The 86253-nt window shown below is 62.8% G+C and carries 88 protein-coding genes, 5 tRNA genes and 1 riboswitch; of the genes, 28 read left to right on the top strand and 65 right to left on the bottom strand.

Features of this window, described 5'->3' with window-relative positions; genetic code table 11:
* Positions 1 to 619: 619 nt before the first annotated feature.
* From antA to AC3WG5_RS08270, 4 genes are all read left to right on the top strand, one after another.
* Complete coding sequence (gene antA, locus AC3WG5_RS08285; RefSeq protein ID WP_492568370.1) at positions 620 to 2008, top strand: anthranilate 1,2-dioxygenase large subunit; 1389 nt, start codon at positions 620 to 622, stop codon at positions 2006 to 2008.
* 3 nt (positions 2009 to 2011) lie between these two features.
* Positions 2012 to 2500 (top strand): anthranilate 1,2-dioxygenase small subunit, encoded by a 489-nt coding sequence (gene antB, locus AC3WG5_RS08280; protein ID WP_492568369.1) that lies wholly within the window; start codon positions 2012 to 2014, stop codon positions 2498 to 2500.
* Between the two features lie 16 nt (positions 2501 to 2516).
* On the top strand, positions 2517 to 3548 hold the full coding sequence (gene antC / locus AC3WG5_RS08275; RefSeq protein ID WP_492568368.1) for an anthranilate 1,2-dioxygenase electron transfer component AntC: 1032 nt from the start codon (positions 2517 to 2519) through the stop codon (positions 3546 to 3548).
* A gap of 90 nt (positions 3549 to 3638) precedes the next feature.
* Positions 3639 to 4649: an AraC family transcriptional regulator gene (locus AC3WG5_RS08270; RefSeq protein WP_492568367.1), complete on the top strand. Its 1011-nt coding sequence runs from the start codon at positions 3639 to 3641 to the stop codon at positions 4647 to 4649.
* 26 nt (positions 4650 to 4675) lie between these two features.
* Here the strand turns inward: AC3WG5_RS08270 and AC3WG5_RS08265 are convergent, their stop codons facing one another.
* The gene (locus AC3WG5_RS08265; protein ID WP_492568366.1) at positions 4676 to 7339 is read right to left on the bottom strand and encodes a sensor domain-containing protein; all 2664 of its coding nucleotides are present in this window, start codon (positions 7337 to 7339) and stop codon (positions 4676 to 4678) included.
* Between the two features lie 221 nt (positions 7340 to 7560).
* On the opposite strand from AC3WG5_RS08265, the gene AC3WG5_RS08260 reads away from it, so the two are divergent.
* The 7 genes from AC3WG5_RS08260 (at position 7561) to lnt (ending at position 13481) form a co-directional block, all read left to right on the top strand.
* Complete coding sequence (locus tag AC3WG5_RS08260) at positions 7561 to 7923, top strand: hypothetical protein (RefSeq protein WP_492568365.1); 363 nt, start codon at positions 7561 to 7563, stop codon at positions 7921 to 7923.
* Between the two features lie 23 nt (positions 7924 to 7946).
* Positions 7947 to 9281: a tRNA (N6-isopentenyl adenosine(37)-C2)-methylthiotransferase MiaB gene (gene miaB, locus AC3WG5_RS08255; protein WP_492568364.1), complete on the top strand. Its 1335-nt coding sequence runs from the start codon at positions 7947 to 7949 to the stop codon at positions 9279 to 9281.
* Positions 9282 to 9345: 64 nt separating this feature from the next.
* Positions 9346 to 9642 (top strand): YciI family protein, encoded by a 297-nt coding sequence (locus tag AC3WG5_RS08250; protein WP_492568363.1) that lies wholly within the window; start codon positions 9346 to 9348, stop codon positions 9640 to 9642.
* A gap of 21 nt (positions 9643 to 9663) precedes the next feature.
* Positions 9664 to 10635 (top strand): PhoH family protein, encoded by a 972-nt coding sequence (locus AC3WG5_RS08245; protein ID WP_492568362.1) that lies wholly within the window; start codon positions 9664 to 9666, stop codon positions 10633 to 10635.
* The gene (ybeY, locus tag AC3WG5_RS08240) at positions 10622 to 11128 is read left to right on the top strand and encodes an rRNA maturation RNase YbeY (RefSeq protein WP_008955668.1); all 507 of its coding nucleotides are present in this window, start codon (positions 10622 to 10624) and stop codon (positions 11126 to 11128) included. Before AC3WG5_RS08245 ends, ybeY begins: the two co-directional genes overlap by 14 nt.
* A 4-nt stretch (positions 11129 to 11132) precedes the next feature.
* Positions 11133 to 11984, top strand: a complete 852-nt coding sequence (locus tag AC3WG5_RS08235) for a CorC family transporter (RefSeq protein ID WP_492568361.1) — start codon at positions 11133 to 11135, stop codon at positions 11982 to 11984.
* Between the two features lie 3 nt (positions 11985 to 11987).
* Positions 11988 to 13481 carry an apolipoprotein N-acyltransferase gene (lnt, locus tag AC3WG5_RS08230; RefSeq protein WP_492568360.1) on the top strand — a complete coding sequence of 498 codons (1494 nt, stop codon included), beginning with the start codon at positions 11988 to 11990 and terminating at the stop codon, positions 13479 to 13481.
* 45 nt (positions 13482 to 13526) lie between these two features.
* Here lnt and AC3WG5_RS08225 read toward each other — a convergent pair whose 3' ends face one another.
* Positions 13527 to 15170 (bottom strand): methyl-accepting chemotaxis protein, encoded by a 1644-nt coding sequence (locus tag AC3WG5_RS08225; RefSeq protein WP_492568359.1) that lies wholly within the window; start codon positions 15168 to 15170, stop codon positions 13527 to 13529.
* Positions 15171 to 15701: 531 nt separating this feature from the next.
* Here AC3WG5_RS08225 and AC3WG5_RS08220 point away from each other — a divergent pair.
* Positions 15702 to 16499 carry an MOSC domain-containing protein gene (locus AC3WG5_RS08220; RefSeq protein WP_492568358.1) on the top strand — a complete coding sequence of 266 codons (798 nt, stop codon included), beginning with the start codon at positions 15702 to 15704 and terminating at the stop codon, positions 16497 to 16499.
* A gap of 78 nt (positions 16500 to 16577) precedes the next feature.
* A complete protein-coding gene (locus AC3WG5_RS08215) occupies positions 16578 to 17492 on the top strand; it encodes a glutaminase (RefSeq protein WP_008955663.1) in 915 nt (304 codons plus the stop codon).
* A gap of 65 nt (positions 17493 to 17557) precedes the next feature.
* On the opposite strand, the gene rplQ is transcribed toward AC3WG5_RS08215, so the two are convergent.
* The 51 genes from rplQ to AC3WG5_RS07960 all read right to left on the bottom strand — a co-directional run bounded on the left by rplQ (position 17558) and on the right by AC3WG5_RS07960 (position 53565).
* Positions 17558 to 17950, bottom strand: coding sequence for a 50S ribosomal protein L17 (gene rplQ, locus AC3WG5_RS08210; protein ID WP_008955662.1), 393 nt, complete (start codon positions 17948 to 17950; stop codon positions 17558 to 17560).
* Positions 17951 to 17975: 25 nt separating this feature from the next.
* Positions 17976 to 18959: a DNA-directed RNA polymerase subunit alpha gene (locus AC3WG5_RS08205; protein ID WP_008955661.1), complete on the bottom strand. Its 984-nt coding sequence runs from the start codon at positions 18957 to 18959 to the stop codon at positions 17976 to 17978.
* Between the two features lie 22 nt (positions 18960 to 18981).
* Positions 18982 to 19602 carry a 30S ribosomal protein S4 gene (gene rpsD / locus AC3WG5_RS08200; protein WP_008955660.1) on the bottom strand — a complete coding sequence of 207 codons (621 nt, stop codon included), beginning with the start codon at positions 19600 to 19602 and terminating at the stop codon, positions 18982 to 18984.
* 18 nt (positions 19603 to 19620) lie between these two features.
* The gene (gene rpsK, locus AC3WG5_RS08195) at positions 19621 to 20016 is read right to left on the bottom strand and encodes a 30S ribosomal protein S11 (protein WP_008955659.1); all 396 of its coding nucleotides are present in this window, start codon (positions 20014 to 20016) and stop codon (positions 19621 to 19623) included.
* Between the two features lie 18 nt (positions 20017 to 20034).
* Entirely contained in the window at positions 20035 to 20397 is a 363-nt protein-coding gene (rpsM, locus tag AC3WG5_RS08190) for a 30S ribosomal protein S13 (protein ID WP_008955658.1), read from the bottom strand.
* A 70-nt stretch (positions 20398 to 20467) separates the two neighbouring features.
* On the bottom strand, positions 20468 to 20581 hold the full coding sequence (gene rpmJ, locus AC3WG5_RS08185; RefSeq protein WP_011137711.1) for a 50S ribosomal protein L36: 114 nt from the start codon (positions 20579 to 20581) through the stop codon (positions 20468 to 20470).
* Between the two features lie 36 nt (positions 20582 to 20617).
* A complete protein-coding gene (gene infA, locus AC3WG5_RS08180) occupies positions 20618 to 20836 on the bottom strand; it encodes a translation initiation factor IF-1 (protein WP_008955657.1) in 219 nt (72 codons plus the stop codon).
* A 23-nt stretch (positions 20837 to 20859) separates the two neighbouring features.
* Positions 20860 to 22179 (bottom strand): preprotein translocase subunit SecY, encoded by a 1320-nt coding sequence (secY, locus tag AC3WG5_RS08175; RefSeq protein ID WP_008955656.1) that lies wholly within the window; start codon positions 22177 to 22179, stop codon positions 20860 to 20862.
* Positions 22180 to 22190: 11 nt separating this feature from the next.
* Positions 22191 to 22625 (bottom strand): 50S ribosomal protein L15, encoded by a 435-nt coding sequence (gene rplO / locus AC3WG5_RS08170; protein WP_008955655.1) that lies wholly within the window; start codon positions 22623 to 22625, stop codon positions 22191 to 22193.
* Between the two features lie 3 nt (positions 22626 to 22628).
* Positions 22629 to 22814: a 50S ribosomal protein L30 gene (rpmD, locus tag AC3WG5_RS08165; RefSeq protein ID WP_008955654.1), complete on the bottom strand. Its 186-nt coding sequence runs from the start codon at positions 22812 to 22814 to the stop codon at positions 22629 to 22631.
* On the bottom strand, positions 22807 to 23325 hold the full coding sequence (rpsE, locus tag AC3WG5_RS08160) for a 30S ribosomal protein S5 (RefSeq protein WP_008955653.1): 519 nt from the start codon (positions 23323 to 23325) through the stop codon (positions 22807 to 22809). The genes rpmD and rpsE overlap by 8 nt, the downstream gene beginning before the upstream one ends.
* A 13-nt stretch (positions 23326 to 23338) precedes the next feature.
* A complete protein-coding gene (gene rplR / locus AC3WG5_RS08155) occupies positions 23339 to 23692 on the bottom strand; it encodes a 50S ribosomal protein L18 (RefSeq protein WP_008955652.1) in 354 nt (117 codons plus the stop codon).
* Between the two features lie 13 nt (positions 23693 to 23705).
* Complete coding sequence (gene rplF, locus AC3WG5_RS08150) at positions 23706 to 24239, bottom strand: 50S ribosomal protein L6 (protein WP_008955651.1); 534 nt, start codon at positions 24237 to 24239, stop codon at positions 23706 to 23708.
* A gap of 12 nt (positions 24240 to 24251) precedes the next feature.
* Positions 24252 to 24647: a 30S ribosomal protein S8 gene (gene rpsH / locus AC3WG5_RS08145; protein ID WP_008955650.1), complete on the bottom strand. Its 396-nt coding sequence runs from the start codon at positions 24645 to 24647 to the stop codon at positions 24252 to 24254.
* A gap of 13 nt (positions 24648 to 24660) precedes the next feature.
* A complete protein-coding gene (rpsN, locus tag AC3WG5_RS08140) occupies positions 24661 to 24966 on the bottom strand; it encodes a 30S ribosomal protein S14 (RefSeq protein WP_008955649.1) in 306 nt (101 codons plus the stop codon).
* A gap of 4 nt (positions 24967 to 24970) precedes the next feature.
* Positions 24971 to 25510, bottom strand: coding sequence for a 50S ribosomal protein L5 (gene rplE, locus AC3WG5_RS08135; RefSeq protein ID WP_008955648.1), 540 nt, complete (start codon positions 25508 to 25510; stop codon positions 24971 to 24973).
* A gap of 9 nt (positions 25511 to 25519) precedes the next feature.
* The gene (gene rplX / locus AC3WG5_RS08130; protein WP_008955647.1) at positions 25520 to 25834 is read right to left on the bottom strand and encodes a 50S ribosomal protein L24; all 315 of its coding nucleotides are present in this window, start codon (positions 25832 to 25834) and stop codon (positions 25520 to 25522) included.
* Positions 25835 to 25843: 9 nt separating this feature from the next.
* Entirely contained in the window at positions 25844 to 26212 is a 369-nt protein-coding gene (gene rplN, locus AC3WG5_RS08125) for a 50S ribosomal protein L14 (protein ID WP_008955646.1), read from the bottom strand.
* 197 nt (positions 26213 to 26409) lie between these two features.
* Positions 26410 to 26673: a 30S ribosomal protein S17 gene (gene rpsQ, locus AC3WG5_RS08120; protein ID WP_008955645.1), complete on the bottom strand. Its 264-nt coding sequence runs from the start codon at positions 26671 to 26673 to the stop codon at positions 26410 to 26412.
* 1 nt (position 26674) lies between these two features.
* Complete coding sequence (gene rpmC, locus AC3WG5_RS08115; protein ID WP_008955644.1) at positions 26675 to 26863, bottom strand: 50S ribosomal protein L29; 189 nt, start codon at positions 26861 to 26863, stop codon at positions 26675 to 26677.
* Positions 26863 to 27279: a 50S ribosomal protein L16 gene (gene rplP, locus AC3WG5_RS08110; protein ID WP_008955643.1), complete on the bottom strand. Its 417-nt coding sequence runs from the start codon at positions 27277 to 27279 to the stop codon at positions 26863 to 26865. Before rplP ends, rpmC begins: the two co-directional genes overlap by 1 nt.
* Positions 27263 to 27964 (bottom strand): 30S ribosomal protein S3, encoded by a 702-nt coding sequence (gene rpsC / locus AC3WG5_RS08105; protein ID WP_008955642.1) that lies wholly within the window; start codon positions 27962 to 27964, stop codon positions 27263 to 27265. The genes rplP and rpsC overlap by 17 nt, the downstream gene beginning before the upstream one ends.
* A 10-nt stretch (positions 27965 to 27974) precedes the next feature.
* Positions 27975 to 28304, bottom strand: coding sequence for a 50S ribosomal protein L22 (rplV, locus tag AC3WG5_RS08100; RefSeq protein WP_008955641.1), 330 nt, complete (start codon positions 28302 to 28304; stop codon positions 27975 to 27977).
* Between the two features lie 9 nt (positions 28305 to 28313).
* Complete coding sequence (gene rpsS, locus AC3WG5_RS08095; protein ID WP_008955640.1) at positions 28314 to 28592, bottom strand: 30S ribosomal protein S19; 279 nt, start codon at positions 28590 to 28592, stop codon at positions 28314 to 28316.
* 7 nt (positions 28593 to 28599) lie between these two features.
* On the bottom strand, positions 28600 to 29433 hold the full coding sequence (gene rplB, locus AC3WG5_RS08090; RefSeq protein ID WP_014085761.1) for a 50S ribosomal protein L2: 834 nt from the start codon (positions 29431 to 29433) through the stop codon (positions 28600 to 28602).
* Positions 29434 to 29444: 11 nt separating this feature from the next.
* A complete protein-coding gene (rplW, locus tag AC3WG5_RS08085) occupies positions 29445 to 29747 on the bottom strand; it encodes a 50S ribosomal protein L23 (protein WP_008955638.1) in 303 nt (100 codons plus the stop codon).
* The gene (gene rplD / locus AC3WG5_RS08080) at positions 29744 to 30364 is read right to left on the bottom strand and encodes a 50S ribosomal protein L4 (protein ID WP_008955637.1); all 621 of its coding nucleotides are present in this window, start codon (positions 30362 to 30364) and stop codon (positions 29744 to 29746) included. Before rplD ends, rplW begins: the two co-directional genes overlap by 4 nt.
* Positions 30364 to 31008: a 50S ribosomal protein L3 gene (gene rplC / locus AC3WG5_RS08075; RefSeq protein ID WP_014085760.1), complete on the bottom strand. Its 645-nt coding sequence runs from the start codon at positions 31006 to 31008 to the stop codon at positions 30364 to 30366. Before rplC ends, rplD begins: the two co-directional genes overlap by 1 nt.
* 144 nt (positions 31009 to 31152) lie before the next feature.
* Entirely contained in the window at positions 31153 to 31464 is a 312-nt protein-coding gene (gene rpsJ / locus AC3WG5_RS08070) for a 30S ribosomal protein S10 (RefSeq protein ID WP_008955635.1), read from the bottom strand.
* Between the two features lie 14 nt (positions 31465 to 31478).
* Positions 31479 to 32669 carry an elongation factor Tu gene (gene tuf, locus AC3WG5_RS08065; RefSeq protein ID WP_008955879.1) on the bottom strand — a complete coding sequence of 397 codons (1191 nt, stop codon included), beginning with the start codon at positions 32667 to 32669 and terminating at the stop codon, positions 31479 to 31481.
* Positions 32670 to 32742: 73 nt separating this feature from the next.
* Positions 32743 to 34842, bottom strand: a complete 2100-nt coding sequence (gene fusA / locus AC3WG5_RS08060) for an elongation factor G (RefSeq protein ID WP_492568357.1) — start codon at positions 34840 to 34842, stop codon at positions 32743 to 32745.
* 27 nt (positions 34843 to 34869) lie between these two features.
* Positions 34870 to 35340: a 30S ribosomal protein S7 gene (rpsG, locus tag AC3WG5_RS08055; protein WP_008955889.1), complete on the bottom strand. Its 471-nt coding sequence runs from the start codon at positions 35338 to 35340 to the stop codon at positions 34870 to 34872.
* A gap of 107 nt (positions 35341 to 35447) precedes the next feature.
* Positions 35448 to 35819 carry a 30S ribosomal protein S12 gene (rpsL, locus tag AC3WG5_RS08050; RefSeq protein ID WP_008955888.1) on the bottom strand — a complete coding sequence of 124 codons (372 nt, stop codon included), beginning with the start codon at positions 35817 to 35819 and terminating at the stop codon, positions 35448 to 35450.
* Positions 35820 to 35980: 161 nt separating this feature from the next.
* Entirely contained in the window at positions 35981 to 40174 is a 4194-nt protein-coding gene (rpoC, locus tag AC3WG5_RS08045; RefSeq protein ID WP_482583364.1) for a DNA-directed RNA polymerase subunit beta', read from the bottom strand.
* A gap of 60 nt (positions 40175 to 40234) precedes the next feature.
* Positions 40235 to 44410, bottom strand: coding sequence for a DNA-directed RNA polymerase subunit beta (rpoB, locus tag AC3WG5_RS08040; RefSeq protein WP_492568356.1), 4176 nt, complete (start codon positions 44408 to 44410; stop codon positions 40235 to 40237).
* A gap of 157 nt (positions 44411 to 44567) precedes the next feature.
* Positions 44568 to 44939, bottom strand: coding sequence for a 50S ribosomal protein L7/L12 (rplL, locus tag AC3WG5_RS08035; protein ID WP_008955885.1), 372 nt, complete (start codon positions 44937 to 44939; stop codon positions 44568 to 44570).
* Positions 44940 to 44975: 36 nt separating this feature from the next.
* Positions 44976 to 45473: a 50S ribosomal protein L10 gene (gene rplJ / locus AC3WG5_RS08030; protein ID WP_008955884.1), complete on the bottom strand. Its 498-nt coding sequence runs from the start codon at positions 45471 to 45473 to the stop codon at positions 44976 to 44978.
* An 86-nt stretch (positions 45474 to 45559) separates the two neighbouring features.
* Positions 45560 to 45634: transfer RNA gene (locus tag AC3WG5_RS08025), tRNA-Thr, on the bottom strand.
* 161 nt (positions 45635 to 45795) lie between these two features.
* Positions 45796 to 46491, bottom strand: a complete 696-nt coding sequence (rplA, locus tag AC3WG5_RS08020) for a 50S ribosomal protein L1 (protein ID WP_008955883.1) — start codon at positions 46489 to 46491, stop codon at positions 45796 to 45798.
* Positions 46491 to 46922, bottom strand: a complete 432-nt coding sequence (gene rplK, locus AC3WG5_RS08015; RefSeq protein ID WP_008955882.1) for a 50S ribosomal protein L11 — start codon at positions 46920 to 46922, stop codon at positions 46491 to 46493. The genes rplA and rplK overlap by 1 nt, the downstream gene beginning before the upstream one ends.
* A 99-nt stretch (positions 46923 to 47021) precedes the next feature.
* Positions 47022 to 47555, bottom strand: coding sequence for a transcription termination/antitermination protein NusG (gene nusG, locus AC3WG5_RS08010; protein ID WP_008955881.1), 534 nt, complete (start codon positions 47553 to 47555; stop codon positions 47022 to 47024).
* A gap of 2 nt (positions 47556 to 47557) precedes the next feature.
* Positions 47558 to 47911 (bottom strand): preprotein translocase subunit SecE, encoded by a 354-nt coding sequence (secE, locus tag AC3WG5_RS08005; protein WP_008955880.1) that lies wholly within the window; start codon positions 47909 to 47911, stop codon positions 47558 to 47560.
* A 68-nt stretch (positions 47912 to 47979) separates the two neighbouring features.
* Positions 47980 to 48055, bottom strand: a tRNA-Trp gene (locus tag AC3WG5_RS08000).
* 14 nt (positions 48056 to 48069) lie between these two features.
* Entirely contained in the window at positions 48070 to 49260 is a 1191-nt protein-coding gene (gene tuf, locus AC3WG5_RS07995) for an elongation factor Tu (protein WP_008955879.1), read from the bottom strand.
* A gap of 36 nt (positions 49261 to 49296) precedes the next feature.
* Positions 49297 to 49371: transfer RNA gene (locus tag AC3WG5_RS07990), tRNA-Thr, on the bottom strand.
* Positions 49372 to 49393: 22 nt separating this feature from the next.
* Positions 49394 to 49467: transfer RNA gene (locus tag AC3WG5_RS07985), tRNA-Gly, on the bottom strand.
* A 55-nt stretch (positions 49468 to 49522) separates the two neighbouring features.
* A tRNA-Tyr gene (locus tag AC3WG5_RS07980) sits at positions 49523 to 49607 on the bottom strand.
* 152 nt (positions 49608 to 49759) lie between these two features.
* Complete coding sequence (locus AC3WG5_RS07975) at positions 49760 to 50011, bottom strand: YfhL family 4Fe-4S dicluster ferredoxin (RefSeq protein ID WP_008955878.1); 252 nt, start codon at positions 50009 to 50011, stop codon at positions 49760 to 49762.
* Positions 50012 to 50112: 101 nt separating this feature from the next.
* Positions 50113 to 50673, bottom strand: a complete 561-nt coding sequence (gene rsmD / locus AC3WG5_RS07970) for a 16S rRNA (guanine(966)-N(2))-methyltransferase RsmD (RefSeq protein ID WP_492568354.1) — start codon at positions 50671 to 50673, stop codon at positions 50113 to 50115.
* Between the two features lie 212 nt (positions 50674 to 50885).
* Complete coding sequence (locus AC3WG5_RS07965; protein ID WP_492568353.1) at positions 50886 to 52205, bottom strand: M16 family metallopeptidase; 1320 nt, start codon at positions 52203 to 52205, stop codon at positions 50886 to 50888.
* Positions 52195 to 53565: a M16 family metallopeptidase gene (locus AC3WG5_RS07960; protein WP_492568352.1), complete on the bottom strand. Its 1371-nt coding sequence runs from the start codon at positions 53563 to 53565 to the stop codon at positions 52195 to 52197. The genes AC3WG5_RS07965 and AC3WG5_RS07960 overlap by 11 nt, the downstream gene beginning before the upstream one ends.
* A 72-nt stretch (positions 53566 to 53637) precedes the next feature.
* Between AC3WG5_RS07960 and ftsY the strand changes: the two genes are divergently transcribed.
* The 4 genes from ftsY to rpoH all read left to right on the top strand — a co-directional run bounded on the left by ftsY (position 53638) and on the right by rpoH (position 57494).
* Complete coding sequence (gene ftsY, locus AC3WG5_RS07955; protein WP_492568351.1) at positions 53638 to 54714, top strand: signal recognition particle-docking protein FtsY; 1077 nt, start codon at positions 53638 to 53640, stop codon at positions 54712 to 54714.
* 225 nt (positions 54715 to 54939) lie between these two features.
* Positions 54940 to 55593: a cell division ATP-binding protein FtsE gene (gene ftsE, locus AC3WG5_RS07950; protein WP_492568350.1), complete on the top strand. Its 654-nt coding sequence runs from the start codon at positions 54940 to 54942 to the stop codon at positions 55591 to 55593.
* Positions 55590 to 56498 (top strand): permease-like cell division protein FtsX, encoded by a 909-nt coding sequence (ftsX, locus tag AC3WG5_RS07945; RefSeq protein ID WP_482583370.1) that lies wholly within the window; start codon positions 55590 to 55592, stop codon positions 56496 to 56498. The genes ftsE and ftsX overlap by 4 nt, the downstream gene beginning before the upstream one ends.
* Before the next feature lie 132 nt (positions 56499 to 56630).
* Positions 56631 to 57494, top strand: coding sequence for an RNA polymerase sigma factor RpoH (rpoH, locus tag AC3WG5_RS07940; RefSeq protein ID WP_482583371.1), 864 nt, complete (start codon positions 56631 to 56633; stop codon positions 57492 to 57494).
* A 190-nt stretch (positions 57495 to 57684) separates the two neighbouring features.
* Here rpoH and AC3WG5_RS07935 read toward each other — a convergent pair whose 3' ends face one another.
* The 3 genes from AC3WG5_RS07935 to AC3WG5_RS07925 form a co-directional block, all read right to left on the bottom strand.
* Positions 57685 to 59466, bottom strand: a complete 1782-nt coding sequence (locus AC3WG5_RS07935) for a PglL family O-oligosaccharyltransferase (RefSeq protein WP_492568349.1) — start codon at positions 59464 to 59466, stop codon at positions 57685 to 57687.
* 101 nt (positions 59467 to 59567) lie between these two features.
* Positions 59568 to 61289 carry a PglL family O-oligosaccharyltransferase gene (locus tag AC3WG5_RS07930; RefSeq protein WP_482583374.1) on the bottom strand — a complete coding sequence of 574 codons (1722 nt, stop codon included), beginning with the start codon at positions 61287 to 61289 and terminating at the stop codon, positions 59568 to 59570.
* A 163-nt stretch (positions 61290 to 61452) separates the two neighbouring features.
* Positions 61453 to 61893: a pilin gene (locus tag AC3WG5_RS07925; RefSeq protein WP_482583375.1), complete on the bottom strand. Its 441-nt coding sequence runs from the start codon at positions 61891 to 61893 to the stop codon at positions 61453 to 61455.
* Between the two features lie 290 nt (positions 61894 to 62183).
* Here AC3WG5_RS07925 and AC3WG5_RS07920 point away from each other — a divergent pair, with 290 nt between their 5' ends.
* From AC3WG5_RS07920 to proB, 3 genes are all read left to right on the top strand, one after another.
* Positions 62184 to 63533 (top strand): adenosylmethionine--8-amino-7-oxononanoate transaminase, encoded by a 1350-nt coding sequence (locus AC3WG5_RS07920; RefSeq protein WP_492568348.1) that lies wholly within the window; start codon positions 62184 to 62186, stop codon positions 63531 to 63533.
* Between the two features lie 69 nt (positions 63534 to 63602).
* The gene (locus AC3WG5_RS07915) at positions 63603 to 65129 is read left to right on the top strand and encodes a cyclic-di-GMP receptor FimW-related protein (RefSeq protein ID WP_492568347.1); all 1527 of its coding nucleotides are present in this window, start codon (positions 63603 to 63605) and stop codon (positions 65127 to 65129) included.
* 87 nt (positions 65130 to 65216) lie between these two features.
* Positions 65217 to 66335: a glutamate 5-kinase gene (proB, locus tag AC3WG5_RS07910; RefSeq protein WP_492568346.1), complete on the top strand. Its 1119-nt coding sequence runs from the start codon at positions 65217 to 65219 to the stop codon at positions 66333 to 66335.
* Positions 66336 to 66414: 79 nt separating this feature from the next.
* Here proB and AC3WG5_RS07905 read toward each other — a convergent pair whose 3' ends face one another.
* The 3 genes from AC3WG5_RS07905 to ruvB form a co-directional block, all read right to left on the bottom strand.
* Complete coding sequence (locus AC3WG5_RS07905) at positions 66415 to 66807, bottom strand: hypothetical protein (protein WP_008955864.1); 393 nt, start codon at positions 66805 to 66807, stop codon at positions 66415 to 66417.
* 131 nt (positions 66808 to 66938) lie between these two features.
* Positions 66939 to 67655 (bottom strand): glutamine amidotransferase, encoded by a 717-nt coding sequence (locus tag AC3WG5_RS07900; RefSeq protein ID WP_492568345.1) that lies wholly within the window; start codon positions 67653 to 67655, stop codon positions 66939 to 66941.
* A 21-nt stretch (positions 67656 to 67676) separates the two neighbouring features.
* Positions 67677 to 68711 (bottom strand): Holliday junction branch migration DNA helicase RuvB, encoded by a 1035-nt coding sequence (gene ruvB, locus AC3WG5_RS07895; protein ID WP_008955862.1) that lies wholly within the window; start codon positions 68709 to 68711, stop codon positions 67677 to 67679.
* A gap of 78 nt (positions 68712 to 68789) precedes the next feature.
* A riboswitch (FMN riboswitch) is annotated at positions 68790 to 68938 on the top strand.
* Between the two features lie 101 nt (positions 68939 to 69039).
* Between ruvB and ribB the strand changes: the two genes are divergently transcribed.
* A complete protein-coding gene (gene ribB, locus AC3WG5_RS07890) occupies positions 69040 to 69672 on the top strand; it encodes a 3,4-dihydroxy-2-butanone-4-phosphate synthase (RefSeq protein ID WP_492568344.1) in 633 nt (210 codons plus the stop codon).
* Positions 69673 to 69753: 81 nt separating this feature from the next.
* Here ribB and AC3WG5_RS07885 read toward each other — a convergent pair whose 3' ends face one another.
* The 6 genes from AC3WG5_RS07885 to amgK all read right to left on the bottom strand — a co-directional run bounded on the left by AC3WG5_RS07885 (position 69754) and on the right by amgK (position 74627).
* Positions 69754 to 70533, bottom strand: coding sequence for an NYN domain-containing protein (locus AC3WG5_RS07885; RefSeq protein WP_482583381.1), 780 nt, complete (start codon positions 70531 to 70533; stop codon positions 69754 to 69756).
* Positions 70534 to 70710: 177 nt separating this feature from the next.
* Entirely contained in the window at positions 70711 to 71457 is a 747-nt protein-coding gene (locus AC3WG5_RS07880) for an SDR family oxidoreductase (RefSeq protein ID WP_492568343.1), read from the bottom strand.
* 3 nt (positions 71458 to 71460) lie between these two features.
* On the bottom strand, positions 71461 to 72054 hold the full coding sequence (ruvA, locus tag AC3WG5_RS07875; RefSeq protein ID WP_492568342.1) for a Holliday junction branch migration protein RuvA: 594 nt from the start codon (positions 72052 to 72054) through the stop codon (positions 71461 to 71463).
* A gap of 307 nt (positions 72055 to 72361) precedes the next feature.
* Positions 72362 to 72892, bottom strand: coding sequence for a crossover junction endodeoxyribonuclease RuvC (gene ruvC / locus AC3WG5_RS07870; RefSeq protein WP_008955857.1), 531 nt, complete (start codon positions 72890 to 72892; stop codon positions 72362 to 72364).
* Positions 72889 to 73590, bottom strand: coding sequence for an N-acetylmuramate alpha-1-phosphate uridylyltransferase MurU (murU, locus tag AC3WG5_RS07865; RefSeq protein ID WP_492568341.1), 702 nt, complete (start codon positions 73588 to 73590; stop codon positions 72889 to 72891). Before murU ends, ruvC begins: the two co-directional genes overlap by 4 nt.
* A complete protein-coding gene (amgK, locus tag AC3WG5_RS07860; RefSeq protein WP_492568340.1) occupies positions 73587 to 74627 on the bottom strand; it encodes an N-acetylmuramate/N-acetylglucosamine kinase AmgK in 1041 nt (346 codons plus the stop codon). Before amgK ends, murU begins: the two co-directional genes overlap by 4 nt.
* A gap of 73 nt (positions 74628 to 74700) precedes the next feature.
* Here amgK and AC3WG5_RS07855 point away from each other — a divergent pair, with 73 nt between their 5' ends.
* The 7 genes from AC3WG5_RS07855 to AC3WG5_RS07825 all read left to right on the top strand — a co-directional run bounded on the left by AC3WG5_RS07855 (position 74701) and on the right by AC3WG5_RS07825 (position 86233).
* Complete coding sequence (locus AC3WG5_RS07855) at positions 74701 to 76914, top strand: LPS-assembly protein LptD (protein ID WP_492568339.1); 2214 nt, start codon at positions 74701 to 74703, stop codon at positions 76912 to 76914.
* Positions 76911 to 78197 (top strand): peptidylprolyl isomerase, encoded by a 1287-nt coding sequence (locus tag AC3WG5_RS07850; protein ID WP_014085736.1) that lies wholly within the window; start codon positions 76911 to 76913, stop codon positions 78195 to 78197. The genes AC3WG5_RS07855 and AC3WG5_RS07850 overlap by 4 nt, the downstream gene beginning before the upstream one ends.
* Positions 78194 to 79192 (top strand): 4-hydroxythreonine-4-phosphate dehydrogenase PdxA, encoded by a 999-nt coding sequence (pdxA, locus tag AC3WG5_RS07845; protein ID WP_492568338.1) that lies wholly within the window; start codon positions 78194 to 78196, stop codon positions 79190 to 79192. Before AC3WG5_RS07850 ends, pdxA begins: the two co-directional genes overlap by 4 nt.
* Positions 79193 to 79597: 405 nt before the next feature.
* Positions 79598 to 83449: a DUF3683 domain-containing protein gene (locus AC3WG5_RS07840; protein ID WP_492568337.1), complete on the top strand. Its 3852-nt coding sequence runs from the start codon at positions 79598 to 79600 to the stop codon at positions 83447 to 83449.
* A gap of 128 nt (positions 83450 to 83577) precedes the next feature.
* A complete protein-coding gene (locus tag AC3WG5_RS07835; protein ID WP_492568336.1) occupies positions 83578 to 83940 on the top strand; it encodes a 5-carboxymethyl-2-hydroxymuconate Delta-isomerase in 363 nt (120 codons plus the stop codon).
* Between the two features lie 150 nt (positions 83941 to 84090).
* The gene (locus AC3WG5_RS07830) at positions 84091 to 85704 is read left to right on the top strand and encodes a methyl-accepting chemotaxis protein (protein ID WP_482583389.1); all 1614 of its coding nucleotides are present in this window, start codon (positions 84091 to 84093) and stop codon (positions 85702 to 85704) included.
* A gap of 124 nt (positions 85705 to 85828) precedes the next feature.
* Positions 85829 to 86233 carry an HIT family protein gene (locus AC3WG5_RS07825; protein WP_008955848.1) on the top strand — a complete coding sequence of 135 codons (405 nt, stop codon included), beginning with the start codon at positions 85829 to 85831 and terminating at the stop codon, positions 86231 to 86233.
* The last annotated feature ends 20 nt before the right edge of the window (positions 86234 to 86253 follow it).

Genomic DNA, 86253 nt, shown 5'->3' with positions numbered 1-86253 from the left:
ACGCGCACCAGCACCAGGGTCTGGGTGTTCATGGTGGCCACCGACAACTTGTGCGGGCGGATGGTGGGCACATCGACCAGGATGGTCTCGATGGATCTGATCATGTCTTTAAAGTATCAATCGCTAAAATTACCAACTGAAACAGCAGCTTATTAGGTTATTTTTTCACCATCCAATACTGTTTTAGCATCAGACCGATACCCGTAAGGTATCCATTTGGCGATCAACCCGTCTGCCCTGCGCTCCCGCCCGCTCCCCCGTAGCAAAGCCCGGCGCGGGCCGTTGCGACGTGCGCTCTGGCTGGAGACGATTGAATACCCGTTGGCGCCGGGGAGCTATCCGGCTACTGGTCAATGGCTATCCGCTTTTTTTGCGGGCGACGGCGAAGAGGAGAAGGACAAACGACGCGCCCGTGCGGCGCGGACAGCGACGGGGCTACCATCCCGGATGGCATGAACACGCACCGGAAGCGCTCAAGGAGGGGAGGACGACAGGACGGCCCAAAAAAACGGATAGCGAACGCCAAGTAGCCGGATAGCCCCGACCCCCGATCAGGTATTCAATCGCCGTGGTCTTAGCGTGATTAAAAGACCATCACAAGGCAGGAGGAGAATTGATCATGAGCACGGCAAAAACCCCATCGCAATGGCAAGAATTCATCGGCGGCTGTCTGGACTTCCGACCCGCGGAAGGCGTGTACCGGATGGCGCGCGAGATGTTTACCGAGCCGGAACTGTTCGAGCTGGAGATGGAATTCATCTTCGAGAAGAACTGGATCTACGCTTGCCACGAAAGCGAAATCCCCAACCCGCACGACTTCATCACCCTGCGCGCCGGCCGCATGCCGATGATCGTGACACGCGACGGCAACGGCGGACTGAACGCCATGATCAACGCCTGTCAGCACCGCGGCGCCACGCTGACGCGCCTGAGCAAGGGCAATCAATCGACCTTCACCTGCCCGTTCCACGCCTGGTGCTACAAAAACGACGGCCGCCTGCTGAAGGTGAAGGCGCCGGGCGAATATTGCGAGGACTTCGACAAATCCACGCGCGGCCTGAAGAAGGCGCGCATCGAGAGCTATAAGGGCTTCGTTTTCATCAGCCTGGACGCCAACGGCCGCGACACGCTGGAAGACTACCTGGGCGATGCGCGCGTCTTCTTCGACATGATGGTGGCGCAGTCCCCCACCGGCGAACTGGAAGTGCTGCCGGGCAAATCCACCTACACCTTCGACGGCAACTGGAAGCTGCAGAACGAGAACGGCCTGGACGGCTACCACGTCAGCACCGTGCACTACAACTACGTGGCCACGGTGCAGCACCGCCAGGACGCCAACGCGCAAAAAGGCGAGGCCGGCAGCGGCACGCTCGACTACAGCAAGCTCGGCGCCGGCGACGCCGAAACCGACGACGGCTGGTTCTCGTTCCGGAACGGCCACAGCGTGCTGTTCAGCGACATGCCCAACCCGGCGGTGCGCCCCGGCTACGCCAGCGTGATGCCGCGCCTGGTGGAGGAACACGGCCAAGCCAAGGCGGAGTGGATGATGCACCGCCTGCGCAACCTCAACATCTACCCCAGCCTGTTCTTCATGGACCAGATCAGCTCGCAGCTGCGCATCGTGCGCCCGGTGGCCTGGAACAAGACCGAGATCGTCAGTCAGTGCATCGGCGTGAAGGGCGAATCGGACCAGGACCGCGAAAACCGCATCCGCCAGTTCGAGGATTTCTTCAACGTCTCCGGCATGGGCACGCCGGACGACCTGGTGGAATTCCGCGAACAGCAGCGCGGCTTCCAGGCGCGCCTGGAACGCTGGAACGACATCTCGCGCGGCCACCACAAGTGGCTGGAAGGCGCCACGCCGAACAGCGAGCTATTGGGCATCCAGCCGGTGCTGACCGGCACCGAACTGACCCACGAAGGCCTCTACGTCAACCAGCACGGCGCCTGGCGCGAGTTCCTGCTCAAGGGCCTGCAGCAGAAGTGCAACGACAGCAAGGAGATTTGAGCCATGAGCCAACGACAGCACTCCATCGAACAGTTCCTCTACCGCAAGGCCGAGTTGTGCGACGCGCAGGACTGGGACGCCTACCTCGATCTATTCGACGAGGACAGTGAATTCCACGTGCCGCAGTGGGATTCCGAACACGAGTACACCACCGACCCCAAGTGCGGCATGTCGCTGATCTATTACCGCAACCGCTCGGGACTGGAAGACCGCGTGTTCCGCCTGCGTACCGGCAAGTCGGCCGCCTCCACGCCGCTGCCGCGCACCCTGCACCAGATCAGCAACGTGCGTATCGACGAGCGCCCGGACGGGCAGCTCGAGGTCAAGGCCAACTGGACTACCTTCTATAGCCGCCACGGCGTCGCCGAGCACTTCTTCGGCCGCGTCACCTACCGGCTGCGCCCCGCGGGTGAGAGCTGGAAGATCGTGCGGAAACACGTGCTGCTGCTCAACGACACCATCAACGCGGTGCTGGATTTCTACCATCTGTAAGCGGGAGGACCGTGCCATGAGCCACAAAGTCGCCTTCAGTTTTGCCGACGGCAAGACGCTGTTCTTCGACGTCCGCCCCAACGAGGTCCTGCTCGACGCCGCGCTGCGCAACGGGGTGAACATCCCGCTCGACTGCCGCGAAGGCGTGTGCGGCACCTGCCAGGGCCGCTGCGAAGCGGGCCGCTACAGCCAGGACTATGTTGATGAGGAGACCCTGTCGGCGGCGGATCTCGCCGCCCGCAAGGTGCTGACCTGCCAGACGCGGGTGCAGTCGGACGCCTCGTTCTACTTCGATTTCAACTCCAGCCTGTGCCACGCCGGCGGCACCCGCCTGCTTTCGGCCAACGTGAGCGGGGTACGGCAGGTGTCCGAGACCACCGCGATCCTGCACCTGGACGCCAGCGCCTACCCGCAGCAATTGGACTTCCTGCCCGGCCAGTACGCGCGCCTGCAGGTGCCGGGCAGCGGCGCTTGGCGCTCGTACTCGTTCGCCAACCGCCCCAACCCGCGCAACCAACTGCAGTTCCTGATCCGCCTCTTGCCCAACGGCGCGATGAGCGACTACCTGCGCGAGCGCTGCCAGCCGGGCCAGGCCATCGCGTTCGAAGCCCCGCTGGGCGCCTTCTACCTGCGCCAAGTGGAGCGGCCGCTGGTGATGGTGGCCGGCGGCACCGGGCTGTCGGCCTTCCTCGGCATGCTGGACGAGTTGGCCGAACAGGGCGGCTGTGGCCAGCCGGTGCGGCTCTACTACGGCGTGAGCAACGCGCGCGACCTGTGCGAGCGGGAACGGCTGGCGGGCTACGCCGAGCGCATCGCCGATTTCTCGTACCAGATCGTGGTGATGAACCCGTCGCCGGAGTGGCCGGGCAAGACCGGGCTGATCCCCGAGCATCTCGACCGCCGCTGGCTGGCCGCCCGCCCCTTCGACATGTACCTGTGCGGCCCGCCGCCGATGGTCGAGGCGATCAAGCAGTGGCTGGACGCGCAGGGCCTGGCAGACGCCCGCCTCTACTACGAGAAGTTCAGCGACAGCAACACCAGCCGCTGACACCCTGGCCGTGCCCGCCCTGGCGGGTACGGCCCAAGTCTATGAAATTGCGTCCAAATTCCCTATGCTAGGCGTAGGCGGAGGGTGGCCATGAGCGAACAGAAGCAAACGCAAGCCGAGTGCGATTGTCTTGGCATACACGCGCTGCGTAACGACCTGGACGGCGCGCGCGACTGGATGGCCGGCATCTGCGGACCGCACGGGCTGGAAGTGAGCTGCCCGCAACGGCTGCAGTTTCACCACGCCGGCAACGTGCTGCGCTCGATGGCCACCTCGCTCGGTTATGTCGAGTACGGCACCGACGTCACCGTGGTCGTGCGCGAGGACACCCCGCTCAACTGCTACAGCATCAGCCTGCCGCTGGTGGGCGAGCAGGAACTGGCGGCGGAAGGGCGCCTGTTGCTGTCCGACAGCAACAACGGCCTGATCTTGCAGCCGCATGAAAACCAGGCTCTCACCATCGCCGGCAACTGCCGCAAGATCCTGGTGGCCATCCCGCGCCCGGCCCTGCGCAAGGTGCTGGAAAACCTGCTGCAACGCCCGCTCGATGCCCCGCTGACCTTCCAGGCAGGCATGGATGCCCATAGCGGCGATCAGGCCGCCTGGTGGCGCATGGTCAAGTACCTGCTGAGCGAGATGGAGCGCACCGGCAAGCTGTTCAGCCACCTCTACATGGCGAACGACCTGGAGCACGCCCTGATCAAGGGGCTGCTGCTGTCGCAGCCGCACAACTACTCGGACGAACTGGCCAGCATGCTGGCGCCGTCCTGTCCGCACTATCTGACGCGCGCCCGGCACTACATCCACGAAAACGCGCACGAGGACTTGAACCTGGAGGACATCGAGCGCGTGGCGGGCGTGTCGCGCTTCAAGCTGTTCGAGGGCTTCAAGCGCCATTTCGGCCTGGCGCCGATCGCCTATCTCAAGCAATTCCGGCTCGAGGCGGTGCGGCGCGACATCCTGGCGGACCGCTCCGGCCGCAATATCTCCAGCATCGCCATGAGCTGGGGCTTCACCCACCTGGGACGCTTCTCCAGCGACTACCGGAAACTGTTCGACGAAACGCCGTCGCAGACCTTGAGCCGCATCGGGCGGCGCTAGCGCCACCCGGCCGCCCCCTCCCCGCCTCAGGACGGCGGCGCGATCACGCCGCGGCCATCGCGCAGCCAGCGTTCGAACGCCTCCGCCGGCAGCGGCGGGCTGAACAGGTAGCCCTGGCCGCTGTCGCACCCCAACTGGCGCAGGAACGCCAGCTGCTGTGGCGTTTCCACCCCTTCGGCCAACGCCTCGAGCTTGAGGTTGCGCACCATGGCGATGATGGTGGTGACGATCTCGGCATCGCTGCTGTCGCGCGGCAGGTCGCGCACGAAGCTGCGATCGATCTTCAGCTTGTCGAGCGGAAAACGCTTGAGGTAGGCCAGCGAGGAGTAGCCGGTGCCGAAGTCATCGATGGCCAGGCTCACCCCGAGGCGCTTGAGCGCATGCAGCGTCTTCACCGCCTGCTCGGCCTGTTCCATCAGCGCCCCCTCGGTCAGCTCCAGTTCCAGTTGCGCCGGCGGCAGCCCGCTGCCCTGCAGCGCCTTGCGCACCTGGCCGACCAGATCGTGACGCAGGAACTGCCGCGGCGAGAGGTTGACCGCCAGCAGCAGCGGCAGCCCGGCGTCGAGCCAGGCCTTGCCCTGGCGGCACGCCTCGTGCAACACCCAGTCGCCGAGCGGGACGATCAACCCGGTCTCCTCGGCCAGCGGAATGAAGCGCGACGGCGGCACCAGCGCCTCCCCCGGCGGCTGCCAGCGCACCAGCACTTCGGCCCCCAGCACCCTGCCGCTCGCCAGCTCGACCAGGGGCTGGTAGTGCAGCACGAACTCCTCGCACCGCAGCGCCCGGCGCAGGCTGGTTTCCATGCTCAGTCGCTCGTTGGCGGCGCGCGTCAGCGACTCGGTGTAGAAGCGGTACGCGTTGCTGCCCTGGGCCTTGGCCAGGTACATCGCGGCATCGGCGTTGCGGATCAGCTCGCTGGCACTGCGCCCGTCGCCGGGGTAGAGGCTGATGCCGATGCTGGCGCCGACGTAGGCCTCGCCCCCGCCGGAGAAGCCGAAAGGCTGATCGACCACCTTGAGCAAGGCGTGCGCAATGCTGGCGACCTGCTGCACCGGGGCCTCCTCGATCACCACCAGGAACTCGTCGCCCCCCAGGCGCGCCAGCGTATCCTCCTGGCGCAGCCGCTGATGCAGGCGCTGCGCGATGGCCACCAGCAGTTCATCGCCCGCCTGATGCCCGAGGCTGTCGTTGATGGTCTTGAAGCGGTCGAGATCGATGAACATCACCGCGAGCGGGAAGGCATGACGCCGGGCCCGCTCCAGGGCGTGCTCCAGCCGGGCCAGCGCCAGGTGACGATTGGGCAGCCCGGTGAGGGGATCGTAATGCGCCAGGCGCTCCAGCTGCTCCTGGCTGTCCTTGAGCTGGCTGATGTCGTTGAACACGAAGACGTACTGACGCGGCCGGCCCTGCTCGTCGCGCACGCAGCTGATCGACAGCCACAGCGGAAACGGCGTGCCGTCCCGCTTGCGATGCCAGAGCTCCCCCTCCCAGCGCCCGCTCGCGAGCAGCTGCCGCCAGATGCGGCGGTAGAACGCGGCATCCTGGTGCGCCGTGCGCCACAAGGGCGGCGTCCGTCCCAGCAGGGCCTCCACCGGGTAGCGGGTGATCTCGCCAAAGGCGGCGTTCACCGCCAGGATGCGGCGATGGTGGTCGGTAATGATCACGCCCTCGAGCATGCTGTCGAACACCGTCAGTGCAAGCTGCTGGGCTTCTTCCGATTGCTTGCGCGCCGAGATGTCCTCCACCACCAAGATGAAATATTCCGGCCGCCCGCCTTCATCGCGCATCAGCGCCGCGGTGAGATTGGCCCAGACCAGCTGGCCGCCCCGCTGCCGATAGCGTTTCTCGATGGAAAAACTGGGAATCTCGCCACCGAGCAGGCGTCGCGTCATCGCCAGATCGCTGTCCAGATCGGCGGGATGGGTGATGTCCTGAAGGGTCAGCCGCAGCAGCTCTTCGCGCGAGTAGCCGAGGATGTCGCACAAGCGCTGGTTGACGCGGATCCAGTGGCCGTCGAGCCCGAGGTGGGCGATCCCCACCGCCGCCTGCTCGAAGGTGCCGCGAAACAGCTGCTCGCGCTCGCGCAAGGCGTCGTCCTGCGCCTTCTGGACGCTGATGTCCTGCAGCACCCCCAGCACCAGGCCGGGCGCCTCCTCGTCGAGGTGCACCTGATAGTGCAGCCGCAGCCACACCGGCGCCGCGCCGGTGCCGGCACGGCAGAACTCGACGCTGCCGCTGCCTTCGGCCAACATCGCATCGAGCACCGTCGCGACCCGCGCGCGATCGCCCGCCGCCACCCGCTGCAGCAGGGTGCCGCGCTCCGTGCGCGTCTCGCTGGCGGGCAGCCCCAGCAGCTGCCGGGCGGCGCCGCTCCAGAGGAACTCGCGGCGCGCGCTGTCGTATTCCCAGCTGCCCAGCTGCGCGCTCAGCTGCGCCTCTTGGAACAGCGCCTGGTTGCGCCGCAGCTGGACCAACAGCTGTGCCTGCGACTTCAAGGCACGCCGCACCAGGTAGTAGAGCAGCAGCGAGATACCCGCGACGAAGCCCATCCCCTTGTAGGTCTGCAGCATCATCAGGGTCTGCGTGCTGACCGGCAGCGAGGCCAGGAAACGGTCGCTGAGCACGATCCACAGCACGCCCGCCAAGGCGAACGTACCGGACAGGCGCAGCGCTTGGCGCTGGTGAGTCATGGGGCTCCAGGTCGGGGAAGGATGGGGTGGAACGCGCCGGCAGGGTCCCGGCGCGTCATGTACTTGGCATTATAATGGGCCAAGCCCGCCGGCGCGCTGCTCTTGCCGTTGCGGCGCGAGCGGCAACCATCCTGACCGACAGGAAAAACCCCGCTTTGCCACGGGCCGGCGCCTCCCCCCGGGGAGTCTATGGTAGACTCGCGCAACATGTTCATTTGCCTATGAAAACACGACTCCTCGCCCTCCTCGTCACCCTGCTGTGCGCCCAGAGCGCCCTGGCCGGCCGCGTGCTGCCCGCCACCCTGCAGATCGGAGAAATCAACGCCGCCGACAGCACACAGATCAGCTTCGCGGCCGAGCGCTCCTGGCTGCAGGCACTCACCGGACTCTTCATCCCGGCCGGCACCGCCTATCCGCTGGCGCCCGGCGTGCGCATCCTCGACGAGAACAACCGCTTCCTGCTGACCGGCCAGCTGCCGGGACTGGTGGGCCGGCGCGTGGGGGTGACGGTCGATATGTCAGGCGCCATCAACCGGATCTGGGTACTGACGGACGACGATCTGCGCACCCTGGCCCGGCCATAACCCTAGCTGGAATCGCTGTTGCCATGAAGAAGGTATATATCAAGACCTTCGGCTGCCAGATGAACGAGTACGACTCCGACAAGATGGTCGACGTGCTCGGTGACGCCGAAGGCATGGTCAAGACGGACAACCCCGAAGAGGCCGACGTCATTCTGTTCAACACCTGTAGCGTGCGCGAAAAGGCGCAGGAAAAGGTGTTCTCCGATCTCGGCCGCATCCGTCCGCTGAAGGACGCCAGGCCGGATCTGATCATCGGCGTCGGCGGCTGCGTGGCGTCGCAGGAAGGCGACACCATCGTCAAGCGCGCGCCCTACGTGGACGTGGTGTTCGGGCCGCAGACCCTGCACCGCCTGCCCGAGCTGATCCGCGCCAAGCAGGACAGCGGCGCGGCCCAGGTCGACATCTCCTTCCCCGAGATCGAGAAGTTCGACCACATCCCGCCCGCCAAGGTCGACGGCGGCGCCGCCTTCGTCTCGATCATGGAAGGCTGCTCCAAGTACTGCTCGTTCTGCGTGGTGCCCTACACCCGCGGCGAGGAAGTGTCGCGCCCGTTCGACGACGTGCTGACCGAAATCGCCGGCCTCGCCGCCCAGGGCGTCAAGGAAATCACCCTGCTGGGACAGAACGTCAACGCCTACCGCGGCCTGATGGCCGACGGCGAGATCGCCGACTTCGCGCTGCTGCTGGAATACGTGCACGAAGTGCCGGGCGTGGAGCGCATCCGCTTCACCACCAGCCACCCGCGCGAATTCAGCCAGCGCATCATCGACTGCTACGCCAAGCTGCCCAAGCTCGTGTCGCACCTGCACCTGCCGGTGCAAAGCGGCTGCGACCGCGTGCTGATGGCGATGAAGCGCGGCTACACCGCGCTGGAATACAAGTCGATCATCCGCAAGCTGCGCGCCATCCGCCCCGAGCTGTGCCTGTCGTCTGACTTCATCGTCGGCTTCCCCGGCGAGACCGAGGAAGACTTCAACGCCACGCTCAAGCTGGTCAAGGACCTCGAGTTCGACTTCAGCTTCGTGTTCATCTACAGCCCGCGCCCCGGCACCCCGGCCGCCAACCTGCCGGACGACACGCCGCACGAAGAGAAGGTACGCCGCCTCGAAGCCTTGAACGAGGTGATCGAGGCCAAGGGCTTCGCCATCAACCAGAGCATGGTCGGCACGGTGCAACGCGTGCTGGTCGAAGCGGTGTCGAAGAAGGACCCGAACATGCTGGCGGCACGCACCATGAACAACCGCGTCGTCAACTTCATCGGCAACCCGCGCCTGTTGAACCAGATGATCGAGGTGCGCATCACCGAGGCGCGCCCGCACTCGCTGGCGGGCGAAATCGTGACCACCGAAACCGTCTGAAGGAGTTCCGCCCGGCCCATGCCGGGCGTATCCTTAAACCATACCATTCACGCTTCGGCCAACCATGTTCATCGTCTCCCTCAGCTACACCGCCCCGCTCGCCGCCGTCGACGCCCTGCTCGACGCCCACGTCGCCTGGCTGCAACGCGGCTACGCCGACGGCGCCTTCCTGGCCTCGGGGCGCAAGGTGCCGCGCAACGGCGGCGTGATCCTGGCGCGCGGTGAACGGGCCGCGCTGGAACAAAGGTTGGCCGAAGACCCGTTCGCGCGGGCCGGCCTGGCCCAGTACGACATCACCGAATTCATTCCGACCCTGACCGCGGCAGACCTCGACGCCTTGCGCGAGCCCCTGCCCGGCTGAACGCCGCGGAGCCGATCCCCCTTGCAAACCGAACAGCTAAGCTTCAACCCCATCGACAACGAACGCCTGGCGCGCCTGTGCGGCCCGCTCGACGAAAACCTCAAGCAGATCGAAACCGGGCTCGACGTGGTGATCCAGCGCCGCGGCGAGGGCTTCCGCATCCGCGGCTCGCGCGCCGCGGATGCCGCCACCGCACTGACCCGTTTCTACCTGCAGGCCGAAAAACAGGAGCTGTCGATCGACGACATCCAGCTTGGCCTGGTCGAGGTTCGCCAGCATGCCGCCACGCCGGAAGAAGAAGCGCCGGTGCTGGCGACGCGCCGTGGCGACCTGCGCGGCCGCACGCCGCGCCAGAACAGCTACATCAAGGCCATCCAGCAGCACGACATCACCTTCGGCATCGGCCCGGCCGGCACCGGCAAGACCTACCTCGCCGTCGCCTGCGCGGTGGACGCCATGGAGCGTGACGCCATCAAGCGCATCGTGCTGGTGCGCCCGGCGGTCGAGGCCGGCGAGAAGCTGGGCTTTTTGCCCGGCGACCTGGCGCAGAAGGTCGACCCCTACCTGCGCCCGCTTTACGACGCGCTCTACGACCTGATGGGCTTCGACAAGGTGACCCGGCTGTTCGAGAAGAACCTGATCGAGATCGCCCCGCTCGCCTACATGCGCGGCCGCACCCTGAACAGCGCCTTCATCATCCTCGACGAGGCGCAGAACACCACGCCGGAACAGATGAAGATGTTCCTGACGCGCATCGGCTTCGGCTCCAAGGCGGTGATCACCGGCGACATCACCCAGATCGACCTGGCGCGCCACCAGAAAAGCGGCCTGGTCGAGGTCGAGCGCATCCTGACCCACGTGCGCGGCATCCACTTCCATCACTTCCAGAGCGACGACGTGGTGCGCCACCCGCTGGTGCAGAAAATCGTCGACGCCTACGACGCCCATCAACTGAAAGAACTCACGCAAAGCAAGTCCGATGAAAAGAGCTAAGCGCACCCCGCTGCGACAAAGGTTGGCCGAACGCCTGGAATTGACGCTGGATATCCGCAGCGACGCCGCCGACCTGCCCCGCGCCGCCGACCTGCAACGCTGGGCCCGCGCCGCCTTGCAGGCCGACGTGCAGAAAGCGCAGATCAGCCTGCTGCTGGTCGAAGGCGAGGAAGGCCGCGCCCTCAACCGCGACTACCGCGGCAAGGACTACGCCACCAACGTGCTGAGCTTCGCCCTCAACGAAGGCGAAACCCTCCCCGGCATGCCCTTGTTCGGCGACCTGGTGCTGTGCGTGCCGGTGGTGGCACGCGAAGCCGCCGAACAGGACACCCCGCTCGCGGCCCACTACGCCCACCTCACGGTGCACGGCATGCTGCACCTGCAGGGCTACGACCACGAAGACGACGACGAGGCCGAGGTCATGGAGGCGCTTGAAACCGCCATTCTCGCCAAGCTAGGATATCCGGACCCCTACGCGGCGGAGAAAACCTGACACCATGGACGATTCCAGCAAGAGCAGACCCGGTTGGCTGGAGCGCCTGTCGACGCTGCTGCTGCGTGAGCCGGAAGACCGCAAGGAACTGGTCGAATTGCTGCACTCGGCCTTCGAGCGCGACCTGCTCGACGCCGAAGCACTCGGCATGATCGAGGGCGTGCTGTCGGTCAGCGAACTGACCGTGCGCGACGTCATGGTGTCGCGCAGCCTGATGGACGTGGTCCGGTACGATGAAACCGTGGAGAAGCTGCTGCCCTTCGTCATCGAGACCGGGCACTCGCGCTTCCCGGTGATCGGCGACGACAAGGACGACGTGCAGGGCATCCTGCTCGCCAAGGACCTGCTGCGCTACTTCCACCAGCCCGCCACCTTCAAGCTGGTCGACATCCTGCGCCAGGCGGTGTTCGTCCCGGAATCCAAGCCGCTCAACCTGCTGCTGCGCGACTTCCGCACCACGCGCAACCACATGGCCATCGTGGTCGACGAATACGGCGGCGTCGCCGGCCTCGTCACCATCGAGGACGTCATCGAGCAGATCGTCGGCGACATCGAGGACGAATACGACAACGACGACAGCGCCGACAACATCATCCCGGTGCGCGGCCAGCGCTACCGCGTCAAGGCGCTGACCGAGATCGCCGACTTCAACCACTACTTCGATACCGGCTTTGCCGACAACGACGTCGATACCATCGGCGGCCTGGTGATCTCGCTGTTCGGCCATCTGCCCAAGCGTGGCGAAACGGTGCAAAGCGACGACCTGCGCTTCACCGTGATCCGCACCGACGGCCGTCGTCTACACACCCTGCTGGTCGAACGCCTGCAAACCCAGGACCAGCCGCTCACACCCTGACCCATGCGCACCTTACTGCTCCTGCTCGTGGCCGCGCTCGCCGGCGCCGCCACGCTGTTCGCCTTCGCCCCCTACCGCCTGTTCTGGCTGATGCCGCTCGCCCTAGCGGCGCTCGCCGAACTGGCCCAACGCCGTCCCCAGCGCGCCTTCTGGCTCGGCTACAGCTGGGGCGTCGCCGCCTACACCGCCAACTTCCACTGGATCTACTACAGCCTGCACGACATCGCCGGCATGCCGTTCTGGCTCGCCGCGCCGATGACGGCGCTGCTGCCGGCCTACCTCGCGCTCTACCCCGGCCTCGCGCTGTGGCTCGCCTGCCGCATCGACCGCCGCCCCGCCATGCGCTGGCTGGTGCTGTTCCCGGCTCTTTGGACCCTGGCCGAATGGCTGCGCGGCTGGATGCTCACCGGCTTCCCCTGGGGCACCGCCGGCTACTCCCAGATTACCGAGAGCCCGCTGGCGGGCTACGCCGCCGTGTCCGGCGTCTACGGCGTCACCCTGCTGGTGGCGTTCAGCGCCGGCGCCCTGATCGTGCTGCCCCGCCTCGCCAACCGCTGGCGCCTGGCGCTGCTGCTGACGATCGCCGCGAGCTGGGCCGGCGGCCAGCAACTCAAGGCGATCGAGTGGACCCGGCCCGTGGGCAAACCGCTGCGCGTGGCGCTGGCCCAGGGCAACATCCCGCAGAGCCTGAAGTGGGATCCGGCGATCTACGAATACACCCTCACCAGTTACTATCGCCAGGTTGCCAACAGCCGCGCCGACCTGATGATCCTGCCGGAAACCGCCCTGCCCGTGTTCCTCGACGAACTGCCCCCCGGCTTCCTCGGCCTGCTCGCGGCCACCGCCGAGCGCAACCAGATGGCCCTGGCCTTCGGCGTGCCGCGCCGCACCGACGACGGCCGCGGCTACCTCAACGCCGTCATCGCCCCGACCACGCCGGGGCTGCCGTACTACGCCAAGAACCATCTGGTGCCGTTCGGCGAGTTCATCCCGCTGCCAGGCATCACCAGCTGGATTTACCGCTTCATGAACATGCCACTCTCCGGCTTCAGCCGCGGCGGCGCCGACCAGCCGCCGATCGCCATGGCCGGCCAGCAGGTGGCGTTCAACGTCTGCTACGAAGACAGCTTCGGCGAGGAGCTGATCGGCCCGGCCGCCAAGGCCACCCTGCTCGCCAACGTCAGCAACCTGGCCTGGTTCGGCCAGAGCGACGCCGCCAGCCAGCATCTTCAGCTATCGCAGACGCGGGCGCTGGAAACCGGGCGGCCGATGCTGCGCGCCACCAACACCGGCATGACCGCGATCATCCACGCCGATGGCGAAATCGGCTCGATTGCCGCCCCGTTCACGCGCCAGGTGCTGTCCGGCATGGTACAGGGACGCAGTGGACTGACCCCCTACATGCAGTACGGCAACCGCCCGGTCCTGCTGCTGGCCGCCCTGCTGCTGACGCTGGCCATCCTGATCGGGCGTCGCCAGCGCGGGCCACAGGCATGAAAAAGGCCCGGCAGTGGCCGGGCCTACTTGCAGCGACTAGCGCGCTTACCAGCGGAACCGCGCCACCTGGTCGCGCAGGGTATCGGCCAGCGCATGCAAGTCCTCGATCGCATGCGACGCCGCCAGCGAGGCGTCGGCATTGACCGCCGCGCTCTGCGCGATATCGTCGACGTGGCGGGCAATCCCCTGACTCGCCTCGCTCTGCTCCTTCAGCGAGTGCGAGATATCGTTCACCACCAGCACCACCTGCTGGGCGCTGTCGCGGATGCGCGCAATCGCCTCACCGCCCTGCTCCGCCAGCTGCAACCCGCTCTTCACGCGCTGTACCGCCTCGGCCATGGTGCTGTGCGAAGCATCCGAAGTCAGACGAATTTCATCGATCATGCCGGCAATTTCCTGGGTAGCCTGGGCGGTACGCTCCGACAGCTTGCGCACCTCGTCGGCCACGACGGCAAAACCGCGTCCGCTCTCCCCGGCACGCGCGGCCTCGATCGCCGCGTTGAGCGCCAGCAGATTGGTCTGATCGGCAATATCCTTGATCACCTGCATGATGCTGGAGATGGTCTGGGTCTTCTGGGCCAGCTCGCCGATGCTCGACGCAGCCTGATCCACCGACTCGTTGATGCGCTGCATCTCGCCCACCGCGCTGGCGATCACCTCCCCGCCCTCGCGCGACAGCGTGCCGGAAGCCTGCGATAGCTGGCGCGCGTCCTGGGCATGCTCGGCAATCTGGTTGATGCTCACCGTCATCTGCTGCACCGAAGCCGCCATCGACGTCGCGGCACCGCTCTGCTGCCCCGAAGACTGCGCCACCGACTCGGCGTTACCGGCGATCCGGGAGCTCATGCCGGACATGGTATTGGCCCCTTCCGCAATCCGCTGCACCAGCTGGCGCAACTGCGACTGCATGTCGGCCACCGCCGCCAGCAGGCTGTCGCGGTCGCCCGGAACGAGCGCAATCGAGGCATCCAGCTGGCCGTCGGCAATACGGCGCACGATGGCGGCGGTCGCCGCCGGCTCGCCGCCGAGCTGACGCAGCACGCTGCGCACCAGCAGCAACCCGCCCCCGAGCAGCAACGCCAGCACCACGCCGACCCGCAACACCAGGCCCAGCAGCGCCCGCTGGAAGGCCGCGTCGAGATCGTCCAGGTACAGCCCGGTGCCGATCATCCAGTGCCAGCCCGGCGTGACCGTCAGGTACGATATCTTCGGCTGCGGCGTCGTGGAGCCCGGCTTGTCCCAGACGTAAGGCGCAAAACCCTTGCCCTGCCCCTCCTGCACGGTTTTCAGAAACAGCGCTGCCAGGTCGACGCCTTCCGGCGTTTTCATGCCGTGGGCGCTCTGGCCGATCTTGTCGGGGCGCGCGCCATGCGCCACGTACACCATATTCTGGTCGTAAGCGAAGAAGTACTCCTTGCCATCGTAGCGAATGGCATTGAGCGCCGCCGCCGCCAACGCCTTGGCCTGCGCTTCGCTCAGCGCCCCGCTGGCAGCCTTCTGCTCGTAGTTGGCCACCACCGCCACCGTCGCCTCGACCAGATTGCGCACCTTGTCCTTGCGATCCTGCAGCAGGCTGTCACGCTCACTGAGCAGGCTCCAGCCACCCTGCACACAGACCAGCACGGCCACCAGGCCCAGCAGCCCCAGCAACCTTGCCCGCAGACTCCAGCCATGATTTGCTTGTTTCATTGTTCTCCCCTGGTTATGCCGGCACACGGCTTCGGCCAACCCTGGCCGCCGGGTACATCGGAGGCTGCCTGGCAGCAGTCAGCCCCCCTCAGGATACTACTAAGCCTTCAGCATAGGCTCTCAGGAAAAACCCTAGTACCCTACTCGTCAGCCACCTGGAGCCGGATCAGGGACAGCCGGCCACGAGGCGCCAGAGCGTCACCTCCCCTTCTTGATCGGCCTGGCAGGAGGATTCTTGAGCCGCCTGGTACCTGCCGGTACCGCCTGGATGCCGCTCACGCTACCCGAGCGCGCTCCGGCCTGCTAACCTCGCAGGCAGCACCCGCCCGGTCGGGCCAAGCGCCATGAAGCCAACGCCATGACGTCATCCGGCGAGACGCGACAACCCTATCGCAAGAAAGCGGCCAAACCGGACCGATGCCCACACAGCAGCCAGGCCATGGCCAACCCACGCCCGGCATCACCGCAGCCGAGCACGCCAGGCAGGCCCCATTCACCCCGCAGCAACGCACATTCCTAAGGAGCAGATCCGTGCAACTGGCCAGCATGTACGTCCACCCCCTCAAATCCGCCCGCGGCATTCCGTACACCCGGGCGTTTGCCTCGTGGCAGGGCTTGCTGCACGACCGTGAGTGGCTGCTGACCGATGAGGCCGGGCGCTTCATTACCGCACGCGACTATCCCCAACTGCTCACGATCCGCTGCACGCCGATTCCCGGCGCCATCCTGTTCCAGGCCCCGGACATGGCCCCCGTCGCCGCGCTCGCCACCGAATTCGACACCCCCAGCGCTACCAGCGTCTGGAAAGACCATTTCACCGCCTATCATGGCTCGCCGCGGACCGACGCCTGGTTCAGCCGCTACCTCGGTATTCCCTGCCGCCTGTTGTGGCTGGGGCGCCACTCCCATCGCAAGCAGAAGACCAGCGAACACGGCCTGTCCTTTGCCGATGGTTACCCCTACCTGCTGGTCAACCAGAGCTCGCTCGACGAACTCAACACCCAGTTGCCCCAGCCGGTCACCCAGCGCCACTTCCGCCCCAACCTGGTTGTCAGCGGTGCCACGCCCTACGAAGAAGACGACTGGAAGGTGGTACGCATCGGCGCGGTGATCTTCGACGTCGCCAAACCCTGCACCCGCTGCACCCTGACCACGGTCAATCCTGACAACGGCATGCCGTCGCCAGACGGCGAGCCCCTTGCCACCCTGATCAAGACTCGCCAGCTGCCCGAGGGCATCTGCTTCGGCGTCAACCTGGTACCCCGCAACGAAGGGATCCTGCAGCTGGGCGACCCCTTCGAGGTGCTTGAGCTACGCTATACTTTCTGACGGCAACTCCAGAGAGGGGGCCGACAAGAGCCCGCCACAGGGCCGCCAACGACAACACACCCTGACAACACAAGACACATGGATTATCAGACCCTCCTCGATGAAATAGCGCAGGACATCGTCCCCTATTTCGGACTGGGCAAGGTGGCGAACTACATCCCCGCCCTGGCCAAGATCAACCCACAGCAGTTCGCCATCAGCATCGCCACGCTCGACGGCCAGCAATACTCCACCGGCCAGGCCGACACCCGGTTCTCGATTCAGAGCCTGTCCAAGGTATTCATGCTGTCGCTGGTGCTGGGACGTCTTGGCGACAACTTGTGGACCCGCGTTGGCAAGGAACCGTCAGGCAACCCCTTCAACTCGCTGATCCAGCTGGAAAACGAGAACGGCATTCCCCGCAATCCTTTCATCAACGCCGGTGCGCTGGTGGTGACTGATCTCGCCAACTCGCTGTACGGCGAAGCCAAGGCGGTGCTGCTGGATTTCTTGCGCCAGGAAAGCGGCGCCGACGACCTCGCCTTCGATCTCGAGGTGGCGCAATCCGAGCAACAGCACGGCGACCGTAATGCCGCACTGGCGCACTTCATGAAAAGCTACGGCAACATGGTCAATCCGGTAGAGCGCACCCTAGACAGCTACTTCCACAGCTGCAGCATCACCATGAGCTGCGCCGAACTCGCCCGCGCCGGCCTCTACCTCGCCAACCACGGTCTCTCCCCGGTCAGCGGCCAGCAGCGCCTGAGCCGCAGCCAGGCCAAGCAGGTCAACGCCATCATGCTCACCTGCGGCACCTACGACGCCGCCGGTGAATTCGCCTACCGGGTCGGACTACCATGCAAAAGCGGCGTGGGGGGAGGCATCCTGGCGGTCATCCCCGGCAAGCTGAGCATGGCGGTGTGGAGCCCGGCGCTGGACAGCCAAGGCAATTCGCTGATCGGACTGGAAGCGCTCGACCGTTTCACCACCCGCACCGGGCTATCCATTTTCTAGCCTTCGCGAAGAGGAAAATAAAAAAGCCAGCTTACGCTGGCTTTTTTATTCAGAGCACCCGAAGGTTACTCGGCTTCTTCTTCCACTGCTACCGCATCTTCCGGACGGTCCAGCAGCTCAACCAGAGCCATCGGAGCGTTGTCGCCGTTGCGGAAGCCGTACTTCAGGATGCGAACATAACCGCCATTGCGGGCGGTGTAGCGCGGACCCAGTACGTCGAAGAGTTTTACCACGATGTCGCGGTCACGCGTGCGGTCGAAAGCCAAGCGGCGGTTTGCCAGCGACGGCTTCTTGCCCAGCGTGATCAGCGGCTCAGCCACACGACGCAATTCCTTGGCCTTCGGCAGCGTGGTCACGATGACTTCGTGACGCAGCAGCGAGTTAGCCATGTTGCGCAGCATAGCCAGACGGTGGCTAGTCGTGCGGTTCAGTTTACGATTGCTATAACGATGACGCATTGTTAATGTCCTTTAATCTCAAACCTTACGGTTTTTCCAGCCCTGCCGGCGGCCAGTTTTCCAGCTTCATGCCGAGAGTCAGGCCTTTGGACGCGAGAACTTCCTTGATCTCATTCAGGGACTTGCGGCCGAGGTTCGGGGTCTTCAGAAGCTCGGTCTCGGTACGCTGAATCAGGTCACCGATGTAGTAAATGTTCTCGGCCTTCAGGCAGTTAGCCGAACGAACCGTCAGTTCAAGATCGTCGACCGGACGCAGCAGGATCGGATCGATCGGCGGCGCCTTTTCAACGACTTCTTCAACCGCAGTACCTTGCAGATCAGCAAAAATCGACAGCTGATCCATCAGGATGCGCGCGGCGTTACGCACGGCTTGCTCAGGTTCGATCACACCGTTGGTCTCGATATCGAGCACCAGGCGATCCAGGTCAGTACGCTGCTCAACGCGGGCGCTTTCCACACCAAAGCTCACCCGGCGAACCGGAGAGAAGGAAGCATCCAGTTGAATGGTACCGATGGCGCGGTTATCGTCCTGGTTAACGCGAACGCTAACCGGCTGGTAACCACGACCCTTCTCGACCTTCACTTCCAGATCGATCTTGCCGCCAGCTGCCAGATGGCAGATGACATGATCCGGATTGATCACCTCAACATCGTGCGGCAACTCGATATCGCCAGCCAGAACAGCGCCCTCACCCTCTTTCTTGAGGGTAAGAACGACGCTGTCACGACCATGCAGCTTAAGCACCACGCCCTTGAGGTTCAAGAGGATGTCAACGACATCCTCGCGAACGCCATCAAGAGCGGAATACTCATGCAAAACGCCAGCGATAGTGACTTCGGTCGGTGCAAAACCCGGCATCGAAGAGAGCAGAATGCGACGCAGGGCATTACCCAGAGTATGGGCATAACCGCGTTCAAACGGCTCCATCGATACACGCGCGTGAGTAGCCGAAACCGGCTGCACATCGATGAGTCGCGGTTTAAGAAATTCCGAAGCGCTGTTTTGCATAGTCATTCCCTAGAGCTAGCGATTACTTGGAGTAGAATTCCACAACGAGCTGTTCGTTGATATCGCCAGCCAGTTCGGAACGCTCCGGAGCCGACTTGAAAACACCTTCCATCTTCTTGGGGTCAACAGAAACCCAAGACGGGAAACCACCCTGCTCGGCCAGAGCCAGGCCTTCAACGATACGGGCCTGTTTCTTGGCTTTTTCGCGGATGGCAACAACATCACCAGCCTTCACCTGGAAGGACGGGATGTTCACAACTTGACCGTTCACCACGATGGCCTTGTGGCTCACCAGCTGACGCGCTTCGGCGCGGGTGGAGCCAAAGCCCATGCGGTATACGACGTTGTCGAGGCGGGATTCCAGCAGTTTCAGCAGGTTTTCGCCGGTCGAGCCCTTCAGGCGCGAAGCTTCGGCGAAATAGTTGCGGAACTGGCGCTCGAGCACGCCGTAAATGCGGCGGATCTTCTGCTTTTCACGCAGTTGGACGCCATAATCAGACAGACGGCTCTTGCGAGCGCCATGCTGACCAGGAATGCTGTCCAGTTTGCACTTGGAATCCAGTGCACGACGCGCGCTCTTCAGGAACAGGTCGGTACCTTCGCGACGCGCGAGTTTACATTTCGGGCCAATATAACGTGCCATGTTCTCACACTCTCCGAATTAAATACGACGTTTCTTGGGCGGACGGCAGCCGTTGTGCGGCACCGGCGTCACGTCGGAGATGCTGGTGATCTTGAAACCCAGCGCGTTGAGCGCGCGAACGGCAGATTCACGACCCGGGCCCGGGCCTTTGATACGAACTTCGAGGTTCTTCACACCGTATTCTTGGGCAACTTTACCAGCGTGCTCCGCTGCTACCTGAGCAGCAAAGGGTGTACTCTTGCGCGAGCCCTTAAAACCAGCGCCGCCAGAGGTAGCCCAAGACAAAGCATTGCCTTGACGGTCGGTGATAGTGATGATCGTGTTGTTGAACGAAGCGTGCACGTGCACGATACCTTCGCTAACAGACTTGCGCACTTTTTTGCGTACACGGACAGCTGTGTTTGCTTTAGCCATTATCTGTGTTCCTTAAGATTACTTCTTGCCGGCGATCGCCTTGCGCGGACCTTTGCGGGTACGAGCATTGGTGCGAGTACGCTGGCCGCGGCACGGCAGGCCACGACGATGGCGCATGCCACGGTAAGAGCCCATGTCCATCAGACGCTTGATGCTCATGGTGATTTCGCGGCGCAGATCACCTTCAACGGTGAACTTGGCTACTTCTTCACGCAGTTTGTCCATTTCGGCGTCGGTCAGATCCTTCACTTTCGTGGAGGTAACAACACCTGCTGCAGCGCAAATTTGCTGAGCACGAGTTTGACCGATGCCGTAAATAGCCTGCAGGCCGATAACGGCATGCGCATGGTTGGGGATGTTTACCCCTGCAATACGGGCCATACTCTTTCCTTAAGCCTTAAGACCTTGAAAAGCTTGCGATTGTATCACGCAAAACGCAGGCTAACAAATATTAGCCTTGTTTTTGCTTGTGACGGGGATCCGTGCAGATCACGCGAACAACACGGTTGCGACGGATAATTTTACAGTTACGGCAAATTTTCTTTACCGAAGGCTGAACTCGCATGTCAGTTCCTTTCAATCTCTAAAAAGAGCGAGTGCATTATTTTGCACGGAACACAATTCGGGCACGGGACAGATCATAGGGAGTCAACTCCACCGTGACCTTATCGCCAGGAAGGATGCGGATGTAGTGCATCCGCATCTTCCCGGAAATATGCCCGAGCACTACGTGTCCATTCTCAAGCTGGACCCTGAAGGTTGCGTTCGGCAACGTCTCCAGGACCTCGCCCTGCATCTGAATGGTATCTTCCTTAGCCATATAACCCAGTGTGAACTCGTATATCAGCGGGTAAGAGCATTGCCTTTGAAATTAGCTTTCTTCAGCAAACTCTCATACTGGTGCGACAAAATGTAGGATTGAACCTGAGCCATGAAGTCCATCGTCACAACGACGATGATCAACAGCGAGGTCCCACCAAAGTAGAACGGAACATTCCACTTCAGGATCAGGAACTCAGGCAACAGGCAAACCAACGTGATATAGATCGCACCGATCAACGTCAGCCGCAGAATGATCTTCTCGATGTAACGCGAAGTCTGCTCACCTGGACGAATCCCCGGGATGAAGGCACCACTTTTCTTCAAGTTGTCTGCCGTCTCCTTGGGGTTGAACACCAAGGCCGTGTAGAAATAACAGAAGAAAATGATCGCCGTTGCATACAGCAGAACATAGATCGGCTGGCCCGGATGCAGTTTGTCTGCAACGGACTTCAGCCAGCCCATGCCTTCCGTGTTGCCGAACCAGCCGATGACGGTAGCCGGGAACAGGATAATGCTGGAAGCAAAGATCGGCGGAATCACCCCTGCCATGTTGAGCTTGAGCGGCATATGCGTGCTCTGGCCCTGCATGACGCGATTGCCAACCTGTCGTTTGGCATAGTTCACCAGCACCTTACGTTGACCGCGTTCGGCGAACACGACCAGGTAAGTCACCAGAATCACCGATGCAAACAACACAATGGCAAACAGGATAGGCAACGAACCCTGACTGGTCAGGGTCAGTGTTTTACCGATGGCGGCAGGTACACCGGCGGCAATACCGGCACAGATGATCAGCGAAATACCGTTGCCGATACCGCGCTCAGTCATCTGCTCACCAAGCCACATCAGGAACATGGTGCCGGTTACCAGCGTAACCACAGTCGTCAGGTAAAACTCCCACTGAGGAGTCACCACCAGGTTAGGCTGCTTATAAAGCATCACTGCAATGCCGAAACTTTGGAAAGTCGCCAGCAAAACAGTCGCGTAACGTGTGTACTGGGTTATCTTACGACGTCCAGCGTCGCCCTCTTTCTTAAGCTCCTTGAGCATCGGAACGATTTCCGATCCCAACTGCAGAATAATAGAGGCCGAGATGTACGGCATAATGCCAATGGCAAATACCGTAAATCTGGAAAGGGCCCCGCCCGAGAACATGTTGAACATGTCGAGGAGGCCCGTTTGCGACGTGTGGAACAACTTCGCTAGTTCGGCAGGGTTGATACCGGGTACAGGTATATGCGCACCAATGCGGTAAACGATCAGTGCACCGATCAGGAACAGCACGCGCCGCTTCAGATCGGCAAACTTGTTGCCATTAGAGACTAGAGAAGTATTCGCCACGTACGTGCGCCTTATTCAATGATACTGCCGCCAGCGGCTTCGATAGCAGCGCGAGCGCCGGCCGTCACGGCCACGCCACGCAACTTCAGAGCACGCTCAACCTTGCCAGACAGCACCACCTTGGCCACCAGGGCCTGGGTGGCAACGATGCCGGCTTGCTTGAGGGCGAGCAAATCAATTTCATCAACCGGCAACTGATTCAGTTCGGACAGACGAACCTCGGCAGTCTTGCCGGCGGACAGGGACTTGAAGCCACGCTTCGGCAGGCGGCGCTGCAGCGGCATCTGACCGCCTTCGAAACCGACCTTGTGGAAGCCACCTGCGCGGCTCTTCTGGCCCTTGTGACCACGACCAGCAGTCTTGCCCAGACCGCTACCGATGCCACGACCAACGCGACGCTTGGCGTGTTTCGCGCCCGCGCCCGGCTTAATGGTATTCAGCAACATCGCTTAGCCCTCGCTTTTCAACAAGTAGCTGATCTTGTTGATCATGCCACGGTTTTCAGGCGTATCGAGCACTTCGACAGTCTGGTTGATCTTCTTCAGACCCAGACCACGAGCGCAGGCCTTGTGGGATTCCAGGCGACCGATCAGGCTCTTCACCAGAGTCACCTTGACAGTCTTGGCGTTACTCATGCTCCACCCCCAGGATTTCCTCGACAGTCAGGCCACGCTTGGCGGCGATCTGCGAAGGAACGAAGATCTTGTTCAGACCGTCCAGGGTTGCGCGTACGACGTTGTACGGGTTGGTCGAACCGTGCACCTTGGCGGACACGTTACGAACCCCCATCGCGTCGAAGATCGCGCGCATCGGGCCACCGGCCTTTACACCGGTACCTTCTTTGGCAGGCTGCATGAACACGGTGGTAGCACCGTGCTTACCAATTACGGTGTGATGCAGGGTACCGTTCTTCAGGGGAATCTTCACCATGTTGCGGCGAGCCGATTCCATTGCCTTTTGCACTGCAACCGGCACTTCCTTGGAACGGCCCTTACCCATGCCGATACCGCCATCGCCATCACCAACTACGGTGAGAGCGGAGAAAGCCATGATACGGCCGCCCTTCACCACTTTGGTGACGCGGTTGACGCCGATCATTTTCTCGATCAGACCGTCGCCACGATCTTCCATTTCGTGCTTAGCCATTCTTCACTCCGAATTAGAATACGAGGCCGCTTTCGCGAGCTGCATCGGCCAGCGCTTTGATACGGCCGTGGTATTGGAAACCAGAGCGGTCAAAAGCGACTTTTTCGATGCCAGCTGCCTTAGCTTTCTCGGCAATCCGCTTGCCGACTACGGCTGCAGCGGCCTGGTTGCCACCATTGGAAAGATCAGAGCGCACTTCGGCTTCCAGAGTGGAAGCGCTGGCCAGCACACGACTACCAGTCTCATCAATGATCTGAGCGTAAATGTGGCAGTTGGTGCGGTATACAGAAAGGCGCACCATCTTGAGCTCCGCAATCCGGGCACGGGTTTTGCGTGCACGGCGGAGTCGAGCTTGTTTCTTGTCCATGTCAGGGCCTCAATTACTTCTTCTTGGTCTCTTTCAGAACCACGACCTCGTCGGCATAGCGTACGCCCTTGCCCTTGTACGGCTCCGGGGAGCGGTAGGCACGGATTTCGGCAGCGACTTGACCAACGAGCTGCTTGTCAGCGCCCTTGATCAGGATCTCGGTCTGAGTCGGGGTTTCCACTTTCACACCGGCCGGCATCTTGTGGGAAACCGGGTGCGAGAAACCAAGAGACAGGTTGACGGCATCACCCTGAGCCTGGGCACGATAGCCCACGCCGACCAGGGTCAGCTTCTTCTCGAAGCCTTTGCTGACACCATTCACCATGTTGTTGAGCAGGGCGCGCAACGTGCCAGACATGGCACGAGCGAACTTGCTGTCGTTCTTGGCCGCGAAGGTCAGCTGGTTGTTATCCAGTTTCACTTCAACCTCACCGCACAAAGCGGTGCTGAGGGTACCAAGAGCGCCCTTGACGCTCACCTCGGTGGCGTTGAACTTGACTTCAACACCGGCCGGGATCGCTACGGGATTCTTTGCTACGCGAGACATTCAACCCTCTCCTTACGCCACGATGCAGAGAAGCTCGCCGCCGATACCGGCTGCGCGGGCCTTGCGATCAGTCATCAGACCTTTGGAGGTGGATACAATTGCAACACCCAGACCGTTCATGACTTTCGGAATCTCGGTGGAGCCTTTGTAAACACGCAGGCCAGGACGGGATACGCGCTCAATGCGATCAATAACCGGACGACCGGCATAATACTTGAGCTGGATATCCAGGACGGGCTTTTTCTCTTCGCCGGCTACGGCGAAGTCTTCGATATAACCTTCATCCTTCAGCACCTGGGCCAGTGCAACCTTCAGCTTGGAGCAAGGCATGGATACGGCAGCCTTGGAAGCACGCTGAGCGTTGCGGATGCGGGTCAACATATCGGAAATAGGATCATGCATGCTCATTCTGTATCTCCTATTACCAGCTGGCCTTCACAACGCCCGGGATCTCGCCTTTCATGGCGATTTCACGAAGTTTGTTGCGACCCAGACCGAATTTACGGAAGACGCCACGCGGACGACCGGTAACAGCACAGCGACGACGCTGGCGAACCGGGCTGGCGTTGCGCGGCAGTTGCTGAAGTTTCAGGCGTGCAGCGAAACGCTCTTCTTCCGAGAGGCTCTGGTTGTTGATGATTTCGAGGAGCTGTTCACGCTTGCTGGCGAACTTGGCGACCAGCTTGGCGCGCTTCTCTTCACGGTTAATCAGTGCAAGTGTTGCCATGTGCTTAACCCTTGAACGGGAACTTGAACGCAGCCAGCAGTGCGCGGGCTTCTTCGTCAGTCTTCGCCGTGGTGGTAATGGTGATGTTCATCCCACGCAGCGCATCGATCTTGTCGTACTCGATTTCCGGGAAGATGATCTGTTCGCGAACGCCCATGTTGTAGTTGCCTCGGCCGTCGAAAGACTTGCCGGACACGCCACGGAAGTCACGCACACGCGGCAGCGCGATGGTCACCAGGCGATCAAGGAATTCGTACATGCGCTCACGGCGCAGCGTTACCTTGCAGCCAATCGGATAAGCGTCGCGGATCTTGAAGCCGGCGATCGATTTACGCGCCGTGGTCACAACAGCCTTCTGACCTGCGATTTTCTCGAGGTCGCCTACGGCGTGCTCCATCACCTTCTTGTCGGCCACCGCTTCGCCTACACCCATGTTCAGGGTGACTTTCTCGATGCGGGGAACCTCCATGATCGACTTGTAGCCGAACTGTTTTACCAGCTCAGGCACTACGCTTTCTTTGTAAAAATCGTAGAAACGTGCCATGTTGACTCCTTAGGCCCCGATAACTTCGCCATTGGACTTGAATACGCGCACCTTGCGGCCGTCTTCAAGAGTCTTGAAGCCTACGCGATCAGCCTTCTGGCTAGCCGGGTTAAAGATGGCCACATTGGACACATCAACCGGCATGGTCTTTTCAACGATGCCACCAGCCACACCACGAACCGGATTCGGTTTCTGATGCTTCTTAGCAACATTCACGCCTTCGACAACGACCTTCTCGTCCAGAACACGAAGAACGGTGCCGCGCTTACCCTTGTCCTTGCCGGTGATTACTACGACTTCATCACCCTTACGAATTTTGCGCATGCGTCCTCCTTACAGCACTTCTGGAGCGAGCGAAACGATCTTCATGAAGCGCTCGGTACGCAGTTCACGCGTTACCGGCCCGAAGATACGAGTGCCGATCGGCTCAAGTTTGTTGTTCAGCAGTACGGCGGCGTTGCCATCGAACTTGATCAGCGAGCCGTCCGGACGACGTACACCCTTGGCCGTGCGAACCACGACAGCGCTGTACACATCGCCTTTCTTGACGCGACCACGGGGAGCAGCATCCTTGATGCTCACCTTGATGATATCGCCAACACTTGCATAGCGACGCTTGGAACCGCCCAGCACCTTGATGCACATAACAGAGCGCGCACCGGTGTTGTCAGCGACCTCAAGCATGGTCTGCATTTGGATCATTTGATTACCTTTCTATCCAACTTAACCCGTCACTTTCGTCAACCTTCAGCCGGCTTTTCGGCATTCAGTTAGACGAAACGCCACAGAAAAATCTGCGGCGTATCAAACGGCCAGTTTTGGACCCCGTAAAGGGCGACCCCTGCCCGAATGGACAGGGAAGTGGCCATTATACAGAGGGGCGAGCCCCTCTGCAAGCGTTACACCTGGCGAGCTTTCTCGACCAGGGCAGTCACAACCCACGACTTGCTCTTCGAGAGCGGACGGGACTCGCTGATGACAACGGTATCACCGGCACGGAACTCGTTGTTCTCGTCGTGTGCGTGGAACTTCTTGGAACGGCGGATAATTTTACCGTAGATCGGGTGCTTAACCTTGCGCTCGACCAGTACGGTTACAGTCTTATCCATCTTGTCGCTAACCACTTTACCGGTCAGCGTACGTACGACTTTGGTTTCGCTCATATCAAGCCGCCTTTTCTTTCAGAACGGTGCGAACACGCGCGATGTCGCGACGCACTTTCTTCAGCTCACTGCTCTTGGCAAGCTGTTGGGTGGCGTGCTGCATGCGCAGCGCGAACTGTGCCTTCAGCAGGCTCAGCAGTTCCACCTTCAGCTCGGCATCAGTCTTTGCTCTCAGTTCGGACGCTTTCATTACTGACCTACCTGTCTAGTCACAAACACAGTCGGGATCGGCAACTTGGCTGCGGCCAAACGGAAGGCTTCGCGAGCGAGCTCTTCTGCAACGCCATCCATTTCATACAGCATCTTGCCAGGCTGAATTTCAGCCACGTAGTATTCCGTACTACCCTTACCGTTACCCATACGGACTTCGGCGGGCTTGGAGCTGATCGGCTTGTCCGGGAAAATACGAATCCAGATACGGCCGCCACGCTTGATGTGACGGGTCATCGCACGGCGAGCCGCCTCGATCTGACGAGCAGTCAGACGGCCACGACCGATAGCCTTCAGGCCAAAGTCACCGAAGCTGACTTTGTTACCACGAGTAGCGATGCCGGTGTTACGGCCTTTCTGCTGTTTGCGGTACTTGAGTCTAGTTGGCTGCAGCATTGCGCGGACCCTTTCTCGTTTTCTTCTCGGTGGCAACCGGAGCGGCCTGAACCTGACCCGGCTTCAGCTCACCTTTGTAAACCCATACCTTGATACCGATGATGCCGTACGTGGTGTTGGCTTCCGAAGTAGCGTAGTCAACGTCGGCACGCAGGGTATGCAGCGGCACGCGGCCTTCGCGGTACCATTCGGTACGTGCGATTTCGATGCCGTTAAGACGGCCCGAGCTCATGATCTTGATGCCCTGAGCGCCCATACGCATGGCGTTCTGCATGGCACGCTTCATGGCACGACGGAACATCACGCGCTTTTCCAGCTGCGAAGCGATACCGTCGGCGATGATTTGAGCGTCGATTTCCGGCTTGCGGACTTCTTCGATGTTCACGTGCACCGGCACGCCCAGGCGCTTCTGCAGTTCTTTCTTCAGAACCTCGATGTCCTCGCCTTTCTTGCCGATCACAACACCCGGACGGGCACTATGAATGGTGATGCGGGCGGACTTGGCCGGGCGCTCGATGGTGACACGACCCACGGATGCGTTAGCAAGACGCTTCTTCAGGAAGGCGCGAACGTCGATATCCTGCTTGAGCATATCGGCGAAATCATGCGAGTTCGCGAACCACTTGGAAGACCAGTTCTTGTTAACGGCAAGACGGAAACCCGTCGGATGAATCTTCTGACCCATTGCTTACCCCTTAGTTGCCCACGGTCAACGTGATATGGCAAGTCTGCTTTTCGATACGGTTGCCACGGCCTTTTGCACGGGCAGCGAAACGCTTCAGACTCGGACCTTTGTCAACGAAGATGGCAGCCACCTTCAGGGTGTCGATATCGGCACCCTCGTTGTGCTCGGCGTTGGCGATAGCCGACTCCAGCACTTTCTTGACAATCACGGCGCCTTTTTTCGGGCTGAACGCCAGGATGTTCAGGGCCTGATCAACGGACTTGCCGCGGATCAAATCGGCCACCAGACGGCACTTCTGTGCCGACAGGCGGACGGTGTTCAAATGTGCAGATACTCTCATCGCTTCACCTTACCTCTTCTTCGCCTTCTTGTCGGCGGCATGGCCCTTGAAGGTACGAGTCAGGGAGAATTCGCCCAGTTTATGACCGACCATGTTTTCGGAAACATAAACCGGCACATGGGTGCGACCGTTGTGTACAGCGATAGTCAGGCCAATGAAATCCGGCAGGACGGTCGAACGACGCGACCAAGTCTTGATCGGACGTTTATCACTGGTCGCACGCGCCGCGTCCACCTTCTTCAGAAGGTGCAGATCAACAAACGGGCCTTTTTTCTGCGAACGTGCCATATGTCAATTACCCTTTAGTGGAATAGCGACGGCGTACGATCATATTGTCGGTACGCTTGTTGCGACGGGTGCGGAAGCCCTTAGTCGGCGTGCCCCACGGGCTAACCGGCACACGGCCTTCACCCGTACGACCTTCACCACCACCATGCGGGTGATCGATCGGGTTCATGGCAGTACCACGAACGGTCGGACGGATGCCACGCCAACGGGTTGCACCGGCCTTGCCAAGCTTGCGCAGGCTGTGCTCTTCGTTACCCACTTCACCTACGGTGGCACGGCAATCGACATGCACCTTGCGGATTTCGCCGGAGCGCAGACGCAGCTGGGCGTAAACACCTTCGCGCGCCAGCAGCATGGCGGAAGCACCTGCGGAGCGCACCATCTGGGCACCCTTGCCCGGCTGCAGTTCTACGCAGTGGATGGTGGTACCGACCGGAATATTGCGGATCGGCAGGCAGTTGCCGGCCTTGATCGGAGCTTCAGCACCGGACAGGAGCACGGCACCAACCTTCACGCCGCGCGGCGCGATGATGTAGCGACGCTCGCCATCGGCGTAGCACAGCAGGGCGATATGCGCGGTACGGTTCGGATCGTATTCGATACGCTCAACCTTGGCCGGAATACCATCCTTGTTGCGACGGAAGTCGACGATGCGATAGTGCTGCTTGTGACCACCACCGCGATGACGTACGGTGATGTGGCCGTTATTGTTACGGCCGGCGGTCGAATTCTTCTTTTCGACCAGGGCGGCGAGCGGAGCACCCTTGTGCAGGTCAGGGTGAACCACCTTGACTACGGCACGGCGACCCGCGGAAGTCGGTTTTACTTTAACGATAGGCATGCTCTATCTCCTCACTCAGCTGCAGTCGCAGTCAGGTCGATTTCCTGACCGGCTACCAGGCTGACGTAAGCCTTTTTCCAGTCCTTGCGACGGCCGAAAGTACGACCAAAGCGCTTGACCTTGCCCTTGACGTTCACGGTGGAAACGCCATCAACTTTTACATTGAACAGCATCTCGACAGCCGCTTTGATTTCCGGCTTGGTAGCATCGCTAGCGACGCGGAACACGACTTGCTGGTTTTTCTCGGAGACGAGAGTGCTCTTCTCGGAAACAACCGGAGCAAGGATTACTTGCAACAAACGTTCCTGATTCATGCCCACTGCTCCTCGAGTTGCTTCACGGCGTCGCGAGTGATCACGATTTTCTTGAAACGCAGCAGGCTGTACGGATCAACTTGCTGAGTCTCGATCACCAGCACATTCGGCAGGTTGCGCGACGACAGATACAGGTTTTCATCCATTTCGTTGGTGATGAACAGACCCTGTTCGATCCCCATGGACTTGACCAGGCCGACGAACTCTTTGGTTTTCGGCGTTTCAACCGCGAAGTTGTCGACAACGATCAGACGCTCGTCACGGACCAGCTGCGACAGAATCGCGGCCATACCGGCACGGAACATCTTGCGGTTTACCTTGTGCGAGAAGTTCTCATCCGGGCTGTTCGGGAAGGTGCGACCACCACCACGCCAGATCGGCGAGGAAGTCATACCCGAGCGGGCACGACCAGTGCCCTTTTGACGCCACGGCTTCTTGGTGGAGTGCTTCACTTCAGCACGGGTCTTCTGGGCACGGTTGGCGCTACGGGCATTAGCCAGGAACGCAGTAACCACCTGATGGACCAGAGCTTCATTGTATTCGCGACCGAACAAACCTTCGGAAGCTTGCAGGCCTTCTACAGCCTGACCTTGTACATTGATAACCTTCAATTCCATCACGCACCCGCCTTCACACTAGGACGAACGACGACATCACCGTTCGTGGCACCCGGAACTGCACCCTTGACCAGAATCAGTTGACGTTCGGTATCGATGCGGACGATTTCCAGGCGCTGCACGGTGCTCTGCACGTTACCGTACTGACCAGCCATGCGCTTACCCGGCAGTACGCGACCCGGATCCTGCGCTTGACCAATGGAACCCGGAGTGTTGTGCGAACGCGAGTTACCGTGGGAAGCACGGTTGGAGGAGAAGTTGTGACGCTTGATCACACCGGAGAAACCTTTACCCTTGGAGGTACCGGTAACGTCAACGAGTTGACCCACCTGGAAGATTTCGACGGTGATGGCATCGCCCGGCTTGAACTGCGACAGCTGTTCAGCGCTCAGGACGAACTCACCCAGACCACGGCCGGCTTCAACGCCTGCCTTGGCAAAGTGACCAGCTTCAGCCTTGTTGACGCGGTTGGCTTTGCAGGAACCGTAGGTAACCTGAACAGCCTCGTAGCCATCAACTTCGGCGGTTTTGATTTGCGTGACGCGATTGGCAGCCATGTCCAGCACAGTTACCGGGATGGAAGCACCATCTTCGGCAAAAATGCGGGTCATGCCGACTTTGCGACCGACAAGACCTAAACTCATGTTTATTTCCTTTTGCAGGGCCGATTACGATTGACCGGCTCATAAAAACAAAAGCGGACTCGCCAAAATGGCGAGCCCGCTAATGTATCACAGAAAATTCAACTATCGCAAGCACTTAGGCCTGCAACGGGCGAACCCTCGTGCTTACTGCAGCTTGATTTCCACATCGACGCCGGCCGGCAGATCGAGCTTCATCAGCGCGTCCACGGTTTTGTCGGTCGGGTCAACGATGTCCATCAGACGCAGGTGAGTGCGGATTTCCAGCTGGTCGCGGGAAGTCTTGTTCACGTGCGGCGAACGCAGGATGTTGAAACGCTCGATCTTGGTCGGCAGCGGAACCGGGCCTTTGACCACGGCGCCGGTGCGCTTGGCGGTTTCAACGATTTCCTGGGCGGAGCGGTCGATCAGGTTGTAATCGAAAGCTTTCAGGCGAATGCGGATTTTTTGGCTTTGCATCTTAGGCTTTCCGATTAGGCGATGATCTTGGCAACGACGCCGGCGCCGACGGTACGGCCACCTTCGCGGATGGCGAAGCGCAGACCTTCTTCCATGGCGATCGGAGCGATCAGTTCCACGGTGATTTCCACGTTGTCACCCGGCATTACCATTTCCACGCCTTCGGCCAGGCTAACAGCGCCGGTCACGTCGGTGGTGCGGAAGTAGAACTGCGGACGGTAGTTGGCGAAGAACGGGGTGTGACGGCCACCTTCTTCTTTGCTCAGTACGTAGACCGAAGCAGAGAACTTGGTGTGCGGGGTGATCGAGCCCGGCTTGGCCAGAACCTGACCACGCTCGACGTCTTCACGCTTGGTGCCGCGCAGCAGCACGCCGACGTTGTCACCAGCCTGACCCTGGTCCAGCAGCTTGCGGAACATTTCCACGCCGGTGCAGGTGGTCTTCGCGGTGGCCTTCAGGCCCACGATTTCCAGTTCTTCACCGACCTTGACGATGCCGCGCTCAACACGACCGGTCACCACGGTGCCACGGCCGGAGATCGAGAACACGTCTTCGATCGGCAGCAGGAACGGCTTGTCAACAGCACGTTCCGGGGTCGGGATGTAGCTGTCCAGCGCGTCGGCCAGACGGAAGATCGACGGTTCGCCGTATTCCGACTGGTCGCCTTCCAGCGCCAGACGAGCGGAGCCGATGATGATCGGGGTGTCGTCGCCCGGGAAGTCGTAGGACGACAGCAGGTCGCGCACTTCCATTTCCACCAGTTCCAGCAGCTCGGCGTCGTCCACCAGGTCAGCCTTGTTCAGGTAGACGATGATGTACGGTACACCTACCTGACGGGACAGCAGGATGTGTTCGCGGGTTTGCGGCATCGGACCGTCAGCGGCCGAGCACACCAGGATCGCGCCATCCATCTGGGCAGCGCCGGTGATCATGTTCTTCACATAGTCGGCGTGGCCCGGGCAGTCTACGTGGGCGTAGTGGCGGTTTTCGGTTTCGTATTCTACGTGCGCGGTATTGATGGTAATACCACGAGCCTTTTCTTCCGGCGCGCTATCGATCTGGGAGTAGTCTTTGGCTTCGCCACCGAACTTCTTCGACAGAATGGTGGTGATAGCGGCGGTCAGCGTAGTTTTACCATGGTCAACGTGACCGATGGTGCCGACGTTTACGTGCGGTTTAGTCCGCGCAAACTTTTCTTTTGCCATTTTGCAAAATTCCTTAATTAAAGAACAACAGATCAGGTTGGCCGAAGAGGGCTTCAGCCAACCTCAGCGCGCATTACTTCTTGGCGTTCATGACGGTATCAGCGACGTGCTTCGGCGCCTCGGAGTAGTGCTTGAACTCCATGGAGTACGTAGCACGACCCTGGGTTGCCGAACGCAGGTCGGTCGAGTAACCGAACATCTCGGCCAGCGGTACCTCAGCCTTGATCTTCTTGCCACCCAGGCCGTCGTCATCCATACCCTGAACGATGCCGCGACGACGGTTCAGGTCGCCCATCACGTCGCCCATGTACTCTTCCGGCGTTTCCACTTCCACGGCCATCATCGGCTCAAGGATGCACGGACCGGCACGGCGCATGGCTTCCTTGAATGCAATAGAACCAGCCAGTTCGAAGGCGATCTGCGAAGAGTCGACATCGTGGTAGGAACCGAAAGTCAGACGTACAGTCACGTCAACCACCGGGAACCCAGCCAAAATACCGTTGTTCAGCGAGTTACGGATACCCTTGTCAACGGAAGGAATGAATTCGCGAGGAATCACACCACCCTTGATCTCGTCGATGAACTTGTAGCCCTGACCTTCGCCGGACGGTTCCAGAGTGATCGTACAATCACCGTACTGACCCTTACCACCAGACTGCTTGGCATGCTTACCCTGCACGTCAGTAACAGTCTTGGTGATGGTTTCACGGTAGGCCACCTGCGGGGCACCGACGTTGGCTTCCACGCCAAATTCGCGCTTCATGCGGTCAACCAGAATTTCCAGGTGCAGCTCACCCATACCGGAAATAATGGTCTGGCCGGATTCTTCGTCGGTACGCACGCGGAACGACGGGTCTTCCTTGGCCAGGCGGTTCAGGGCAACACCCATCTTTTCCTGGTCGGCCTTGGTCTTCGGCTCAACGGCAACGTGAATCACCGGGTCCGGGAATTCCATGCGTTCCAGAATCAGCGGAGCATCAAGCGAGCACAGGGTTTCGCCGGTGGTGACTTCTTTCAGACCGATGGCAGCGGCGATGTCGCCGGCGCGAACTTCTTCGATCTCTTTACGGTCGTTGGCGTGCATCTGCACGATACGACCGATACGCTCTTTCTTGCCCTTGACCGTGTTCAGCACGGTGTCGCCGGACTTCACCACGCCCGAGTAGACGCGGAAGAAAGTCAGCTGACCGACGTACGGGTCGTTCATCAGCTTGAATGCCAGTGCCGAGAAGTGCTCGTCGTCGGAGGCCTTGCGGGTGGTCGGGGTGCCGTCGTCCAGCTCACCCGGCACCGGCGGAACGTCCAGCGGGCTCGGCAGCAGATCGATCACGGCGTCCAGCATGCGCTGTACACCCTTGTTCTTGAACGCGGAACCGCACAGCATCGGCTGGATTTCGCAGCGCAGGGTACGCTGACGCAGGCCGTTGACGATCTCTTCCTCGGTCAGCGTTTCGCCGCCCAAGTACTTGTCCATCATCTCGTCGCTGACTTCAGCAGCGGCTTCAACCATCTTCTCGCGCCATTCTTCGGCTACGGAAACCAGGTCGGCCGGGATCTCACCGTATTCGAACTTCATGCCCTGGGACGCTTCGTCCCAGATGATGGCCTTCATCTTCAAGAGGTCAACCACACCCTCGAAGCCATCTTCGGCACCGATCGGCACCACGATAGGCACCGGGTTGCCGCGCAGACGGGTTTTCACCTGTTCTACGGCACGGAAGAAGTTGGCACCCTGACGGTCCATCTTGTTCACGAAGGCGATACGCGGAACCTGGTACTTGTTGGCCTGACGCCATACGGTTTCCGACTGCGGCTGCACACCGCCCACCGCGCAGTAAACCATCACGGCACCGTCCAGCACACGCATGGAACGCTCTACCTCGATGGTAAAGTCCACGTGTCCCGGGGTGTCGATGATGTTGAAGCGGTGCTCCGGATACTGCAGGCCCATACCCTTCCAGAACGTGGTGGTAGCGGCGGAGGTAATGGTGATACCACGCTCCTGCTCTTGCTCCATCCAGTCCATGGTGGCGGCGCCGTCGTGAACTTCACCAATCTTGTGGTTCACACCAGTGTAAAACAGAATGCGCTCGGTAGTAGTGGTCTTACCGGCGTCAATGTGAGCGCTGATACCAATGTTACGGTAGCGCTCGATAGGAGTTTTCCTAGCCACGGCCAAAACCTTCTCGGTGGGTTTAACTTAGAAACGGAAGTGCGAGAACGCCTTGTTGGCTTCGGCCATGCGGTGAACTTCTTCACGCTTCTTCATGGCGCCGCCACGGCCTTCGGCCGCGTCGATCAGTTCACCGGCCAGACGCAGGTCCATGGATTTTTCACCGCGCTTGCGGGCTGCATCGCGCAACCAGCGCATAGCGAGCGCCATACGGCGTGCCGGACGCACCTCAACTGGAACCTGATAGTTTGCACCACCTACGCGGCGGCTCTTCACTTCGACAACCGGCTTGGCATTGGACAGTGCGGTATTGAACACTTCAATGGCATTCTTGCCGGTTTTCTTTTCAATCTGGTCCAGCGCGCCGTAGATAATGCGCTCTGCAACGGATTTCTTGCCGTCGATCATCACGACGTTCATGAATTTGGAGAGATCCTGGCTACCGAACTTCGGATCCGGCAGGATTTCGCGCTTGGGGACTTCTCTGCGTCTTGGCATGGTAATTCCTTAAATCAATTCAGTTGAGCTTGATGCTCATGGCGCCCAGTGGAGCAACCACTTACTCGACGGTATGTCACCGCCGTTCACGTTCCGAGGCTAGCGACTTACTTAGGACGCTTGGCACCGTACTTGGAACGGGACTGCTTACGGTCTTTCACGCCAGCGGTATCCAGCGAACCGCGAACGGTGTGATAACGCACACCTGGCAAGTCTTTTACACGACCGCCACGGATCAGCACCACGGAGTGTTCCTGCAGGTTGTGGCCTTCACCACCGATGTAGGAAATCACTTCGAAACCGTTGGTCAGACGAACCTTGCACACTTTACGCAGTGCGGAGTTCGGCTTTTTCGGGGTCGTGGTGTAAACACGGGTGCACACACCGCGCTTCTGCGGGCAGGCCTCCAGCGCCGGCACCTTGCTCTTCGCTTGTTCAGCGAGGCGGCCTTTGCGCACGAGTTGGTTGATGGTTGGCATTACTATCAGTTCCTTGTTGAGTCATGGACGGCAACATGCCGCCCAGAAGGACGGAGGATTATATTTTAAGCAGTCTTGCAGCGTCAATGAAAAGACGCTGCCTTCCAACGTTAACCGTTGAAAGGACAGCGTTTTTTCAACACTTCAGCAACAGCAGGCGATTACTCGTTGCCTTCGAGCGTCTCCATTTGCGGTTCCAGCAGCTGCTGGTCGGCCCCGCCCTCGCCGCCCGGCGCATGACGGCGACGGTTGCGGTGGTAGGCCAGACCGGTACCGGCCGGAATCAGACGACCGACGATCACGTTTTCCTTCAGGCCACGCAGGTCGTCCTTCTTGCCCATGATCGCCGCTTCGGTCAGCACGCGCGTGGTTTCCTGGAACGACGCTGCCGAGATGAAGGAGTCGGTCGACAGCGAGGCCTTGGTGATACCCAACAGCACGTTGTCGTAATGCGCCGGTTCCTTGCCTTCGGCCAACATCTCGTCGTTCTTCGCCAGTACTTCAGCACGCTCGACCTGCTCGCCCTGGATGAAGTCGGTATCGCCCGAATCGGTGATGACGACGCGACGCAGCATCTGGCGAATGATCACCTCGATGTGCTTGTCGTTAATCTTCACACCCTGCAGACGATACACTTCCTGCACTTCCTGGACGATGTAGCGCGCCAGGGCCTCGATACCCTGCAGGCGCAGGATGTCGTGCGGATCGACGGCACCGTCGACGATCAGTTCGCCGCGGTTCACCACCTGACCATCGTGCACCAGGACGTGCTTGTCTTTCGGGATCAGGCTCTCGAAGCCGTTGCCGTCCAGATCCGTAATGATCAGGCGCTGCTTGCCCTTGGTGTCCTTACCGAACGACACGGTACCGGTGACTTCGGCCAGCATGCCGGCGTCCTTCGGCGAACGCGCTTCGAACAGCTCGGCCACACGCGGCAGACCACCGGTAATGTCGCGAGTCTTGGTCGATTCCTGCGGGATACGCGCCAGTACCTCGCCCTTGCCCACTTCCTGACCGTCGCGCACGGTAATGATGGCACCCACCTGGAAGGTGATCGAGACCGACGAATCGGAACCGGCGAGCTTCACTTCGTTGCCGAACTCGTCGAGCAGCTTCACCAGCGGACGCAGCATCTTGGACTGCGAACCAGCGCGGCGCTTCGGATCGATCACCACCAGCGTCGACAGGCCAGTTACTTCATCGGTCTGCTTGGCGACGGTGTTGCCCTCTTCCACGTTCTCGAACTTCACGCGGCCGGCATACTCGGTGATGATCGGACGGGTGTGCGGGTCCCACGTGGCCAGTACGGCGCCGGCCTTGATCACCATGCCGTCGTTGACCAGCAGCGTGGCACCGTACGGCACCTTGTGACGCTCGCGCTCGCGGCCGATATCGTCGTGGATCACCACTTCGCCGGAGCGGGTGATGACGATCAGCTCGCCCTTATTGTTGGCCACGTAGCGCATCTGGCTGGAGAAGCGCACGGTACCGTTGGACTTACCTTCCACCTGGCTGGCCGCGGCCGAACGCGATGCCGCACCACCGATGTGGAAGGTACGCATGGTCAGCTGGGTACCCGGTTCACCGATCGACTGGGCGGCGATCACACCGACTGCCTCGCCGGCGTTGACGCGCTTGCCGCGCGCCAGATCGCGACCGTAGCACTTGGCGCACAGACCGTAGCGGGTGTCGCAGGTGATGGCGGTACGCACCTTGACTTCGTCGATGCCCAGGCTATCGATCATTTCGACCAGATACTCGTCGAGCAGCGTGCCGGCTTCGATCACGGTCTCGCTGGTGGACGGATCGACTACGTCGCTGGCGGTAACGCGGCCGAGAATACGGTCGCGCAGCGCTTCGATCACGTCACCGCCCTGCAATACCGCCTTCATCACAAAGCCGTTGGTGGTGCCGCAATCGTCCTCAATCACCACCAGATCCTGCGTCACGTCGACCAGACGACGAGTCAGGTAACCGGAGTTGGCGGTCTTCAACGCGGTATCCGCCAGACCCTTACGGGCACCGTGGGTCGAGATGAAGTACTGCAGTACCGTCAGACCTTCGCGGAAGTTGGCAGTAATCGGCGTTTCGATAATCGAACCGTCCGGTTTCGCCATCAGGCCCCGCATACCGGCCAGCTGCTTGATCTGTGCCGCGGAACCCCGGGCACCGGAGTCGGCCATCATGTAAATAGAGTTGAAGGACTCCTGGTCGACTTCCTTGCCTTCCTTGTCCAGCACTTTCTGGGTGGAGAGGTCGTCCATCATCGCCTTGGCGATCTTGTCGCCGGTACGACCCCAGATGTCCACGACCTTGTTGTAGCGTTCGCCGTTGGTCACCAGACCTTGACGATACTGCTCTTCAATTTCTTTCACTTCCTTCTGGGCTTCGCCCAGCAGCTCGACCTTCTTGGCCGGGATCTGCATGTCGTCGACGCAGATCGAGATGCCGCCGCGGGTGGAGAAAGCGAAACCGGTGTACATCAGCTGGTCGGCGAAGATTACCGTGTCGCGGATGCCGCAACGACGGAACGAAGCGTTGATCAGCTTCGAGATTTCTTTCTTCTTCAGCGCCTTGTTGATGTGTTCGAACGGCAGGCCCTTTGGCAGGATGTCCGACAGCAGCGCGCGGCCGACGGTGGTGTCGTAGCGCTTGATCACCGGCTGGAACTCGCCCTGCTCGTCCTTTTCCCACTCGCGCAGACGCACGGTGATGCGGGTAGCCAGCTCAACCTGGCGGGTTTCGTAGGCGCGGTGCACTTCCTTGGTGTCGGCAAACACCATGCCTTCGCCCTTGCCGTTCACCTTGTCGCGGGTCATGTAGTACAGACCCAGCACGATATCCTGCGACGGCACGATGATCGGCTCGCCGTTGGCCGGCGACAGCACGTTGTTGGTGGCCAGCATCAGGGTGCGGGCTTCCATCTGTGCTTCCAGCGACAGCGGCACGTGAACGGCCATCTGGTCACCGTCGAAGTCGGCGTTGAACGCCGCGCAGACCAGCGGGTGCAGCTGGATCGCCTTGCCTTCGATCAGCACCGGCTCGAACGCCTGGATACCCAGACGGTGCAGCGTCGGCGCACGGTTCAGCAATACCGGATGTTCGCGGATGACGTCTTCGAGGATGTCCCAGACTTCCGGCACTTCCTGCTCAACCAGCTTCTTGGCGGCCTTGATGGTGGAGGCCAAGCCCAGTACTTCCAGCTTGTGGAAGATGAACGGCTTGAACAGTTCCAGTGCCATCTTCTTCGGCAGACCGCACTGGTGGAGACGCAGGGTCGGACCCACGGTAATCACGGAACGACCGGAATAGTCGACGCGCTTACCCAGCAGGTTCTGACGGAAGCGACCGCCCTTACCCTTGATCATGTCGGCCAGCGACTTCAGCGGACGCTTGTTAGCACCGGTCATGGCCTTGCCGCGACGACCGTTGTCGAGCAGCGAGTCAACCGATTCCTGCAGCATGCGCTTCTCGTTACGCACGATGATGTCCGGCGCGCGCAGTTCCAGCAGACGCTTCAGACGGTTGTTACGGTTGATGACACGGCGATACAGATCGTTCAGGTCGGAAGTGGCGAAACGGCCACCGTCCAGCGGTACCAGCGGACGCAGTTCCGGCGGCAGCACCGGCAGCACTTCCAGAATCATCCATTCCGGCTTCATGCCGGAACGCAAGAAGGCCTCCAGCACTTTCAGGCGCTTGGCGATCTTCTTGATCTTGGTGTCGGAACTGGTGGCCTCGAGCTCGCGGCGCAGGGTCTCGATCTCGTTGTTCAGGTCCAGGCTGCGCAGCAGTTCGCGCACGGCCTCGGCGCCCATCATGGCCTTGAAGTCGTCGCCGTACTGGTCTTCCTTGTCGAGGAAGTCTTCCTCCGTCAGCAACTGGCCGCGCTGCATCGGGGTCATGCCCGGGTCGGTGACCACGAAGCCTTCGAAGTACAGAACGCGTTCGATGTCGCGCAGGGTCATGTCGAGCACCATGCCCAGGCGGGACGGCAGGCTCTTCAGGAACCAGATGTGTGCGGTCGGGCTGGCCAGTTCGATGTGGCCCATGCGCTCGCGGCGCACCTTGGACAGGGTGACTTCAACGCCGCACTTCTCGCAGATCACGCCGCGATGCTTGAGACGCTTGTACTTGCCGCACAGGCATTCGTAGTCCTTCACCGGCCCGAAGATGCGGGCGCAGAACAGCCCGTCGCGTTCCGGCTTGAAGGTACGATAGTTGATGGTTTCAGGCTTCTTGACCTCACCGTAGGACCAGGAACGGATCTTGTCCGGTGAAGCGATGCCGATCTTAATCGCATCAAACTCTTCTTCTTGCGTAACTTGCTTAAAGAGGTCGAGCAGAGCTTTCATTGCGTCTCCAGTCAGGAGACCGCGCTTCGGCCAAGGTTGGCCGAAGCGCGGCAATCCTAATTAATAACGTTCCAGGTCGATGTCGAGGCCGAGGGAGCGGATTTCCTTCACCAGCACGTTGAAGGACTCCGGCATGCCGGCGTCGATCTTGTGCTCGCCCTTGACGATGTTCTCGTACACCTTGGTACGACCGGTCACGTCGTCGGACTTCACGGTCAGCATTTCCTGCAGGGTGTAGGCGGCGCCGTAGGCTTCCAGCGCCCACACTTCCATCTCACCGAAGCGCTGGCCACCGAACTGCGCCTTACCACCCAGCGGCTGCTGGGTCACCAGCGAGTACGGACCGGTGGAACGGGCATGCATCTTGTCGTCGACCAGGTGATGCAGCTTCAGGTAGTGCATCACGCCGACCGTGACCTTGCGGTCGAAGGCTTCGCCGGAGCGGCCGTCGAACAGCGTCATCTGCGTCTTCGATTCGTTGAAGTCCAGCAGATCGGTCTGCGGGTCCTCGTCCGGATAGGCCAGATCCAGCATCATCTTGATCTCGGCTTCCTTGGCACCGTCGAACACCGGCGTGGCGAACGGCATGCCCTTGGCCAGGTTGCTCGCCAAGTCGAGGATTTCCTCGTCGCTCATGGCGGCGATCTCTTCCGGCTTGCCGGTCTGGTTATAGACGCGCTCCAGGTAACCACGAATGTCGGCCACGGCACGCTGCGACTGCAGCATGCGGTTGACCTGCTCGCCGATACCCTTGCCGGCCCAGCCCAGGTGCACTTCCAGGATCTGACCGATGTTCATACGCGACGGTACGCCCAGCGGGTTCAGCACGATGTCGACCGGACGGCCATCGCCCATGTACGGCATGTCTTCCACCGGCAGGATGCGCGATACCACACCCTTGTTACCGTGACGACCGGCCATCTTGTCACCGGCCTGCAGGCGGCGCTTCACGGCCAGGTAAACCTTGACCATCTTCTGCACGCCCGGCGGCAGCTCGTCACCCTGGGTCAGCTTGCGCTTCTTGTCTTCGAACTTGAGGTCGAATTCTTCACGCTTCTGCGCCAGGCTTTCCTTGATCAGCTCGAGCTGCTTGGCGATGTCTTCGTCGGCCATGCGGATGTCGAACCAGTCGTGCTTGGACGGCAGGCCGTCCAGATATTCGCGATCGATCGCGGTGCCCTTGGCCAGACGCTTCGGACCACCGTTGGCGACCTTGCCCATGATCAGGCGTTCGATACGGCTGAAGGCGTCGTTGTCGAAAATACGCAGCTGGTCGTTCAGGTCGAGGCGGTAGCGCTTCAGTTCGGCGTCGATGATCGACTGCGCACGCTTGTCGCGCTCAATACCTTCGCGGGTGAATACCTGTACGTCGATCACGGTGCCGGTCATGCCGGTCGGCACGCGCAGCGAGGTATCCTTCACGTCGGACGCCTTCTCGCCGAAAATCGCGCGCAGCAGCTTCTCTTCCGGCGTCAGCTGGGTTTCGCCCTTCGGCGTTACCTTGCCCACCAGCACGTCGCCGGCTTCCACTTCGGCGCCGATGTAGACGATGCCGGAATCATCCAGACGGCCGGCCATGCGCTCGGACAGGTTCGGGATGTCGCGGGTGATTTCTTCCGGCCCCAGCTTGGTGTCTCGCGCGACGACCGACAGCTCTTCGATGTGGATCGAGGTGTAGCGGTCTTCGGCCACCACCTTCTCCGAGATCAGGATCGAATCCTCGAAGTTGTAGCCGTTCCACGGCATGAAGGCGATGGTCATGTTCTGACCCAACGCCAGTTCGCCGAGGTCGGTCGAAGCACCATCGGCCACCACATCGCCGCGAGCGATCTTGTCGCCCATCTTCACCACCGGGCGCTGGTTGATGTTGGTGTTCTGGTTGGAGCGCGTGAACTTGGTGAGGTTGTAGATATCCACACCGACTTCACCGGCCAGGGCCTCTTCGTCGTTGACGCGGACCACGATACGGTTGGCATCGACGTAGTCGACCACGCCACCACGGCGCGCCACCACGGTGGTGCCCGAGTCGACCGCCACCGAGCGCTCGATGCCGGTGCCGACGAACGGCTTCTCCGGGCGCAGGCACGGCACGGCCTGACGCTGCATGTTGGCGCCCATCAGGGCACGGTTGGCGTCATCGTGTTCGAGGAACGGAATCAGCGAGGCCGCGACCGACACCACCTGACCGGTGGCCACGTCCATGTACTGCACGCGGTCCGGCGTCGCCAGAATGGTTTCCCCCTTCTCGCGGCAAGTCACCAGTTCGTCGATCAGCGTACCGTCGCTGTCCAGCTCGGCGTTGGCCTGGGCGATGACGTAACGGCCTTCCTCGATCGCCGACAGGTAATCGATTTCCATCGTCACCTTGCCGTCGATCACCTTGCGGTACGGGGTTTCCAGGAAGCCGAACTCGTTGGTACGGGCATAGACCGACAGCGAGTTGATCAGACCGATGTTCGGACCTTCCGGCGTTTCGATCGGGCACACACGGCCGTAGTGGGTCGGGTGTACGTCGCGCACTTCGAAGCCAGCGCGTTCGCGGGTCAGACCGCCCGGGCCCAGGGCCGAAACGCGGCGCTTGTGGGTGATTTCCGACAGCGGGTTGGTCTGGTCCATGAACTGCGACAGCTGCGACGAGCCGAAGAACTCCTTGATCGCGGCCGACACCGGCTTGGCGTTGATCAGGTCGTGCGGCATCAGGTTGTCGGACTCGGCCTGGTTCAGGCGCTCCTTGACCGCACGCTCGACACGCACCAGACCGGCGCGGAACTGGTTCTCGGCCAGTTCACCCACCGAACGCACGCGACGGTTACCCAGGTGATCGATATCGTCCACCTCGCCACGGCCGTTCTTCAGTTCGCACAGGATGGCGATCACCGACACGATGTCTTCGGTGGTCAGCGTGGCGTCGGCCACGTCGCGACGCTCGGCGAACTTCTCACCGATCAACGTCTTGAACCACTCCGGGGTCTTGTCGTCGAACTTGTACTGATAAGTGCGGGTGTTGAACTTCATCCGGCCCACGCGCGACAGATCGTAGGTGTCCGGGCTAAAGAACAGGCGCTGGAACAGCTGCTCGACAGCGTCTTCGGTCGGCGGTTCGCCCGGGCGCATCATGCGGTAGATCGCTACGCGCGCCTGCAGCCGATCCTGGATGTCGTCCACGCGCAACGTCTGCGCAATGTAGGAGCCCTGGTCCAGGTCGTTGGTGAACAGAACGTCAACCTGCGGAATCTCGGCGAGTGCCAGCTTGGCCAGTATCTCTTCGCTGATTTCCTCGTTGGCACGGGCAATCACTTCGCCACTGTCGGTATTCACCACGGCGCGTGCCAGCATCTTGCCCAACAGCGCATCGGACGGTACTTCGATACGGTCGAGGTTGGCCGCGACGATGTCGCGGATATGCTTGGCGGTGATGCGCTTGTCCTTGGCGACGATCAGCTTGCCGTCCGGCGCCACGATATCGAATTTGGCTACTTCACCCTTGAGGCGGTCCGCCACCACTTTCATGTGGACGCCGTCGTTGCCGAGATAGAAGGTATCGGTATTGTAGAACTCGGAGAGAATCTGCTCTTCGTTGTAGCCCAGCGCCTTCAGCAGGATGGTCACCGGCATCTTGCGGCGACGGTCGATACGGAAGTACAGGTGATCCTTCGGATCGAATTCGAAATCGAGCCAGGAGCCACGGTAAGGAATCACGCGTGCCGAGAACAGCAGCTTACCCGAGGAATGCGTCTTGCCGCGGTCGTGCTCGAAGAACACGCCCGGGGAACGGTGCAGCTGGGAGACGATAACCCGCTCGGTACCGTTGATGATGAAGGACCCGTTAGTGGTCATGAGCGGAATTTCGCCCATGTAAACTTCATTCTCGCGCACCTCCTTCACCACCGGTTTGGAGGACTCCTTGTCCAGGATAGTCAGGCGAATACGCGCGCGCAACGGCGACGCGTAGGTGATGCCGCGCAGCTGGCACTCCTGAACATCGAACGGGGGCTCACCAAGAATATAGTGTGCGAAATCCAGACGGGCATAGCCGTTGTGGCTCACGATCGGGAAAATCGAATTGAATGCCGCCTGCAGCCCAGCCTCCTTGCGCTGGTCGATAGGCACGCCCAGCTGGAGGAATTCGGTGTACGAATCGATCTGGGTCGCCAACAGGAATGGGACATCGAGAACACTGTCGCGTTTCGCAAAGCTCTTACGAATACGCTTCTTCTCAGTAAACGAATAACTCATAGAGTCTCCATCGAGATGGGGTGGCGCAAGAAATCAAAAGTCAGCAGCCACGCACGCATTGATTGCTGGCTTTTACTTTCTTCGTGTCGGCCAATCACAAGCGCAATAAGGCTGGCGGATTTCTCCGCCAGCCTCACTCATCTTCCGGTCAGGAAGATTACTTCACTTCAGCCTTAGCACCGGCTTCGGTCAGCTGCTTCAGCACTTCTTCGGCTTCAGCCTTGGATACGCCTTCCTTCACAGCCTTCGGAGCGCCGTCTACCAGATCCTTGGCTTCTTTCAGGCCCAGACCGGTGATAGCACGTACAACCTTGATCACGTTGACCTTGTTGTCGCCAGCAGCGGACAGGATCACGTCGAATTCGGTCTTCTCTTCAGCAGCGGCAGCGCCGCCAGCAGCCGGGCCGGCAACGGCAACGGCAGCAGCGGAAACGCCGAACTTCTCTTCGAACGCCTTAACCAGGTCGTTCAGTTCCATAACGGTCAGGGCGCCAACGGCCTCGAGGATGTCTTCTTTGGTAATTGCCATGTGAAATTCTCCTGAATTCGGAATAAGTCAGATTGATTAAGCCGCCTCGGCTTGCTTCTTCTCGGCAAGGGCTGCCAGGCCGCGGGCGAAGCCGGCCATCGGAGCTTGCAGAACGTAGAGAAGCTTGCTGAGCAGTTCTTCGCGACTCGGGATCGAGGCCAGCTCAGCTACCTGAGCGGCGTCCAGCACCTTGCCATCGTAAGAACCTGCCTTGATGACGATTTTGTCATCTTGCTTGGCGAACTGTTGCAGCACCTTGGCAGCAGCAACCGGGTCAGCCGAAATACCGTACACGAGCGGACCGACCATCTGGTCAGCCAGGCCCGCGAAGGCGGTGTCGGCCACGGCGCGACGCACCAGCGTGTTCTTCAGAACGCGCAGATACACACCGTTCTCACGTGCTTTCGCACGGAGTTGGGTCATGCTACCAACCTCGATGCCACGATATTCGGCGATAACGAGGGTCTGGGCATCTACCAGTTGGGCAGACACTTCGGCCACTACCGCCTTTTTATCTTCAAGATTGAGACTCAAGGTCTAGCTCCTAGTCTGAAATGAAGCGGCGAACCGCTCCGCTTTGCAGCGGCGACCTGTTCAGGAGACACAGCAGAACTATCTGATGGTGCCCATGGGCGGAATTGAACCGCCGACCTCTCCCTTACCAAGGGAGTGCTCTACCCCTGAGCTACATGGGCCCGTAAGACGTTTTGACAGCCTTCTACTCGGGCACACCGTCTGCGCAGGATGTCTTGCGACGATTAAGCCTTGCGGCTCCTACGGTCTTTGACAATCCGGCGGGCGAAACGCCCGCCGGCCCAAAGTCATGGCAAACCCAGAGGTTTGCCGCACCATCGCATTAAGCGTTGACGGTGCTGGTATCTACGCGCACACCAACACCCATGGTGCTGGATACGGCGATTTTCCGCAGGTACAGGCCCTTGGAAGCAGCCGGCTTGGCTTTCACCAGGGCGTCGACCAGAGCGGACAGGTTTTCACGCAGGGCTTCGGCTTCGAAGGAAGCACGGCCGATGGTAGCGTGAATGATACCTGCCTTGTCGGTACGGTACTGAACCTGACCGGCCTTGGCGTTCTTCACGGCTTCGGCAACGTTCGGGGTCACGGTACCCACCTTCGGGTTCGGCATCAGGCCGCGCGGACCGAGGATCTGACCCAGTTGACCGACCACGCGCATCGCATCCGGAGAAGCGATAACAACGTCGAAGTCCAGCTGACCAGCCTTGATTTGCTCGGCCAGATCGTCGAAACCGACGATTTCAGCACCGGCAGCCTTGGCGGCTTCGGCGTTGGCGCCTTGAGCAAACACGGCAACACGCACCGACTTACCGGTACCGCGCGGCAGCACCACGGAGCCGCGCACGACCTGGTCGGATTTACGCGGATCCACACCCAGGTTCACGGCGATGTCGATCGACTCGTCGAACTTGGCGGTAGCCGCTTCTTTTACCAGCGACAGAGCTTCGTCAACAGCGTACAGCTTGTTGGCGTCGATCTTGGCATTCAGAGCCTTCAGGCGCTTGGAAACCTTAGCCATTACACACCCTCCACTTTCAGACCCATGGAACGAGCGGAACCGGCGATGGTGCGCACGGCAGCATCCAGATCGGCAGCGGTCAGGTCCGGGGACTTGGTCTTGGCGATCTCTTCCAGCTGGGCGCGAGTAACGGTACCCACCTTGTCGGTATGCGGCTTCGGGCTACCCTTCTGGATACCAGCGGCCTTCTTCAGCAGGATGGTTGCCGGCGGAGTCTTCATCACGAAGGTGAAGGACTTATCCGCGTAGGCAGTGATCACAACCGGAATCGGCAGACCCGGCTCGACGCCTTGAGTCTGGGCGTTGAACGCCTTGCAGAATTCCATGATGTTCAGACCACGCTGACCCAGCGCCGGACCGATCGGCGGCGACGGGTTGGCTTTACCAGCGGGCACTTGCAGCTTGATATAGCCGACAATCTTCTTTGCCACGATTTAGCTCCTAATACGGGTAGTAACGCAGGCGAGGCGCCCGCTTCCCAGACGAAAGGGCATGATTATACATGCCCTCCAACAAACTGCCAAGCAGAATTACAGCTTTTCTACCTGGTTGAAATCCAGCTCAACCGGTGTTTCACGCCCGAAGATCTGCACCGAAACGCGAATCTTGTTGCGCTCGTAGTTCACCTCATCGACCGAACCATTGAAGTCGTTGAACGGCCCATCGATGACTCGCACCCTCTCGCCGACCTCGAACAACACCTTCGGCTTCGGCTTTTCCACGCCCTCCTGCATTTGCTGCATGATCGACTCGACTTCCTTCTTGGAAATCGGAGCCGGGCGGTTGGCGGTACCACCAACGAAGCCGGTGACTTTCGGCGTGCTCTTCACCAGATGCCAGGTTTCATCGGTCATTTCCATTTCGACCAGCACGTAGCCAGGGAAGAATTTGCGCTCCGAGATGGACTTGCGGCCATTCTTGACGTCAACCACTTCCTCTACCGGCACCAGCACCTGACCGAACAGGTCAGCTACCTCGGAGCGCTCGATACGCTCTCGCAGCGCCTTCTGCACGCTCTTTTCAAAACCCGAATAGGCATGCACCACATACCAACGCTTAGCCATTATTAACCTCGACCGAGAAGCACGTCATAGAACAGCCAGGACAACCCCGAGTCGACCAGCCACATGAATAACGCCAGGATCAATACGAACACGAACACCAGGCCCGTCATCTGCAGGGCCTCCTTGCGTGTCGGCCATACCACCTTGCGACCTTCCGCCACCGACTCCTGGGCGTAGCCGACGAAGGCCTTGCCGGTCGCCGAAGTCCACACCACGGCAGCCGCCGCAGCCAGACTGACCACAAAGGCCAGCACCCGCAGCACACCCTGGGTTTCCGGAATCATGTAAAAGCCAACAATACCGACAGCGACGATCAGCCCTGCCAGTGCCAGCTTGATTTTGTCTTGCATTTCCATGTGCGGGATTTTCTCTGCGTGAATGCGACAAAAGACCAACCGGCGCGCAAGCGCCGGCTGGTCTTAATTGGCAGGCCAGGAGGGTCTCGAACCCCCAACCCTCGGTTTTGGAGACCGATACTCTACCAATTGAGCTACTGGCCTAAAACCTTTTCAGATCAAGCGATGATCTTGGCAACGACGCCGGCGCCGACGGTACGGCCACCTTCGCGGATGGCGAAGCGCAGACCTTCTTCCATGGCGATCGGAGCGATCAGTTCCACGGTGATTTCCACGTTGTCACCCGGCATTACCATTTCCACGCCTTCGGCCAGGCTAACAGCGCCGGTCACGTCGGTGGTGCGGAAGTAGAACTGCGGACGGTAGTTGGCGAAGAACGGGGTGTGACGGCCACCTTCTTCTTTGCTCAGTACGTAGACCGAAGCAGAGAACTTGGTGTGCGGGGTGATCGAGCCCGGCTTGGCCAGAACCTGACCACGCTCGACGTCTTCACGCTTGGTGCCGCGCAGCAGCACGCCGACGTTGTCACCAGCCTGACCCTGGTCCAGCAGCTTGCGGAACATTTCCACGCCGGTGCAGGTGGTCTTCGCGGTGGCCTTCAGGCCCACGATTTCCAGTTCTTCACCGACCTTGACGATGCCGCGCTCAACACGACCGGTCACCACGGTGCCACGGCCGGAGATCGAGAACACGTCTTCGATCGGCAGCAGGAACGGCTTGTCAACAGCACGTTCCGGGGTCGGGATGTAGCTGTCCAGCGCGTCGGCCAGACGGAAGATCGACGGTTCGCCGTATTCCGACTGGTCGCCTTCCAGCGCCAGACGAGCGGAGCCGATGATGATCGGGGTGTCGTCGCCCGGGAAGTCGTAGGACGACAGCAGGTCGCGCACTTCCATTTCCACCAGTTCCAGCAGCTCGGCGTCGTCCACCAGGTCAGCCTTGTTCAGGTAGACGATGATGTACGGTACACCTACCTGACGGGACAGCAGGATGTGTTCGCGGGTTTGCGGCATCGGACCGTCAGCGGCCGAGCACACCAGGATCGCGCCATCCATCTGGGCAGCGCCGGTGATCATGTTCTTCACATAGTCGGCGTGGCCCGGGCAGTCTACGTGGGCGTAGTGGCGGTTTTCGGTTTCGTATTCTACGTGCGCGGTATTGATGGTAATACCACGAGCCTTTTCTTCCGGCGCGCTATCGATCTGGGAGTAGTCTTTGGCTTCGCCACCGAACTTCTTCGACAGAATGGTGGTGATAGCGGCGGTCAGCGTAGTTTTACCATGGTCAACGTGACCGATGGTGCCGACGTTTACGTGCGGTTTAGTCCGCGCAAACTTTTCCTTAGCCATGGCAAAATTTCCTGAATCCGAAACAAATTAAGCGGGTGGTGCCCATGGGCAGAATTGAACTGCCGACCTCTCCCTTACCAAGGGAGTGCTCTACCCCTGAGCTACATGGGCCCTAAAACTGACATATAACGTCTGGAGCGGGTGAAGGGAATCGAACCCTCGTCGTAAGCTTGGAAGGCTTCTGCTCTACCATTGAGCTACACCCGCCCATCACGATCACGGACGACTTTACTACACGCCGCCAAGACGTTTAAAAGTATTCTGGTGGAGGGAGAAGGATTCGAACCTTCGAAGGCAGAGCCGTCAGATTTACAGTCTGATCCCTTTGACCGCTCGGGAATCCCTCCTGAAAGAGACCCGAATATTATAGACAGCCCCGAAGGCCGTCAACACCTTTTTTGAAAAAACTGCATTTTCTTGCGAATAAAAAACCGAAGGGTCCGGCAGCATGATTTGCCACCGAACCCTTCTCTTTTCGCATCAGGCACTTAGCGTCGCATCAGGCCTTGCCGCTGATACGTAGATACTTCTGATACAGTTCGTCCTGCGTTTCCTGGCGGTTCGGATCCAGCGGAATGCAGTCGACCGGACAGACCTGCTGGCACTGCGGTTCGTCGTAATGGCCAACGCACTGGGTACACAGGTTGGGGTCGATCTCGTAGATTTCCTCGCCCTGCGAGATGGCGTTGTTCGGGCACTCCGGCTCACAGACGTCGCAGTTGATGCACTCGTCAGTAATCATCAAAGACATAGTATTTTCCTCAAGTATTTCATGTTTGAATTCTGTCACCCGGCTTGCCGGCCCGCAAGTCCTCACTGTTATATGGATATAGCGAGCTCCGGCGCGGCGGGCTACAGGCTTGCTTCTGGCCGGTCCCGCCCGAGCAGCCCGTAATGGACCAGGCCGGCGCGGCCTTCTTTTATCCGTTGCCAGCCGTCGAGTCCGGGCCAACTGGCCGCCTCGACGTAGACTCGCGCATCGTCAGCGAGCACGGCGGGCAGCAGCGGCAGGATTTGCTCGAGCAGCTCGGAACGGTAGGGTGGATCGAGAAACACCAGGTCGAAGCGCTCGCGACAGCTTTTGAGGTAATGCAGCGCATCCATCACCACGACCTCGACCGACTGCGCCGTGAGCAGCTGGCGATTGGCCTTGAGGCTGTCGGCGACCTTGCGCGATTTTTCCACCATGACCACGCGCCGCGCCCGGCGCGAGGCGGCTTCGAAACCCAACGCGCCGCTGCCGGCGAACAGATCGAGGCAGTTGAGCCCGTCCAGTTCCTGTCCAAGCCAGTTGAACAGGGTTTCGCGCACGCGGTCGGGGGTTGGCCGAAGGCCTTCGGCGTCGGGGAACGACAATTGCCGGCGACGGTAGTCGCCACCGATGATCCGAACTTGGTTTCTGGCTTGACTCATGGTAAAGCGGTAAAAAAATCAAGGCGCAGAGTTTACCGTGATCCGGTGCTCGGCGCCTTAATTTTAATCAGTTAACCGCTGCGTGGACGATCAAGGGACGACATCGCCAACCGGCAAGGACTGGGTCCCGGTCTCGATCGACACAGCCGGCGGCACCCACAGCGCCCCTGCCCCGGCCGTGCGCAGGCGGGAGCAGCCACGTTGGGCAACGGTCAGGAATTCGGCCCGACGATGACCGTCGTCATTTGCTCGGGGTGGATGCGGCGTCGCCAGGCATCGCGTACTTGTTCTGGCGTGACCGCCGCGACGTGCTTCACGTAATCGTCGAGGAAAGTCAGCGGCAACTGGTACAAACCGATCACGCCGAGATAGCCCAGCAGCTTGCCGTTGCTATCGAAGCGCAAGGGGAAGCCTCCGATGATGTTGGCCTTGGCCTGCTCCAGCTCGGCCGCGCTCGGCCCCTCCTCGATGAACTGTTGCAGCGTGTCACGCGTGACCTTGAGGGCAGTCGCGGCCTGGTCGTTGCGGGTGGAGAGCCCGATAGCGAATTCGCCGGCGCACTGATACGGGCTGAAGTTGCTGCTGACGCCATAGGTGAGGCCGCGCTTGTCGCGCACTTCCTTCATCAGCCGGGCGTCGAAACCGCCGCCGCCCAGCACGTAATTGCCGACCAGCAGGGGGAAGTAATCCGGATCGTCACGGGTGATCACCGGCATGCCCAGCGCCATGTGGGTCTGCGTTCCGGGATGAGTCAGCTTGACCGTCTTGCCGGCGGGCGGTAATGCCACCTGCGGCATGGTGGGCAGGCTGCCCGGGCGGTTGGCGAGCCCGGCAAGCAGTTCTTCGGCCAACCTTTCCGCTTCCGCCCGGCTCAGGTCGCCGACGATCGACACCACGGCGTAGCGCGGCTGGTAGTGGCTGCGCCAGAACGCCATCAGGTCGGCGCGAGTGATCGATTTGAGCGATGCGGCGGACACCCGGGCGTTGATGCCGTAGGGATGCTGCGGGTACATCAGCCGGGTCAGCTCGCGCTGCGCCAGGAAACCGGCGTCGTTTTCTTCCTGCCGCAGGTTTTCGATGGTGCGCGCCTTTTCCCGCTCGAGGATGGCCGCGGGGAAAACGGGCCGGGCCAGTACGTCCGCCGCCAGCGCCACCGCTTGTTCGCGCACCGCCGGACGCGCCAGGGTGCGCAGCGTGATGCCGGCCCCCTCGAGTTCGGCGAATGCCGACAGCGACGAGGCGGTATCGGCCAGTGCTTCGCGCAACTGTTCTTCGCTGCGCTTGGCGGTGCCGGCGTCGAGCAGGCTGGCGGTCATATCGCTGACGCCGGGCTTGGCCGGGTCTTCGCGTCGGTTGCCGGCGTCGAACTCGACGCGCAGGTCGACGATGGGGTTGGCATGGGCCTCGACGAAGTAGACGCGGGCACCTCGGGCGCTGTTCCAGTGCTGGATGGTCACCGCCTGCGCCATGCCACTAAGCAGCATGGAGGCGGCCAGCCAGCCGATCACGCTTTTGCGCAGTTTAACGGACATGAGTCTGATCCCCTTGTAGCATGGCCGCCGTACGCGGCGTCTCTCCCTGCTGCGGCAATAGCGTCACGACAGTCAGATGGTCGTCGACCAACGTGCGGGCGGCCTCTTGCACCTGCCGCGCTCTGACCTTGGCGATATTGGCGTCGATGGTGGCGTCGTCGCGCCAGGAGAAGCCGATGCTTTCCAGGTTGCCGATCCGCATGGCCTGGGCAAACATCGAATCCTTTTCGTAGATGCGCCCGGCCTGCAGCTGCAGTCGCACGCGTTCCAGCTCGCGTTCGCTGACACCGTCGCGGGCGATATGGGCGATTTCCTGGCGCAGGGCCTGTTCCAGTTGCGCCAGGGTCTTGCCCTGGGCCGGCACCCCGCTGAGCGTGAACAGGGCCCCGCCGCGCCCGAGCATGTCGTAGTCGGCCGACACCTCGGTGGCGACGCGCTGCTCGCGCACCAGGCGGCGCGGCAGGCGCGACGCGGCCTGGCCGTCGAGAATCGCCGACAACATATATAAGGCGTACGGCCGCTGCGCATCGACCTTCTCCAGCCGCGGCACCTGCCACGCCAGCGTCAGGGAGGGCAGCGGCGACACCGCCTTGACGCTGACCCGGCGCCCGCCCTTCTGTTCCGGCTCGAGCTGCGGCCGGCGCTCGGGCAGCGCCACCGGCTTGAGCGGGCCGAACTGGCGGCGCGCCTCGGCGATCACCGCCTGCGGATCGACGTCGCCCACCACCACCAGCGTGGCGTTGTTCGGGCCGTACCAGTGGTGGTACCACTGGCGCAGGTCGTCCGGCTTCATGTGATCGAGGTCGTCCATCCAGCCGATCACCGGGTAGCGCACCGGGCTGGCGACGAAGGCGTTGGCGAACAGGGTTTCGGCCATGATGCCGGCCGGCTGGTCGTCGGTGCGCATGCGCCGCTCTTCCTTCACCACCTGCAATTCGCTGGTGAAATCGCTGTCCTTGAACGACAGGTTGTGCATGCGATCCGCCTCCAGCTTGAGCGCCAGCGGCAGCTTGTCGGCGGCCAGCTGCTGGAAGTAGACGGTGTAGTCGCGCGAGGTGAAGGCGTTGTCCTTCCCCCCGGCCTGGGCAATGAGGCGGCTGAATTCGCCGGCCGGCACCGTCGGCGTGCCTTTGAACATCATGTGTTCCAGCAGGTGCGACAGCCCGGTGCGACCGTTGACCTCGTCCACACTGCCGACGCGGTACCACAACTGCGATACCGCCACCGGCGCGCGCTCGTCGCGCTGCACCACGATTTTCATGCCGTTATCGAGCACGGCCTCGACGGGTTCGGCCGAAACCACGCCGCACACCCCGAGAAACACCACGCCCGCAACAGTCGAGAGGGTTCTAGAAATCACGGAATCTGCCCTATGCCTGATTTGAGGATACAATTTGGTCCATCCGATGCCATAAGTTGACTACAGCCCAGCATGTTTAGTTTCTTCAAGAAGAAGTCTGCGCCGCCAGCCACCCCGGCCAGCAGTGAAACACCCGCCACCAACACCACCGCCATCGCCGAGCCCCACATCGCCGATGCCCCCTCTACCCCCGAAACCGCCGTCATCGCGCCAGTCGTGGCCGAGGCCGTTCCGCCGAAAAAACCGAGCTGGACCGAGCGGCTCAAGGCCGGCCTGTCGAAAACCCGCGACAAGCTCGGCAAGTCGCTGGCCGGCCTGTTCGGCGGCGGCAAGATCGACGAGGACCTGTACGACGAACTAGAGACGGTGCTGTTGACCGCCGACATGGGCGTCGACGCCACCCTGCACCTGCTCAAGGACGTGCGCGAGCGCGTCTCGCTCCGGGGCCTGAAGGATGCCGCCGAACTGAAGGGGGCGCTGAAGGACTCGTTGAACGACTTGATCGGTCCGCTGGAGCAGCCGCTCGACATCGCCGGTCGCAAACCCTATGTCATCATGATGGCGGGCGTCAACGGCGCTGGCAAGACCACCAGCATCGGCAAGTTGGCCAAGTACTTCCAGTCGCAGGGCAAGTCGGTGCTGCTGGCCGCCGGCGACACCTTCCGCGCCGCCGCGCGCGAGCAGCTGATCGCCTGGGGCGAGCGCAATAACGTCACCGTGATCGCCCAGCAGAGCGGCGACTCGGCCGCGGTCTGTTTCGACGCCATCAAGGCGGCGCAGGCGCGCGGCATCGACATCGTGCTGGCCGACACCGCCGGGCGCCTGCCGACGCAGCTGCACCTGATGGAAGAGATCAAGAAGGTGAAGCGGGTGATCCAGAAGGCCCTGCCGGAAGCGCCACACGAGGTGATGCTGGTGCTGGACGCCAACATCGGCCAGAACGCCATCAACCAGGTGAAGGTGTTCGACGAGGCACTCGGCCTGACCGGGCTGATCCTGACCAAGCTCGACGGCACCGCCAAGGGCGGGGTGATCGCCGCCATCGCCAAGCAGAACCCGGTGCCACTGCGCTTCGTCGGCGTCGGCGAAAGCATCGACGACCTGCGTCCGTTCAATGCCAAGGACTACGTTGACGCACTGTTCGACTGAGAGCCGCTCCATCGGGCGGCTCCGGCCTGGCATCGTGAGTGCCGGCGGACCGCGTGCGCCTCTTCCGATGCGCGCGGCGAGGCGGAATCCTGACGTATCCCGTGGCCATTCCGCTTCCCGCGCACCGGCAACACTCACCCTGCCCTGGCTTGCTCGCCGGCTGGAATGGCTCTGTATCCAGCCTGGCTTTGGCCAATTAATCTATCCGCAAGGGGACTCTTTCGCATGATCCAGTTCGACCAGGTCACCAAGCGCTACCCCGGGGGTAACGAGGCCCTGAAGAATCTCTCGTTTGCCATCGACAGCGGCGAAATGGTGTTCCTGGCCGGCCACTCCGGTGCCGGCAAATCCACCCTGCTCAAGCTGATCTCCGGCATCGAACGCGCCACCAGCGGCGGCGTGCTGGTCAACGGCCAGAACCTCAGCAAGCTGCGTCCGAGCCAGCTGCCCTACGTGCGCCAGCACATCGGTCTGGTGTTCCAGGATCACAAGATCCTGTTCGACCGCCCGGTGTTCGACAACGTCATGCTGCCGCTCAACATCATCGGTTTCGACCGGCGCGATGCCGCCAAACGCGTGCGCGCCGCGCTCGACAAGGTCGGTCTGCTGGGTAAGGAGAAGTCGATGCCGATCCACCTCTCCGGTGGCGAACAGCAACGGCTGTGCATCGCCCGCGCCGTGGTGCATCGCCCGTCCATCCTGCTCGCCGACGAGCCTTCGGCCAACCTCGACCGCGCCTACGCGCTCGACATCATGGAATTGTTCAAGTCGTTCCACCAGGTCGGCGTCACCGTGGTGATCTCGGCCCACGACGAGACGCTGATGGAAGACTACGGACGCCGCATCATCCGCCTGAGAGAAGGACAGTTCGCCGCATGAAGCACTTTCTCTACCTGCACTTCTTGAGCGCCCGCCAGGCGCTGGTCAAAATCCTGCGCCAGCCGTTCGGCAGCCTGCTCAGCCTGCTGATGCTGTCGGTGGCGCTGGCGCTGCCGCTGGCACTGTACCTCGGCATCGAGAGCACCCAGGCCTGGGTCGGCAAGCTCACCGCCACACCGCAGATTTCGCTGTTCATGGAACTGTCGGCCGAGGACGCCGACCTCGCCGCGGTGAAAAGCTCGCTCGCCGGCAACCCCAAGGTGAAATCGGTCAGCTTCGTCAGCAAGGCCGAGGCGCTGGCCGGGCTGGAAAAGCGCAACGGCCTCGACGGCCTGGCGGCCGACCTGGACAGCAACCCGCTGCCGGACGCCTTCGTGGTTACCCCGGTGACGCTCGAGCCCGGCGAGCTGGAAATGCTGCAGAAGGAGCTGTCGGGCCTGCCGATGGTCGAGTCCGCCCAGTTCGACGCCAGCTGGGCCAAGCGCCTCTACGGCATGGTCGAACTAGTGCGCCACCTGACCTTGTTTCTCGGCGCCGCGCTCGGCCTCGCCCTGGTGCTGGTAACGCACAACACCATCCGCATGCAGATTCTGGCGCACCGCGACGAGATCGAGGTGTCGAAGCTGATCGGCGCCAGCGACAACTTCATCCGCCGCCCCTTCCTCTACCACGCCTTGTGGCAGGGCATCCTGGCCGGGCTGATCGCCTGGGGGCTGACCAGCTGGCTGGTGGCCACGGCCAACCCGGCGGTACGCGAATTCGCCCAGCTCTACAACGAACGGCTGGAACTGCGCACGCTGACACCGTTCGAACTGCTGGCCATGCTCGCCGCCACCGGCATACTGGCGATGCTCGGCGCACGGCTGGCGTCCAATCATCACCTGCGTCAGATCGAGCCGCACTAGGCGTCCATCGCCGCGAAAGAAGCCGGCTATCGGGTCGATTGAAAAATACATCGCCACTGGAACTTTTTGCTGCTGGCACTCGACCAATGCGAGTGCTAGCATTGCACTACCCATCAAGGAGGTAGTTAATCCATGACCGCAACGTTCGCCTTGCCCGTCCCCTCGTCCAGCGGCAGCCTGGAGCAGTACATCCAGATCGTGAACAGCGTGCCGCTGTTGAGTGCAGAAGAAGAGAACGAGCTGGCCAACCGCCTGCATGCCCAGAACGATCTGGAGGCGGCCAAAAAGCTGGTGCTGTCGCATCTGCGCGTGGTGGTATCGATTGCCCGCGGCTACGCCGGCTACGGCCTGCCGCAAGCCGACCTGATCCAGGAAGGCAATATCGGCCTGATGAAGGCGGTGAAACGCTTCGAGCCGAACCGCGGCGTACGCCTGTTCTCCTTCGCCGTACACTGGATCAAGGCCGAAATACACGAATTCATCCTGCGTAACTGGCGCCTGGTGCGTGTCGCCACCACCAAGCCGCAGCGCAAGCTGTTCTTCAACCTGCGCAGCATGAAGAAAAGCTTTGCCGCGCTGACCGACAGCGAAGCGCGCGTCATCGCCGACGACCTCGGCGTCAAGCCGGAAGAAGTGCGGGAGATGGAAACCCGCATGAGCGGCCAGGACGTGGCCCTGCTGGCCGACGACAACGACGACGAGGGCTTTGCCCCGATCGACTGGCTGGCCGACTCCGACCACGAGCCGACGCGCCAGCTGGAGAAGAAAGCCTTCGACCACCTGCAGACCGCCGGGTTGGAGCAGGCCCTCTCCTCGCTCGACGCCCGCAGCCGCCGCATCATCGAAGCGCGCTGGCTGGCCGACGACAGTGGCGCCACGCTGCACGAACTGGCCGCCGAGTTCGGCGTCTCGGCCGAGCGTATCCGCCAGATCGAGGCCAAGGCACTGACCAAGATGAAAGCCGCGCTGAGCGAGCGGGCCACCATCGAGGCCTGAAGCTCCTGATCATGGAACACGACAACGCCCCGCGATGCGGGGCGTTTTGCTTGTCACGGCGTAAATCGGGGTAGTAGCCCGTAGGATGGGGGAAGACGTTTGCGCCGTGCCCCATCAAACCATGAGATGCAGTGACGAGTTACGCGACGCTCCGCACTTCGTACCCAGCCCCCCCTGCGAAGCCGCCGCTTCAGCGGTATTGCGGGGGCAGCTTTTGCCGCGCCGCCTCGGTGACCCGCCTCAGCCCGGCCCAGGCGGGCTCACGCGGATCGAGTTCGCTCAGGAACGAGGGAGCGTAGGTGGGGAACGACGCCAGCGCTGAACCGAGCGTCACCTCGGCAGCGCCTTCGTCCCCCGCCAGCGCCTCCAGTTGGGCCTTCTTGAGCAACACGTCCGGATAGGGACGGAACGCCGCCAGCCGTGTCAGCCAGCGCCGCTTTTGCGGCAGCTGCTCGCGCGTCGGCTGCAGGTAATTGTCCAGCGTGTTGAGTGCGTGGAAGGCGAACAGCGGTTCGGTCTCGACGATCTCAGCCAACCGCGCCATGCGTGTTTCGTTGGCCTTGGCGTTGGCCTGCGGCGTATACAGCCCAAGCAGTTCGTCGTAGCGGGTCAGCCCCGTCAGCGACAACCAGCCCAATGCCGCCACCCCCAGCCACAGCGGCAACCTTGCCGGGCGCGGCAGGCGGGCACCCGGTCCCGGCGCCAGCGCCACGAAGATCACCAGCACGGCGAGGAAGTACAGGTACCACAACGGGTATTCCAGCAGGCTGTGGATCAGCGTCACCGTCATGCCGCCCAGCGGCAGAACGTGTTCCAGTTCGGCCCGCTCTCGGAAATACGGCCACACCGCCCAGACAAAGCCCCCCAACACCAGCAGCGTCACCAGCCCGCCCATCTCCGCCAACAGCTGCAGCACCAGGTTATGGGCATTGGTGAACAACCCGCTATTGAAGCCGGCCGCGGCAAACTGCGGCAGCGGCTGCAACCGCACGCTCTCGGCGGCGAACTGCGACCAGCCCACGCCCCACAGCGGATGCGAGCTGAACACCAGCCAGGCCTTGTGCATCTCGGCGAAGCGGCGTGAGCCCATGCTGTCGCCGTTGGCCGCCAGCCGCTCCAGCCCCGAGGCCCCGCCCACACTTTCATGACTCAGCAGCGACACCAGCTGGTTCACCCACGGCAGCAGGAACTGCGCCGCCAGGATCACTATGCAACTGATCCACAGCACGTTGCGCAGACGCCGCGAAGCCGTGTCGCCGATACGCCAGTGCCAGACCAGCGCCAACACCGACAGCGCCAGCAGGTAGAGCAGGATGGTGCGCGAGCCGGCCCAGGCCAGCAACAGCGCCAGCCATGCCACCAGCCCCCACAGCCAGCGTGCCGGCAATTTCCCGGCGGCGTGCAGATAACACCCCGCCAGCACGCCCCACATCAGGTAATGGGCGAACTGGTTGCGCTGGCCGATGTGGCCGAAGATGTTGCTGGTCGGATGGGCGTGGTCGTAGAACAGCAGCCCCCCTGTGGCTTCGGCCAGCCCGGTCAGTTGCGCCATGCCGATCAGCGACTGGAGCAGCGCCCCGGCCAGCAAGGCCCAGGCCAGCCAGACGGTCAGCTCACGTTGGCCGAAGTGCTCACGCAACGCCAGCACGACACAAGCCAGCAAGGCCATGCACGCCCAGGCCAGCGCCGTGGCCCAGTTCATGCCGGGGAACAGCACCGGCGCCAGCCACGGCTGCAACCCCCAGCACAGCGCCGCCAGCAAAGCCCACCAGGCCGCGCGCGGCACGCGACCGAACAAGGCAGGCTGCCCGGGCAGCAACAGCACCGCCGCCAGCACGGTCAGCCAGACCACGTTGATCTCCCCCCACCACTGCGGCAAGGGCACGTAGTGGAAGCGCGAGGCGAACGGCACGATGGCGATCAGGCAGACACTCAGCAGGGCGAGCCGGGGAAACAGTCGGGAAGAAAGCATGGGGGTCGGGTCAGTGAACACAAGCGCGCAGCATAGCGCAAAGCGGCGGGGAAGGAAAAAGCCGGGAAGGAAGCCCGGCTTTGGCGCAGTACTGAAGCAATTCAGAACAGTGGCTGGCGATACTCAGCTTTAGACACTGCGCTGGCAGCAGCGGCGGCACCGCCTTGACGGTAGGCGACCAATGCCCTGTCCACCATGTTCTTCAGGGGTACATATTCGGGTTCCGTTGAACTGGAAAGCATCAGATTCGCTTTTCCTGCCAGATCGGGAAAAGCCGCCAGAGCCATTGACATTGTTGCCTGTGCTTTGCCGGGTTGTTGGTCCAAAGCTTCGAGCATAGCCAGTTTAACTAGCACCTCAAAGTAGGGCCGGTAATGAGCCATTTCGCTGAACAGCATCAATTGAGTTGGCAACTGCTGCCGCGACGGGACTAGATAATTGCTTAGAACCAGATCGACATCAGTGGCCCAAAGCGGATTTTGCCGGTAGGGAATCAGCTGGCGCATACGGGCATTATCTTCGTCCTCCATACCTGAAGGTACTTGCCAGTACACCAATCGCCAGAACATCGGCACCCCTGTAACCCCATACACTATGGCACCCAAGCAAATGGAAAGCACAAGTACATTTCGGATCAAGGGGCGGATGGTAATTTGCAGAGTCCTTCCCGGGGCCAGACTTAAAACGATGGCAAAGCCAGTTAGAAAAGGCATATACCAAAGCGGGTATTCAAACAGGGAATGACCGAGAGTGATCATCACGATACCGCTCAGCAGCAAATTATCGGGAGTCGCCTCCTCCTTGTGCAGATAGGGACATAGACAGTACAGCAGAATAGCAGAGGCCCCCAGCAATCCGATCCAGCCAGTTTCCGCCATCAGTTGGAAAATCAAACTGTGGGAGTGCGTGAACAACGCACTTTCCACAACCTTGGGATAGCCACCATAAGCTTCGTACCACGTACTTTGCCAAGCATAGCTGCCAAACCCTGCGCCGAATAACGGATGAGCCTGTAGCACCTGCCAAGCCTTACTCCACTCAATACGGCGCCTAGCCCCAAAGCCAGCATCCAACAGACGGTCAGCCCCGCTAACAACTTGGATATCTGCACCCGATGAGCGAATAAGTCCTACTAATTCGTGATTAAACAACTGGGCCAGCATAATCAGCAGCGTGGCCGCGATCAACGTTAGGGCAAAGCGCTGAACGGTTTGATCCAGGCGGGCCCGGAGCCACCAAAGTCCAGCAAGCAAAACAAAACCACCAGCATAAGCCAGCACCAGGCGGGATCCAGACCATGCCATCAACAAGGAAAGGAAGGCCAATGCTGGTAGCCCAATTGTTCCATGCAGACGTTTGCACGCCACTAAGTAGCAACCAGCCAGCATCCCCCACCCCAGGAAATGCGCAAACAGATTACGCTGGGCGATATTGCCGAAAGGGACCATAGAGCCTGGCTGATTGGGATAATAGAACACATAACCTTGACCCAAACTGGCAACACCAAACATTTGAAGCAGGCCAAGCGTCGCTTGAGTCAATGCGGCCAGCAGCAAACCCCATGCAAGCAGCAGCAGAAATTGCTGCCTGCCGTGTCGCAGTGCTTCGCTATATGCCAAGCACCCTCCTGCAAAGGCCATGACCAGGAAGCCAGATGCCTTCATTGCCAGTAGAAGACCTCCCTGATGGCTACCCGCTGGCAACAATATCGCCACCACCAGCCAGCCCAAGGCCAATACAAGCGCCAATGGAAATCCTGCTGGCACAGCCTCTGCCTGTGGCAACAGAAAACGTACCAACCACGCTAGAGCAATCAATACCATGCAGGTGGTATCAGTCCACCAGTCAGGCAGGGGGCTATAGTGCAACCAGCTGAATAGTGGCAACACAATGGCCAGAACAAGCAGTAGCGTTGGCAGTCTTTGCACGGAGTTCCCCAAATAAAAAAAGAGGGTGCCTAGCACCCTCTTTTCAATAAAGACAGTCTTAGCTGCGGCAAGACGAAGGCATGTATTTGTTGTTGGCGCTGTCTGCCGGGGCACACAGCCAAGTCAGTTTTTCAGACGGCACCGTACCCGCGCTGATGGCAGCACCGCTGGCCTGCGGCGTCAGGCTGAACACGATGTTCTTGACCGCCGAAGTCATGGTAACGGTAATAACCCCGGTCGTGCTCGCTACAGCAATAGACTGAGTATTGGCGGTCGCGCCCCCGAAGGAATAGCCCTGCCCAAGGTCGGCAGATCCGTTTGCCGAGTTCTCAGCCACGGTAACTTTAGCCGACGAGGCCATTTCCAGACCTTCCGAAACCTTGGAACGAACAACGTAATCCTGATACGCCGGAATTGCCAAAGCGGCCAAAATACCGATGATCGCGACCACGATCATCAGTTCGATCAGGGTAAAGCCCTGCTGCATGGATTTGTTCATGGTTGAACCCCCAAGTTTGTTGAATATCAAGGCCGACATCGGCCAGACTGCGCTGAAGGAGCCTTCGGCCGATTTCTGGTCCGTGTCACTCCGTTTCGAGGGCCATTCTTGCAATCTGCATGCCAGTCTGGTCAAACCCTTGAATTTTGGCTAGTCCAACACCAGGCCTGCCGTCAAGAATGGACGGCACACGACAGAAAGTGCCGTTTTTCGTCACCTCGTCCCGCACTCTTCTGCCCCGAGGCTGTGCTAGCATCGCGTGCATCGAACATTGCACAGAGCTTCTCCCGATGAGCAACCAAGACTGGCTGGCGCGCAGCCGGCAGGCCGTGTGGCACCCCTGTACCCAGATGAAGCGCCACGAAGCGCTGCCGCTGGTGCCGATCGCCAGCGCCGAAGGGGTATGGCTGACCGATTTCGATGGCAATCGTTACCTGGATGCGGTCAGTTCCTGGTGGGTGAACCTGTTCGGCCATGGCCATCCGGCAATCAAGGCGGCGATCAAGGACCAGCTCGACGCCCTGGAGCACGTGATGCTGGCGGGCTTCACGCACCGCCCGGTGATCGAGCTGTCGGAGCGGCTGAGTCAGCTCACCGGCCTCGGCCACGCCTTCTACGGTTCGGACGGCGCCAGCGCCACGGAAATCGCGCTGAAAATGAGCTTCCACTACTGGCAGAACAGCGGCCGGCCGGACAAGACGCGCTTTCTCAGTCTGGAGAACAGCTATCACGGCGAGACCGTCGGCGCGCTGGCGGTGACCGACGTGCCGCTGTTCTCGTCGACCTACGCGCCGTTGCTGAAGGCCGGCATCCGCGTGCCGACACCGGACGCCCGGCAGGCACAGCCCGGCGAGACAGCGGAGGATGTGGCGCGCCGCGCCGCGCGGGCGCTGGAGAACGTGCTGGCCAAGCAGGCCGACAGCATCGCCGCGCTGATCGTCGAGCCGCTGGTGCAGGGTGCCGCCGGCATGGGGATGTACCACCCGGCTTATCTGGAGGAAGCGCGCCGTCTGTGCGACCGCTACCAGGTGCACCTGATCGCCGACGAGATCGCCGTGGGCTTCGGCCGCACCGGCACGCTGTTCGCGTGCGAGCAGGCCGGCATCCGGCCGGATTTCCTGTGCCTGTCCAAGGGCATCACTGGCGGCTTCCTGCCCTTGTCGTGCGTGCTGACCACCGATGGCGTCTATCAGGCCTTCTACCACGACGAGGTGGCTCGTGGCTTCCTGCACTCGCACAGCTACACCGGCAACGCGCTGGCCTGCCGCGCCGCGCTGGCGGTGCTCGACCTGTTCGAGCAGCAAGATGTGCTGGCGCGCAACCGGGAAAAGGCCGCGCGCTTCAACACCCTGCTAGCCCCCTTGCGCGCCCACCCACAGGTACGCCAGTTCCGCCAGCAAGGCATGATCTGGGCATTCGAGGTCGAGACGGCGCGCCGTGACTTTTCCGTGGCGTTCTTCTCCGCCATGCTGCAGCGCAGCTGCCTGGTGCGGCCGATCGGCAACACGGTGTACTTCATGCCACCCTACGTGATCGAGGCGGAGGAGATGGCGCTGCTGTGCCAGGCCACGCTCGACACGCTGGATGAGCTGCAGCAGTCCGGGCAAAGGCCGGAACGCGCCACGCCGCCGCTGCCATAACGATTGCCAAGGCCGACCGATACCAATAGCATTGTAGGATCACCCTACCATTGACATGGGGCTAGGGCCATGCAACTACGCCTACCGGATAATCTGATGGACCCCAAGCTGGTCGACCTGCAGCCGGACAGCGTGGCCGACTGGCTGGATCGCCTCCCCTACACTCGCCTCGACGAATGCGGGCACTTGCTGCTGGGCGCCCTGCAAAGCCTGAGCCGCACCCAGGTGGCGGTCGGCACCCGGCACAAGCTGCTGAAGCTTTACCTGGCGGCGCTCGATCGTTTCTTCCCGGCACTGGAAACCCAGATCGTCAGCGACGAGGTGGTCAGCTCGACCAAGGCACGCCAGGCGGCGCGCCTTGGCATGGCGCTGTTCGATGCGCTGTTCGCCGGCTTCAAGCGCACCCTGGTGGAACGACTGGAAAAGCGCTCGCTGCTGGAACGCGAGCAGCCCAAGGTGGAGCTGCTCTGCCTCGCCCTGCTGACCGCGCGCATGCAAGCCAAACTGGCCATGGAGTGCTATAGCGACCTGCCACTCCACTTCTGGCACGACTGCCACCAGCTCTACCAGCTCGCCGAGGAGTCGGGCTGGCAGGAGCGCCGCCATGCCCCAACGGAAAGCATCGCCGTGGTGTATCGGCAGATCCTGCTGATGGGACTGACCGACGGCAAGCATCTGGGCGACAACGAAATCGCGGCGGCCAAGGGGCTGATCTTCCGGCTGGCACCTCGCATCGAGCTGATCCCGCTGACCGGGCTCACCAAGACACAGGGCTTCGGCTACCAGGTCGACCCGGCGCGTGACGACCCGCCCCACTTCTTGCCGCTCAAACCCCAAGTGGCCGCGAGCGGCGAATTCTGGGTCTATCTGAACGACATCATCGACGCCCTGCAACAGCCGGATGGCTTGGCGCGCCAGTTGGCGAGCGAAGCGGCCATCCCCGCCGACCTCACCGTGGAGGTGGCGCGCAAGCTGGCCGAAGAGTGGACGCAGCCGAGGCGGCGACGCCAGCCGCGCCAGCCGGTCCAGCAATGGCTGAGCCTCACCGCCCAGTTGTTGCCGATCTGGCTGACGCTGCGACCGGCCCCGGTGGAGCCCGTGGAGGATAGCCCGATACCGGTGCTGGGCCGGCCGGCTCCACCGGCACTGTTCCAGGCCGTCAACCAGAGCCAGCTCGGTTTTCTGCTGCGCGGCAACCCGCAGGAGCAACCGCTGCGGACCGGCGAGCTGCTGCTGCTCGCGCCGCAGTTGCAGCCGGACAATCGCCTGTTGTGCGCGGTGCGCTGGGCGGCGGCGCCGCTCGGCGGCAACGACGTGGAATGCGGAGTGGAGTTGCTCGGGCCGGCGCCGGAAGCGGTCGAGGTGCTGCCCACCATCACCCACCAGGACGACGTGTTCCAGCCGGTGCTGCACCTGCCGGCACAACCGCGCCTCGGACGCCCGGCCTTGCTGGTGATGCCGGGCCGCCCGTTCTCGCGACTGCGCGAATTCGTGCTGCGCGACAACCACGGCGAAACCCGCATCCGCGTCACCCGCGTCGAACTGCAGACCCCGTTCTACCAGGCCATGGAGTACCGCCGCAGCGAGGATCTGTGAGCTGGCCCGGCGAGCGGCGCCCTTTCGGATAGCGCGCAAGTTGCGGCATACTGGCGGACCTGATTTCTTCGTGGCGAGTGGGGTTTCATGCAATCGGTCATTCATGCGGGCAGTCGCCTGGTGGTCAAGGTCGGGTCGAGCCTGGTCACCAACGACGGTAAAGGACTGGACCTGGCGGCGCTGGCGCGCTGGGCAGCCGAAATCGCCGACCTCAAGCGGCGCGGCAAGCAGGTGGTGCTGGTCTCCAGCGGCGCCATCGCCGAAGGCTGCCAGCGCCTGGGCTGGAGCAGCCGCCCCAAGGCCGTGCACGAGCTGCAGGCCGCCGCCGCGGTGGGCCAGATGGGCTTGTGCCAGGCCTACGAGAGCGCCTTCCGTGAATTCGGCCTGCAAACCGCCCAGGTGCTGTTGACCCACGAGGACCTCTCCGACCGCACCCGCTACCTCAACGCCCGCTCCACGCTGACCTCACTGCTCAATCTCAACGTCGTGCCGATCATCAACGAGAACGACACCGTAGTGACCGACGAGATCCGCTTCGGCGACAACGACACGCTGGGCGCGCTGGTCACCAACCTGATCGAGGCCGATGCGCTGGTGATCCTGACCGACCAACAGGGCCTCTACACCGCCGACCCGCGCAAGAATCCGGACGCCGAGCTCGTGCACGAGGCGGTGGCCGGCACGCCGGAGCTGGAGGCGATGGCCGGTGGCGCCGGCAGCAGCGTCGGCACCGGCGGCATGCTCACCAAGATTCTCGCCGCCAAGCGTGCGGCGCGCAGCGGCGCGGCCACGGTGATCGCCTGCGGCCGCGAGCTCAACGTGCTGTCGCGGCTGGCCGACGGCGAGGCCATCGGCACCCAATTGCTGGCGCCAACCAGCCGCATGACGGCGCGCAAACAGTGGCTGGCCGACCACCTGATCCTGACCGGGCGGCTGGTGCTCGACAGCGGTGCGGCGCTGGCGGTGCGGCAGAAGCGCAGCAGCCTGCTGCCGATCGGCGTGCTGAAGGTGGAGGGTGATTTCCTGCGCGGCGAGGCGGTCGCCTGCGTCGACGAGAGCGGCGTGGAAGTGGCGCGCGGCTTGGTGAACTACAGCTCGGACGAGGCGCGGCTGATCATGCAGAAACCGACGCGCGCCATCGAGGGCATCCTGGGTTACCTGGTGGAGCCGGAGCTGATCCACCGCGACAACATGGTGGCACTGTAACGATCCAGGAACCCGAGAAGGCATAAGGCCCCTGCTGCGCCTCGCGGACAGGGGCCTTGTCGTATTCACGACCGGCTAACTACTCCTGGGCGCCGTGCTTGAGCTCGATGGCGCGCACGATGACGTAGGCGATCATCGAACACAGGAAGAACAGCAGCATCATCCACGCCACCGACTGCAGCGTTTCGATCAGCGTGCGGTAGATTTCCAGCGTCCAACGCATGCCGTTGAGTTCCAGCGCCGCCGATTCGCGATTGGCGGTGACGTACTTTTCCAGCTCCCACAGCCGCACCCCGCCGGAGACCCCGACCACCACGATGGCAAACAGCAGGTACTTGCGCCAGGCGTCGGCCATTTCATCACCGACGATGCGGCTGAGAATGCGGTTGACCGCGCCATCGAAAAACTTGGCGGTGATCAGCGAGGTGGCCAGCGCCACCAGGAACGTTGTCGCCAGCAATACAAAGAACATGAAATTCCCCTTGTTGTCAGTCGTCATGACTGGCACGCATTGTACGTGCTCAGTACGGTGGATTCGATGTCACGGCGCAACGCCGTGACCAAGCGGTGGCGGGGTCCGTGCCCTCGCCACCCGGCGCCCTCTCAGGCCGCCGCCGCAACCAGACTGGCCGCGAAACGCGCCAGCAGACCGGCGGCCTCCGGCGTCGGCCGCACCTGCGCCAGCAGGGCCTGCGGATCGCGTCCGGCAGCGCATAGCCGGTCATGCAGCAGCTCGAGGTAGCGGCGCATTGCGCGCTGGTCGAACTCGGGGTGGAACTGCACCCCCCAGGCCGTGCCGAGGCGGAACGCCTGGTGCGGTTCGAAGGCGTTGCCGGCCAGCGCCACCGCGCCCGGCGGCAGGCGCAGCACGGTCTGCCAGTGGATCACGTTGGCCGAAAAGCGCGCCGGCAGCGCCCCCAGCAGCGGGTCATCGTCCGCCGTCGCCAGACGCTCCACCTCGACCGCGCCGGCTTCCGGTCCGTGCGGATGGTAGCCGACCTCGCCGCCCAGGGCGTCGGCCAGCAGCTGGTGGCCGTAGCAGATGCCCAACAGCGGCACGCGCACGGCATGCGCGGCGCGCAGCCAGGCGGCGGAGGCCTCGCTCCAGGCCGCGCGCTCGCTGACCATGGCCGGCGAGCCGGTGATCACCGCGCCGGCGCAGTGTTGCGGCGGCGGCAGCGCCTCGCCGGCGACCACGTTCACCACGCGCCAGTCGGCCGCGTCGGGCAGCTCGCGGCGGATCCAGTCTTCGAAATCGCCCTGCTCTTCGGCCAACGTGGGCAGGGTGCTGCCGGTCTTGATGATCAGTTTCTCGCTCATGTCGCTTGCTCTCGCCGGGGCTCAATCCTTCAACGGCAGGCCGAAGTGCTGGTAGGCCTGCGCCGTCGCCATGCGGCCGCGCGGGGTGCGCTGCAAATAGCCCTGCTGGATCAAATAGGGTTCGATCACGTCCTCGATGGTGTCGGAGCTCTCGCCGATCGCCGCCGCCACGTTGTCGAGTCCCACCGGGCCGCCGGCGAATTTCTCCAGGATGGCGGCAAGCAATTTGCGGTCCATCACGTCGAGCCCGGCCGGGTCGACGTCGAGCATGGCCAATGCGGCGTCGGCCACGGTGGCGGTGACCACGCCGTCGGCCTTGACCTCGGCGTAGTCGCGCACGCGGCGCAGCAGACGGTTGGCGATGCGCGGCGTGCCGCGGCTGCGACGCGCCACCTCGAAGGCGCCGTTGTCGGCCAGGGTGACGTTGAGCAGGCCGGCCGAGCGGCTGACGATGCGCGTCAGCTCTTCCGGGGTGTAGAACTCGAGGCGCGCGACGATGCCGAAGCGGTCGCGCAGCGGGTTGGTGAGCATGCCGGCGCGCGTAGTGGCGCCAACCAGGGTGAACGGCGGCAGGTCGATCTTGACCGAGCGCGCCGCCGGCCCTTCGCCGATCATGATGTCGATCTGGTAGTCCTCCAGCGCCGGGTAGAGGATTTCCTCCACCACCGGCGAGAGGCGGTGGATCTCGTCGATGAACAGCACGTCGTGCGGTTCGAGGTTGGTCAGCAGCGCCGCCAGGTCGCCGGCGCGCTCCAGCACCGGGCCCGAGGTCTGGCGCAGGTTGACGCCCATCTCGCGCGCCACGATGTGCGCCAGGGTGGTCTTGCCGAGGCCCGGCGGGCCGAACAGCAGCACGTGGTCGAGCGCCTCGCCGCGCTTCTTCGCCGCCTCGATGAAGATTTCCAGCTGCTCGCGCGCCTTCTTCTGGCCGACGTAGTCGTCGAGCGCCTTGGGGCGCAGCGCGCGCTCCAGCGCTTCTTCCTGCGCGGACAGCGACTGCTGGGTGACGAGTCGGCGCTCGGGCGCGCCGCCGATCAGGTTGTCGGTTTCGATCATGGCATGGTCTTGAACATCAATCCTGCGATGTTACCACTGCTATACTGTGCCCCGCTTGCGGCCAGCGTTGGTCACAGGCAACGTCTTCAGGGCGGGGCGCAATTCCCCACCGGCGGTATGGCCCCAGGGCCGAGCCCGCGAGCGCTTTTGCCTCCCCCGGCAAAAGGTCAGCAGATCTGGTGCGATGCCAGAGCCGACGGTAACAGTCCGGATGAAAGAAGATGAACACCGCCGTGCCGTGCGCACGCGCGGTGCCGTGGGCATTTGCCTGCGACAACCTTCAGCCCGGAGGCGTGTTTCTCAACCCAGCATCTTGAGGACCGTTTCCATGAACACCCATACCGACATCCTTTCCCTGCGCGTCCACGCCGCGCTCAACGCCCTGCGCCAGGGTAAGCCCGTGATCGTGGCCGACGATCACGACCGCGAAAACGAAGCCGACCTGATCCTCGCTGCCGACGCGCTGACGGTACCGGAGATGGCGCGCCTGATCCGCGATTGCAGCGGCATCGTCTGCCTGTGCCTGACGCCGGAACACGCCGCCCGCCTGCAGCTGCCGCCGATGGTAGCCAACAACGGCAGCCGCTACGGCACGGCCTTCACCGTCAGCATTGAGGCGGCAGAAGGCGTGAGTACCGGCGTCTCCGCCACCGACCGCGTCACCACCATCCGCGCCGCCATCGCCCCCGCCGCACGCCCCGAGCACCTGGCCCGCCCCGGCCACGTCTACCCGCTGGTCGCCCGCGCCGGCGGCGTGCGTGAACGGCGTGGCCATACCGAGTCCGCGGTGGAGCTGGCGCGGCTGGCCGGCTTCAGCCCGACCGGCGTGCTGTGCGAGCTGATGAACCCGGACGGCAGCATGATGCGCGGCGCCGCACTGGACGCCTACGCCGCGCAACACCAGCTGCCGCAACTGACGGTGGCGGAACTGGTGGAATGGCTGGAACGCGAACACCACTGAGGCCACGGCCAACGGTGGCCGCAAACAAAAACCGCAGCACGGGCAGCGCTGCGGTTTTTTCAGGCCGGAGCCGGCCTGGTATTACTTGCCGGCCTTCTTCGCACCATTGCCCGGTTTCAGCCGGATCGACACCCCGCCCCGGCCGCTGCTGGCCTTGTGTACCTCGAACCAGCCTGACTTCACCACCAGGTCCGACAGTTTGGCGAAGCCGTAATTACGCGGGTCGAAGTCCGGCATCCACTGCCCGAGCAGGCTGCCCACGCCGCCCAGGTCGGCCCAGCCTTCGTCATCGTCCATGCTCTCGATGCCCTTCTGGAACTGGGCGCGCAGCTTCTTGTCGAGCGGGCGCAGCACACGGGCCGGCTGCGGCGACTTGGCGGTGCCGCGGCCGGCCTCGTCCCCCTTGAGCGCCACCTCGTCCGTCTTGACCTCGTCGACCCGGCCCAGCACTTCGACGTAGACGAACTTGCTGCAGGCGTTGACGAAGGCCGATGGCGTTTTCTCCTCGCCGAAGCCCCACACCTCCAGCCCGTCCTCGCGCAGACGGGTGGCCAGGCGCGAGAAGTCGCTGTCGCTGGAGACCAGGCAAAAGCTCTGGTAACGCCCCGAGTGCAGCATGTCCATGGCGTCGATCACCAGCGTGATGTCCGACGCGTTCTTGCCCTTGGTGTTGGGAAACTGCTGGATGGGATGGATGGCGAAGCGCGCGCACAGCTCGCGCCAGGCCTTGTCGTGACGGCTGAAGTCGCCGTAGACGCGCTTGAGCGCGAGCACGCCGAGCTTGCCGGCCTCTTCCAGCACGTCTTCGATCCAGCCCGGTGAGACGTTGTCGGCGTCGATCAGTACCGCGACGTTGGCCATATCGGCTCCTTGTTGTTAAAGCCCGTTCACGATCTCGCGAGCTAGCGCGAGACAAGGCAAAAATGGCGGAGGAAGCGGAGTTGACATGCAGTCAATGCGCCTCCCCGAATCGGGGTCGATGCCGTAGCGCCCCAGCGCCGCAAATCGAATGAAGACCAGCAGATCGGGGGCAGGCTTTCAGCGTCCGCCGGCCACGTCCAGCAGGTGGCCGGTGGTGAACGAGGCTTCCTCGGACAGCAGCCACAGTATGGCGGCGGCCACCTCTTCCGGCTGGCCGCCGCGCTGCATCGGCACCGCGCTTTTGACGCGCTCGACCCGGCCCGGCTCGCCGCCGTCGGCATGCATCTCGGTATAGATGAAGCCGGGACGCACGCCGTTGACGCGGATGCCCTCGCCCGCGACCTCCTTGGCCAGCCCCACGGTGAGCGTATCCACGGCGCCCTTGCTGGCAGCATAGTCGATGTATTCGTTGGGCGAGCCCAGCCGCGCCGCGGCGGACGAGACGTTGACGATGGCGCCGCCTTGCCCGCCATGGCGCGTGGACAGCCGCTTCACCGCCTCGCGGCAGCACAACAGCGGTCCCAGCACGTTGGTGGCCAAGATGCGCTGCCAGCGCGCCACGCTCATTTCGTCCAGCCGCATCTGCCGCTCCAGCACGCCGGCGTTGTTGACCAGCGCCGTCAACGGCCCCAGGCTCGCCTCGGTTTCGGAAAACAGGCGCAGCACGTCCACCTCGTCGGCCACGTTGGCGGCAATCGCCACCGCCTTGCCGCCCTCGGCCACGATGCTATCCACCACGGCTTGCGCCGCGTCGGCGTGGCGGTGGTAATTCACCGCGACCGCGTAGCCGCGGCGGGCCGCCAGCCGGGCCGTGGCCGCACCGATGCCCCGCCCGCCGCCGGTCACCAGCAGCACCAGGTCCATGACTCACCCTTTCATCAGGCTCTTGAGCGCCAGGCGCACGCCGTCGCTCACCGTCACCTCGGGCGGCAGGCCCTTGGTGGCGGCGGCGGCTTCCTTGTCGTTGTAGCCCAGCGCCAGCAAGGCGTTGACGATGTCACTCTTGTCGTCCGGTGTGGCGGCGAACGGCAGGCCGCCCGGTGTGGTCACGGCGCCGCCGGTGGCGAGCTTGCCGCGCAGTTCCAGCACCAGGCGCTCGGCGGTTTTCTTGCCGATGCCGGGGACGCTGGAGAGGCGTTTGAGGTCTTCGCTGGCCACCGCCAGCGCCAGTTCGTCGGCGCTCAACCCGGACAGGATGGCCAGCGCGATCTTGGCGCCGATGCCGCCGACCTTGATCAGCTGGCGGAAGGTTTCGCGCTCGCCCTTGCTGGCGAAGCCGAACAGCAGGTGGGCGTCCTCACGCACCACCAGGTGGGTATAGAGCGTGGTTTTCTCGCCCAGCGCGGGCAACAGGTAGAAGGTGCTCATCGGCACGTCGACTTCGTAGCCGACGCCGCCTACGTCCACCACGATCTGCGGCGGGAGTTTTTCGATGAGTTGACCTGTGAGGCGTCCGATCATGAGGTGTCCAGAATGAGAGAAGGTTGGCCGAAGACCGGCGTCAAGCCGTCATGCTGCCACAGTCGGCACGGCTTGTTGAGCCGGCCGCGGCGGGGCCTGTTCTCAGAGCTTGCGAAAGAAATCGTCGCGAGCGGCCCTCAGCGGGGCGAAGAGCAGCACAGGAACCGGAATGGACTGGAGTCCATGAGGATTCCGCATCGCTGAGCGAATCGCTGTCTGCACATCTTTCGATGTGCCCGGCAATAGATTCGCACGCAGGGCACATGAGTCCCGATCAGGGACGCGCAGCAGATTTATTCACAAGAACTCAGGCCAGCCGGCCGCCTTTGACCCTGAGACCTTGACGGGTGAAGGCGGCGACGGCGGCGTGGCTGTGGTTGGCGTGCGCCAGCGCCACCGCCAGCGCGTCAGCGGCGTCGGCCTGCGGCGTGCCGGACAGGTTCAGCAGGCGCACGATCATCGCCTGCACCTGCTCCTTGGGCGCCTTGCCGTGGCCGACCACCGACTGCTTGACCTGCAGCGCGGTGTACTCCGCCACCGTCAGCTGCTTCAATACCAGCGCCGCCAGTACCGCGCCACGCGCCTGGCCCAGCATCAGCGTGGCGGCCGGGTTGACGTTGACGAACACCTGCTCCACCGCGGCCTCGCCGGGCCGATAGGTGTCGACCACGCCGAACAGGCCGTCGACGATGACCTTGATGCGCTCGGCCAGCGGCGCGCCCTGCGGGGTGCGGATGCACCCCGAGGCGACGTAGTGGCGCTGCTGGCCGATGACGTCGATGACGCCGAAACCGGTGATGCGGCTGCCGGGGTCGATGCCGAGGATGCGTCGGCTCACCGCCCGGCCCAGCCGCGCGCGATGGCGTCGGCTTCGGCCAACCTTTCGACGGTGCCGACGTCGAGCCACAGCCCGTCGTGGCGCGCGCCGCTGACCCGGCCCTGCGCCATCGCCGCGCGCAGCAGCGGCGCCAGCTTGGCCGGCTGGTGCGGCGGCGTGGCGGCGAACAGCGCCGGATGGTAAGCAGCGATGCCGGAGAAGGTCAGCGCCTCGCCATCGGCCGGGCTGGACGACAGCCGGCCATCGGCCAGCAAGCCGAAGTCGCCGCCCGGATGGTGCGGCGGGTTGGGCACCAGGAACAGGTGAGCCAGCGCCTCGCGGCCATCGAGCCGTGCCGCCACCTCGGCCAGGGCGGCGAAATCGATATCGGTCAACACGTCGCCGTTGACCACGATGAAGGGTTCTTCGCCCAGCAAGGGCAAGGCTGTAGCGATGCCGCCGGCGGTCTCCAGCGCGGTGCCTTCACGCGAGTAGGCGATGCGCACGCCGTAGGCCGCGCCGTCGCCCAACGCCGCCTCGATGCGCTCGCCGAGCCAGGCATGGTTGATGACGAGCTCGGTGATGCCGGCATCGCGCAGGTGCTTGATGTGCCAGCCGATCAGCGGCTCGCCGCCCACCGGCAGCAAGGGCTTCGGGGTGTGGTCGGTGAGCGGGCGCATGCGTTCACCGCGCCCGGCGGCCAGGATCATCGCCTTCATTCGTCGTCCGCCACGAGGCGGGTGGCGCTGAACAGCGAGCCGACGCTGTCGTCGTCCTCGTCCTTGCCTACCAGCTGCACCAGCAGCTGGTACAGCGGTGCGAGTTCCTGGTAGCGACGCGTGGTCTTCTTCAGGTACTTGAGGAAGCGCGGAATCTCGCCGCGGTACTTGTCCTTGCCGTCGCGGTGGTAGAGACGGGCGAAGATGCCGGCCACCTTGAGATGGCGTTGCACCCCCATCCACTCCACGTCGCGCCAGAAAGCGTCGATCTCGGCCGGCACCGGCAGGCCGGCGGCACGCGCCTTCTCCCAGTAACGCACCGCCAAGTCGAGCACGAACGCTTCATCCCACTCGATGAAGGCGTCGCGCAGCAGCGACACCAGGTCGTAGCTGATCGGACCGTACACCGCGTCCTGGAAATCGAGCACGCCGGGCTTGCCCGGGGTCAGCATCAGGTTGCGCACGATGAAATCGCGGTGCACGAACACCTTGGGCTGCGCCAGCAGTGCCGGCAGCAGCGCCTTGACGCCGGCATCCCACAGCTGACGCTGGGCATAGTTGAGCGGCTGCCCCAGCTCCTTGGCACAGAACCACTCCGGGAAAAGGTTGAGCTCGCGCATCAGCAGCGCCTCGTCGTATTCCGGCAACACACCTGGGCGGCTCGCCTGCTGCAGCTCGATCAGGGTATCGATGGCCTCCAGCAGCAGATGCTGGTGCACCACCGGACGCTCGTCGTGCAAGAGCGCCGAGAGATAGGTCACGCGCCCCAGGTCCTCCAGCAGCATGAAACCCTGCTCGCGGTCGCGCACCAGGATTTGCGGCACGTTCACCATGGCGAACAGCTCGCGCACCTGGACGTAGGCGTCGGTGTTCATCTTGTCCGGCGGCGCATCCATCACGATGCGGCTCGTGCCATCCGGCAGGGTGACGCGGAAGTAGCGGCGGAAGTCGGCGTCGGCGGCGGCGAACTCCACCGTCAGCTCGGTGTCGGGATAGAGGCCGGCGAGCCAGCCTTTGAGCAGTTCCAATCGTTGCATGTCGGTTCGTTGCGGTGCTGATAGAATTGTGCGATTTTATACCGCTGATTGCCCCCGAGATATGGCTTTGTGCATGGCACGTTTACAACCCACCCCGCTGACGCTGGCGCTCGCCGCCGCGTTCTCCCTCTCGTCGGTCCAGGCAGAAGAACTGAACACCGCGCCCGCAGCCGGTCAGACCCAGCTCAGCGCCGACGAACTCAGCGGCCAGATGGACAACGAAATCAAGGCCCGCGGCAACGTGGTGGTACGCCGTGACGACCAGACGCTCACCGCCGACTGGCTGGAGTACTACCAGGCCAAGAACCGCGCCCGCGCCGGCGATCACTTCACGCTGACTCAATCCAGCAGCCGCGTCTCCGGCACCCAGCTCGACTACGACCTGGCCAACCGCACCGGCACCGCCGAACAGCCCGACTTCGCTGCCGCCGAGGGCCTGCGCACCTTCCGCGGCAACGGCGAGCGCGCCGAATTCCTCGGCCGCGACAAGTACCGCCTGCTGCAGGCCCGCGCCAACACCTGCAGCCCGGGCGACGACTCCTGGTACCTCAAGGCCTCCAGCATCGACCTCGACTACGGCAGCAACGTCGGCGAAGCCCACAACGCCCGGTTCGAATTCCAGGGCGTACCGATCCTGTACACCCCCTGGATCGACTTCCCGCTCGACGGCGGCCGCAAGTCCGGCGTGCTGACGCCCACGTTCAAGACCGGCAGCAACGGCACCGAACTGAGCGTGCCCTACTACTGGAACATCGCGCCCAACTACGACGCCACGATCACGCCAGGCTACAACGACAAGCGCGGCGCCATGCTCGGCGCCGAATTCCGCTACCTGCAGCCGGATTACCAGGGCGAGATCGCCACCACGCAGATACCGGACGACCACGAGGCCGGCCGCAGCCGATACGCCTGGAGTGCCAAGCACTCGCAAAACCTCGGCTCCGGCTTCAACCTGGGCTACAACGCCAACTACGTCTCCGACGACGACTACTTCAACGACTTCGGCAGCCGCCAGGACATCGCCTCCGGCACCAACCTGGTACGCGAAGCCTGGCTAGGCTACGGCTCGGAGTGGGACAGCGGCACTTTCAACGCCCAGCTCAAGGCGCAGCGCTACCAGACGCTGCAGGAATCGACCACCCCGGTCGACGTGCCCTACGCCCGGCTGCCGCAGCTCACCGCCAGCGCCAACCAGGAACTGGGGGCGGGCCTGTCGGCCAACCTGCAGGCCGAGCTGACCCGCTTCACCCACCCCACCAAGCAGGAAGGCAGCCGCCTGGTCAGCTACCCCAGCGTGACCTGGTCGCTGGACCAGAGCTGGGGCTATCTCCGTCCCAAGCTCGGCGTGCACTACACCCGCTACAGCCTGGACGATTTCGGCAGCGACAAAGCGCGCGAGGTAACGCGCACCCTGCCTATCTTCAGCACCGATAGCGGCCTTTACTTCGAGCGGCCCACCACGCTGTTCGGCAGCAACTACATCCAGACGCTGGAGCCGCGCCTCTACTACCTGAACATCCCGAGCAAGCAGCAGAACGACCTGCCCAACTTCGACAGCGCCGAGAACAGCATCGACTTTGCCCAGCTGTTCAACGAGAACCGCTTCTCCGGCTCCGACCGCATCAACGGCGCCAACCAGCTCACCGCGGCGCTCTCCACCCGTTACCTCGACGACAAGACCGGCAGCGAACAACTGCGGCTGTCGGTGGGGCAGGTGTTCTACTTCAGCCGGGACAACCTGACGCTGGACGGCACCACCTCCGAGCGCAGCACCCAGAGCTCGGACCTGCTGTTCAGCGCGGCCGGCCAGCTCACCCCGAGCTGGCGCTTCGACAGCCTGTACCAGCACAACCAGGAGCTCAGCAAGACCGAGCAGTACAACCTGCAGCTGTTCTACACCCCCACGCCCGGCAAGACCGCCAGCATCCGCTACCGCTACGACCGCTCCACCGACGTCGGCAGTGCCGACGGCACTCCCGGCCCGTTGCGCCAGGTCGATATCGCAGGGCAGTGGCCGCTGGCGAAGAAGTGGTACGCCGTGGCGCGCTACAACTACTCGCTGCAAGACAAGAAGCCACTGGAACAACTGGCCGGCTTCGAGTACAACGACGGCTGCTGGACCGCCCGCGTGGTCGGCCAACGCTACGTGTCTTCCAGCACGGCGACCAAGAATGCCGTCTTCCTGCAACTGGAGCTGAAAGACCTCGGCGGCATCGGCAGCAACCCGCTCGACACCCTGCGACTGGCCATCCCCGGCTACAGCAAAATCAACGACATACGCCAATGACCATGAAGAAAACCCTGCTTGCCCTGTTGATTGCCACCACCCTCGGCACGGCCTACGCGGCCCCGGTACGCGCGGTGGACCGCATCGTCGCGGTCGTCAACAAGGGCGCCATCACCGAGAGCGACCTGCAAAAACGTGTCAAAGACACCGTCATGGAACTGGAGGCGCGCAAGGTCACGCCTCCGGCCCCCGACGTCCTGGCGCGCCAGGTGCTGGAACAGATGATCACCGAAGAGGTGCAGGTGCAGTACGCCACCAGCAACGGCGTACGCGTCAGCGACGACGAACTGCAGCAGACGCTGGAGCGCTTGGCCAGCCAGAACAAGCTGACGCTCGAGGCGATGAAGGCACAGCTGGCCAAGGAAGGCGTCACCTTCGACACCTTCCGCGAGCAGATCCGCCGCCAGATCCTGCTGTCCCGCCTCAAGGAGCGCGAAGTCGAGTCGCGCGTGAACGTCAGCGACACCGAGGTCGAGCAGGTCCTGAAGAGCGAGCAGACCGCCAACCGTTCCGAATATCGCCTGGCCAACATCCTGGTGAGCGTGCCGGAGCGTGCCGATGCCAAGCAGATCGACGCCCAGTCGCAAAAGGCGCACAAGGCGCTGGCCGAGCTGGACGCCGGCCAGCCGTTCGCCAAGGTGGCGGCGGCCTACTCCGACGCCCCCAACGGCCTCAAGGGCGGCGACCTGGGCTGGCGTCCGGCCTCCAGCCTGCCGCTCGACTTCACCAAGCTGCTGGAAACCATGCAACCCGGCAGCCACACCACCGTGATCCGCAGCCAGCAAGGCTTCTTCATTTTCCAGCTGCAGGAAAAGCGCAGCGCCGATACCCCGCTGATGGTCGAGCAGTACCACGTGCGCCACATCCTGCTGCGCACCAACGAGGCGGTCTCCGAAGCCGACGCCAAGACGCGCCTGCTGCAGATCCGCGATCGTATCGAGCGCGGGGCGAGTTTCGAGGAAATGGCCAAGCTCTACTCCGAAGACGCCAGCAATACCCGCGGCGGCGACCTGGGCTGGGTCAACCTCGGCGACACCGTCCCGACCTTCGAACAAGCCATGACCTCGCTGCCGCTTAATACCGTGTCCCAGCCGGTGCGCTCGCCGTTCGGCTGGCACCTGATCAAGGTCGAAGGCAAGCGCACCCAGGACGTGGCGCAGGATCGCGAGAAGATGATGGTCAAGCAGCAGATCCGCGCGCGCAAGATCGACGAGGCCTACCTCGACTGGGTACGCCAGCTGCGCGACTCGGCCTTCGTCGACGACCGCCTGGAAGAAAAGTGAGCCGCCCGCCCGTCATCGCCATCACCGCCGGCGAACCGGCCGGCATCGGCCCCGAGCTGGTCTTGAGGTTGGCCGAAGCCCCCGGCGCCTGCCGACGCATCGTCATCGCCGACCGTGCGCTGCTGGCCGAACGGGCGCGCCTCTTGGGGCTGCCACTCATGCTGGCCGACTATCGGCGCGAGGCCGCGCCGGCGCCCGGCACGCTGGAAGTGCTGCACGTGCCGCTCGCGGCCCCGAGCCGTCCCGGCGTGCTCGACGCCGCCAACGGCCGCTACGTGCTCGCCACCCTGGATGCCGCCATCGCCGGCTGCATGGCGGGCGAGTTCGCTGCCATGGTCACGGCACCGGTGCACAAGGGCGTGATCAACGACGCCGGCGTGCCGTTTTCCGGCCACACCGAGTACCTCGCCGAGCAGACCCATACCCCGCGCGTGGTGATGATGCTGGTCGGCGGCGGCATGCGCGTGGCGCTCGCCACCACCCACCTGCCGCTGCGCGCCGTGCCCGACGCCCTCACCCCCGCGCTCTTGAGCGAGGTGCTGCAGATCCTGCACGCCGACCTGGTCGGCAAGTTCGGCATCGCCGCCCCGCGCATCCTGGTGGCCGGGCTCAACCCGCACGCCGGCGAAGGCGGCCACCTGGGGCGCGAGGAAATCGAGGTGATCGAACCGGTGCTAGCCACGCTGCGCGCCGACGGCATGCACCTGATCGGCCCGCTGCCGGCCGACACGCTGTTCAACCCCGACAAGCTGGCCCAGGCCGACGCGGTGCTGGCGATGTACCACGACCAGGGCCTGCCGGTGCTCAAGCACGCCAGCTTCGGCCAGGGCGTCAACGTCACGCTGGGGCTGCCCATCGTCCGCACCTCGGTCGACCACGGCACCGCGCTGGATCTCGCCGGCAGCGGCCGTGCCGACCCCGGCAGCCTGTTCGAGGCGCTGGCGCTGGCCGAAACCCTGGCCGCCCGCCACGCCGCACCAGGCCCGGCCCGATAAGGCGTCGCCGGGAGAGTGGCCGGGCCTGAACCCCGGCCCTTCGCCTGCGTCTTAAAGCCTGTTCGAGGTCTTTTTGCGGCGGAGGTCGGGCTCTGCCGGATGCAGCGTTAGAACAGCGTCTCGCCGCCGTGTCATTCCCTGCCAGGGACGAACCGCGACGCGATGCGCCGGCCGTCACGCCACGCCGCCCGCGGCACGCAGCTCAAGCGCCAGGACGCTCCGCCTCCGTGGCATCGCGAGCCTCCCCACCCCCTCAACCCGAGGTACGCATTGTCCGACAATCGCCAATTCAGCCGCATATAGCCGACGACGCTATAACCATGACGTGAGCGGCATTTTTCGCGGCGCAGCAATTGCGGTAAAATTTGTCGTTATTATCCAAAACCTTGTCGAGTCCAGAGCACGATGAACGCCACCGCCCACCAGCGCGTACGTGAGATTCCCTACAACTACACCTCTTTTTCCGACCGTGAAATCATGATCCGCCTCTTGGGCGAGGACATGTGGCAGCTGTTGGAATCGCTGCGCGGCGAGCGCAAGACCGGCCGTTCCGCCCGCATGCTGTTCGAGGTGCTGGGCGACATCTGGGTGGTGGACCGCAACCCCTACCTGGTCGACGACCTGCTCGACAACCCCAAACGCCTGGCGGCGCTGACCGGGGCGATGCGCCATCGCCTCGCCGAAGTGGAAAAGCGCCGCGTCGGCAACGACAAGGTGGGCCAGCTCTTGGCCGCCGCCGGCAACGCCGTGACCCGCTTCGAGCAGCAGTTCAACGACACCCGCGAGCTGCGTGCGCGCATCCTCAAGCGCCTGACGCGTCACACCCGCAAGGACAACATCCTGTTCGACGGCTTGGCGCGCGTGTCGCACGTCACCGATGCCACCGACTGGCGCGTCGAATACCCGTTCGTGGTGCTGTGCCCGGACAGCGAGGCCGAGATCGCCCCGCTGGTGAAGGCCTGTATCGAACTCGGCCTGACCATCATCCCGCGCGGCGGCGGCACCGGCTACACCGGCGGCGCCGTGCCGCTCGACCGCCTGTCGGCGGTGATCAACACCGAGAAGCTCGACCGCCACAACGGCGTCGAGTACATCACCCTGCCCGGCCTCACCGGCCGCCACCCCACCATCCAGTGCGGCGCCGGCGTGGTGACGCGCCGCGTCGAGGAAACCGCCCACGCCGCCGGCGTGGTGTTCGCGGTCGACCCGACCTCGGCCGACGCCTCCTGTATCGGCGGCAACGTGGCGATGAACGCCGGCGGCAAGAAAGCGCTGCTGTGGGGCACCGCGCTCGACAACCTGGCCTCGTGGAAGATGGTCGACCCGGACGGCAACTGGCTGTTCATCGAGCGTATCGGCCACAACTTCGGCAAGATCCATGACGTCGACACCGCCACCTTCCGCGTCAGCAAGCTGGCCGACGACGGCCAGACCGTGCTGGAGAGCCGTGAACTGGCGATCCCCGGCCGCACCTTCCGCAAGGTCGGCCTGGGCAAGGACGTCACCGACAAGTTCCTCGCCGGCCTGCCCGGCATCCAGAAGGAAGGCTGCGACGGCATCATCACCAGCGCGCGCTTCGTGCTGCACCGCATGCCCAAGCACGCCCGCACCGTCTGCCTGGAATTCTTCGGCACCGTGGCGCAGGCCACCCCCGCCATCGTCGAGATCACCGACTACTTCAAGGCCGGCGGCGCCGGTCTGGCGGCCGGCGTGCAACTGGCCGGCCTGGAGCACCTCGACTGGCGCTACGTGCGCGCCGTCGGCTACGCCACCAAGGCCAAGTCCAAGGGTCGGCCGAAGATGGTGCTGATCGCCGACATCGTCTCCGACGACGAGAACGCCGTGGCGGAAACCGCCAGCCACGTGGTCAAGCTCGCCAACGCCCGTTCCGGCGAAGGCTTCATCGCCGTCACCGCCGAGGCGCGCAAGAAGTTCTGGCTCGACCGCGCCCGCACCGCCGCCATCGCCAAGCACACCAACGCCTTCAAAATCAACGAAGACGTGGTGATCCCGCTGCCGCGCCTGGGCGACTACTCCGACGGCATCGAGCGCATCAACATCGAGCTGTCGATCGCCAACAAGGTGCGCCTCTTGGACCAGCTCACCGAGTACTTCCACGGCCGCCTGCCGGTGGATGCCGAGAACAGCGCGGTGTCGGCCGACGAGCTGATCGGCGAGCGCCGCCAGAGCGCGCTGGAGCTGATCGGCGCCGTGCGCACGCGCTGGCAGTGGCTGCTCGACCACCTCGACGCGCCGCTCGCCGACTACCGCACGCAGTGGCCGGAGGCCCCGCTGGAAGAGGCTTCGGCCAACCCCGCCTCGGTGTTCATCGCGATGCGCGACTTCCAGCTGCGCGTGAGCTGGAAGCAGGAACTGCTGGCCGACCTCGAGACGCTGTTCTCCGGCAAGACCGACGCGCCGATCCTGGCCGCGATCAAGGCCATCCACCAGAAGGTGCTGCGCGGCCGCGTGTTCGTGGCGCTGCACATGCACGCCGGCGACGGCAACGTGCACACCAACCTGCCGGTCAACTCCGACGACTACGACATGCTGCAGACCGCGCACCACGCCGTGGCGCGCATCATGGCGCTGGCGCGCGGCCTCGACGGCGTGATCTCCGGCGAGCACGGCATCGGCATCACCAAGCTGGAATTCCTCACCGCCGAGGAAATGGCGCCGTTCGCCGCCTACAAGCAGCAGGTCGACCCCAACGGCCACTTCAACCGCGGCAAGCTGTTGCCGGGCGCCGACCTGTCCAACGCCTACACCCCGTCGTTCGAGCTCTTGGGTGCCGAATCGCTGATCCTCGAGCAGTCCGACATCGGCCAAATCTCCGCCTCGGTCAAGGACTGCCTGCGCTGCGGCAAGTGCAAACCGGTGTGCTCCACCCACGTGCCGCGCGCCAACCTGCTGTACAGCCCGCGCAACAAGATTCTCGGCACCGGTTTGCTCACCGAAGCCTTCCTCTACGAGGAACAGACCCGCCGTGGCGTCAGCTTCAAGCACTTCGACGAGCTGTCCGACGTGGCCGACCACTGCACCGTGTGCCACCGCTGCGTCAAGCCGTGCCCGGTCAAGATCGACTTCGGCGACGTCTCGGTGGCGATGCGCAACTTCCTCAGGAAGACCGGCAACAAGAAGTTCAACCCCGGCACCGCGCTCGGCATGACCTTCCTCACTGTCAAGGACCCCGCCACCATCAAGGCGATGCGCGTCGGCATGATCGACATCGGCTACAAGGCGCAGCGGCTCGGCCACAACCTGGCCAAGAAGTTCGGTCTGATCGGCAAGCAGAAGGAACAGCCACCAGCCACGCTCGGCAAGGCGCCCATCAAGGCGCAGGTGATCCACTTCATCAATCGCCCGATGCCGGGCGGCCTGCCGAAGAAGACCGCGCGCGCCCTGCTCGACGTCGAGGATCCGAACGTCGTGCCGGTGATCCGCAATCCGCAGGTAGCGGAAGACGCCGAGGCGGTGTTCTATTTCCCCGGCTGCGGCTCGGAGCGCCTGTTCAGCCAGGTCGGCCTCGCCACCCAGGCGATGCTGTGGCACGTCGGCACCCAGACCGTACTGCCGCCGGGCTATCTGTGCTGCGGCTACCCGCAGACCTCGGCCGGCCACGCCGACAAGGGCGAGCAGATCACCACCGAGAACCGCGTGCTGTTCCACCGCCTGGCCAACACGCTCAACTACCTCGACATCAAGACCGTGGTGGTGAGCTGCGGCACCTGTTACGACCAGCTCACGCAGTACCGCTTCGAGGACATCTTCCCGGGCTGCCGCATCCTCGACATCCATGAGTACCTGATGGAGAAGGGCGTCAAGCTCGACGGCGTAAGCGGTCAGAAGTACCTGTACCACGACCCCTGCCACACCCCGATCAAGGCCTACCAGCCGCTCGACGTGGCCAACAGCCTGCTCGGCGGCGGCGTCAAGCTCAACGACCGCTGCTGCGGCGAATCGGGCACCTTCGCGGTGAGCCGCCCGGACATCTCGAGCCAGGTGAAATTCCGCAAGCAGGAAGAAATCGAGAAGGACCTGGCGCTCCTGACCGAGGGCCAGCCGCAGGAGAAACCGGTGAAGCTGCTGACCTCCTGCCCGTCCTGCCTGCAGGGCCTGTCGCGCTACGGCGAGGACACCGGCACCGAGGCCGACTACATCGTGATCGAGATCGCCAAGCACGTGCTGGGCGAAAACTGGATGCCCGAGTACGTCGAGAAGGCGCGCAACGGCGGCATCGAGCGGGTGCTGCTGTAAGCGCTCCGCGCCAGTAAAAAGCGGCCTGCCAGGGCCGCTTTTTTATTGGCAACGCCCCCCGCCGCTCACCGCCCCGCCGAGCGCCGGGCTCGTCTATCATGACATTTTTCCCCACACGGAGCCGCCGCATGCCCCACCTCACGCTCGACTACAGCAGCAACCTCACCACGCTCGACGCCGACCACACCCTGCTGGCACTGAACCGCCAACTGGTCGAGTCCGGTCAGTTCGCTGAAAACGACATCAAGAGCCGGGCCTGCCGGCTGGAGCACTACCGCATCGGCATCGAACCCGCGCCGCGCGCCTTTGCCCACGTCACGCTGGCGCTCCTCTCCGGACGCACCCCGGAGTGCAAGCAGGGGCTGTCCGCCAGCCTGCTGGCGGTGCTGCAGCGCGCCGGACTGACGCTGCCCGGCGCCGAAGTGCAGCTGAGCGTCGAAGTCCGCGACATGGAGCGCGCCAGCTACAGCAAGGCCGTTATCGGCGACTGAATCCAGCCCGTCCCCTGCTCGAGATCACCCGGCGCCGCCGCGCCGGGCGCCGTTCCCGCCCCCTGGGTAATCCCTTCATTACACCATGCAGATGGCCTATACTGGCCCGCGGACGGTCCACCGCACCGTCACGACAATAAAGGGGAGAGAATGAAAATCGCACACCGGCTGATGATCCTGATCGCAGCCGCCATCATCGGCAGCGTCTTCATCGGGGGTATGGCGCTGCAGCAGTTGGGCACCGTTCACCAGAGCCTCAAAACCGTCAACGAAGACACCATCCCCAGCCTGCGCAAGCTGGACAATGTCATCATCGAATTGCTGGCGATGCGCACCAGCATCCTCAACCACATCCTGACCACCGACTCCAACCAGATCCAGCAGCTGGACAGCGTGCTCAAGCAGCAGCGTCAAGCGCTGAACAAGGCGCTCAAGGACTACGAGGGGCTGATCGGCAGCGACGAGCGCGACCTCGCCCTGTTCAAGGCCTCTTCCAATTCGCTGCAAGGCTATCTGAAGGAAGCGGACAAGGCCGTGGAACTGTCCGGCCTGTACCGCAAGGACGAAGCCTACGCCAAGCTCAACCAGCTCAAGGTACTGGGTGACCAGACCGTGGCCGCGCTCAACCAGGAACTGGAATACAAGGTGCAACAGGCCCAGCAGCGCTCCGACAGCGCCGACAATACCGTGCAGCAGGCCAAGCTCATCGTCGGCGGCGCCGTGCTGGCGATCCTGCTCCTGACCGGCTTGCTGGGCTGGCTGATCGCCCGCCAGATCAGCGTCGGGCTGGCCAACGCCCAGGGCACCATCAGCGCCATCGAATCCTCTCTCGACTTCACCCGCCGCGCCGAAGTGCACGGCAACGACGAAGTCAGCCAGACCCTGCGTGCCTTCAATCAGCTCATCGCCCGCCTGCAGGACAGTCTGCGCAACCTGCAAACCGGCGTGCAGGAAGTGGGCCAGACCTCGTCCGAACTGCTCGGCGCCTCGCAGCAGGTCGCCAAGAGTTCCGGGGCGCAGAGCGAGTCGTCCTCGCACATGGCCGCCTCGGTGGAGCAAATGACCGTCAGCATCAGCCACGTCGCGGAACGCGCCGGCGAAGCCCGCCAGCTCTCCAGCGAAGCCGGCGACCGCGCCGAGAGCGGGCGCCAGGTGATCGGCCAGACCGTCAGCGACATCCATTCCATCGCCGCCGCGGTGGATACCGCCGCCGAAGACATCCGCCAGCTCGACGCCAAGAGCAAGGAGATCGCCTCCGTGATCAACGTGATCCGCGACGTCGCCGACCAGACCAACCTGCTGGCGCTCAACGCCGCCATCGAGGCGGCGCGCGCCGGCGAGTCGGGCCGCGGCTTCGCCGTGGTGGCCGACGAGGTACGCAAGTTGGCCGAACGCACCGCCGCCTCGACGCAGGAAATCGGCACCATCATCGGCGCCATCCAGAACGTGTCGGGCAGCGCGGTCGAGCGCATGCAACACGCCGTGGCACGGGTGGAACAGGGCGTCTCCGGCGCCAACTCGGCGCAGCAGTCGATGGGCAGCATCTCCGAGTCGTCCGGCCACAGTGTGCGGCTGGTAGCCGAGATCACCGCCGCGATCCGCGAACAGGGCGAGGCGACCACCACCATCGCCCAGCAGGTGGAACAGGTGGCGCGCATGGCCGAGGAGAACAGCAGCGCGGCGACCCAGGCGGCGGCGCTGGCCGAGCGCCTGGAAGAGGTCTCCGGGCGCATGCGCCAGGTGGTCAGCGCCTACCGGCTGTAACCCCTGCCCAACGCCGAGCCACCACCCGGCCGCCGTCGAGTGGCGCGGTACGACAGCGGCCGGCGATGCCGGCCGCTACAATGAAGCATTCCCTCACTCAATTTTTAGCGCGGATTCCCCCGACATGTATTGTGAACTCTGCTCCTCGCCGGCCGGCAACATCCTGTTCGAGGACGATCGCCTGCGGGTGGTGCTGGTCGACGAACCCGGCTACCCGGGCTTCTGTCGCGTCATCTGGAAGGCCCACGTCAAGGAAATGAGCGACCTCGCCGCCGCCGACCGCCAGCACCTGTTCGACTGGCTGCTGCGCACCGAGGTCGCGGTGCGCCAGGTGATGAAGCCGGACAAGATCAACCTGGCCAGCCTCGGCAACATGGTGCCGCACCTGCACTGGCACGTGATCCCTCGCTTCCAGAACGATGCCCATTTCCCCAGTCCGATCTGGGCCGGGGCGCGCCGCAGCGGCGCCGACCATGGTCAGCCGGACCTGGCGCACAAGCTGATCGCCGCGCTCAACGCCGTCCCCTGAGGCTCGGTCATGACGCCCAG

The sequence above is a fragment of the Pseudogulbenkiania sp. FW507-F1 genome (assembly GCF_058781125.1).
The sequence above is the reverse complement of the archived record's forward strand: the minus strand, read 5'-3'. Positions and strand labels throughout refer to the sequence as shown.

What these genes read in the sequence shown, in the direction of transcription:
- antA (WP_492568370.1), top strand. Translation starts at nt 620, where the DNA reads ATGAGCACGGCAAAAACCCCATCGCAATGGCAAGAATTCATCGGCGGC.
- antB (WP_492568369.1), top strand. Translation starts at nt 2,012, where the DNA reads ATGAGCCAACGACAGCACTCCATCGAACAGTTCCTCTACCGCAAGGCC.
- antC (WP_492568368.1), top strand. Translation starts at nt 2,517, where the DNA reads ATGAGCCACAAAGTCGCCTTCAGTTTTGCCGACGGCAAGACGCTGTTC.
- AC3WG5_RS08270 (WP_492568367.1), top strand. Translation starts at nt 3,639, where the DNA reads ATGAGCGAACAGAAGCAAACGCAAGCCGAGTGCGATTGTCTTGGCATA.
- AC3WG5_RS08265 (WP_492568366.1), bottom strand. Translation starts at nt 7,339, where the DNA reads ATGACTCACCAGCGCCAAGCGCTGCGCCTGTCCGGTACGTTCGCCTTG.
- AC3WG5_RS08260 (WP_492568365.1), top strand. Translation starts at nt 7,561, where the DNA reads ATGAAAACACGACTCCTCGCCCTCCTCGTCACCCTGCTGTGCGCCCAG.
- miaB (WP_492568364.1), top strand. Translation starts at nt 7,947, where the DNA reads ATGAAGAAGGTATATATCAAGACCTTCGGCTGCCAGATGAACGAGTAC.
- AC3WG5_RS08250 (WP_492568363.1), top strand. Translation starts at nt 9,346, where the DNA reads ATGTTCATCGTCTCCCTCAGCTACACCGCCCCGCTCGCCGCCGTCGAC.
- ybeY (WP_008955668.1), top strand. Translation starts at nt 10,622, where the DNA reads ATGAAAAGAGCTAAGCGCACCCCGCTGCGACAAAGGTTGGCCGAACGC.
- AC3WG5_RS08235 (WP_492568361.1), top strand. Translation starts at nt 11,133, where the DNA reads ATGGACGATTCCAGCAAGAGCAGACCCGGTTGGCTGGAGCGCCTGTCG.
- lnt (WP_492568360.1), top strand. Translation starts at nt 11,988, where the DNA reads ATGCGCACCTTACTGCTCCTGCTCGTGGCCGCGCTCGCCGGCGCCGCC.
- AC3WG5_RS08225 (WP_492568359.1), bottom strand. Translation starts at nt 15,170, where the DNA reads ATGAAACAAGCAAATCATGGCTGGAGTCTGCGGGCAAGGTTGCTGGGG.
- AC3WG5_RS08215 (WP_008955663.1), top strand. Translation starts at nt 16,578, where the DNA reads ATGGATTATCAGACCCTCCTCGATGAAATAGCGCAGGACATCGTCCCC.
- rplQ (WP_008955662.1), bottom strand. Translation starts at nt 17,950, where the DNA reads ATGCGTCATCGTTATAGCAATCGTAAACTGAACCGCACGACTAGCCAC.
- AC3WG5_RS08205 (WP_008955661.1), bottom strand. Translation starts at nt 18,959, where the DNA reads ATGCAAAACAGCGCTTCGGAATTTCTTAAACCGCGACTCATCGATGTG.
- rpsD (WP_008955660.1), bottom strand. Translation starts at nt 19,602, where the DNA reads ATGGCACGTTATATTGGCCCGAAATGTAAACTCGCGCGTCGCGAAGGT.
- rpsK (WP_008955659.1), bottom strand. Translation starts at nt 20,016, where the DNA reads ATGGCTAAAGCAAACACAGCTGTCCGTGTACGCAAAAAAGTGCGCAAG.
- rpsM (WP_008955658.1), bottom strand. Translation starts at nt 20,397, where the DNA reads ATGGCCCGTATTGCAGGGGTAAACATCCCCAACCATGCGCATGCCGTT.
- rpmJ (WP_011137711.1), bottom strand. Translation starts at nt 20,581, where the DNA reads ATGCGAGTTCAGCCTTCGGTAAAGAAAATTTGCCGTAACTGTAAAATT.
- infA (WP_008955657.1), bottom strand. Translation starts at nt 20,836, where the DNA reads ATGGCTAAGGAAGATACCATTCAGATGCAGGGCGAGGTCCTGGAGACG.
- rplO (WP_008955655.1), bottom strand. Translation starts at nt 22,625, where the DNA reads ATGTTGCTGAATACCATTAAGCCGGGCGCGGGCGCGAAACACGCCAAG.
- rpmD (WP_008955654.1), bottom strand. Translation starts at nt 22,814, where the DNA reads ATGAGTAACGCCAAGACTGTCAAGGTGACTCTGGTGAAGAGCCTGATC.
- rpsE (WP_008955653.1), bottom strand. Translation starts at nt 23,325, where the DNA reads ATGGCTAAGCACGAAATGGAAGATCGTGGCGACGGTCTGATCGAGAAA.
- rplR (WP_008955652.1), bottom strand. Translation starts at nt 23,692, where the DNA reads ATGGACAAGAAACAAGCTCGACTCCGCCGTGCACGCAAAACCCGTGCC.
- rplF (WP_008955651.1), bottom strand. Translation starts at nt 24,239, where the DNA reads ATGTCTCGCGTAGCAAAGAATCCCGTAGCGATCCCGGCCGGTGTTGAA.
- rpsH (WP_008955650.1), bottom strand. Translation starts at nt 24,647, where the DNA reads ATGAGCATGCATGATCCTATTTCCGATATGTTGACCCGCATCCGCAAC.
- rpsN (WP_008955649.1), bottom strand. Translation starts at nt 24,966, where the DNA reads ATGGCAACACTTGCACTGATTAACCGTGAAGAGAAGCGCGCCAAGCTG.
- rplE (WP_008955648.1), bottom strand. Translation starts at nt 25,510, where the DNA reads ATGGCACGTTTCTACGATTTTTACAAAGAAAGCGTAGTGCCTGAGCTG.
- rplX (WP_008955647.1), bottom strand. Translation starts at nt 25,834, where the DNA reads ATGCGCAAAATTCGTAAGGGTGATGAAGTCGTAGTAATCACCGGCAAG.
- rplN (WP_008955646.1), bottom strand. Translation starts at nt 26,212, where the DNA reads ATGATCCAAATGCAGACCATGCTTGAGGTCGCTGACAACACCGGTGCG.
- rpsQ (WP_008955645.1), bottom strand. Translation starts at nt 26,673, where the DNA reads ATGAGCGAAACCAAAGTCGTACGTACGCTGACCGGTAAAGTGGTTAGC.
- rpmC (WP_008955644.1), bottom strand. Translation starts at nt 26,863, where the DNA reads ATGAAAGCGTCCGAACTGAGAGCAAAGACTGATGCCGAGCTGAAGGTG.
- rplP (WP_008955643.1), bottom strand. Translation starts at nt 27,279, where the DNA reads ATGCTGCAGCCAACTAGACTCAAGTACCGCAAACAGCAGAAAGGCCGT.
- rpsC (WP_008955642.1), bottom strand. Translation starts at nt 27,964, where the DNA reads ATGGGTCAGAAGATTCATCCGACGGGTTTCCGTCTTGCCGTTAACAAG.
- rplV (WP_008955641.1), bottom strand. Translation starts at nt 28,304, where the DNA reads ATGAGAGTATCTGCACATTTGAACACCGTCCGCCTGTCGGCACAGAAG.
- rpsS (WP_008955640.1), bottom strand. Translation starts at nt 28,592, where the DNA reads ATGGCACGTTCGCAGAAAAAAGGCCCGTTTGTTGATCTGCACCTTCTG.
- rplB (WP_014085761.1), bottom strand. Translation starts at nt 29,433, where the DNA reads ATGCCTATCGTTAAAGTAAAACCGACTTCCGCGGGTCGCCGTGCCGTA.
- rplW (WP_008955638.1), bottom strand. Translation starts at nt 29,747, where the DNA reads ATGAATCAGGAACGTTTGTTGCAAGTAATCCTTGCTCCGGTTGTTTCC.
- rplD (WP_008955637.1), bottom strand. Translation starts at nt 30,364, where the DNA reads ATGGAATTGAAGGTTATCAATGTACAAGGTCAGGCTGTAGAAGGCCTG.
- rplC (WP_014085760.1), bottom strand. Translation starts at nt 31,008, where the DNA reads ATGAGTTTAGGTCTTGTCGGTCGCAAAGTCGGCATGACCCGCATTTTT.
- rpsJ (WP_008955635.1), bottom strand. Translation starts at nt 31,464, where the DNA reads ATGCAAAGCCAAAAAATCCGCATTCGCCTGAAAGCTTTCGATTACAAC.
- tuf (WP_008955879.1), bottom strand. Translation starts at nt 32,669, where the DNA reads ATGGCAAAAGAAAAGTTTGCGCGGACTAAACCGCACGTAAACGTCGGC.
- rpsG (WP_008955889.1), bottom strand. Translation starts at nt 35,340, where the DNA reads ATGCCAAGACGCAGAGAAGTCCCCAAGCGCGAAATCCTGCCGGATCCG.
- rpsL (WP_008955888.1), bottom strand. Translation starts at nt 35,819, where the DNA reads ATGCCAACCATCAACCAACTCGTGCGCAAAGGCCGCCTCGCTGAACAA.
- rpoC (WP_482583364.1), bottom strand. Translation starts at nt 40,174, where the DNA reads ATGAAAGCTCTGCTCGACCTCTTTAAGCAAGTTACGCAAGAAGAAGAG.
- rpoB (WP_492568356.1), bottom strand. Translation starts at nt 44,410, where the DNA reads ATGAGTTATTCGTTTACTGAGAAGAAGCGTATTCGTAAGAGCTTTGCG.
- rplL (WP_008955885.1), bottom strand. Translation starts at nt 44,939, where the DNA reads ATGGCAATTACCAAAGAAGACATCCTCGAGGCCGTTGGCGCCCTGACC.
- rplA (WP_008955883.1), bottom strand. Translation starts at nt 46,491, where the DNA reads ATGGCTAAGGTTTCCAAGCGCCTGAAGGCTCTGAATGCCAAGATCGAC.
- nusG (WP_008955881.1), bottom strand. Translation starts at nt 47,555, where the DNA reads ATGGCTAAGCGTTGGTATGTGGTGCATGCCTATTCGGGTTTTGAAAAG.
- secE (WP_008955880.1), bottom strand. Translation starts at nt 47,911, where the DNA reads ATGGAAATGCAAGACAAAATCAAGCTGGCACTGGCAGGGCTGATCGTC.
- tuf (WP_008955879.1), bottom strand. Translation starts at nt 49,260, where the DNA reads ATGGCTAAGGAAAAGTTTGCGCGGACTAAACCGCACGTAAACGTCGGC.
- AC3WG5_RS07975 (WP_008955878.1), bottom strand. Translation starts at nt 50,011, where the DNA reads ATGTCTTTGATGATTACTGACGAGTGCATCAACTGCGACGTCTGTGAG.
- rsmD (WP_492568354.1), bottom strand. Translation starts at nt 50,673, where the DNA reads ATGAGTCAAGCCAGAAACCAAGTTCGGATCATCGGTGGCGACTACCGT.
- AC3WG5_RS07965 (WP_492568353.1), bottom strand. Translation starts at nt 52,205, where the DNA reads ATGTCCGTTAAACTGCGCAAAAGCGTGATCGGCTGGCTGGCCGCCTCC.
- ftsY (WP_492568351.1), top strand. Translation starts at nt 53,638, where the DNA reads ATGTTTAGTTTCTTCAAGAAGAAGTCTGCGCCGCCAGCCACCCCGGCC.
- ftsE (WP_492568350.1), top strand. Translation starts at nt 54,940, where the DNA reads ATGATCCAGTTCGACCAGGTCACCAAGCGCTACCCCGGGGGTAACGAG.
- ftsX (WP_482583370.1), top strand. Translation starts at nt 55,590, where the DNA reads ATGAAGCACTTTCTCTACCTGCACTTCTTGAGCGCCCGCCAGGCGCTG.
- rpoH (WP_482583371.1), top strand. Translation starts at nt 56,631, where the DNA reads ATGACCGCAACGTTCGCCTTGCCCGTCCCCTCGTCCAGCGGCAGCCTG.
- AC3WG5_RS07935 (WP_492568349.1), bottom strand. Translation starts at nt 59,466, where the DNA reads ATGCTTTCTTCCCGACTGTTTCCCCGGCTCGCCCTGCTGAGTGTCTGC.
- AC3WG5_RS07930 (WP_482583374.1), bottom strand. Translation starts at nt 61,289, where the DNA reads ATGGTATTGATTGCTCTAGCGTGGTTGGTACGTTTTCTGTTGCCACAG.
- AC3WG5_RS07925 (WP_482583375.1), bottom strand. Translation starts at nt 61,893, where the DNA reads ATGAACAAATCCATGCAGCAGGGCTTTACCCTGATCGAACTGATGATC.
- AC3WG5_RS07920 (WP_492568348.1), top strand. Translation starts at nt 62,184, where the DNA reads ATGAGCAACCAAGACTGGCTGGCGCGCAGCCGGCAGGCCGTGTGGCAC.
- AC3WG5_RS07915 (WP_492568347.1), top strand. Translation starts at nt 63,603, where the DNA reads ATGCAACTACGCCTACCGGATAATCTGATGGACCCCAAGCTGGTCGAC.
- proB (WP_492568346.1), top strand. Translation starts at nt 65,217, where the DNA reads ATGCAATCGGTCATTCATGCGGGCAGTCGCCTGGTGGTCAAGGTCGGG.
- AC3WG5_RS07905 (WP_008955864.1), bottom strand. Translation starts at nt 66,807, where the DNA reads ATGTTCTTTGTATTGCTGGCGACAACGTTCCTGGTGGCGCTGGCCACC.
- AC3WG5_RS07900 (WP_492568345.1), bottom strand. Translation starts at nt 67,655, where the DNA reads ATGAGCGAGAAACTGATCATCAAGACCGGCAGCACCCTGCCCACGTTG.
- ruvB (WP_008955862.1), bottom strand. Translation starts at nt 68,711, where the DNA reads ATGATCGAAACCGACAACCTGATCGGCGGCGCGCCCGAGCGCCGACTC.
- ribB (WP_492568344.1), top strand. Translation starts at nt 69,040, where the DNA reads ATGAACACCCATACCGACATCCTTTCCCTGCGCGTCCACGCCGCGCTC.
- AC3WG5_RS07885 (WP_482583381.1), bottom strand. Translation starts at nt 70,533, where the DNA reads ATGGCCAACGTCGCGGTACTGATCGACGCCGACAACGTCTCACCGGGC.
- AC3WG5_RS07880 (WP_492568343.1), bottom strand. Translation starts at nt 71,457, where the DNA reads ATGGACCTGGTGCTGCTGGTGACCGGCGGCGGGCGGGGCATCGGTGCG.
- ruvA (WP_492568342.1), bottom strand. Translation starts at nt 72,054, where the DNA reads ATGATCGGACGCCTCACAGGTCAACTCATCGAAAAACTCCCGCCGCAG.
- murU (WP_492568341.1), bottom strand. Translation starts at nt 73,590, where the DNA reads ATGAAGGCGATGATCCTGGCCGCCGGGCGCGGTGAACGCATGCGCCCG.
- amgK (WP_492568340.1), bottom strand. Translation starts at nt 74,627, where the DNA reads ATGCAACGATTGGAACTGCTCAAAGGCTGGCTCGCCGGCCTCTATCCC.
- AC3WG5_RS07855 (WP_492568339.1), top strand. Translation starts at nt 74,701, where the DNA reads ATGGCACGTTTACAACCCACCCCGCTGACGCTGGCGCTCGCCGCCGCG.
- AC3WG5_RS07850 (WP_014085736.1), top strand. Translation starts at nt 76,911, where the DNA reads ATGACCATGAAGAAAACCCTGCTTGCCCTGTTGATTGCCACCACCCTC.
- AC3WG5_RS07840 (WP_492568337.1), top strand. Translation starts at nt 79,598, where the DNA reads ATGAACGCCACCGCCCACCAGCGCGTACGTGAGATTCCCTACAACTAC.
- AC3WG5_RS07835 (WP_492568336.1), top strand. Translation starts at nt 83,578, where the DNA reads ATGCCCCACCTCACGCTCGACTACAGCAGCAACCTCACCACGCTCGAC.
- AC3WG5_RS07830 (WP_482583389.1), top strand. Translation starts at nt 84,091, where the DNA reads ATGAAAATCGCACACCGGCTGATGATCCTGATCGCAGCCGCCATCATC.
- AC3WG5_RS07825 (WP_008955848.1), top strand. Translation starts at nt 85,829, where the DNA reads ATGTATTGTGAACTCTGCTCCTCGCCGGCCGGCAACATCCTGTTCGAG.